We start from the raw sequence: 111,210 nt of genomic DNA on the forward strand, positions 1-111,210 counted from the left end.
TGGGCAGGCAGGATGGCATAGCGATCCTCCAGTTCCACTGTGGTGCGCGCGTCATCCTCGGGGATCATCACCTCGTGCAGCTTTTCACCCGGGCGGATGCCGATGATCTTGATGGGCAGGTCCGGCGCCATGGATTTGGCCAGTTCCACCATGGACATGGACGGGATCTTCGGGACGAAGACCTCGCCTCCGCGGGCCATAGCCAGGCTGGACAGGACGAAATTCACCCCCTGTTCGAGCGTGATCCAGAACCGTGTCATGCGCTCATCGGTGATCGGCAGGTGGTCGGCACCTTCATCGATCAGCTTGCGGAACAGCGGAATGACAGAGCCCCGCGACCCCACGACATTGCCGTAGCGGACCACGGAGAAAATCGGTCCGCCTTCCCCGCCCATATGCTGAGCGGCGGTGAATATTTTATCCGCTGCCAGTTTGGACGCGCCATAGAGATTGATCGGGCTGGCGGCCTTGTCCGTGGACAGTCCACAGACATGACGCACCCCACGCCGGATAGCAGCGCGAACAACATTCTCGGCACCGATCACATTGGTCTTGATGCATTCGAACGGGTTGTATTCGGCGATCGGTACGTGTTTCAGAGCGGCCGCATGGATGACGATGTCGACGTCGCGCATAGCCATGTCGAGGCGGCTTTCATCTCTCACATCGCCAATGAAGTAACGCAGGAACGGATAGTCACTGGGTGAAAATTCCTGAGCCATTTCGGACTGTTTGAGCTCATCGCGTGAGAAGATGATCAGCTTGCGGGGCTTGTATTCCCGGCAAATGGTTTCAGCGAGTTGCTTGCCGAAAGAGCCGGTGCCGCCGGTGACCAGGATCACCTTGCCATTCAGGTCCATGCGCGGTTCGCGGAAAGTCCGGTTAAAGGCCATCGAGTTCAGGGCGTCCATGGGGGGCGTGATGTCAGACATGGTTTGGTTCCGCGATTCGTTAATCGGTATCGACGCTGCTCCCGTTGGGTTAACGGGTCGTTAGGCTGGGCCCGCGATCCTAAAGCCTGGGCAAGCGTCGTCGGGGCGCGGGAGGAAGTTCCATGACCACAGCTGTGATCGTTCAGGCTCAAACCGATTTTCAAACTGACACCTCACCGGTGTTGGCTGATCTGGGCGGGCGAACCGTCCTGAACCGCGTTCTCGATCGTTGTGCATCCATCCCGGGTGTCGATAGCGTGATTTGCTCGATACCGGAAACGGAATTGGAAACCTCGCTGGCGCTGGAGGTTCTACGGGCCGGGCATTGTCTTTCGGTTGGCCCTGCAGGTGATGCCCTGGCCAATCTCTCCCATGCGGCCAAGGATTATCACGTCGACACGGTTGTCCGGGTCGGTGCCGAGGCGGCCTTTGTCGACGCCCAGCTTGCTGGCCGCGTGCTTGAGCTCATGCATGATTCCCGGGCGGATTTCGCAACCAATGCGATGCCGACCGGCTATCCGCGCGGTCTTGAGGTCGAGGTTATTCCGGCCGTATTGCTGCACAAGGCGCATGATGTTGCCTCGTCCGACGAGGAACGCGCGGATCCAACCTTGTGGATGCGTCAGCATGCCTATTTGCAGAAAGCCAATCTGCGGGGCCCCGGCGGAGCGCTCGAAGCGCTGGACTGGCGGGTTTCCAGTGCGGATGGCATCCGGTTCGCGCGGGCGATTTTCGACGAACTGGGCGAGGGCGCTGCAGCGGTGTCCGCCGCTGAACTTGCGGCGCTTTGCCTGCGTCGCCCGGACCTCCAGCGACCGGTGGAGCATGCTGGCGAGGTAAATCCCGTGGTTCCGTTGCAGGCAGCCGATATCGAGAGTGCGATCGAGGCGCTGCGCATTGCGGTTTGAGTGCCGCATTAACCTCATTTCTCAACGCTTTGTTTGTGTTCATGCGCCACATTGGGCAGCAGAACCAAAAGGACTGCGTTGATGTCAATCATCGGACTGGACATGAATGTGCTGACGGGCTGGTACAATGCCAAGCTCTCCAGCTCGCTCGCCTCCAGTTCATCGCTGTCTGGCGCCAGCCGGTCCAGCGCATCGTCTGCAGCCGACGTGGTGACGCCCTGGGATGTGCGTGGCGATGTCAGCTCGTTGGAGGAAATGCGCCGCAGCGTCCTGGCGACGGGTGTTTTTTTCAAGGACCCGACACGCGAGTTTTCCGCGCTCGACGCCCCCGCTGATCACAAGAGCCTGTTCTCTCTGCACCAGGGGCTCAAGCGCCTTGCAGCCCTGGCCGAAGAAGCCAAGGACAAGGAGACGGATGCGTCGCGTCGCACATTTCTGGAAAACCGTTTCCAGGAGGGCATGGGTCAGCTGGATACGTATTTCCAGTCCCTGGATCTGACGGAAGTCAATCTCCTGAAGGGCGAAGAGCTGCGCAAGATAGAGAGCGAGGTCGCGATTTCCCGTGGTAGCTCGACCTTCACGACGGGATTAGTGCATTCCGGGGATTTCGACGCCGAAGTCGCCAGTCTGACCGGCGATGTCCAGTTTGATATCTCGGTGGTCAAGAATGGCGTGACGACCAATATCGCCATCGATCTTGCCGATATGGGCGCGACGACCCGAAATCTCGACAATATCGCCGAGCACATCAATACGCAGCTCGAGGCAGCCGGCATGCTGACCAAGTTCAGCCGCGTGAAGCTGGGCGAGAAGAACGAGTTCGGCGTCGTCGAGGGCAATGATTTCGGCTTCAAGGTCAGCGGGATCTCGACCGAGCGGATCAGTTTCAGTTCTCCGATCGGCGAGGCGGCCGTCTATCTGACAGGCACCTCGGGCCTCAATGACACGGCAGGCGGCCAGTTTGTCAAACTGACCGATCTGGCCAGTGGCGACCCGACTGTAGGAGCATCCTCGCGCTGGGAAGCTGACGCGACAATGAGTGAAGTGGATGTGGTTGGTGGCGAGGACGGCGAGACCCGGACCAAGACCGAAAGCAATCCGCTTGAAATTCACGCCAGCGCCGCGTCTGCGGACGGGGGCATCTACGTCGTGGGCGAAACCTCCCATACGGTTGATGGCCAGGTGATCAAGGGTGAGCAGGATCTCGTTCTTGCCAAGTATGACAGTCTTGGAAACAAGCTTTGGAGCCGCGTGCTGGGCGCATCAGAGGATGCGGCCGGTACGACCATCAATGTTGATGATGACGGCAATGTCGTGATCGCAGGCCAGGTGTCTGGCGGTCTTGGCTCCACAACCGATATCGGCGGTACGGACACGGTCGTGGCCAAGTATAATGGCGATGGCGTTGAACAGTGGATGCAGCGTTTCGGCAGTCGCGATGATGACACTGCGGACAGTGTGGCGATCGGGGCGGACGGTACGGTTTATGTCGCCGGTCGCAGCGAATCGACCTTTGGCGACCAGACCCATCTGGGCGGGGCTTCGGATGGATATATCCGCGCCATCGGGTCGGATGGAACAACCCAATATACGCGCCGCATTGGCGGGGCTGGGGAGGACAAGATCGCCTCTCTGGCCATCGCCGATGATGGCAGCCTGCTGGTCGCCAGCGAGGAAGACGGTGTCGGTGTCGTGCGCAAGTATGATGCAGCCGATGGTACGTCTGCCGCGAGCTGGGAGCAGAGCCTGGGCGATCTGGAAGATGGCCGGATCGGACAGATCATCAGCGATGGCACGGATATCTATGTGGTAGGATCTGCCGGATCCAGCTTCGCGCCGAGTGCGCCCCTGAGCGGCCATGCCGGCGGTGTCCGCGATGCCTTCCTGGTCAGGATGACCGACGGCGCCACCCCAAGCTTGAACTACACGACTTTCGTGGGATCAGCGGGTGACGAAATGGCCAATGCGGTAACCGTCAGCGACGGCAAGGTCTATCTGGCGGGCAAGACGGATGGCACACTGCCTGGCGCGACCCTGAACGGTGACCGCGACGCTTTTGCCGCGCGGGTGGATGCGACAACGGGTGCGCTGGACTGGGCGACCCAAATTTCCGGTCGCAGCGGCATCGCAGAGTCCACGGGCATCGTTGTTCAAAGCCAGGGTGACAGCGTGCTGGACGCCATGGGGCTGCCCTCGGGATCCTTGACCTATTCCGACAGTCGGGTGATTACCGACCGGAGTGCGGCCCGCGAAGGCGACCATCTCTACATTTCCGTGGACGGTGGCCGACGCAAGAAGATCTCCATCGACGCCGATGACACGATGCGGTCGCTGACATTCAAGATTAACGCGCATCTTGTGCTGGATGGCACAGCGGATGTACGCCGCAGCAGTGCGGGCGATCAGCTGCGGATCAAGGCTGCGGAGGATCACCGGATCGAATTGTTCGCCGGCGAGACCGGTCGCGATTTGCTCAAATCGCTGGGCATCGAGCCGGGCGCTGTGGTCAATACCGGTTCCCTGCTTGATGACGATGATGACAAGTCGGTCGATGCGCCACCGCTCTTCTCGCTGGACCTGCCCAACGTCCTGTCACTGGCGGATGAAGATACGTCCGAGGACGCCATGGATGCGCTGCAGGCGGCCATGTCGAAGGTCCAGCGTGCTTATCGCGATATCACCACGGACCCGGCATTGAAGGCGCTGCTTGAAGGTCCCCAGAACGGCAGGACCGGTGGGACGGTGCCTGCGTATTACAATGCCCAGCTGGCGAACTACCAGGCCGGTTTGTCCCGTCTGGCCCAAGGGCCCTCCGGCGCGACGGGCGCGCTCTTTTTCTAGACACAATAAAGCCCGCCGAAGCGGGCTTTATTCTTGGGATGCAACCAGTATCAGGCGGTCTGGTTCAGCGCGATGTTCATCGCGCCCGGGGCCACCGCACGATGGCCGGCGCCAGGGCCATATCCACCCCCGCTGATTTCTGACGTGCGGCCTCGTCGGCGATGGCCTTGACCACGCCTTCGGTCAGCGTCTTCATCGCAGCCACGGCATGACCATTTTCCGCGAGGGCCTTGTGGAACATTTCCGTTGCCTTGCGCAGGGCGTCCTTGACCGGCGCGCTGGCACCGGCAAATCGCTGCGGCTCCTGGCGTGCCCGAGACACCTCCACCCGATAGATGTTGGCCAGTTTCGATTTCTCGTCCTGCAGGTGCAGGGCATCCTGCGGACGACGCTCCTGAAACAGCGATGTTTCCTGGCGGATCAAATCCGTCAAACGCTGTGTCAGCTTGAGCAGGGCCTGCGCCCGTTCGGCACCATTCGCAGCTGCCAGTTCCGTCATGCTTGTTCTCCCCCTGCTTCCTGATAACGCAGGATTTCTGATGTCAGCCGATCCGCCAGTCCAAGACCGCCGGACTGGGCCATGACCTTGGCGTATTCCTCGTGCAGCAATCCGGCGAAGGCCTTTTCGCCTGCACCGCCGCCAAACGGATTTTCCTCGCCGACATTCGCGAACATCGCTGACACCATCTGGGACAGGAAGAAGCTCTCGAAATCTTCGGCGACCGCACGCGCTTCCGCTTCGCTGCGCGCACCCCCGATGTTTGGCGCCTGGGTATTGGAGCGTGCCGCTCCAACCGCATTGGCCATCTGAAGGTTGAGGAGCTCGTCCATTACAGCACCTCGATATCGGCTTGCAGGGCGCCTGCGGCCTTGATGGCCTGCAGGATCGTGATCATGTCGCGCGGGGTGACGCCCAGCGCGTTGAGACCGTCGACCAGTTCGCGCAGGGAAACCGTATCATCCAGCACGCCCAGCTGCATGGCGTCTTCCTCAACCGTCACATCCGTGCGCGGCAGGATCGCCGTCTCGCCTTCTGAGAAGGGCGCCGGCTGGCTGGCGACCGGGCTCTCGGACACGGTGATGGTTAGATTGCCCTGGGCGATGGCGACCATGGACACGCGAACATTTTCGCCCATGACGATGGTGCCGGTGTTTTCATCGATGATGACGCGGGCCGGCATATCGGCCTCGACGCGCAGCTGCTCGACTTCGGCCAGCAGGTCGATCATGTCGCCGTTGAAGCTGGCCGGACGTGTCAGCTCGACCGTGCTCGGATCAACTGCGCGGGCGGCGTCTCCACCCATATAGGCGTTGATGGCATCGGCCATGCGGCGCGCAGTGGTGAAGTCCGGATTGCGCAGGGAGAGGCGCAGGGATGCGCGGTTGGCGATATCGGCCCATGGGTCAATGCCGGAGCCGGCAAACGGGTTCTCGACCAGGGCGCCATTGGCGATCCGACCGGAGGTGGGAACACCGCGGGTGATGGTCGCGCCGTCGCCACCAGCAGAAAAGCCGCCGACGGTCATCGTACCCTGGGCAACGGCCCAGGTGCGCCCGTGGCTGTCAAACAGCGGCGTGGCGACCAGGGTGCCACCTTGCAGGCTGGAGGCATCACCAATGGCGGAGACTGTGACGTCTATGCGGGTGCCCTGCGAGGAAAACGCCGGCAGGCTGGCCGTGACCATAACCGCGGCAACATTGCGCGTATTCAGATTGGCGTCGCGCGTGTTGACGTTGAACTGTTCCAGCATCGCGTTCAGGGACTGGTTGGTGAAACTGGAATTGCGCAGGCTGTCGCCGGTGCCGTCCAGGCCAACCACAAGGCCATAACCCACAAGATGGTTTTCCCGAACATCTTCGACATCGACCATATCCTTGATCCGTGACGAGGCATGGGCCGGCGTGACAAGCACGAGGGCGGCGAAGGCGAGGGCGATGATGCGCATTTTGCGGTCTCCGAACTTTGGTTCTGGAAACCCCGTTGCGAATGGTGTGCCAAACGCCGTTTCAGTGCGAATAAAAAATGCCGAATAAAAACAATATGATAGGAATTGAATTGCCGGGGTTTGCAGGGGCAAAAATGGCCGGGTGCGCATGCGGCCGGGTAGAATTTTCCCAGCGATAGCGTAGGCTTAAGTTTCTGTTAACGGCGCAGGTTCATGCCTTAACAGGTAGCCACAGGATGTGATTCTGCCATGAAAATCTCGGGAACAAGCTCGACCGGATCGATCTCATCGACCAAATCCAAGTCTGCCAGGAAGGCTGGCGGGCAGAGTTTTTCCGTGGATGCCCAGACCCAGACTCAGGCTGCAGTGAATACCCAGGCTGCGTCTTCTATCCAGTCCGTTGACGCCATTCTGGCTTTGCAGTCCGTCGGCGATTTTACCGAGGCCCGCAAGCGTGCGACTGAGCGTGCCTTCGACATGCTGGACGTTCTTGATGAGCTGAAGCTGGCCCTCCTGGAAGGGGGGCTCCCGCGTGCCAAGCTGGAAGCGCTGATGAAACTGCTCCAGACACGCCGCGACGATACCAATGACGCGCAGCTGGAAGCAGCGCTCAATGAAGTCGAGACTCGCGCAGCGGTGGAACTGGCCAAGTTCAGCTAGCGCTTTGGCAGGCCTGCCATGCTTACTTTTTTGTGAAAAACGCGTTGGATTTTAACGGTTTGTCCAGCTCAACAGCTACTGCGCGTTGACTCAGGCTTCCGGGTGAATATTCTCCGCTCCGCTTTCGGGGAGTGCGGCTTGTCCGCTTGAAGTGAGAAGAAAGCGTCATGAGCGACGAAAATCGTATCGAGTTGCCCAAGGGCTACATGCCGTCCGACGACGAGCCGTTTATGAATGAACGGCAGCAGGAGTATTTCCGGCTCAAGCTGGAAGCCTGGAAGGACGAAATCCTGCGTGAGAGTAAATCTACCATCTCCGCGCTTCAGGCAGACATGGGCGCGTTGCCGGATCTGGCGGATCGCGCGTCTACCGAGACGGACCGTTCTCTGGAACTGCGTGCCCGTGATCGTCAGCGCAAGCTGATCTCCAAGATCGACAGTGCCATTCGCCGTATCGAAGAAGGCGAGTACGGCTATTGCGAGGAAACCGGTGAGCCTATCGCCTTGGCCCGCCTCGACGCCCGTCCGGTTGCCACGCTCAGCCTCGAGGCGCAGGAACGCCACGAGCGCAAGGAACGCGTCCACCGGGACGACTGATCAGTCCGTTGTCGGCGGGAGCGGGTTTCCGAACTGTTCCGCCAATTCACGATAGCTCGCGTTGTAAATCAGTTGCGCTCGACGCTCGAGTTCTGTCCAGTATTCCGGGTCGGTAAAGCCGGCCGATACGGTGGCGTTCATTTCATCTGCCGGGCCCAGCAACAGGAAGGCGTCGATCGTTTCCTGATAGGTCGCGTCGCCACCGAACTGGCTGCGACGGTCCGCACTATCCTCGCCAGCTGTCTCTACAGTCATCGGGTCCATGCTAGGCCGTGTCAGGGCCTGAAGGGCCGGCGCGGTATCAGTCAGCAGGTGAATGATATAGCTCGCGCCCGGGTGTGACTGGTCGAGCTGGTATCCCAGAGCCGCCTCATCGCCATTGCCCCGGGTATGCGTCAGGTGGGAACGCCCGCGCAGCAGCAGAGCCGTGTCGCCGGTATCAAGAGCGCGGCTCCGGATCTGGTCGACGCAGAAAGCTTTCCGGCTGCTCATTGCTGCCCAGAACGCGGACGCGCTGTCCATGTTCGCCCAGTCGATCGCAGGATCGCAGGCAATGACCCGCACAGGTGAAACATCATCTCGATTATTCTCCCGAACTGCCGCGAGCAGGCGTGCGTAGTGGGTATTGTCTCCGCCAGCCAGCAGTGAATTGACTGCGTCACGCCAGACCGGAGCAAGCGCATCTTCCGGGATGTCGTCCCCGCTCACATAGCGGTCGATGAGGTTTTGGTGGGCGGCGCTCGCGTTTTCCAGGATGAGAACATCAAACTGCTCACCAAATTCATCATCGCTGACCAGCGCCTCGATGAACTCTTCCATCGCAGGAACGCCATGACGCTCACCCAGAGCAATGATCTGGTAGAGGGCGGCCTGTTGAAGAATAGCTGGTGCGGCGGGCTGGGTCTGCGCAGCAGCGACCAGCGCCATGCCTGAGAGCAAAACGATCATGGTGTCTTTCCCGAGTGTGCCGCGCGTTACAGCTAACCTGTCGGGGCTGACAAGTAACATTACTGATCTGACAGACTGCTGTGGCTAGATCGCCAGCAGAACGGAGCTGGACCCGATGATCCAGAAGGCCGTCATGATCTTCAGCCGGGTGGCCCCCAGTGCATGTGCCAGGCGACGAGCGAGGAATCCGCCGACCGCAACCGCTGGCGCGGCAAAGACCAGTACTCGCCAGTCCAGATGTTCGGCCTGCAGGTGGAAGATCACACCGACCCAGACAGTGATTGCGGAGACGATGACCGCGCTGGCGACGCTGACATCGACCGGATAGCGCCGCAGGAATAGGGTCAGTGCTAGCAACTCGCCGATCCCGACGGAGAAGAGGGCGGTCGCCATGCCTCCCACCGCTCCAATCGCCAGCGCCGCTTGTTGGTCGAATTCTGCAAGGTTTTCACGATCACTGTGCGGCTGGCGCAGGACGAACACCTGGACCAGCAGCAAGACACCCAGGGTGATCGAGAAGAGCTTGAACATCAGAAAGGCCAGGTCGCCATCCACCCGGATGACGAATTGCGTGAAAAGCAGGGCCGGAAGACCAGTGAGCAGAGTGCGTAAAACCAGTTTGCGCACGATCGGGCGATGTTCGATCTCGACCGGTTTGACGTCACGTCTGTAAAAGCGGTTGGCCCAGGTCAGGGCGCCAATGGTCATGCCGAAACACTGGATGGCGAAACTGATCCCGACGGCCGCGGTCGGTGAGAGGTCGAGGTGTCCGGCCTCTCGCATCAGGGCAAATACCGGCACAAACACGACGCCGCCACCCACACCCGTGGAATTGGCCACGAGCGCTCCGCCAATTCCGACCAGGCTGAATGGCCAGAACTGGCCGGCGGTCTCCAGAGTGGGCGAGGCCAGGGAGAGAACACCGATATAAGCCAGCAGCAACAGGGCGAGAATGCCCAGTGTGATGGTCTGGATCGGTCGAAGTCGCTTGGATTTTAGTGTCGCGATCATGCCGGCAAGTTAGTGTCGGTACGCGCTTCAGCAAGCACCAAGCACACAAAAAAGAAGGCCGTCATGGCGAACCATGACGGCCAGGTGGATACCCGATGGTGGCGGGATTTCGGTCCTAGAACGGCATCAGGATGTTGTAGAGTTCCTGGCCGTAGGAGGGGCGTTGAACATCGGAGAGATGTCCGCGGCCGCCATAGGAAATGCGGGCTTCGGCGATCTGCGTGTGGCTGATCGTATTGTCTGAACCAATGTCTTCAGGGCGGGCAATGCCGGAGATGAGGAGTTCGCGTACCTCGTTGTTGACGCGGACTTCCTGGCGGCCGGCGATGACCAGATTGCCGTTGGGCAGAACCTGGGTGACCAGGGCTGCAATCGTCAGCGAGACCGTCTCGGTACGATTGACGGAACCAGCACCGTCCAGCGATGAGGTCGAGCCGAAGCTGCCCAGATTGGTCTGATCGATACTGTCGTTGAAGAAACCGGTCAGGTCGATACCGAACAACTGGGTCAGGTCGCTGTCTTCCGCAGAGGTGCGTGAGCGGCTGGTCGTGTTCGACAACTGGGCGCGATCGGCAATGTCGATATTGACCGTCAGAATGTCACCAACACGCGCGGCACGCGGATCACCGAAGAAGGTCGGCGAATTGGCATTCCACAGCGAGTTGTTGGAGCGGACCATCTGGTTTTGTTGATAGTTCTGAACCGGCATGGGGATCTGCGATGCGCCGGTACCAACCAGATGGTTCGGGTTGGCGATAGGGGTCATGGCCGGCGTCTGGCCGACCTCGCGGATACGGTCAGTGGCACAAGCCTGAAGGCCAAGACCCAGAAGAGCGACGATAGCGAGTTTCTTGAACATGGGTTGATCCTTCGGGATTAAAAGCTGGCGGGCGCTGAAGAGCCGACACGGGCGCGGCCGGCGCCGTCCGCCAGGGCTTCAATCGTGCGGTTGGACTGGAGATTGACGAAGCGAGCGACTTCGCCGTCCGCAACGTCTTCAAGGGCGCGGGCGCGAACCGTCAGCTGGATGCCCGGAGCATCAAAGACCAGCGTGACCGTCTCGCCGCGGCTGATCACAATCGGCATTTGCAGGTCATAGCTGCGCAGCGGTTCGCCAGCGCGCAGGGCGCGGCGGCTTTCCCGACCGATGATCGCTTCGGGATCAAGCACGGCGTCCGGGCGCACCCGGTCCGCACGCAGGGAGATCCAGTCGATATCTTGCGAGGTGATCTCTTCCCCGGCAGACACCAGGCGGGCGAGGACCGGCACTTCCATCGTTTGATACGCACGACCGGTGATGCGGACAGTCTCGGCGCCATCATAGGGACGAACCTCGGCGGCCAGCATGTTCGAGCGCGGGTCGAAGTTCACAGACAGGACTTCCAGTCCGCCAAAACTGTCGACCGGTGCATGTACGCTGAAGGCGGTGTTGGCGAGGCGGACTTCGTGGCGCACGCCTTCATTCATGAACAGCTCGCCTTCCAGGATGTCGGACAGGACATCACCGGTGATGACGCGGCTGGCGCGGGTGATGGTCACGCGACGCATGCCGGAAGCATTGGCCCAGTCGAGATCATTCTCAGCCGCCAGACGGCGAATGTACTCAACGTTCAGCGACGTGCGCTGACCCGGTGCCGGAGCGCGGGCAATAACGGTGTCAGCGGCTTCGCCTGCGCCTTCGAACAGATCGCCGAGCGTGACCTGGGCGCCTTCGATGATGAGGCGCTCGCGCAGCACGACCGTATCGCCGGCAAAGGCCGGGGCCGTTGCGAGGCAGGTCAGTGCGAGGAGGGTGGATCGGATCATCTACCGGCTCCCTTAGCGAAGGTTGGAAGAGGTGGCGAGCATCTCGTCGGCGGCTGTGATCACGCGTGCATTCATCTCATAAGCGCGCTGGGCGGAGATGAGGGCCGTGATTTCAGCGACCGAATTGACGTTCGAACCCTCCAGGAAACCCTGGTTGATTTCGCCAAAGCCCGGTGAGCCCGGCGTGCCGGTCGTTGCTGCGCCGGATGCAGCGCTTTCCAGGAAGAGATTATTGCCGATCGCTTCGAGGCCAGCGCTGTTGAGGAAGCTGGAGAGTTCCAACTGGCCAACCGTTTGCGGCGCGGTCTGACCATCGATCAGGACCTGGACCTGGCCCTGGGGGTTGATGTTGATGTCGCGAACGCCGTTCGGGATGGCGATGCCCGGAGCGACAACATAACCCTGAGCGGTGACCAGCTGGCCGTCCGGGCTCGTGGCAAAGCTGCCAGAACGGGTGAAGGCGTCGCTGCCATCCGGCATCTGGACCCGGAAATAGCCCTGGCCGGAGATGGCGAGATCGTAGTCATTACCGGTATTGTTCAGCGAACCCTGTTCGGTAATGCGGTAGATAGAGGAGGTGTCGACACCTAGGCCGACCTGGACGCCGGTCGGGACGATGGTGCCGGCGTCCGAGCTGTCCACGCCCATGGACTGGACGTTCTGGTAGAGAAGGTCCTGGAATTCGGCTCGCTGGCGCTTGAACCCCGTAGTGTTCATGTTGGCCAGGTTGTTCGAGATGACCTCGACGTTGAGCTGTTGGGCTTCCATGCCCGTCGCGGCGGTAGAGAGTGCGCGCATGATAGGGCTCCTTCCTTATGCCTTGCCGAGGCGCTCGATGGCGCGACGGTTCAGGTCTTCTGCATCTTTCAAGAATTTCGACACCGAGGCGTAGCTGCGCATGATCTGCATCATGTCCGTCAGCTCGACGACGGAGGAGACGTTGGATCCCTCCACATAGCCCTGGTGGACAACCGCATCGAACATGGCCAGCGGCTCAGCTTCCTCCGGTGCCAGTTCGAGCGAGTAGCGGCCATTGCCTTCCTTGGACAGGTTGCCACGATTGACGATGTCAAACACACCGATCCGGCCAACCTGGACGCCGTCCTCGACGACAGCGCCGCCATCCATGACGCGGATGTTCTCGGCATTCGGATTGAGAATGATCGGGGCGCGGGTGTCTGCATCGAGGACGGGGGAGCCGTCCGCGCTGACCAGCTGACCGATATTGTCGACATTGAAACGGCCATCCCGTGTGTATTCGGTGCCGTTATTGGTCTCCAGGCCGAAGAAGCCGTCGCCTTCGATGGCGAAGTCATAGGTGCGGTTGGTGAGTTCCAGCTCGCCCTGGCTGAAATCGCGGCCCATGCCCCACGTATTGACGTATTGGAGCTCGGATGGGCCGTCGGAATGTTCCGCGGTGCGCGCCGGACTGTTTTCCAGCAGCAGCGTTTCGACCTTGAAGCCGGTCGTGTTCGCGTTGGCAATATTGTTGGCCACAACATCCATAGACCGTCGAAGGGTCATCTGGCGCGTCAGGCCGATCATCAGTGCGTTGTCCATCGGGTGGTCTCCATTCTGGATGACACGTCCACCATCATCTGTGGCGGTTGCTGACCATGCTGCACAGGGCGTGCCAAGGTTAACGCCCAAGGAAAACAAGGGTTAAGCGGGACAGGTCTGCGTGGGGCGGAAAGTGTTGCCGGAACCAATGGTGCCTGTGCTGGGCAGAATTTTCCCCTCTGCGCGCAAAAGCTACGGAAGGTTAACGACTCTGGCCGTTAATAACTTCAGATGATTCCCTAGACGGAGTTCGCAATGTCGGACGAAAACGACGATATCGAGGAAGAAGGCGCTGAGGGCGAGGAGGGCAAGAAGAAAGGCCTTCCAAAGATTGTGCTGTTTGGCGGCCTGGGCGGAGTGATCCTGCTGCTGGGCGCTGCTGCTGCCTTTTTTCTGCTGTCCGGTGGTGACGACGAACACGCTGTCGCCGAAGGCGAGCATGGCGAAGAAGGCGGCTATGAGAGCGCCGACGCGCATCATTCCGACGAAGTATATTATTACGACCTGCGTGACGGCGACGGCACGGAAGAGACCATCACCACGAATATTCGTGCTGTGGATGGCCGTCCGGTCATTGTCCAGTTCAAGCTGACCTTTGAATCGTCTCGCGACGATCTGGGGCCAATCCTTGAAGAGCATGTCGACCCGATCATGGACCAGTTCATCGTCTTCCTGCGCGAGCTGCGCGAGGACGATCTCTACGGCTCTGCCGGCATGCATCGTGTACGACTGGAATTGCTCCGGAGAGTGAATCTTGCCATCGAACCTGCACAGGTCGACGCCGTGTGGATTCAAGAATTTATGATTGTTGATTAAGGCAAGCGAGAATGTCTGAAGACGATCCAATGGACCAGGATGCCCTGGCCGCAGAATGGGAGGCCATGGCCGAAGACGGCGATGACCTTGATCTTGCGTCCGAATGGGAAGCCATGGTTGGCGCCGAGGAGGACGAACAGGACCTCCCGACCGTCGGCGGTGGCCCCGAGCGCATCCTCAACCAGGATGAAATTGACAGCCTTCTGGGCTTCTCGCTGTCTGATGATGACGGGGCGGACAAGTCCGGTATCAGGGCTATTATCAATTCGGCACTGGTCTCCTACGAGCGCCTGCCGATGCTCGAGATCGTCTTTGATCGCCTCGTGCGTTTGATGACGACCTCGCTGCGCAATTTCACCTCGGACAATGTCGAGGTCTCCCTCGACAATATCTCTTCCATTCGTTTCGGAGACTACCTCAACTCGATCCCGCTGCCGGCGATCCTGGCAGTGTTCCGTGCGCAGCAGCTGGACAATTACGGTCTGCTGACGGTCGACTCCAACCTAATCTATTCCATCGTGGATGTTCTGCTCGGCGGTCGCCGGGGCACGTCGGCGATGCGCATCGAGGGGCGTCCCTACACAACGATCGAGCGCATGCTGGTGCAGCGCATGATCGAAGTGGTCCTGGAAGACGCGAAGGCGGCATTCCAGCCGCTGACCGAGGTGGATTTCGATCTCGAGCGTGTTGAAACGAACCCGCGTTTTGCGGCGATCGCCCGCCCGGCCAATGCGGCCATTCTGGTCAAGCTGCGCATCGACATGGAAGACCGCGGCGGACGCATCGAGCTGATGCTGCCCTACGCCACGCTGGAACCCATTCGTAAAATGCTGCTGCAGCAGTTTATGGGTGAGAAATTTGGACGCGACAATATCTGGGAAGGTCACCTGGCAACCGAGCTGTGGTCTACCAAGATGGAAGTTCACGCTGTCCTCGACGAACAGAAGGTTTCGCTGGGAACCGTTGCCGATCTCAAGGTCGGTGACACGCTCTTCCTGGATGCGTCACCGATGAGTGAAGTGGAACTGCGTTGCGGTTCCGTACCCCTGACCCGCGGCCGTATGGGTCGTATCGGACATAATGTTGCCCTGCGTCTGAGCGGACCGCTCTCGCCGGGGGCCAAGCGCGCAATGATGAGGTTCTCATGACCCTGGCTGGACTGGTATTCGAAGGTGTCGTCGCAGGTTTGCTGCTGCTGGCTGTCATCATGTGCTGGCGCGTGGATCGCCGTCTGAATGCGCTCAAGACGGGCCAGGATGGTGTGCGTGAGTCAGTCGTTCAGCTCAATGATGCGACAGATCGTGCACGTGCTGCGCTTGCGGCGCTGGAGCGTGCCACCCGCGAGAATGGTGACATTCTCGAGCGGCGCGTCCAGGACGCACGAGCCCTGTCCGACGAGCTTCGCCTGATGACGGGCAAGGCCGACCGATCGGCGGACAGCATGACACGTCGCCCGGCACGCAAGCGAGCCGCGGACATTTTCCCGCAGGGCGCGGGTTCCTCGGTTCTCAATGATCTCAAGGATGTAAGGTAAGATCATGGCTCAGCCGATCCGCCTCTTCTCAATCATCGCAATTCTGGCCGGCGGTCTGTTCGGTCTGAAAGCGATCTCGGTCACCAACAACGCCATCGACTTCTTCACAGCTGAAGCCGTGGCGATGGAGGCCGCGCCGCCTGCGGAAGAGGCTGGTCAGGATGATGACCAGGCCGACGATGAATACGCTGAACCGGAACAGCCGCTGGCGGAGGTTCCCGACGTCAATTCTGCCTTCCAGCAGCGCCTCGCCAATCGCGTGCGCAGCGGAGAGGAAGAGGATGTGCTTCGGGCGCTGCGCGATCGCCGCGATGAACTTGATACCCGGGAAGCCGAGCTCGACACGCGCGAAGCGATGATGCTCGCAATGGAGCAGCGCGTTGATGACCGTATCGCCGAGCTGGAAAACCTGCGCAATGAAATCAATGTCCTATTCGGTCAGCTCGACGATATGGAAGAGCAGGACATGACCCGCATCATCAACTGGTACAGTTCGATGGCCGATAACGATGCGGGCGGGGCAGCTACACGTTTTTCCGCGCTTGACCCCCAGGTCCAGCTGCAGATTGCCTCGCAGATGTCCGAGCGAAAATTCGCCCCTATCCTGGCTGAAATGCAGCCGAACGAGGCGGCGACCCTGACCCAGTTGATGGCGAGCCGCGGAGATCTGCCGGAAACCCTGGATGAGCTGGAGGCCCGGCTTGCCGAAGAGAATTAGACACAATCGTCTACTCTACGGAGCCGCGCTGGCGCTCGTTCTCAGCACACCGGCTCTGGCCCAGGCGCCCGCTGACATCCGTGTCGAGCGGGCGGGTGCCAATGTGCGTCTGATTCTGGACTATCCTGACAGCTATCAGGACAGCCTTCCGACGGCTGATGTCGACATCGAACACACGGTTCTGATCGCCGCGCTCAGCGAGCCAATTTCCGCCGATGTCGCTGATTTGGTTGACGAACTTGGCAGTGTCGCCGCGCGCGCGAGACTCGATCCGGATGGTCGAACATTGCGTATCGCGCTTAACGGCCAGGCGGATACCCATACCTCTGCGAGCTATGATCACATCGCTATCGATATCGTGCCGCGAGGTGCACCCGCGCCTGCTGATATCGTCTCGCCGCGCGAGCAGGCCGAGATCGATGCGGCCGTTGAAGCCGAGCGACTGGCGCTGGAAGAGGCCAATGCCGAGCCGGAAGGCCCACCACCGGTTCCGCCGCTGCCGGTCGAACTGCGGGTCGGTCAGGCGACGGAATACACCCGGGTTGAACTGATCTGGCCGGAAATGGTCGATTACGCAATCCGCCAGAATGACAATGTTGCCGAAGTGCGATTCTCGCGTCCGGCCGAAATTGATCTGGCCCGGCTGGCTGGGTCCCCGCCGCGTTTTCTTCGCAATGCCTCAGGGCGTCGGGAAGGCGATGAATGGGTGCTGCGCCTGGTCATGGAAGAGGGCATCCGTGCCCGCGCCTGGAGCGAGGATGGTCGGGTTTCTATCGATATGGTCGATCCGGACGCTGACAACACCCAGGCCTTGCTGGCCCAGCTGGCAGAGCTGATCCCGGAAAACCAGCAGCAGGAGGCGGATGATTCCGGCTTCGAGCCAGCCCCCGAAAGCTATGCCGGTGAGACCGCGCTTGCCGAGGACCGTTTCGACAGCTTTGCCGAAGACGGGTTGGAAGATGTCACCGAACTGCCGGATGCGCCCCTTGAACCCGATCGCGATCCCGTGCCTGAAGACGGTGTGGTGCATGTCGCTGTTACGGAGTTCAATGGTGACCTGCGCACCGAATTTGCCTGGGCCGGTCCGGTGGGCGCGTCGGTCTTCCGTCGTGGTCGCGCGATCTGGATCGTCTTTGACGCCGCCGCCGATCTCGACCTGAACGAGCTCGGGCACCGCGATCGCCGTCATGTCCAGGGCTATCAGATTGTGCGCGGTGAGGATTTTGTCGCTGCTCGCCTGGAGGTTCCCGAGACAACCCAGGCAGAGGCCCGCCTGGAGGGCGATGAGTGGGCGGTTGTTTTCTCTGAGCGTATTGATTCCCCGCCGCGCCCGGTCAATGTCCGCCGCGATGCCCGTCGTGGACGTCTGGGGCGGATTCTCGTTGGTCTGACGGCTCCGAGCGCGGTGAGATGGGTCGATGATCCAGTCGTGGGCGATCGCCTCGGTGTGATAACAGCGGATGGCCCGGTCCAGGGGCTGGCGTCCCGTCGCGCCTTTGTTGGCGGAGCTCTGCTGCCTTCAGCACAAGGTGCTGCGGTAGAGGCGCTGGCAGAGGATCTGTTGATCTCGATCAACGGGGCCGGCGCCATTATCGGGCGCCCCGAAGGGCTTGACCTGACGCCATCGAGCGACGGCAGTCGCTCGCAGGGTGGTAGCTCCGTTCTCGCCAATATCGCGTCTCCGGCGCTGATGGATTTCGATAACTGGCGTGGCGAGGGCTATTTCGCTGATGAGTGGGCTGACCGCCTGCGGCGTGCAGCCATGGAAAACGGGCCGGACGGGCATATTACCCTGGCGCGCTTTCTGTTGGCCAACAACCTGGCCCCCGAAACGCTTGGCATGCTCAACCTGGCTGTCAGCAATGAACCCGAGCTGGGTGCCGACCATCACATCCGTGCCATGCGCGGGGTTGCCAGTTACATGCTGCACCGTCTGGATGATGCCGAGGCCTATCTGTCCAATGCCGGGCTTGTGGCTGATCCGGCGACAGACATGTGGCGTGGCCTGATCGCGGTCGAGCAGGAGCGCTGGGAAGATGCGCGGCGTCGTCTCGGCGCTGGCGCGGATGCCGCCTATTTCTACCCGCCGGTCTGGCAGGCGCGTTACGAGGCTGCCCTTGCCCGCGCGACGCTGGAACTGGGTGACTTCGCAGCGGCGGAACAGCATCTGTACGCCATCGAGGCCGGTGAACCGGACGAGCAGACCCAGCTGGATGCCGCCTATGTCGCGGCCCGACTGGACGAGGCGCGCGGCAATCTGGACAGCGCAATCGAGCAGCTCGAAGTGCTGGCACAATCGGGTAATCCGCCCATGGAGGCCCGCGCCATCTACGAACTCACCCGGGCGCGCCTGGCGGCTGAGCAGATCACGCGCGAACAGGCGATTGATGAGCTGGAAAACCTGCGTTTCCGCTGGCGCGGGGACAGCATTGAATCCGACACGATCCGGACGCTGGGCGAGTTGTATGTTTCGGCCGGCGAGTTTGGTCTGGGTCTGGAGGTGATGGCGCGTGGCCAGACGCGTTTCGAAGACAATGAAGCCGGTCGCCGCATCTTTGACGACATGAATTCGACCTTCCGCCGTCTCTTTCTGGACGGTGAGGCGGATCGCATGGACCCGGTCGAGGCCGTCGCGCTGTTCTATCAATACCAGCACCTCGCGCCGATCGGCACCGATGGTGATCGCATGATCCGCCGTCTGGCGGACCGGCTGATCGCCTTTGACCTGCTCGACCCGGCCTCGGAATTGCTGCAGCACCAGGTTGATAACCGACTGCGCGAACCGCTCGCCCGTGCGCGTGTCGCCACCGATCTGGCCGTCGTCTACCTGATGGACCATCGTTATGAAGACGCGATGCGCACGATCCAGGGCTCCCGGGTCGCCGGTCTGCCGCGTCAGCTGGTCAATGAGCGTTACCTTCTGGAAGCGCGCGCGCTGTCAGAGCTGGGACGCGCGGATACCGCGCTGGAACTGATTGCCGGCGATACCAGCCCCGAAGCCATTCGCCTGCGTGCCGACATCGCCTGGGAAAACCGCGACTGGCCGGCCACGGGCCGCCGCCTCGAGCGCATCCTGGCTGATCGCTACCAGAATCCAGCGCCGCTGACCCCGTCCGAACAGAATGATCTCATGCGCGCTGCCATTGCCTATTCGCTCTCCGAGGACCGTGACAGCTCTGCGCGTCTGGGTGAGCGTTATGGTGCGGCCATGGACCTGACCGACCAGGCTGCGGCCTTCGAGCTGCTGACGGACAACACGCTGCCTGCCGGCAATGTCCGCTTCAACGACTTGGCTGGCCAGATCGCCGGTATCGACACGCTGGACGCCTTCATGGAGCCCTTCCGTCGGCGATTTGATGGTGGCGGGGCTTAGAGCGCGGACTGGGATGACGGGCTCAGGTGTTGAAGTTGACAATGTCAGCAGCACACGCTTGAGCTGAATGATGATCTGGGTTATTGGCCTCGGTATCGCGAGCCTGCTTGCATACTTCATTTTGATATCTGTCTCGCGCCCTGCTTTGCAACGCGACCTGTTGCGGATCATGCGCTGGGGTCTTGTCATTTCCGGCGCGCTTTGGTGCGGAACCCTTAGCCTTTAGTTGATGTTGGTGGACGAGCATCGGCCCGACGTCAGACAGGTCTATTTTTCGATTCAGATCGTTTGGTTTCTTGGCGGCGTCTTCTATTGGGTCGCCAAGAGCACACGTGCAGCGAGGGCTGAGACGTCGCGTGACGCGACGGTCAGCGAGCCTTTCCCGTCGAACAAATAGGAATCCCGTCTCGTGGCGCGACCGCGAAGCTGGCGTATTCCGGGAGCTGTTGGGGGCCTGGTCTGCGCCCCGCTGCGTCAGCTGAGCACTCAGGTTTGCGCGTCGAAAAAGTTAGAAGATGAGTTGGGAGACGATCGACCAAGTTGTCATAAAGGTAATGCCAAAATAGACGAGTTCGGCTTGCCAACCGAACACAGTTCCAACTGCGTAAACAGCTACGCTTGAGGCAACACCGGCAATCGTCATCAGCGGCGCCAGCTTCCAGCAGCGAATATTCTCTCCCATGAGAGGCTGAAGACGAAGAGCTGAAACGCGAAACACCGTGTAGGCCAGCGCAGATAAGCAGACATAGGGAATTAGATCTGGTGGAAAGCCTACAAAGATTGGCATGAAGCAGAAGAACACGGGTAACCAGACGGTCGCCAATCCAATTTCGAACCTAATCGAGTGCGGTCTTAATTGGTCACTTGCTTGGTCAGTCATCGCTCATCTTTCAACGAAAGTACCAATCTACCCCGGTAAGGTCCCGAAACTCTGCACCAGCGAGCCGGTGACCAGTCTCCAGCCATCCACAAGCACGAAGAAAATCAGCTTGAAGGGCAGGGAGATCACGACCGGAGGCAACATCATCATGCCCATCGACATCAGGATGGAGGCGACGACCAGGTCGATGATCAGGAAGGGGATGAAGAGCAGGAAGCCGATTTCGAACGCGCGCCTGAGTTCCGAGATCATGAACGCAGGCGTAACGACCCAGAATGACGTCTCTTCCGGCGTGGCCGGGATCGGGTCCTGGGACATGTTGATGAACAACTCGAGATCATCCTCGCGTACATGGCTGAGCATGAAGGTCTTCAGCGGCCCGGATGTGCGTTCGAAACTTTCCGTCAGCTCGATCTGGTCGTTCAACAGCGGCTCGATGCCCTCATTGTAGGACTCGGTAAAGACCGGTGCCATGATGAAGGCGGTCAGGAAGAGTGACAGGCTGACCAGAACCGCATTGGGCGGGCTTTGCTGCAGGCCAAGGCCGGTTCGCAGCAGCGACAGGACCACGACAATCCGCACGAAACTCGTCGTCATGATGACGATCGACGGCGCCAGCGACAGCACTGTGATCAACGCGATCAGTTGCAGCACGCGCTCGGTCAGCTCGCCTTCAGAACCGGTGTCGATGGTCACGCTCTGCGCTTCGGCGCCGCCGGCGCCCAGGAGCATCATCAGGCCGATAACGAAGAGAGCAAAAGTAAGCCAGAAGCCTTTGCGCATCACGGCATCTCCGCACGGCTGGGGACCGGCTTGGCCGGCTGGGATTTGATGACGGTCTCGCTTTCCACGCCCAGAAGCACGATGTGTTCCTCGTCATCGGCCTGGAGAATGACCAGGCGCCGACGCGGGTCGATGATCAAGCTCTCGCGTACTTTGAGACGCCGGTCATCGACAGCCACCATGCGGGTCAGTCCAGTCAACTGGTTGAAAATCCAGCCCCTCTGTATCGCCATCGCCAGGAGGCCGAATGCCCCCAGCAAGCCGGCCAGCACAACGAGTGCGAGGAAGTATTGTGTCATATCCATCGTAACCGTCACCGAAACCGGCAAATCGCCTGCTGAGTCATGGGATATCCGTTTTTTGCGGTGCGCCGGTTAAACCCTCGTTAACCGTGCGGGCGCAGCCTAGTCACAGGTTATTAAGGGGATTCGCTCATGCGGCCCGATGATGTGCCCCTCTTGGCACTCCTTCGACAGGAAATGAACTTCAGCTCGGAACGCCAGCGCGTCATTGCCAACAATGTCGCCAATGCGAATACGCCGGGTTTTGTCGCTCAGGACCTCGACCGCGCCGAATTCGAGCGCACCGTCAGCGAAGTGATGAGCCAGCGCCGCAGCGCCAACGGCATGCGTCTGCGCACGACGCGCGATGGTCACATGTCCGGAACCGCTTCTGCGGACACGTCAGCGCGGACCTGGTCGACCCAGGATACTCCGGACAGTGAAACGACGATCAACGGCAATTCCGTTGTCCTGGAAGAACAGATGGTCAAGGCGAATGAAACGCGCATGCGTTACGAATCCGCCCTCAGCCTCTATCAGAAAAGCCTCGGCCTGATCCGGACCGCGATCCGGACACCGACATAGGCGGGAAAGGGATAAGCCATGGCTGATCCTCGCGATTCGATGATGGTTTCCGCGATGGGCATGCGAGCCCAGTCCGCGCGCATGCGCATTATTTCGGAAAATATTGCGAATGTGAATTCTACGTCGCGTGAAGCGGGCGGGGAACCTTATCGCCGCCAGCTCCCGGTTTTCGAGGCCGAGCTGGACCGCGCCACCGGAATGAGCATGGTCCGCATGACGGACGCTGTGCACGACAATTCAGAGTTCACCCTGCGTCACGAGCCGGACCACCCGGCCGCGAATGCAGATGGTTATGTCATGTATTCCAATGTCAACACTTTCATCGAGATGGCGGACATGCGCGAAGCGATGCGCAGCTATGAAGCCAACCTCAACATGATCGAAAATCACCGGCGCATGCTCGAGCGTACGCTGGACCTTCTGCGCCGCTAAACGCTGGCGCTGGCCCCCAGGGAGTAGAAACTCATGGCCATTGATCCTTCAGGCCTCCAGGCCTATCAGCAGACCATGCGCGCGGCGCAGGACGCGATGAGCAGCGGTTCGGCCGCTGCAAGTGGAAGCGACAATGTCGACTTTACCGGGCTGGTCATGGACTCTATCTCCCAGGCCCAGGGCACCATTCAGGGCGCCGAGCAAGCCTCAGCCGCCTCCGTCGTTGGTCAGGCGGATTTGGTGGATGTCGTAACGGCTGTGTCTGCTGCCGAAGTCACGCTGGAAACCGTCGTTGCGGTGCGGGACCAGGTGGTCAAAGCCTATCAGGAAATTCTCCGCATGCCGATTTAACGGCGTGAAGTCAGACGTTTGGACGGCCGCTCGATCGAGCGGCCGTTTTTCTTTCTAAGGTTTCTCACTTTTTCGCGACGGGGTTCTCTCCGGCGTCCCGTTCTACTCTGCGAGGGAAAACCTAACCGCGGGGGCGGGACAGGAGTGAGTACATGTTCGCGCAAGCGACGGGTAAGCCGACCCAGGGGCTGAAACTGGGAAGCATCATCATTTCTTGTGTTATCGCGTTGACGGGCTGTGGCGGCGGAGGTGGCGGATCCACGTCAAACGGCGGGACAGGCGGTGGCGGAGGAGGCGGTCAGAACACCAATTCTGCGCCGACTGTCGCGAACGCGAATCTGGACCAGGCCGCCACGATCGGTGAGGAATTTATCTACGATCCGACCCAGGGCGGCACGACGTTCTCGGACCCGGACGGTGATACGCTGAGTTATGATGTCACGCTGGCGCCGGCCAATACGGGGGTGGACGTGCAGGGAACGAACATTGCCGGCACGCCGGACCGGGAGGTCAATGTCACGGCAACGATTACCGCCAGTGACCCGATGGGCCTCACGGCGAGTGACCAGTTCACGATCTTCATCCAGCCTGATCATGATGTGCGCTCACTGGCAGGGCTCGCGGGACTGCGATTTGCGGTCGACCAGGCCGTTAATTTCGATCCGGCTTCATGGGCCGGGCAGTTTGAGGATCCGTCCGGTAACGGGCTGGATATCCAAATCGAACTGGTGACCCCTGTGCCGGGTCTGGCCGTGGAAAACGGTGCCCTGGTCGGACGGCCGACCACAGCCGGTGTCTTCTCCGCCACGCTGACCGCCAGCAATGGTTCCGGCGAAGATGCTGTGAAGACCGTCAGCCTGGTCATCATCCGCGCGTCCACCACAAGTGCGCCGGACCTGCCGGGAATGCCGTTCGACTATATCGCCTATTCGCAGGATGATACGCCGCTGCACTTTCGCGAGGGCGGAAACAACAACATCGCGGCGACGGATAATACGCCGAACGATAACCCCCTCACCAATGAAGGCGCGACGCTGGGCCGGGTCCTGTTCTATGACACACGCCTGTCCGTGAATGGCACCGTCTCCTGTTCGAGCTGTCATGTGCAGGCGTTCAGCTTCGGCGAGCCAAGTCAGTTCTCGCGCGGCTTCGACGGACAGATCACTGACCGCAATGCGCCGCACATCGCCAATGCGCGCTTCTATCGCCGGGGCAACATGTTCTGGGACGAGCGCGCGGACAGCCTGGAAGACCAGGCGCTGGGACCGATCCAATCTCCCGTTGAGATGGGCAATACCCTGGCCAATGTCGTGGCCACGGTGGAAAATCTCGCCTTCTACCCACCTCTGTTCGAAGCGGCCTTCGGCGATGATGAAGTCACCGCGGAGCGGATCGGCTTGGCGTTGGCGCAGTTCCAGCGGGCCATGGTGAGTTACCAGTCCGATTTCGACACAGCGGTGATCGGCGACAACCCGAACGCCAACACGCCGGATTTTGTTGGCCGTCTGACCCAGCAGGAGCTGCACGGCATGGCACTGTTCCAGCCGGTTGATGCCGCGGATCTTGCCCAGGCCGGACTGCCGCCGATCCAGACGATGGGCTGTAACCAGTGTCATCAGACCAATGCCCAGATCTATGACAGGCCACCCCAGAATATCGGTCTGGATGCGACTGTTGTCGGCGTCGGGGCGACTGGAGACGATGATTTCAAGTCACCCAGCCTGCGCAATGTCGAACTGACAGCGCCCTACATGCATGATGGTCGTTTCGACACGCTGGAGGAGGTGGTCAATTTCTACGCCACCGGTGTCCAGGACAATGGCGAGACCAGCAATCTCCTGCGCCAGGGCAATAATGCCGGCGCGCCGATCCAGCGCTTTGATCTGGACGAGGAGGATGTCGCCGCGCTGGTCGCCTTCATGGCGAGCTTCACCGATACGAGTTTCACCGCAGAAGAAGCCTTCTCGGATCCGTTCGAGGAGTGAGTGCCGTGAAACACCCTCTTCTTTTGGGGAGGGAGAGGGTGAGAACGAGGGGCCGGCTCAGAACCACCGGCCCCTCGTTTGTTGTTGAGTGTTATCCTAATCTATGATTGCGTTAGCTTGTGCGCAGTTTTATTCGAGATTGAGAGTGTGAAGTTGTTAGCTGAAGCCGTCATTGGAAGCCTTTGTGTTTTCAGCGAGCCTGAGGACTTCAGTATGGTGGTAGCCGGTGAGCCACTCGTCGCCGCTGACCTCATCACCGAATTGACCGCTATTGAGTCTGACTACCTCAGGGCCTTCGAGGCTGACAGTGTGGGGACCGTTCGGTGGCAGCAAATCCGGGAGTTGTATCTCTCGGAACAAATTGCGGAAAACCGAGCGCAGAGAGACGCTGAACGCGCAATCAGTCGAGGAGACTTTCGCCTGCTGGTCATAAGTCAGGGTTGGGAAAAATCTTTGCCCGGCTTGCGCTGTGAGCCTGGGCATCAAACTGTGTTCCATGTCCGACACCCCAAAGCACTAGGGGTAGTTACAGAAGCGGGTGCTGACACTGCCAGAGACAGCGCTGACCGACACGCGCAGCAATATGCGGAGACTTACAATAGGCTCGTCTGGGCCGCTGATGCTGCGCCATTTCCCACATGCAGGCCAAGTAACGATCCGCAAGAGGATACCCGGCTGACACCACAGGGCTGCGTCGCTCAGATGACTTGGCCGCCTTTCTGAGCAAGTCAACAACTTACTTGTTTGTCAGCCTCGAGAGGGCCGCCCCATCCGGAGCGGTCTTTCGTTGACTCTGTCTATTAGGTTGTAGGTTGTTTGCATGCAGTCTGAAATTTTACGCGATCATGGACGCACACCAGACAGTCTACGTCATGGCAAGCCGTCCGCGCGGCGCACTGTACACCGGTCGGACAAAAGACCTGGTGCGGCGTGTGTGGGAGCACCGAACAGGTTTTTTGCGCGGTCACACAAAGAAGTACTCGATCAACCAACTCGTCTATTTCGAGCCCCATGACCACTGGGAGGCCGCGTGGCGGAGGGAGCAGCAAATCAAGCGCTATCCGCGTGCGTGGAAATTCAATCTGATCGAGGATGGCAATCCGGGATGGAAAGACCTTTGGTTCGATATCACTGACCAAGGTCACAATCCATTTTCCCCCGGCCTTGTGCCGGGGCCTACGAACGAGTTCTAGCTTGCCAAGTGGTAGGTCCCGGAACTCGCTTCGCTCCTCCGGGAAAAACAGGAGTTGAATGCGAAAGGGCCGCACTGATCAAAATCAGTACGGCCCAATCATACGGGGTGCCGGCGGTGTTATTCGCCGGTCTCGGCGATGTAGGTGCGGACCTGTTCTTCCAGGATCGAAAGCGGCAAGGCGCCTTCACGCAGGATGACGTCGTGGAATTCACGGATGTCGTAATCCTCGCCCAGCTCTTCCTCGGCAATGCCGCGCAGGCGCAGGATTTCCAGCATGCCGATCTTGTAGGCCGTGGCCTGGCCGGCAAAGACGATGTAGCGGTCAATCGCGTTGATCGCATCGCCTTCCGGGTTCGGCGTATTTTCCATCAGATAATCGACAGCCTGCTGGCGCGTCCACTGGTTATGGTGCAGGCCGGTATCGACCACCAGGCGGCAAGCGCGCCACAGCTCCATAGCCAGGCGACCGAAGTTGGAATACGGGTCCGAGTAGAAGCCGAATTCCAGCGGGAAATACTCTGTGTAAAGGCCCCAGCCCTCGGTATAGGCCGTGTAGCCGCCAAACCGACGGAAGGCCGGAATGCCCTCCAGCTCTTGCATGATGGCCAGCTGCATGTGGTGACCCGGCGCGCCTTCGTGATAGGCGAGGGCTTCCATCTGGTAGGTCGGCATTTGCGCCATGTCGCGAAGGTTTGCGTAATAGATGCCCGGGCGGGAGCCATTGGCAGCGGGGCGCTGGTAGAAGGCCTTGCCGGCGGCGGCCTCACGGAAGGGCTCGACGCGGCGCACTTCCAGTTCCGCTTGCGGGAAGCGGTTGAACATCTGCGGCAGCGTCTCGACCATGGTGTCGATCATTGCCGTGGCGTCAGCCAGATAGGCGTCACGGCCCTCATCCGTGTTGGGATAATAGAACTGCTCGTCCGTGCGCATGAATTCGAAAAACTCCTGCAGCGAGCCCTCAAAACCGACCTGGGTCATGATGGCGCGCATTTCATCGTGAATGCGCTCGACCTCGGCGACACCGAGCTGGTGGATCTCCTCGGCGGAGATATCCATCGTCGTATAGCCGTTGAGCAGGTGGTTGTAGTACTCGCCGCCCTGCGGGTGTTTCCACACACCGTCATCCTCGCTGGCAACCGCTTCCTGTTCCTCGAACAGGGAGATCAGGCGGCCATAGACCGGGGCGACGACCTCGGTCATTGCGGCAGAGGCCTCCGCCAGCAGGCGGTTGGTCTCTTCCTCGCCCAGCTCCAGCGCGGTGACCTTGCGGCGGAAATCGCCCATCAGCGGGCTGTCTTCACCGCTCTCGTCAAACGGTGCGCCCGTGATGATGTTGCGCGAAGTCGCGATCATCGGCTGATAGGTCCAGCGCGGTGTGTAGACACCCAGCTCGGCAGAGCGGCGGGAGTTCGCGATCTGCTGGTCCATATAGGCGCCCATATTGCGCAGACGGCCGATATAGGCCTCCGCATCTTCCGTCGTATCCACACGGTGATTGTTGATCAGGAAAGTCGGCGCATTCATGTGCGGACCGGAACGCGGTGTGAAGGTATAGCCGTGATCCCACCACTGGCGACCGGCTTCGGCGCGGGCATTGTTGTACTCGGCCAGGCGCCAGGAAATCTGGGCGGAACGGTCCAGCGCATCAAAGTCGAAATTGTCCAGCATGTACTGATGCTGTTCACGACCCTGTTCGTACTGGCGCAGCTGTTCTTCCGGGGACGGGTCATCCCACTGGTCGTAATTGGTCTTCATGCCCAGGAAGGTCTGGTACATGGGCGATTCAGCAACACCCTGGTCGAAAACCTCCTGGAACCAGGCGTTAAGGCGATCACTCTCGGTTTCGACAGCCTCGTTGGCAGCCGTTTGGGTCTCGGCCTCGGCAGCGGTTTCTGCCGGTGCATTCGTGGCGGCGTTCTGGTCGTCAGCGGCCTCCGGCTGGCTGCAGGCGGCCAGCAAGGCGGCGACGGAGGCGCCGAGTGTCAGGTGTTTGAGATAGCTCATCTGGTTCCCCTCAGTGAAGCTTGGTGTATCGCAGAACGTGGAGCCCGGCGCCTGCGATGGCAAGACGCCGGGCTGGTCTACGTTATTGCGCTGCCAACTTGGCGGCGATGTAGGCGTCGACATTTTCCTCGAGCAGGGTCAACGGCACGGAGCCGTTGGACAGAACCACATCGTGGAACTCGCCCCAGTCGAAATCATCGCCCAGCGCGTCCATGGTGCGCTGGCGCAGATCGATGATCGTGTTCATGCCGATCTTGTAGGAGACAGCCTGACCCGGCCACACCATGTAGCGGCGCACTTCCGGCGTGATGTCGCCCAGCGGCATCGGCGTGGTTTCCATCATGAAGTCGATCGCACGCTGTTCGTCCCACTGATAGTGGTGAATGCCGGTGTCAACGACGAGGCGGGCCGCGCGGAAGACCTCATAGGAGAGGCGACCGAAATCCTGGTAGGGGTCGGTGAAGAAGCCCATGTCCTTGCCCAGGCGCTCAGAGTACAGCGCCCAGCCTTCGCCGTATGCGGAATACCAGGTCGTGCGCTGGAACATCGGCGCGCCTTCCAGTTCCTGGGCCAGGCTCAGCTGGAAATGGTGACCCGGAGCACCTTCGTGATAAGCGAGGCTCTCCATCTGGTAGACGGGCTGCGCGTCCATGTGCTGCAGATTGACGTAGTAGCGGCCAGGACGGGTGCCATCGAGCGAACCGGTTTCATAGAAGGCGCCGGTCGCGGTTGCGATGCGGTATTGCTCCACCGCACGAACTTCCAGCGGAGCCGTGGGCAGGCGGCCGAAATATGCCGAAGCGGCTTCCATCATCTGGTCGATCATGGCCGTGGCCTCGTCCAGATAGCGCTGGCGCCCCTCATCCGTGGACGGGTAGTAGAACTCCTCGCTCTCACGCAGATGGTCGAAGAAATCGCGCAGCGAGCCCTCGAACCCGACCTGTTCCTGGATGGCGCGCATTTCCGCGTGGATGCGCTCAATCTCGCTCATGCCGATCTGGTGGATGTCTTCCGCCGTCATGTCGGTGCGGGTCGTGTAGTTCTGCAGCTGGCTTCTGTAGAAGGCCTCACCCTCGGGCAGGGACCAGGCGCCTTCCGCACGATCACCCACAAGCGCCGCGTGACGATCCATCATCGCCAGGAAGTTCTCGTAAGCCGGGCCGACGCTGGTGGTCAGCGCCTCGATGGCGCGGTCGACCAGGGCCTGCTTGTCGTCGTCGGAGATTTCCAGCGGTTCGATCTTGCGCCGGAAGTCCGCAAGCAGCGGGCTGTCTTCGTCGCTGTCATCGAAGGGGGCACCTGTAACGAACCCGCGCGCCGTCTCGATGATGACCGGGAAGGCGAAAGATGGCGGCAGCACGCCCTGTTCTGCGCGCGCGTCGGCCTGGGCAGCCAGTGCATTCAGGCGCTCTCCCATGCCGGTGAGGCGGCTGATATAGGCCTCGGCATGTTCTGCCGTGTGTACTGCGTGAAAGCCGATCATGAAGCTCGGCATATCGGAGTGCGGGCCGAAGAACTGGGTGAAGATATAACCGTGATCCCAGAACTCGGACTGTTGCTGGTTGTTGGCGGCGATGAACTCGGCAAAACGCCAGGAAACCTGCGCCTGTTCGGTCAGTGCCTCGTAGTCGAATTCCTCGTTCATGCGACGAATGCGGTCAGCCTCGCGCTGCAGGCCGGCGCGGTAGTTTTCCTCGGAGACATCATCCCACTGGCCATAGGCCTCCATGTCGTCGGTCATGCCCAGATAGGTCTGGCCCAGCGGCGAGCGCGCGATTTCGTCCTCGAAGGCGTCCTGGAAGAAAGCGTAGAGGCGATCGGTCTCGGTCTGCTCCTCGGACGCGGATTGCGTCGTGCTTTCAGCATTTTCCGCAGAGTTATCAGCCGGTGCCGGGACCTGTCCCGCATCGTCGCTGGCCGGTGTGCAGGCAGTGGCGAGAGTGATGGCGCTGACGCCAACAAGAAGGTCGCGAACACGCATGTCAGGGGTTCCCCGTATTTACCAGAATTGACTCTTTCTTAACGGGGTTAGAGGAATCGTAAAGATAATTAACTTTAATCGATTCTCTCGCTGCAGAAGGCGCGCACACGGTGACCGGACCTGAAGTCCTCGACTATGCCCGAGAGGCAATCTGGCTGATGCTGGCCATGTCGGCACCGATCATGATCACCGGCCTGGCGGTTGGCATTACCATCGCCTTGTTCCAGGCCCTGACCCAGATCCAGGAAATGACCCTGGTCTTTGTTCCCAAGATCATTGCCATCTTTATCGCGCTGCTGATCTTCCTGCCGCTCATGGGGGCGCTGCTCGGCGGGTTCATGATCACCATCACCGACCGGATCGCCAATCCATGACCGCTGTCCTGCCCGAGCTCGTGTTCGCCGCAGGTCTTGTTTTCGCCCGTCTCGGTGCGATCCTCATGCTCATGCCCGGTTTTGGAGAGCCGTCCATTCCGGTGCCGATCCGCCTGGCCTTTGCCCTGCTGGTCTGCCTGGTGATGGGGCCGATTGTGGCGCCCATGCTGCCGGCCATGCCGACCCAGCCCCTGCCGCTGGCAGGGCTGGTGATGACCGAAGTGCTGATCGGCCTGATGATTGGCGCGATGGCCCGAATCTTCATGGCGACAGCGGCTATTGCCGGCCAGATCATCGGCATGCAGAGCGGCCTCGCCATGGCCCAGAGTTTCGACCCGTCCCAGGGCACTCAGGGTGCCATCATGGCGACTTTCCTCAACCTGGTTTTCATTGCGCTCCTGTTCACGACAGGGCTGCATCACCTCCTGTTGATGGCGGCGCATAATTCCTACGAGCTGTTCCCTCCCGGAGACATGCCGTCGATGACCGATGCCGGGCAATGGGCGCTGGGCGCGTTTGTCGACACTTTCCGCATCGCGGTCCAGCTGGCCGCGCCGCTGATCGTCTATGGGCTGATCTTCTACCTGGCGCTGGGTGTGCTCTCGCGACTGATGCCGCAATTGCAGATTTTTTTCATCGCCATGCCCGCCAACATCATGGTCGGGCTTTTCATCTTCACGATCGCGCTGGGCGCGATGAGCGCCGTCTGGCTGGAGCGCATGCAGCGTTTCGCCATCGAGCTGAACTAGCGGAGACCGGTTCATGGCCGAAGGCGAAGACGACAGTCAGAAGACAGAAGAACCGACACAGCGGCGGCTGGATGACGCGCGCAAGAAAGGTGATGTCGCCAAATCCCAGGAAATACCTGGCTGGTTCATCCTGGCATCCGGCCTGGCCCTGATCGGCTTTCTGCTTCCGGCGATGATGCAGAACATGGCCGGGACGATGCAGGCTTATTTCGCCAGGGCCCACGAATTTTCACTGAACCCGCAAGCGATCATGACGATGATGCAGCAGACCGCCCAGGAAGTTGTGATAGCGGTCGCGTTTCCGGTCCTCTTGCTCGTTATCGCAGGGTTTGCGGGGCATTACGTACAGCAAGGACTGCTGTTCACGACTGAAAAGATCCAGCCCAAACTGTCCAAGATCAATCCATTCGAAGGCGCGAAACGGGTGTTCGGCGCTGAAGCCTGGATGAATTTCTTCAAGGGCCTGGGCAAGATGGTGCTGGTTGCCGGCGCTGCTTTTATCGTCATATACCCCAAGCGGGAAATACTGGCCGGCATGCCGTTGATGGATGTGACTGCAATTCTCGCAGTCGTGCAGCAATCGGCCATTGAGCTGATGATCGCGGCGCTGATCGTCTACGCGGCGGTGGCGGCACTGGACTATGTTTACCAGCGTCAGACTTTCATCAAGCGCAACCGCATGTCTCGCCGTGAGATCAAGGACGAACTGAAGCAGTCCGAAGGTGATCCGATGGTGCGCGCCAAGCTGCGCCAGCTTCGCCAGGAACGCGCCCAGAAGCGCATGATGGCCGCCGTTCCGGATTCCACCGTCGTCATTACCAACCCGACCCACTACGCCATCGCGCTGCATTACGAGCAGGGCGAGACGCCCGCTCCGATCTGTGTCGCCAAGGGTGTCGATGAGGTGGCCCTGCGCATTCGCGAGCTGGCCAAGGATAATGACGTGCCCATTGTTGAAGATCCGCCGCTGGCGCGCGCGCTTTATGCGACCGCCGAGCTGGATGAAGAAATCCCCGTCGATCACTTCAAGGCTGTTGCCCGCGTGATCGGCTATGTCCTGTCCCTGTCCCAATCCCCGGGACGCGCACAATACCGTCCGAGCGAGTAAGCTCTCACATCCGCACTTGATTCGCGCTGGAGCCGCCCATGGCCGAAATGCCTGTTTCGAACTCTGAGAACCCGAAATCCTTCTGGGAAAAGCCCTTTGGTCGCGTGACCTTTTGGGTGCTGGGCTTTATCGTGGTGCTCGCCGCACTGGCTGCAGTTTTCGCGCCGGTTGAAGCCGGTCGGCAGGGCTTCATCTATCTCTCGGGGCTGGCGGCGGCGAGTTTTCTGGTGCTCTACACCATCGCCGCTGGCGAGACCGCCGGTCGTGGCATCCGCAATACCGTTATCCGCAATCGAGTCCCGTCCATCGCCGAGCTGGGATATGGCGCCATGGACAGTTTTCCGGAGCCGGTTTTGATCACGGACCGCCGCGGTGCTGTGCGCTGGGGCAATGACGCCTATCGCGAGCTGGCCAAGACGGCGGGATCCCTTGGGCAGAGTTTCGGTCTGCCGACGATTGACCGCCTGTGGGCGGGCGCCGGTGGCGGCGATGGCTCGGTTTATCGTCTGGCGCGCGCTGCTGCGCGTGGTGAGGGCGCTTGTGAACTCCTGCCGCCGCTGCCCGTCGGCGACACGGAAACTCTCAACGTCCGTCTGGAAGCGCGCCCGCTGGCTGACGGGCTCGTGCTTTGGCGTCTGCAGCCTGTCGAGCAGGCTGGTGGTGGTTCGGCAACGTCTGCTGCGGACTGGTCCCAGAACGCTCCCGTTGCGCTGTTTTCCCTGCGTGCCAATGGCGAGATCGCGATGGGCAATGCGACTTTCCGTGACTGGCTGGGCCTGCAGCCCGGCGAGAATTTTCCGCGACTGGCGGAGATCCTGGCCGGGGACGGTGCGCGCGCGCTGATGCAGACCCGTGGCGGCGAGGGCGTGTCCCGTATCGACGCCCGGCTGAAGGCACGCGACGGCATTGAAAGCCCGGTCGCGATCGCGGTTGAGTGGGCCGCTGGTGATCCACCCATGGGCCGCGCTGTCATGTATGGTCTTTCTGCTACCGGAGCGCCTCCCGGTGTCGCCCAGGCGATGGGAGAGGGGCGTGCTGCCGGTCATACGCTGGACGAGATGTTTGCCAGTGCGCCCTTTGGCGTGGTGCGTCTGGACGGCGCGGACCCGGAAACGGCCATCATCGAGGATGTGAATCCGGCCCTGGTCCAGCTGACAGGCGGACGGGCCGTCCCCGGCGTCAACTTCTGTGAGATGTTCGACTGGGATGACGGGCGCTCGGCAACCGATGCTTTCTCCTCTGCCATGGCGGGCAGTGGCGATCCGGCAGAAGCCAAGCTGGCGGGCGAGAAACCGGCCTATGTTCACCTGGCTTTCGCCCCCGCGAGAGGTGGCAAGCGTGTCGCCTATGTCATCGACGTGACCAGCTGGAAGGATATGGAACGCCAGTTCTCCCAGGCCAACAAGATGCAGGCCGTTGGCCAGCTGGCCGGAGGTGTCGCCCATGATTTCAACAACCTGCTGACAGCGGTCCGCCTGAACACCGATGAGTTGCTCAACCGCCACCCGGTGGGCGACCCGGATTATGGAGAGCTGCAGGCGATCAATTCCACCGTGGCCCGGGCAGCTGGGCTTGTGAAGAAACTGCTGGCCTTTTCGCGCAAGCAGACTTTCCGCACCGAGACGCTGGATGTGGGTGACATGCTTTCTGACGTCTCTGTTCTCCTGCGCCAGATCGTAGAGGAAACCGTCAAGCTCGACATTGTTCACGGCCGTGAGGTGCCGCTCATCAAGGCTGACAAGGGCCAGCTGGAAACCGCCATCATCAACCTGGCCGCCAATGCGCGCGATGCCATGCGTGACCAGGGCGGTGGCGAGTTGATCATCCGGACCCGATCGCTGGATGCCGAGGATGTGCGACAGCAGGGTGCCCCGAACCCGCGCGAGGGAGACTGGGTCGCGATCGAGGTGGAGGATCAGGGCCACGGAATGGACAAGGAAACGCTCGGCAAGATTTTCGAGCCGTTCTTCACCACCAAGGAAGCCGGCAAGGGTACAGGCCTCGGCCTGGCAACGGTCTATGGCATCGTCAAACAGTCCGGCGGTTTTCTCTTTGCCGACAGTGAAGTGAGCAAGGGTACGACCTTCACCATCTATCTGCCGGGCTATCAGCCGACCGAAGAGGAAGAGGTCGAGCTGGCTGAGGTCGAGGTTGCCAAGACTGTTGAACCGACCCCCGCAGACCTGTCCGGCAAGGGACGCATCCTCCTGGTCGAGGATGAGGACGCTGTGCGTAATATTGCCGCCAAGACCCTGGCCAAGCGGGGCTATGACGTCACCGAGGCCGAGGATGGCGAGGAAGCCTACGAGATCCTCGAGGACGAGGAGGAGCCGTTTGACCTGCTCATCTCCGACGTTGTCATGCCGGGGCTGGATGGTCCTGGGCTACTGGAGAAGGCCCGCGACATGCTGACGAATACACGTATCGTCTTCATCTCCGGCTATGCTGCGGAGCAGTTTTCCAAGACCCTCTCCGAGGAGCAGGACATCTCTTTCCTGCCAAAACCCTTCACGCTTACCCAGCTGGCGGAAAAGGTGAAGGAAGAGCTCAGCGCCCGCGAACAGGCCTGACGAACTGCAGACGCGAATCTTCGGGGTGGCCGTTTTTGTCACCCCGTTTCCCTAGGTTTTGAATCACCAATCGACGTGACCGGGAGCGGGGCGAGCGAGCGGAGCAGATGCTTACAGTCAGTTTTTGTTCCGTTTTGTTAACCATAAATGTTCTCCTTGTGTTCCGGGAACGAAATTGGTACATCAAACGTGGTTGCCCGCTGATCGGCGGCATGAAATATAGGGAAAACGGTTATGAGCAGGGGCGCGATTCGACTCGTGAAGAACGAAGAGATGGATAAACAAAAAGCCATTGAGGCAGCGCTGAGTCAGATCGACAAGGCATTCGGCAAGGGCTCGGTCATGAAACTGGGCCAGAAGCCGGCGATGGATATCGAGGAAATCTCGACCGGTTCCCTCGGTCTGGACATTGCCCTGGGCATTGGCGGTCTTCCCAAGGGCCGGATCATCGAGATCTACGGTCCGGAAAGCTCGGGCAAGACGACGCTGGCCCTGCATACGGTTGCCGAGGCGCAGAAAAAGGGCGGTGTTGCTGCCTTTGTCGATGCCGAGCATGCGCTGGACCCGGTCTATGCTGCCAAGCTGGGTGTGGATGTCGGCGAGCTCCTCGTCTCGCAGCCAGACGCCGGTGAACAGGCGCTGGAAATCGCTGATACTCTGGTGCGCTCCGGTGCCGTGGACATTCTGGTGATCGACTCCGTTGCGGCCCTGACCCCGCGGGCCGAGCTGGAAGGCGAGATGGGTGACAGCCTGCCAGGTCTGCAAGCGCGTCTGATGAGCCAGGCGCTGCGCAAGCTGACCGCGTCTATCTCCAAGTCCAATTGCCTGGTCATCTTCATCAACCAGATCCGCATGAAGATCGGTGTGATGTTCGGTTCCCCGGAAACCACGACCGGCGGTAATGCGCTGAAATTCTATTCTTCCGTCCGTCTCGACATTCGTCGTATCGGCGCGATCAAGAATCGCGACGAGGTCATCGGTAACCAGACCCGCGTGAAAGTCGTCAAAAACAAGGTGGCGCCACCCTTCCGCGAGGTCGAGTTCGACATTCTCTATGGTGAGGGCATTTCCAAAATGGGCGAGCTCATCGATCTTGGCGTCAAGGGCGATGTGATCGAAAAGTCCGGCTCCTGGTATTCCTACAATTCCGAGCGTATCGGTCAGGGGCGCGAGAATGCGCGTAAATTCCTGCTCGAGCATGAGGATATCGCCGCTGAAATCGAACATCGCGTGCGTGCCAATGCCGGCTTGCTGGCAGATGAGATGCTCACCGGTCCCGACGCCGAGGATGAGGAGGCTGTGGCGGGCTAGTCACGCCACCGAGCAGAACGACGTCAGACCGACGGGATTGAACGTTCAGGCTGACGGCATGCATTGCCCCGCAAGGCGGGTTTTGATTAAACGGGTGTTTGGCGGGGCCAAATACCCGTTTTCTGTTTAAGTCTTCCCGATATCGGGCGCGTCCGCTCCGATGTCTCCGCACCAGATTGATGGACCTGACATGGCAAGCCTGCGCGATATCCGTGCCACCTTCCTCGACTATTTCGGCAAGAATGAACACGAAGTGGTCGCGTCCAGCCCGCTCGTCCCGCAGGACGATCCGACGCTGTTGTTTGTCAATGCGGGCATGGTGCAATTCAAGAATGTCTTCACCGGTAAGGAAACGCGAGACATTCCTCGCGCAGTGACCTCACAGAAATGCGTCCGCGCCGGTGGCAAGCACAATGATCTCGACAATGTCGGATATACTGCGCGTCACCACACCTTTTTCGAGATGCTCGGCAATTTTTCCTTTGGCGATTATTTCAAGGAACGCGCGATCCATCATGCCTGGGAAATGGTGACTGGTGAATTTGCGCTGCCCAAAGACAAGTTGCTCGTCACCGTCTATTCGGAAGACGATGAAGCCCGCCAGCTGTGGAAGAAGATCGCAGGTCTCAGCGATGACCGCATTATCGGCATCTCCACCTCCGACAATTTCTGGTCCATGGGCGATACTGGCCCGTGTGGTCCGTGCTCCGAGATCTTTTTTGACCACGGCGATAGCATCTGGGGCGGCCCTCCCGGTTCGCCGGATGAAGATGGAGACCGGTTCATCGAGATCTGGAACCTCGTCTTCATGCAATACGAGCAACGCTCCAAGGAGGAGCGAATCGATCTGCCCAAACCGTCGATCGATACCGGCATGGGCCTCGAGCGCATTGCAGCCATCCTGCAGGGCAAACACAATAACTACGACATCGATCTTTTCGCCAATCTGATCCGAGCCGGCGAGGATGTGCTGGGGGTTAAGGCCGAGGGCGATGCGCTGGGTAGTCACCGCGTGATTGCCGATCACTTGCGTTCGACCTGTTTCCTCATGGCGGACGGTGTCACCCCGTCCAATGAGGGACGCGGTTATGTCCTGCGCCGCATCATGCGCCGCGCCATGCGCCACGCCCACCTGCTCGGCGCGACTGAGCCGGTGATGTGGAAACTCGTTCCGGCGCTGGAGGCCGAGATGGGCGACGCCTATCCGGAGCTCGGCCGCGCCCGTGCCTTGCTTGAGGACACGTTGAAGGTCGAAGAGGCAAATTTCCAGCGCACCCTCGGACGGGGGCTGGGCCTGCTGGACGAAGCGACGGCGAAACTCGGAGAAGGCGACAGCCTGCCGGGCGAGACGGCCTTCAAGCTCTATGACACTTACGGCTTCCCGCTCGATCTGACCCAGGATGCCCTGCGTCCGCGCGGTATCGATGTGGATGTCGATGGCTTTGATGCCGAGATGAGCAAGCAGAAGGAACGTTCCAAGGGCGGTTCACTCTCCAGCGTGGTCGCACCGGACGAGGTCTGGTTTGCCGTGCGCGAGAAACTCCAGCCGACCGAGTTCCTCGGTTATGCCGGCACGACAGGCGAGGGCAAGCTCAACGCCATCGTCTCCGAGGGCGCTGAAGCCAAGGCCATCGGTGAGAGCCAGACGGGCGAGTTGATCTTTGACCGCACGCCGTTTTACGGCGAGAGCGGCGGCCAGGCCGGTGATACGGGGCTCATCACGTTTGAAAACGGCGCCATTTTCCGGGTCGAAGACACCCAGAAGCGTGCGGGTGACTTGCATGCCCATGTCGGGGTGATGGAGAAGGGCGAAGTCACGCTCGGTGACACGGCGCAGTACGCGGTCGACGCCGGCAAGCGTACGGAGACCAAGTCCAACCACTCTGCAACTCACCTCCTGCACGCAGCGCTGCGTGATGTGCTGGGCGCGCATGTGACCCAGAAGGGGTCCTATGTTGGTCCGGACCGTTTGCGTTTCGATTTCTCGCACAACGGCGCGGTGACCGCGGAAGAGATGACGAAGATCGAGACTCAGGTGAATGCGGTCATCCGTCAGAATGCTGCTGTCTCGACACGGGAAATGGCCCCGGAAGCCGCAATCGAGGCCGGCGCCATGGCGCTGTTCGGCGAAAAATACGGCGACACGGTTCGTGTTTTGTCGATGGGGCGCGGCCTGGCCGGAGACGAGAAGGCCTATTCCGTGGAACTTTGCGGTGGCACCCATGTCGAGCGCACGGGCGATATCGCCCTGTTCAAGATTATCGGCGAGAGCTCAGTCTCCGCGGGTGTGCGCCGTATCGAGGGCCTGACCGGCGAGGCGGCTCGCCTGTACATGGAGGAACAGATGAGTTTCGGCCGTTCTGCTGCCGAGGCTCTGAAAATTCCAGCGGCAGATTTGCCGGCCCGTGTGGCGGCCATGCAGGGGGAGCGCAAGACGCTTGAGCGCCAGCTCGCCGAAGCCAAGAAACAACTCGCCATGGGCGGGGGTGGCGGTGCGGCACCGACTGGTCCGGAAGACGTCAATGGCACGAAATTCATCGGTCGTGTGGTCGAGGGTGTTGGCGGCAGGGATCTTCGAGGCCTGGTCGACGAGGCCAAGAGTTCGATGGGCTCCGGCATTGCTGTTTTTATCGGTGTCAATGATGGCAAGGCGGCCTTGGCGGTCGGCGTGTCCGATGACCTTGCGAGCACTTTCAGCTCGGTCGACCTCGTCCGCGCTGGCTCCGCTGCAGTGGGCGGCAAGGGCGGCGGTGGTCGGCCGGACTTCGCCCAAGCCGGCGGCCCGGACGGTTCCAAAGCCGAGGCTGCCCTTGCTGCAATCAAATCCGTGATTGCAGGCTGATGGCGCGCAAGGTCAAGTCTTCCAGTGATTGTCAGCTGGTCGGCGAGAAAGTCGCCGCGCGCCTTATCCTGGAGGCGCGGGAGAGGTTCAACGATGCCCTGGAAGCTCGGAACATGGCCGCCATAGAGCATGTGCTGAGTGAGGACGCTGTTCTGGTGCCTGGGGATGATGCACAGCTTATCAATGGCCGCGCGGCCCAGCTGGAAGCTTGGCAGTCAATCTACGAGAATATGGACAGTGTGCGCTATGTGCGCTCGCCAGGACGTATCGAAGTCTCGGAAGACGGGCATCTGGCGGCCGAAACAGGCCGCTGGACCGGAGGCTGGACCAGCCAGGGTATGCAGATTTCCTATATGGGTCGGTATTTCGCCAAGTGGCGTCTTGAAGAGCTGGTCTGGAAAATCGAGGCGGAGACCTTTGTCACCATCAAGCGCACCGGCGGCATGCTCTGAGCCAGCCTAGGGCTCGTTGGCAACCTCTTCGGTATCCCAGAATTCGCGCCACTGACCGCGGCGCATTTCAAAAAAGCCGGACCGGTTTTCATCGCCCAGACCCGTGACGGACCAGCGGCCCAGAATGACATCGCCACCCTGTTCAATCTTGCCCCGATAGATCACCGTGTGGTCGGCGCCTTCGACACCGCTATAGGTTTTGAACAACTGCACGTCCGTGCCATCGCAATGCCCGGTCCATCCGGCCGGCAACTGCTCTATATCCATGTCCAGGAACGTGTTGGGTTCGATGGAGCTGCCGCTGATCGAGTTGCCGGTCTGCGTGAATTGCACGGAAAACGGCACCGGCATTTCATTACTCGGATAATGGTACAGACCGGTCCACCGGCCCGTGAGAGGGCGGATACTGGTGGTCGGCTTGTTTTGCCGCAGATACTTGAACAAGTGCTGGACTGGCATGTTTAACGAGTCGCACGAGCGGAGGAGGAAGGCAATGTCCGAGTGCTGAACTCGGGTTTTCGGAGCTATGTTCAGGCGGCATCTTCCGTGTGCCCGCCGATCAGCCATTCACGAGCTTCTGCCTCGCTGGAGAAGGTCCGTTCCTCTCGGCCCAGCACGTCTTCAGCTTTCTTTTCCCAGTAGTAGAGCAGGGCGCGGGCCATTTCGTCTCCGCAGACAATGGCGGCTCGTCTGGCTTTGCGGTCATGTTGCTCATCGCACAGGCGTACAAACTCTGCGAATCTCACTGCCATATCAGGGGTGAAGGCCCCCAGGCCCAGGCGCGTCAGGACACTCATGCTCATCAGATCGGGCGCCCAGTCGGGATGCCTGAAACGCGCAGCATAGCCTTCCCGGAGCGCTTCGAGCGAGGTCTCGCCTCCGATGCGCCAGATGCAGATGCGGTTTTCCGTGTCGATTTCCAATTGAGACAGCATGATGGCGACCCGAATCTCTCATTTGCGGTCGATGATAACGGCAAGCGCCCCGTCAGCCCCGTTTTTCTTATTCGACCCGCCCCAGCCAGACGAGCGCTTCGTCCATGGTTTCAAATATCGCTTCTTCCGTGACCAGCTCCGGTGCGGATATGTGTTCGTGGAAACTGAGAATTCCCGCTTGCAACTGGCTGTCCATCACGGTCGCGGCCTTGGATGTGATGCCCTGGCGGTATTGATCATCCAGTGCCTTGAAGCGCTGCACCATGTCCTGGACAGCTTCGGTGGAAAGCTCGGATAGGTCGATCTTTTCATAAACAAGCAGGTGATCGAAATGCGGAGACCAGTCGGGATGGGTCACGCATTCGCGGTATACGGCCTCGCCGGCGGCTGGCGTGAGCACACCTCGAATACGCGAACGCACGAGCCTGTTCGGAATGTCGATCGTCAGATCGTGTTTCATGCCTGTCACCCCTAGCCGGGATGGATGACACTATTCAGGAGTTTAGCCAAGCCAACGCATCCGCTTCATTGTCGAAAACCTGTTCGTCGACGAGCGCATTTTCGGTGAAACTGAGCTTGTGCAGCTCCAGCATCACACGGTTATTGTCGAGACTGCAGACAAGAGCTGACTTGACCTTATGGGATCGGGTGGCCTGGGTTTGTCGCTGTTTCAGCCAGTCCTGGAGGCGTTTGATGTCATCAAGCTCGACATTGCCAAGCAGCGCTGTGGGTTCATAGACCAGCATGAGACCGAAACGGTCATTCCACCCGGGATTATCGAGAATGTCCCGGAGACCAGCGATCAGCTCATCCACCGTCACCAAGCCGGAGATGCGCAGCGTCGCGACCCTGTTTGCGGTGTCGATATCGAAGACGTATTTCAGCTCAGCCTCCCGAATGACCCGAAACAAATTTTGCCCGGCAGACCTGAAAATCAAGTCAAAGCGAGAGCGCTCACAAAAAAGGCGGAGCCGGAGCCCCGCCTTTTAATTCATATCCTTGAACGCTTACGCGTCGACAGCCATGGCAGCCTTGAAGTTCTCGTCGACCTTCTCCAGGAAGCCCTCGGTGGAGAGCCAGCCCTGCTTGTCGCCGACGAGGAGTGCGAGGTCCTTGGTCATGTAACCGCTTTCGACCGTCTTGATGATAGTGTTTTCCAGCGTGTCCGCGAACTTCATGACCTGTTCATTGCCGTCCATACGGCCGCGGTGGGAGAGGCCACGCGTCCAGGCAAAGATGGAAGCGATGGAGTTAGTGGACGTCTGCTCGCCACGCTGGTGCTGGCGATAGTGGCGGGTCACCGTGCCGTGAGCGGCTTCCGCTTCGACCGTCTTGCCATCCGGGGACATCAGGACGGAGGTCATCAGGCCGAGAGAACCAAAGCCCTGGGCAACGGTGTCGGACTGAACGTCGCCATCGTAGTTTTTACACGCCCACACAAAACCACCGGACCACTTCATGGCCGCTGCGACCATGTCGTCGATCAGACGGTGCTCGTAGGAAATGCCTTTGGCCTGGAAGGCGTCCTTGAATTCGGCGTCGAAGATGTCCTGGAAGATGTCCTTGAAGCGGCCGTCATAGGCTTTCAGGATCGTGTTCTTCGTGGACAGGTAGACCGGCCAGCCGCGCTGCAGGCCGTAATTCATGCTGGCGCGAGCAAAGTCCTTGATGCTCTCGTCCAGGTTATACATGCCCATGGCTACGCCGGAGCTCGGGAAGTCGAAGACTTCGCGGGTAACCGGCTCGGAACCGTCTTCCGGAACGAAAGTCATGGTCAGCTTGCCCGGCTTGTCGACGAGGAAGTCGGTGGCGCGGTACTGGTCGCCAAAAGCGTGACGGCCGATGACCATCGGCTGCTGCCAGCCCGGAACCAGGCGCGGAACGTTGGAAATGACGATCGGCTCGCGGAAGACAACACCGCCCAGGATGTTGCGGATGGTGCCGTTCGGAGAGCGCCACATCTTCTTGAGATCAAACTCTTCAACGCGGGCTTCGTCCGGCGTGATGGTCGCGCATTTGACGCCAACACCATAATGTTTGATGGCTTCGGCGGCTTCGACGGTGATCTGGTCGTCCGTCTCGTCACGCTTGGTGACAGAGAGGTCGTAATACTTCAGATCAATGTCGAGATAGGGCAGGATCAGCTTGTCTTTGATCATTTGCCAGATGATGCGAGTCATTTCATCGCCGTCGAGTTCGACGACCGGTGTATCGACTTTGATCTTCGCCATGGTGTTCTGCTTTCTTTTCGGACGGATGGAATAGGCGCTAGAAGGCACCCAGAGAGATTTGCGCGCTCTCTAGCATTGGCGCGCGAGAAGGTGAAGAGGCGGCTCCATGAGTGCTGACAGACAAACCCCGGCCATTATCCTCCATTCGCCGCAGATGGGCGAGAATATCGGCGCTGCAGCGCGTGTGATGGGCAATTTCGGATTACCCGACCTACGCGTTATTGATCCGCGCGATGGCTGGCCGAATGACAAGGCGTTTTCCATGGCAGCCGGGTCGCCGGTGCTCAATGCGGCGAAAGTCGTGACGGACATGGCTGAGGCTTCGGCCGATCTGACGCGGATCTATGCCACAACGGCGCGTCCGCGCGGCATGGAGAAGCCGGTGCTGACCGCCCGCCAGGCCATGGCGGAGATTCGTCAGGCCCAGGCTGCTGGCGAAAAGGTGGGTGTTCTGTTCGGGGCTGAGAAGTCCGGCCTGCCCAATGAGGCCGTGGCTATGGCGGATGCCATCATTACGCTGCCGGTGGATCGCAGCTTCTCCTCTCTTAACCTCGCCCAGACCGTCGCCGTGATTGCCTATGAGTGGACGGCAGAGGAGGGCGCGCCGACTGAATTCGAGGCGGTTTCCAATCCGGCCAGTCGCGAAGACCTGGAGCGCATGTTCGTGCATTTCGAGGAGGAGCTCGACCGCGCCGGTTTCTTCTACCCGCCTGAGAAAACGGCTCTGATGACGCAGAATCTGCGCAGCGCCTTTGTTCGCGGCCGCTGGACGGCGCAGGAAGTGCGGACATTCAGAGGGGCCGTGAAAGCGCTCGCCATCGGCCGGGGCAAGGCACGCATCCAGCGCGAGGACTGATCAATTCGCGTTTTCGCGCTCGATGCGTTCGACGGCAGAATTCAGGGACGTCCACTGACTGGGGGTCAGGAAAATGCTGGGCTGGGCTTCCGGAGACGGCGGGTTGGCATCCAGCGCATCAAATCGGCCATTGAGATACTGTACCCAAGGGTCATCAGTCTGGCTCAGCCAGGCCTCGCGCCGCGCATGTAATCCGGCGATAACCTCGTCGACCGTTTCAGTGGTAAAGCGCTCTCCAAAATCCTGCTCGGGCGCGCCGTTTTCCAGCGGCGTTCCAGTCAGCCAATTCATGATGCTTTCGCCCACAATATCCCGGTAGTGCGAAGGTTCATGGAACCAGGGATTGGGATTCTCGCCGGTTTCATCAGGCGGTGGTGTTGTTGAAATCGGACGGAAGCCGGCAAAATCCCAGACGCTTAGTGCGCCTGCATCAAAACAAGCATTATCCGGGCGCGGGAGGTGGTCACGTGCATCTGCCGCCGCGGCCAGATCGCGCCGCATGATCTCCTCGACATAACCGGAACCGGCCCGCTGCGTTGCTTCCTCCTGCCAGCCATGGCGAGGATGAATGAAGACCGCAACCTGCTTGTCCGCGGCCAGCAACGCATCGATACCTCGGAAAAGGAACTCGATACGGTCCTGATTGTACTCGAAATTCAGATAGTAACGGTATCGCTTGTCGACTTCCTCATCGAATTCGGCGCGCATCAGATCTTCGCGGTAGGCATTGACCCAGGCGGTGTCCTCACCACCTGTCATATTGTCGATGAAGGTCTGCAATGCGCGGGCAAACGCATGCGGCGCCAGGGCCGTTCGGGTCAGTGACGCTGCGCGGCTACCGCCGTCGAATGTGGTCAACCAATAGGTCGCCTTGGCCAGGGTGTCGGTGCCGAACTCGCGACTGTCGATACCAATGATGACGCACTGAATATTTTCGTTTTCGGCCGCAAGCAGGCTTGCACGGGAGAGTTCAAAAGCGCTGGTGCCGGAAATACCCATATTGGCAAAACCGCCATCCCAGTAGGACAGTTCATCGGGGAAGCCGTCAACGATGCGTGAGCTTCCCATGGCGATGGTGCCGGCCTGGGTCGACATGATTTCGTGCGAGGTCGCAATGCGATAGCCATCTTCGTGCGCGCGGCTCTTGCGGGCATTGATGCCCTCGATCAGAGGCGCACCGCTGACACCATAAGGGTCGATGAACAGCACAAACCCGCCCCAGCCGATCAACCAGGCTGCGAGAGTGATCGCGAAGGCCCTTGCGTAACGCGTCAGGCGCGAGGTGTCGCTAGAACTGGTAATAGATGAACTCCGCTACGGTCCAGGAATTGATGATGGCGATGAAAAACAGGCTGGCAAGGCCAATCGCTGTGCCGACCCCCGGCTTCCAGCGCGAACCTTTCTGAAGGTCCGATTGCAGGCCTTCCAGCGTGCGCGGATCGAGCGCATTCTGGAACAGGGAAATCGTATCGGGCAGGCGCCAGATGATGAGCAGCGACAAGGCTGCGCCGATAAAGGGTTCATCATTGGTCAGAGGGCCAAAGCCGTTCAGATAGACCATGGCGGACAGCATCTCGCCGGCGGCCGCGAAGTTCTCGGCTCGGAAAAACACCCAGGCAACCGTCACGAACAGGAAGGTCAGGATGGGCGAAATCCACTTGAAGCCCGGGGCGAACAGGCCGTCGGGTCTGACCCGGTTCAGCCAGTGACACCACGCTAGGGCGAGGCCATGAATGCCGCCCCAGACTACAAACGTCCAGGCGGCACCGTGCCACAATCCACCGAGCAGCATGACCAGGGCCACATTCACGCCAAGACGGAACTGGCCGTGCCGGTTACCGCCCAGCGGGATGTAGAGATAGTCGCGCAGAAAGCGCGACAGGGTGATGTGCCAACGGTGCCAGAAATCGACAATGGAACGCGCGCGATAGGGGGCGTTGAAGTTTGCCGGCAGATGGAAGCCGAACATGCGTGCCAGGCCGAGCGCCATGTCGGAATAGCCGGAGAAGTCGAAGAAAATCTGGAAGGAATAGCTCAGAGCCGAGGCCCAGGCCTCAAGGAAGCCAACGGTCGCGCCATCGGCAGCCGCGTCGAACGCGGAGGAGGCGTAGGGCTCCAGATTGTCCGCAAGGAGCACTTTCTTGGCCAGGCCGATGGCGAATATTGATGCGCCCACTCCCAGATTGTCTGCCAGATTGTCTTTTCGCTCGGTGTCCGCAAATTGGTCACTGATCTGGCTGTGCCGAACAATCGGGCCGGCAATCAGTTGCGGGAAGAAGGCGACAAACAGGGTCTGGTTCAGCCATGCGCCCGGTGCGGTCTGCTTGCGTGAGACATCGACCAGATAGCTGATCTGCTGGAAGGTGAAGAAGGAGATCGCCAAAGGCAGGGGTAGTCCCTGCAGCGGAATTTCCGCCCCGGTGATCGTGTTCACATTGCCAATCGCAAAGTCGAGATATTTGAAAACACCGATCAGCGCCAGGTTGAAGACGATCCCGCCGGTCAGCCAATGCTTGTTGCGCTGCTTGGCAATCTCGATCGCCAGAAACTGGTTGATGATGATCGATGCGCCGAGGATTCCGAGGTAGATCGGGTTCCACCACCCGTAGAAAACGAGGGAGGCGACGGTAAGCACGAAAAGCGCGGCCCGGTGACTGACCTGGCGCCGGACCAGATAATAGAGCGCGAGCGTCGCTGGTAATAAAATGAATAAGAATTCCAGCGAGTTAAATAGCACGCCTAACCCTGTCCCTGCGAGTGTTACCTGCCTTGTCGATGCTATAGACGGACGGGCAATGACTGACAAGTAGGAGCGCGCACAGCGCGAATTCCGACCTTGAAACAGTTCCTTGGAGCGAATTGGTCGGCGTGATGCAACCAAACCTTAGGGTTTTTCTGTTTCAGTGATCACCGGGATGGATAACCGGGTTAAAATAGTGACTGACGCGCCGCACACATACGACACTGCCAAAATGGCCGAGTTTGTTTCGCGACTTGCTGCGGAAGGCGTGCATGCCAGCGATGCCATGTTGGCGATCTCTTCCCAGTTTGCGCTCGGCGTGGCGGACTCCCGTGAAATCGTCGAGGCCAGCGCCCATTGGGAAGCCGAGCTGGCCCAGTCCGCAGTGCTCACGGACCTGTTCCTGAACCTGCTGGCCGAGGGCGACAGCGACGCGGCCTGAGCAATGCCTGATGCGCTGATCTCCCGGTCTTTTAGGATTGTATGGGATAGCTCCCCGCATAGAGCGGACGTATCTTGCTCGATTTTCTCATCGGTTTTGGCTTAATTATGAGCCTGTTTATGCCGGTCGCACAGATGCGAGCCTAGGCCGCGCATTTTTTCAAGTGCGCGATTGTGTCGGGCAGGCGCTAGATGATCAGCAAGCCGGTGACTTACCGATGATGGAGGTTTCATTGGCTCGCAAGTCGGAGCCATAGCGATGGAGCGTAGACGCGAGACATCCACGAGATGGCTGATCTGCTTATCTGCCCTATAAATTAGGGGCAGTAATACCGGAAAATTAGGGGCAGTAATACCGGATTCAGAAAAAGGGTTTTCTTGGGGGCGAGCAGCAGCTGAGGTCCGAAAAAAGCGCGGAGAGGTGTGAAAAGTACGCGGGTATCACACGCCTTGGGCTTGGTCCGGAAGTTGGCTATGCCACTGATCAAGATCTTCTGGCGGCAGTTTCAGCGTCGCGAGAAAGCCTGGAAAGCCGGAATTGAGGCCGTCCGTGCCAAGTCCGCAGGCCCACTCCAGGATCGCCGCGAATAGCCGGGCATTGCGCATGATTTCCGACACGTCCATGGAGCCCGGGAAGATCCGGACTTCAAACGTTTGCTTGCCTGGCAGGTCATGCGCGAGGTTGAAGAAATTATAGTCGGCATATTTCGTCGGCTTGCACTCGATGAGGCGCTGCTGGGCCTTGATCCAGTCGAGGTGTTGGAAATCGGGATCGCGCGCCAGTGCGCGGATGGAATCGCTGATTGGGCCAAGTCTAACGCAGCGCGGATTGGTTCGCACCAGCGATCGAAGCGCATCGCCGAACTGATCGAGCGCCTTGATCAATCGGGCGAGAGCCCGCGCATCACGCAGGCGTACCGCGTCATAATGGATGTGAAGCGCCGCCTCGGCAGGCACGCTGAAATCAAGTGCGTGCGCTGCCATTAGCAATTTGCGCAGGGCGGGTTCGGGATCATCGCCATAGGGCGGGGATATGATTTCGCACGGTCGTTCACGCTCGCCCGGTAGCGGGGCAGCCATGGCGATTGAGCGTGCGGACTGGTCGACGACTTTGGTAATCCCGCCCCCTGCGTGCTCAACGGGCGTACCCCAAAGCGCGGCAACGGGTTCCAGCACGGTCTCGAGGCCCGCTTGCGGATCGCAATGGTGCTGGGCGAGAGAGAGCAGCCGGGCATCATCGCTTAGCAGGCGCAGCCAACCGGTCAGGGGCGGGGCATTATGGTCCAGCCCGTCGCGAATTGTGAGATCATCAACTAGGAGCGCGATGCGCTCACCGCCTCGGTCACGGACATCAAAGCCCAAAACCAAATTCTCGAAAACCGGCAGGCCCGGCACAAGGCTTGGCTCGGATTGCGGGTAGAAACAGACCCCTACCGTGCCGCCCTGATCGCGGGCAACAGCCGCGGCCAGATCGCGACGTGATCGGCCCTGTGGCGCCAAGAGTTCGATCTCGAATCCCATTTTCCAGCTTGCCATCACACACGCCTCAATCGTCGAAAACAGCCTCAACATCAACAGCTTTGGTATTGGTGTCTATCGAGATTGCCCACTCGCGGCAAAGGCGCTACGCAGTTACCCGCAAATCTCCGGGGAGGAAAACATGTCGAGCTCTTCTATCGCAGGCGTGGCAGCGCTAGTGACGCTGTCCGGCGGAACTGTAAGTGCTCACTTCGACGATCAAACCTATCATGCGCCGCTGATGGCAGCCAGTATTTCGCAAGTGAACAACCGGACCCAGCGTCCGGATGAACGAGATATGTGGCTGTTTTTAAGCAGTAATTATGGCTATTGTGACGCCAAAAAAGTCGCGCATGTCTGGAATACAGGTGTCGGATCAGCGAAGGCGATCATCGGCGGTAAGATTGCGGCGGGCCTGACAAATCTTGTCGATATAGATATTGCGAGCACCCACTTTGACGTCGAATGTAGCCATGAAGAGGTCGGGCTGACCTACTCAGATGCTGTGGCACTGGCCAATCATTGGGCGCTGGAATCATCGTGGGAAGCTAAGCTAGCGGTCGATCGGTTGGCGACCCGTCTCGGACACAAGCGTTTCTGGGAGGAATACGGTTTCACGTTGCATGAGGCCAATTCAATTACAATCATCACATCCGAGAATCCTGACGCCGATTCTTACTATCACTTTGCACTAAGTGATTACGGATACTGCGATGCGATGAAGCTCGCTCAAGTATGGAATATTGAAACTTCCCAGGCCAAGTTGGCTATCGGGCGCAAGGTCCAGGGCGGCATGACCGAACGGATCGATCTTGATATTGCCTCTACCGCGAACTCCGTCAGTTGTAGCTGGGGCGAGACGAGCCTCACTTTAAATGATGCGACTGCGCTGGCGAGTTTCTGGGGCGTGCCAATTGGTGAAGCCAAGCAGAAGGCTGCTAATTACGCGTCGCGATCGGGCACAAAGGGCCTCCGACAGCGGCTTGCTGATGTCCTGCCGGAAAGGCCCTGATTGGGTCGGCGCGAACCGATGATTTCAGCGTACTGCAACATTGCTTGACATTCCTGTCCGCACAGGTAGAAACCCCGCTTCTCGCGCGAGCGCCTGCTGGCGTGGGGTGTACGGGTGATGTGTGAACCGCCGTTTCAATTGCGAGCCTCAATAGGGAGGACGCCGGGCCACATCGAAATAGAGAGACTGATGTCAAAGCGTCATTCGCAAAAATATAAAATCGACCGCCGTATGGGTGAAAACCTCTGGGGTCGTCCGAAATCTCCGATCAACTCCCGTCCGTACGGCCCGGGCCAGCACGGCCAGCGCCGCGCCGGCAAGCTGTCTGACTTCGGTATCCAGCTGCGCGCCAAGCAGAAGCTGAAGGGTTACTACGGTAACATTACCGAGAAGCAGTTCCGTCGTACGTATGACGAAGCGGCTCGCCGCACCGGCAACACCGCCGAGAACCTGATCGGCCTGCTGGAATCCCGTCTGGACGCTGTCGTTTACCGCGCCAAGTTCGTCCCGACCGTTTTCGCAGCGCGTCAGTTTGTCAACCACGGCCACGTTCTGGTCAATGGCGTCAAGACGAACATCCCGTCCTACCGCTGCAAGCCGGGCGACGTCATCGAAGTTCGCGAAAAGTCCCGCTCCATGGCCCTGGTCCTGGAAGCCCTGGAAAGCGCCGAGCGCGATATCCCGGACTATGTCGATCTCGACCCGAAAGCCATGAAGGTCACCTATGTGCGCATGCCGGAACTCGCGGAAGTTCCTTATGCTGCACAGATGGAACCGAACCTGGTTGTCGAATTCTACTCCTCGTAATCACGAGGACATCCGAGTTCAAAAGAACCCGCCTGGCTATGCCGGGCGGGTTTTTTCGTGGTTGGCGGTGAGTGCAATGCGCGCTTCTGTTTTCGCCATCCAGTTCGCGGCAATGCACTGAATGAACCCGATCATCAACAGATTTGCTGCGAGAAACAGCGGTTCCTCTTCGCCGAACGCGATCTGGGGGCCGGAAGCGGAGGAGGGCAATAGGGGCAACACTATGCCAAAGAGGCCAAAACCAATCAGGGCAAATCCAACCCAGAAGGACAAGCGGAGAAACCGTTCAACCCGTAGCGCTCCTCTCCCCTCGCGCGAGCTAGGTTCGACATTCATTGGGCTGAACCCGGAATGGATGCCGGCAGCGGCGAGCATTGTGATCAAGCAAGCCAACCATGTTCCCATTGTGACTGCGAGCGCGATTGCCGTCCCCAATCCACCCCCGCTGACCCATCGGTCTGCGTAAAGCGGAACCGTAAAGGCTAGGCTGATTGGACACGGGGCGAAGGCGAAGAAGAAACATAGGATCCGCAGCGTCATATTCGCCCCCATCTACATGCATAGTTATCGTTCGGGGTTTTGGTATATTGTCACGATATACTGATGACATGCGCAGTAAGGTGATCGTCACGTCAATTCTGTCTGACCAGCGGATGTCCCAAACACCCGGTGCCCGATGAACATCAGGACGGTCAGGGCCAGGGCGCTGGCGACCGAGGTGATGGTGGGCAGGTGCAGCATGGTCGACATCACCACGCGCTCTTCGTTGACCGCGGTGAGAGTGTGCTCGTAAGTGCGCCAGACATAAACCAGGGCGGGCAGGAGTGTCATGGCACCGGCTCCGAACAAGGTTGTGGCGGCAAACAGCGAGAAACGATTGCTGGTGTGCCAGGTTTTCCAGACCGCAGACAATCCTGCGGCAACGGCCAGCGGGGGCAAAGCCAGATAGATGATCCAGGCCATCGGCCAGAGCAGGCTCCCGCCAGGGCTCGCCGGCTGGGCCACGCTGTCCACGAGGACGGTGAAAACAACAAACATCGCCAGATAAAGCGACGCTCCGAGAAAAGCATACACCGCGCGAGACTTGGTCATGGCTCGGCCCTCCGGTTTCCTGTGAAGTGGGATAGTGGAGGTGAATCCAATTCATACAACCCCTGGATCAGGGCTGCTCGAAACCGCGGCGTTAACGCTCAACGCAGAGGCGTTTTCCCTCTGAGTTTTCGCCCGTCTCGACACAAGGGATTGATCGGCAATGTTTTTCGCGCTTTTCTTACAGAACCGAAATGATGAGGGGTGATCGTCTTTCGGTGTTGTGGGGTTAATGGGGGAATTGGGGGCAATTCATGACCTGGCGTTTTGTATCGGTAGCTGGCCTTGTGCTGGCCTGTGCGGCTTGTTCGACGGTTCCGGGGGAGAGCGAAGAGGCGCGTTTCCTGCCTCCGCTGCCGAGCCTGCCATCCATGCCGACCATGTCGATTTCCGACATTTCCATCCCGGGGACGGGCCGCGAGGCACCGGTCATCGATCCCAGTCTCGAGGCCGTGATCTACTGGCGGGTTATCGAGGATGATATCCTTGTCATCCACGCCAATACGCAGGGGTGTACCTCGCGGGCTGATTTTGATGTCTCGGTTAAACAGTATCACGAGGACATCTACACGGTGTCGATCAGCCGCGAAGATGTTGATCGCTGTGTGGATGATATCCCGTGGGGCATCCAGCTCGGTTTCGGCTTTGAGGAACTCGGCGTGCCGCATGGCGGCCAGGTCGTCGTGCTCAATCCGCTCGATAATCGTGCGTGGGATTGGAACCCCTACGGCGAACGTCGCCAGATGGCGGCGCGCTAGACGCGTTCCACGGCAACGCGGTCGGGATAGAAGCCGAGCCGGTCCTTGATCAGCGCGACAGCTTGGAACGGTTCTTCATAGGTCCAGACAGCGTTTTCCAGCCGCTCGCCGTTTTCCAGCAGCAGATGGAAGTAGTTGGCTTCGCCCTTGTACGGACACCAGCTCGTATGCTCGGAGCGTTCCAGCTGCGTGCTGTCCAGGGCTTTGCGCCCGACATAGAGAACCGGCGCGTAGACATGTTCTTTCAGTTCCAGCGCCTTGGCGTCGGCGGCAAGCAGCTCGCCGCGGGCGCTGATGGTCACGTCAATCTCGTGATCGGAGACAATAATGGGGTGTTCCGGTCCTGGCGTCAGAACCGGTCGTTCGGATTTGCTCATCGGGAGTGTCCTTCGGACTAGGCGGCCTCGATCAGGCCCTTATCTCGCAGATAGGTCTGCAATTCGCCCGTCTCGAACATTTCCTTGACGATATCACAGCCGCCGACAAACTCGCCCTTGATGTAGAGCTGCGGGATGGTCGGCCAGTTGGAGAAGGTCTTGATGCCTTCACGTACGCCGTCATCTTCCAGCACGTTGACGCTTTCGAAATCGACCTGGAGATGGTCGAGAACGCGGGCAACAACCGAAGAGAAGCCACATTGCGGAAAGATCGGTGTGCCTTTCATGAAGAGCACGACGTCATTCGCGTTGATGGTGGATTTGATCTGATCGTGGACGGTATCCGTCATGTCGAACTCCTTGGTCGTCTGGCGCTAGAGCTAGGCACTCGACGCTGATCCTTCAAGACCAGCCAGCCGGGCATTGGCGTCCAGATGTGTCAAACTCGTTGTCAGGGATATTACGCTATCACTCAAGGGATGATCGAGTGCCCAGGACAGCGCCTCCTGCGGCGAACGGCCGCTGGGTGGCGCTGTTCGACCCAGCGCGACCTGCTTGATATGGCGCGCAAAATACCATGCTGAAGAGGCGTTTAGAGGAATGCGCGCGGATTTCGCGGCGCCTTTCATGACCTCGATGCCGATGATCGATTGGCCTGCCTTTTTGCAGTTCTCGAGGCGCTCGATTTCCTGAGTGGTGAGCTCGGAATTGAGCGGTGCCATCACCGCGTCCATAGCCGAGATGCGCGCGGCGGCCTCGAGTTCCGGGCCGCGGCCGCAAATGCCCAGATGCCGGATCATGCCGCGAACCTTGAAGGCTTCCAGATGCCGGATCAGCTTGTCGGTGAGTTCTTCCGGTGCCGGGCCGTGCAGAAGCAGGAGATCGACATGGTCTGTTTTTAATCGCTCCAGCGAGTCCTTGAGCGACATCTCAACGGCACCCGGCGAGAAATCACGAAACCTGCCCGCGTGCATACCCGCTTTCGTGCACACAAAGACCTTGTCCCGCGGGACCTCGCGGAGCGCTTCACCAAGCCGCGTTTCCGCACGACCGGCGCCATAGGCAGGGCCGGTATCGAACAGGGTCACACCATGAGCGACACAGGCATGGACCAGCTCACGTGTTTTCGTATTCGAGCCGATAATGCTGGCATGGGGACCCGTGACGCCGAAGCCGAGACGGGAGAAGGCGGGGCTATCGATCATGCGAGTTTGTTTCAAGCGTCCGGAACCCTGGTCTCCAGCGCGAGCGCGTGGAGTTCATTGCCCATTTTCGAACCGAGGGCCTCATAGACCAGCTGATGCTGGGCGACACGCAGCTTGCCGCGAAACGCCTCGCTGGTGACGACGGCCTTCCAGTGGTCATTATCGCCGGCCAGGTCTTCCATCTCGATTTCGGCATCGGGAATTCCAGCCTTGATCAGGGCAATAATCTCGTCGGCAGGCATGGGCATGATTGGCGCTCCGGTCATGGATGACGAAAAGTTCACGAAAGCTCACGCAGAGCCTCGACTTGGTGAAGGAATGTGTTGGCAGTTGCGCTTTCCTGCAAGGGCGGAAACAGCCATATCACACACGGCTGGATAAACTGGAGGCTCTCTTGAATACAATTTTTGCCGTCAAACTCGTTACCCGCCTGTCCCTGGGCCTGGTCAATCTGGGACTGGCCTTTGTATTTCTCAGCGGTATTGCCATGGCCGGCGACCAGTATGTCGACCGCGAGGGCCGCCCGGTCGGGGGGTATGATGTGGTCAGTTATCATACCGAAGCCACGCCGCTGGTAGGGCTGGACACGCTCACTGCCGAGTATAATGGCGTTACCTGGTATTTCGCGACGGAGGCCAATCGAGACCTCTTTATTGCATCGCCTGAGGTTTAAGCGCCCGCCTATGACGGGCACTGCGCCTATGCGCTCGCCCATGATCGCAAGGTCCGCACCGATCCGCTGGCCTATCAGGTGGTTGATGGCGTGCTCTACATGAATTTCTCGCCCAATATCCAGCGCCGCTGGGAAGAAGACATTCCCGGATATGTGGAACAGTCCGAAGCGAACTGGCCGGAACACGAACCGGAACCCGCTGCGCGTCCCAGCCGCTGGTTCTGATCCATTACAGAAAATTGGGTTCGGTCCGGGCTGCGGATCTGGCATGGTGCGGTCAAAGCGTAATCGGGGAACATTATGCGTATCACTGCACTATTATCATCCGCAGCCTTTCTCGGCCTGGCTGCATGTTCATCTGTCACGGCCAGCCAGTCGAGCGATTATGACGGCCTGGACCGGGCTCAATTGCTGGAAGACCTGCAGATCCTCGCATCCGACGAGATGCAGGGCCGCGAAGCAGGCACGCCCGGCAATGCCATGGCCCGTGAATACATCATTGGTCGCCTGCAAGAGATCGGGATTGATCCGGTTGGCGACAATTTCGAACATCCATTCCAATACTCTTTCCGCCGCGGTCCGGGCGAACGCCTGCCGGGCGTGAATATTCTGGCCGAGATCGAGGGCACCGGAGACAGTGACCATGTCATGGTGCTGACCGCCCACTTCGATCATGAAGGCATGCGTGACGGACAGATCTGGAATGGCGCCGACGACAATGCATCCGGCGTTGCTGCGCTGCTGGCTGTGGCCGAGGACTTCGTCGAGAACCCGCCGGAACATGACCTGATCTTTGCTTTTGTCGACGCCGAGGAGCGTGGTCTGCAGGGCGCGCGCGCCTTTGTGGCCAACCCGCCGGTGCCGGAAGAGAATATCGTCTTCAATCTCAATCTCGATATGGTCGCCATGTCCGATGACCGCATCCTCTGGGCCGTGGGCACGTATCACTATCCGTTCCTGAAGCCATTGGTCGAGCGTGTGGCCGAACGGGCCGACGTCAACCTGCCCATGGGCTATGACGAACCGGGCGGCCCGCCTGGCAGTGACTGGACCATGCTGACCGATAGCGGTGCCTTCCACGCGGCGGGTATCCCGTTCATCTATCTGGGCGTGGATTTCCACCCGCACTATCACCAGCCGTCGGATACCTATGAGAACATGACGCTGGAGTTTTTCCAGGACGCTACCGAAACCATTCTCGACTTTGCTCGCGAAGCCGAAGCCGGCCTCGACATGATCGCGGAAGAGAGTGGTCGATAATCTGATCGGAGATGTGAAGCTTTTCACGCTTTGGTAGTGAAAAGACAGTATTCGATTCGCATGGGGCGAATTCAGACAATCTGGACAAGTGTTTTGGGCACTGTGATTTGCCTTCGCGGTGCCTATTCTTTGTTTTTCAGTCTGATTGTCATGCTCGCGTTGGCGGGTGTCTTTGATATCCGGGAATTCGGTCCGGAACTTGCGCGCTACTTTGCCAGCGCGAACCCCATCATCGTCGTGGCCTGGGCGGTATATGCATCGGCTTATGTAGCGGCCGGTGTCTTCGTGCTTCTGCGCCGTCGGGTTCTGGCACTTGTGTGCTGCGGGCTTGGCTACGCCATCGACATCACGCTCTGGCTGTCGGTTCATTCGGTCAGCTTCAATGCTGATGCCGCACCGGCCTGGGCGTCCTTGGCCGATCTGTTCTTCAATGTCTTTGATCTCGGGGCGCTGATGATCCTGACCTACCGGGTCATGGTGGGAACACCGGATACCAGCTCGCTCTACCGGTTGAACGACCGCAAGTAAAAAGCCCCGCTCGATGAGCGGGGCTTTTCTTTACTCGGCCGCTTCGGCGACCGGTTCCATCAGGTCCGGCATCCAGCCTTCCCAGGCCGCGCGCAGGCGGTCCAGTTCGAGATGGTGGGCACCATTGACGCTCACGGCAGTGCCGCCGGCCAGGCCGACAACCTGGATGTCGATATCCTCGGCCTTCGCGTCCTGGATGATGGCGATGGCATCATCCTTCTTGGCCGCCATCAGATAGCGGGCCTGGTCTTCGCCGAACAGGAAGCCGTGCATCGGCACATCACTGTCGGCGTCGTGCGCCAGCTTGATGCCGGTCTGCGACGCGAGCGCCATGTCTGCAGCCGCACAGGCCAGCCCACCGTCCGACAGGTCGTGACAGGCGCTGATACGGCCGGCACGGATCTGGCCGCGTACGAAATTGCCATGGGCCTTCTCGCGGTCGAGATCGACCATCGGCGCTCCGCCGTCCTCGCGGCCCTCGACAACACGCAGATAGGTGGAAGCACCCATCGCGCCAGTCGTCTTGCCGACCACCATCAGGATGTGGCCCTCGGACATGCCGCCGAAACCGGCGCGCTTGTCCATGTCCGGGATGAGGCCGACGCCGCCAACTGCCGGTGTCGGCGGAATGGCAACACCATTGGTCTCGTTGTAGAGGCTGACATTGCCTGAAACGACAGGGAAGTTGAGCGCGGCACAGGCCTGCGCCATGCCTTCAACACAGCCCACAAACTGGCCCATGATCTCTTCACGTTCCGGATTGCCGAAGTTCAGGCAGTCGGTGATCGCGATCGGATCGGCGCCGGTGGCGGTCAGATTGCGCCAGGCTTCCGCAACGGCCTGCTTGCCGCCTTCGAACGGGTCTGCATAGCAATAACGCGGCGTACAGTCGGTGGTGATGGCCAGGGCCTTGTTGGTGCCGTGAACACGCACGATCGCGGCGTCTGACGGATCCTCGGAGCTGGCAGCCGTGTCGGCCATGACGTGGCGGTCATACTGGCGCCAGATCCAGGCCTTGGAGGCCATGTTCGGGCTGGACATCAGCTTGAGCAAGACTTCGCCCATGTGCGACGGCTGGGCCACGTCCTTGGCATTGATCTGGGCGCGCACTTCCGGAGCGAAGTAGGGACGCTCGTATTTCGGTGCATCATCGGCCAGCGGTGCGACCGGGATGTCGCAGACGATCTCGCCCTTGTGCTCGAGCACCATGCGGCCGGTATCCGTCGTTTCACCGATCACGGCGACGTCGAGTTCCCATTTTTCAAAGATCGCCTTGGCCACGTCTTCGCGGCCCGGCTTCATGATCACCAGCATGCGCTCCTGGCTTTCCGAGAGCATCATTTCATAGGTGGACATGTTTTCTTCGCGCTGGGGCACGTCATCCATGATCAGCTTGATGCCGATCCCGCCCTTGTCCGCCATTTCGACGGAAGAGGAGGTGAGACCGGCGGCGCCCATGTCCTGGATCGCCGCGATGGCGTCCGTGGCCATCAGTTCGAGGCAGGCCTCGATCAGCTTCTTCTCGACGAAGGGGTCACCGACCTGGACGGTGGGGCGCTTCTCTTCGCTCTCATCGTCAAACTCCGCCGAGGCCATGGTCGCGCCGTGAATGCCGTCGCGGCCGGTCTTGGAGCCGACATAGACGATCGGCTGACCCGGCTCGGCGCCGCGGGCGTAGAAAATATTGTCCGTTTCCGCCAGGCCAACGGCCATCGCATTGACGAGGATGTTGCCGTTATAACCCTCGTGGAAATTGGTCTCGCCGCCCACGGTCGGGACGCCGACACAGTTTCCGTATCCCCCGATACCGGCAACAACGCCGCCGACCAGGTGTTGGGTCTTTTCATGGTCCGGCGCGCCGAAGCGCAGCGCATTCATCAGCGCCACCGGGCGTGCACCCATGGTGAAGACATCGCGCAGGATACCGCCCACACCCGTCGCTGCGCCCTGATAGGGTTCGATATAGGACGGGTGGTTGTGGCTCTCCATCTTGAAGATACAGGCCTGGCCATCACCGATATCGATGACGCCGGCATTCTCGCCCGGACCCTGGATGACTTTCTCGCCCGAGGTGGGGAATTTGCCCAGGTGGGCTCGCGAGGACTTGTAGGAGCAGTGCTCCGACCACATAACCGAGAAAATGCCCAGCTCAACCATGTTGGGCGCCCGGCCCAGACGGTCGAGGATGATGGCGTATTCCTCGTCATTGATACCGTGTTCAGCGACGATTTCGGCCGCGATGCCGTCAGCGTATTGGGTCATGTTCACGCACTCCCCAGCAGGGATTCAAACAGTGCAAGGCCGTCTGTGCCGCCGTGCTTTTCGTCTACTGCGCGCTCCGGGTGAGGCATCATGCCCAGGACATTGCCCTGTTCATTCATCACGCCGGCGATGTCGCGCTGGGAACCGTTCGGGTTGTTGCCATAGCGGAAGACGACCTGGCCTTCGCCCTCGATGCGGTCAAGCGTCTCGGCATCGGCGAAATAATTGCCGTCATGGTGGGCGATCGGAATGATCAGCTCCGAGGTCGCGCCATAGCGCGAGGTGAAGCGCGTATTGCCGTTATCGATCTTCAGCGGGGCTTTCTCACAGACGAAGGTGAGGCCCGCATTGCGCATCAGCGCGCCCGGCAGAAGACCGCTCTCGGTGAGGATCTGGAAGCCATTGCACACACCCAGAACCGGCGCACCAGTCGCGGCGTGGGCGACAACGGCCGGCAGGATCGCCGAGCGCGAGGCCATGGCCCCACAGCGCAGATAGTCTCCGTAGGAGAAACCACCCGGGATCATGACGAACTCGGTGCCCTCGGGCAGTTCGCTCTCCTGGTGCCAGACCATGGCCGGCTTCTCGCCGGTCACACGTTCAATGGCATCATGGGCATCACGGTCACAGTTTGAACCGGGAAAGACGATAACAGCGGATTTCATGGCCCGCTCCGTTCTACGCGATATCGATCGAGTAGCTCTCGATCACCGGGTTGGAGAGAAGCTTCTGGCACATCTCGTCGACGCGGGCCTTGGCCGCGTCGGCGTCATCGCCGGTCAGGTCCAGCTCGATCAGCTTGCCCTGGCGGGCGGCCGTGACTTCCTCATAACCCATATTGTGCAGTGCACCGGCTACGGCCGCGCCTTGCGGGTCAAGAACTCCGGGTTTCAGATAAACGTGGATTTTGGCTTTCACGGGACGACTCGCTTCGGCTGGTTTCGAATTGCGCTCCTCTTACTGTGCATGGGCGCAAAGGGCAATCGACTCACCTGCGCTGATGGCCTGATTTTGTTGGGGTGAAGGGGCGATAGCGTCCAGCCGGCCATGCCGTGCCCAGTGGATCGCGCCGTGATGTCCAGCCCTGGCTAGCCAGCGCTCTGATTTGCCACGGGATTCTGGCTGGCCAGGTGCCCGTGTCTGCATAGCCGATCTGTCGCAAACGGCGGGCTGAACATGCGCCGTACACGCAAAGAAAAACACCCGACGCTCGTGCGACGGGTGTTCTTGTTATTCGGATGTCGCCGGCCTCAGGAGGCGGTGTCATCAGTGGTCATGGCGACCACATTGTTTTCCTTCATGATGCCCAGGCGACGGGCAACGTCCGCATAGGCCTCGGTCACATTGCCCAGATCCCGGCGGAAGCGGTCCTTGTCCAGCTTCTCGTTCGATTCCATGTCCCAGAGGCGGCAGCTGTCCGGGCTGATCTCGTCAGCCAGGATGATGCGCGGCACTTCATTGTCGAAGATCCGGCCGAATTCCAGTTTGAAATCAATGAGGCGGATGCCGGCGCCTGCAAACAGCCCACACAGATAGTCATTGGTGCGGAAGGCGATGGAAACCATCTCGTCCATCTCGTGCGGAGCGGCCCAGCCGAACGCGTTGATATGCTCTTCCGCGATCATCGGATCGCCGAGATCGTCATTCTTGAAATAGAACTCCACGATCGGGCGCGGCAGCGGTTCGCCCTCGGTCAGGCCCAGGCGCTTGGCGATGGACCCGGCGGCGACATTGCGGATGACCACTTCCAGCGGCACGATCTCGACCTGGCGGACGAGTTGTTCGCGCATGTTCAGGCGCTTGATGAAGTGCGTATTGATGCCGATCCGCTGAAGACCGAGGAAGATGTGCTCGGAGATACGGTTATTGAGAACACCCTTGCCCTCGAGGGTGGCGTGTTTCTCACCGTTAAAGGCCGTGGCGTCATCCTTGAAGTACTGGACGAGCGTGCCCGCCTCGGGACCTTCATAGAGAATCTTGGCCTTGCCTTCGTAGAGTTTTTTGCGACGGGACATCAGCGACGCTCCTGCAGGGGCCGGATACCGTATCAGGCCTATAAAAAGCGTGGCGCGGCCCGACTCAGTGACGGACCGCGCTTCGAGCGCGGAAACTAGCCGCACAGCCCATTATTCGCAATGCCGGGACGCCGCAGTGTCGCAGCCTGTTTCACAGGCGTTGATTTCCCCGCGGGGGCAAGCTAACGAGACTATCAAACATCATCCTTCAGGGAGACTGCCATGTCCGGCCTCGACGATCGCGAAAACGCGTTTGAAAACAAATACGCCCACGATCAGGAAATGGAATTCAAGGCGAATGCTCGCCGCAACAAGCTGCTGGGCCTGTGGGCTGCGGGCGAGCTCGGCCTGGACGGCGATGCCGCCGACGAATACGCCAAGACGGTTGTCGTGGCTGATTTCGAGGAAGCCGGTGATGACGACGTCTTCCGCAAGGTCCGCGCTGACTTCGACGAAAAGGGCGTTGAGCTCTCCGACCACCTGCTGCGCAAGCAGATGGACGATCTCCTGATCGAGGCCCGCAACCAGATCCAGTCCGAGGGCTGATCCCTCGTCGTGACGGCGGCTCAGTCCGCCGTCACCGCCAGCCACCGATCAATGGCCGCGCGGATATTGTCGCGGTCATAGGCCGTTGTGACAGCCTCGAAGACCTGGCCCGTATCCCGGTCGATCAGCAGCATGAAGCCGGTGCGGCCTTCCAGCTGCATGAAGACCTCGCTGATACCGGCTTCTGCCGCACGTTCCCGCAACCCGTCTCGGCGTCCCAGCGTGAAATCGAAGCGGATGAATTCGACGGCGGCATCCTCATAATCCTCGCGCACATCATCGATACGCGGCTCGATAATCCGGCAGGAACTGCACCAGGACGAGCGGAACATCGCCGCAACCAGTCTCGGACGCTCCTCGACGACGTCGGCCTGGGCCGCCGTTTCCCATTCCGCGCGGAAAAAGTTCGGAGCCATGAAAGTGGCGAGGGCGGCGAGGATGATCAAAGACAGGCGCATGAAATACTCCACAGATAGGACCTAGATAGGGCAGCTCGTCCAACGCGTCATCTGCGCGTCGGTAACAAGCGCGTCAGCTTGCCATTTTCCGAGGCTGGTCTGGCACCTTGCTTATGCCTTGGTTATTCCGCCCCTTCCGGCTTGATCAGGCCGGGCAGGCCGTCGATCGACTGGGCATTGCTCTCATAACGCCGCGCCGCCCATTCCTCGTCGGAGCGATGGGCGTTGACGCGCACCAGCTGGTCGCGCTCACCCTTGAATTCGTAGAACGGCACGCCCCAGCCGCAGCTGTCCTGGCATTTGTGGATCTTGGCCGTGATGATGGCGCGGGCCTTGGGGAAGTCCGGGAACAGGGCAAGCTTTTCGGCAAAACCCGGTTCCTCGAACGTCACCGCTTCTGCCGTGCCATAGAGGCGCAGAATGTTAGCAGCGCCTTCGAAAGCGCAGAACATGAAGGTGATGCGGCCGTTCTGACGCACATGTGCGAGTGTTTCGATCCCCGAGCCGCCCAGATCCAGATAGGCAACCTCATTGGGGCCAATCACCCGAAAACTGTCATACCCCTTGGGCGAGAGATTGACCGAACCGTCATCGCCCGACGGGGCCGTAGCGATGAAGAACATTTTCTGCCTGTCGATAAAGGCTTGAATGCGATCATCAATCTGGTCGTAGAATTTGGCCATGCCGGTCTCCGCTTCGCCCCGCCACGAACATTAAGTCGAGTTGCCCGGCGGGGAAAGTTGAAGCGGGACATGGCGTATATGCACAAATCAGCCACCATCCGCGTCATCCCGACGAAAGTCGGGACCCAGTGGTTCAGCTGTTCAGGTCGTCGTACAGGTCGCGCCAATCGGGATTTCGCCCCTCGATAAGCTCAAGTTTCCAGGCACGCATGGCGATTTCGCTGGTGACGCCAGTGTAGAGCGTACCGTTGCGTTTGCTCGCCATTATGTAGACGCAAGGCTGAAACGTCATTCTGGGTCCCGACTTTCGTCGGGATGACGCTATAGGATGGCGAAAGCTTAGGCGAGCTTATTGAGAAAATACACGCGCAAAAATCGTGTCGACATGTTTGAGGTGATAGGCCTCGTCGAAACAGGCTTCGATCTGCTCGTCAGAGAGCAGGGCGGTGACGCCTTCATCGGCCTTGAGATGCTCGACCAGCTTGCCGCCTTCATCCCAGGTTTTCATGCCATTGCGCTGAACCAGGCGATAGCTGTCCTCGCGGGAGGCGCCGGCCTGGGTGAGAGCCAGCAGCACGCGCTGGGAATTATGGATGCCGCCATAGGCTTCCAGATTCTCGCGGCAGCGATCTTCATGCACGATCAGCTTCTCGATCATGCCGGCGGTCCGGTGCAGGGCAAAGTCGAGATGGACATTGGCGTCCGGGCCGATACCGCGCTCCACGGAGGAGTGCGATATATCGCGCTCGTGCCACAGGGCGACATTTTCCATGGCCGGCACGACGGCCGAGCGCACCAGGCGCGCCTGACCCGTCAGGTTTTCCGTCAGGATCGGATTGCGCTTGTGCGGCATGGCGGACGAGCCTTTCTGGCCCTTGGAGAAATATTCCTGCGCCTCGCGCACTTCGGAGCGCTGAAGATGGCGAACTTCAACCGCGATATTCTCGATCGCCGAGGCGATCAGGCCCAGCACGGCGAAATAGTTGGCGTGGCGGTCACGCGGGATGACCTGGGTGGAGACCGGCTCGACCGTGAGGCCCATCTGTTCCGCGACATGCTCTTCCACGGACGGATCGACATTGGCAAACGTGCCGATGGCACCGGAAATGGCACAGGTGGCAATCTCGTCACGTGCGGCAACGAGGCGGGCCCGGTTGCGCGCGAACTCGGCATAGAAACGGGCAAATTTCAGACCCATCGTTGTCGGCTCGGCATGAATGCCGTGCGAGCGACCAATACAGACCGTGTATTTATGCTCTTCCGCGCGGGTTTTCAGGGCTGCGAGAACGCGGTCCATGGCCACCAGCAACAGGTCGGCAGACTGTTTCATCTGTACAGCCAGGCAGGTGTCCAGCACGTCGGAAGAGGTCAGGCCCTGGTGTACAAAGCGGCTTTCCTCGCCAACATGTTCTGCCAGGTGTGTCAGGAAGGCGATGACGTCGTGTTTGACCTCGGCCTCGATCTCGTTGATGCGATCAACATCGAAATCGACATCCCTGGCTTTCCATACCGCGTCCACGGCGGACTGGGGCACAACGCCCAGCTCGGCCAGCTTTTCCGTCGCATGCGCCTCGATCAGATACCAGATCTTGTACTTGTTCTGGTCCGACCAGATGGCGGCCATTTCAGGACGGGTGTAGCGGGGAATCATGCGCGCGCTCCGGGCTGGGTGCTCAAGAAGGCGGCGTGATGCGCCGATGTGGCGCAAAAATCAAGTGAAGGCTGGTATGCGCAAGATGTGATGCGAGTCACGGGTCTCTAATCCTTCACTAGGTTATCCCTCTCCCCTTGGGGGAGAGGCCGAGCGAAGCGAGGGTGAGGGGGATGAACCAAAAACTGACCAACCGTGCTCGCGAGCTCCGCCGCAACCAGACAGACGCGGAACTGCGTCTGTGGGGGCATCTGCGAGGCCGCCGCCTGCTGGGCGCGAAATTCCGCCGCCAGGTCCCGATCGGGCGCTATATCGTCGATTTTCTCTGCAAGGAGCTCGGCCTGATTGTTGAGGCCGATGGTGGCCAGCATACAGAGCAGGAAATCTATGACGCCAGGCGAACAGCCCGGCTGGAGGCACAGGGCTACACGGTCATCCGCTTCTGGAATGTTGATATCATGCTGGAAACGGACGCGGTGCTGGAGGCGATCGCTGACAGTATTCGCGCGCTCCGCGCCGCCCCCTCATCGCCCTTCTTCGCCAAGGCTACGAAGGGCACTTCTCCCCGAGGGGAGAAGGATTGGCGCTCCAGTCTCGTCCCTCTCCCTCGGGGGGAGAGGTCCCGAAGCGAAGCGTAGGGGGTGAGGGGGAAGGGGCACGGGTGGTGGCCGCAAACTCCTTCTTCCTCATCCTGACGAAAGTCAGGACCCATGCCGCAATCATCGGTCAAACTTGCGGTCGCAGGTTAGACGCGCCTTCGTATCGGTAAATCTGTTCGCCCGATTGTGCGTGCACGCGACCCAGCCTTGGGTCCTGACTTTCGTCAGGATGAGGGTTGAGAACCTCGTCGCCCGGTGACTCCCAGGCCAATGAGCAAAGACCCGCTCAGCAAAAAACCAATGCCAATCGACCACCCGACTTCATCATTGCGTACCCAATTGGCGAGCACTTGATCATAGGATTGCAACATCGTGCCATCTATTTCGATCTGATAGGCATATACAGATCCTCGCAGCCCGGACCCGAATGCGACCAGCTGCTCGCTGTTCACCAAGGCTGTCACGTTGCTGCTATTTCGCCTCAGCTCTTGACCGATCGATCGATGAGGCCCGGCTTTGGAAGGAAACCGGATTGTTACGATGTCGGGCTCGACTGTGAATTCTGTGAAATTCTTCCGGATCAAAACCGTTTCCCCACCTGTTGGGATCGATCCAGATACTTCCACCAACTCAGCCAAAGGAGGCACACCCGCGCCTGCGTTTATTCCAGCATGAAAACCCAATCCACTCAGCGCGTAGCTTAGCAAGCCGATCATCACCAAGGTGATTGGTGAATGCTTATTCTTGTTAGACATTCGTGTAGTTTTCTAGAAATGACTGTCACGTCAATGCGGATTGGTCCGACAGGTTTCCCGCAAGCACTAGGTGATCACAACGCTCCCCAATCAATCTCCGCATGCCGATCCAGCACCTGCGCCCCGTCCGGCATCGCATACTTCAACCCGGACCCGCAATTGAACAGCATGCAGGTCGCATCGCGCTCCACCATGCCCTCCGCCATCGCTTTTTCCATCGCCGCGAGGGTTGCAGCGCCTTCGGGGCAGAGCAGCAGGCCATCCTCGCGGGCGCAGCGGACGCGGGCGGTTTCGATCTGGTCTTCCGACACGTCGATGGCAAAGCCGCCGCTTTCCCGGCAGGCATTGAGGATCAGGAAGTCACCGATGGCCTTGGGAACGCGGATGCCCATGGCTGCTGTCTCGGCGTCGAGCCATTCCTCGGCGTGCTTGGTTCCGGCGTGCCAGGCCTTGACGATGGGGGCGCAGCCCTCGGCCTGGACGGCGATCATTTTCGGACGCTCCGAACCGATCCAGCCCAGCCGTTCCATCTCGTCGAAGGCTTTCCACATGCCGATGAGGCCGGTGCCGCCGCCGGTCGGATAGAAAATCGCGTCGGGCAGGGTCCAGCCCATCTGCATGGCCAGTTCCAGCCCCATCGTCTTCTTGCCCTCGATCCGGTAGGGCTCCTTGAGAGTGGAGACATCAAACCAGCCCATTGCCTCCTTGCCGGCGCCGACCAGGGCGCCGCAATGATGGATATAGCCATTGACCTTGAAGACGCGGGCACCCTGTAGCGCCATTTCGCGCAGATTGGCTTCCGGCGTGTCTTCCGGTGCGAAACACCAGCTCTCCATGCCCATGCGCGAGCAATAGGCCGACAGCGCCGCACCGGCATTGCCATTGGTGGGCATGGCCATGCGCTTGATGCCGAAAGAGTGCGCCATGGCGACGGCGAGGGCGAGACCGCGGGCCTTGAAACTGCCGGTGGGCAGGCGGCCTTCATCCTTGACGATGACCCGGCCGGTTGCGCCGGAGGCTTTGGCGGTCGCGGGCACATCGATCAGCGGCGTGTCGATCTCACCCAGCGCACAGACATCCTGGTCGTCGGCCACCGGTAGCAGCTCGCGCCATTTCCAGAACCCGCCATCACGTGCGGCAATGGCATCCCGGTCAACCTCCGAGCGAGCTGTGTCCAGGTCGTAACGTGCCAGCAAGGGCAGACCCACATCTGACAGGTTGTGTGGCTGGTCTTTCGAAAAGGTCGCGCCGGTGTCGGAGCATTCCAGATGGGTAAAATAGTTTGCGTACATGGCAATTGCTTAGCGCGTATTTCCACGATCTCAAACCGGTGTCGTGCCAGCCGGTTCATACTTGCGGATGACAAGCTTCGAGGGGCATGCATAACTGGCCGTCCTTACTCAGCGGGGAGGTGTTCATGGCCAAGGTGATCGGTGTCGGTGGCGTGTTTTTCCAGAGCCCGGATCCGGAAGGCCTGATGGCCTGGTATGAGGACAAGCTAGGTCTGACCATCAATGATTATGGCGGCGCGGATTTCCTGCATGCGGACAGTGGTAAGGCCTTCCCACAGGGGGCTCGCACGATTTTTTCGGGCTTCAAGGACACGACGGAGTACTTCGCGCCGTCCGAAAAACCCTTCATGATCAATCTTATGATTGATGACATGGACAGCATGCTGGCGCGCCTGAAGGAGAAGGGCGTTGTCCTGGAAGGTGAGCCGCAGGATTTCGACTATGGCCGTTTTGCCTGGCTGATGGACCCCAATGGTACAAAGATCGAGCTGTGGCAGCCGATCGAACCGAAAGCCTAGCCCGTTACAACCGCCAGGATAGCGCCGACCAGATGCGCCAGGGCTGGTCGTGACCAGCTGCGAGTGTCGGCGCGGCGACCGCTGATCCAGGTGCCGCGGACCTCGACGTGTACCAGGTCTTCCGCTGTCAGCGGATTGGCTGAAAGCCAGGTGAAGTCCGCGCGTTTCCCGATCTCGATTGAGCCGGTTTCATCATCAATGCCCAGCTGGCGCGCGGCGTGGATGGTCATCATGTCGAGTGCTTGTTGCCGTGTGACCCGCTGGTCAGCGGCGACGACGATGCCCGAAGCGCGACTGATCCGTTCCACCGCGGTTTGAAAGACCCGCATCGCGTTGATCGGGGTGGCCGGGCTGTCCGCATGCAGCGTCACGGTCGATGCGCCCTCAAGCGCAGACCTCACGGGCATGTAGCGATCCGTGCGATCATCTCCGACCAGATCCGGGAGCATGTGTCCGTAATAGCGGATGTGGTCGATGAAAAAGCCGAGCGAGACGTCCAGGGTCTCGGCGCGGGCGATCTGTTCCGGCGTAATCAGGGCGAGATGTTCCAGGCGGTGCGCGATTTCGCCCGTACTTTCCACCTCGATGGCGTTGAGAATGGCATCAATCGCGTCTTCGCCCTGGGCATGGATGGCGACTTGCAGACCCTGTACTTCAGCGTTGCGGATCAATTGTCGGGCTGTGTTTTGATCTGTCAGCAGCTCGCCGTGCCAGCCTTCAGGCAGCTCGATCACCTCTTCGGTGAAAGGTGATCGGGCATAGGGTTGCGCCAGCGCGGCGCCGCCGACATAGGGCGAACCGTCCATCCAGAATTTGATACCGGCATGACGGGATATGGCGCGCTGCTGGTCGACCGTGCTCCACATGTCGCGCGCCCGCTCCGCACGATCCGGGGCCGTGTAGAGGACCGAGTTGAGCGGTGCGTTCCGGGCCTGACTGACCTCGGCGAACAGCGCCAGCGGATCACGTGCCCGACCGACCAGCGAAGCGACACCAATCGTCGTGTAGCCCGAGCGGGCGTATTCATTCAGCGTTCCGAAAAGCAACCAGGAAAGGGCCGCATCCGGCGCTTCCGGAGCGGCCTCCATCAGCACCCGAATGGCGCTCACCTCGATAATGCGACCGGTTGGGTTGCCATCGACATCACGTTCGAAACGGCCCCCAAGCGGATCCGGTGTGGCGGCATGGATATTTGCAGCTTGCAGGGCAGCGGTATTGACGAAGGCCTCGTGCATCATCTGCGTCAGGATCACCAGGGGACGATCCGGAGCGAGTGCATCGAGTTCGGCCAGCGTGGGAGGTTCAAGGCCCCGGATCATGGCCGGGTCCCAGCCGAAGGCGATCACCCAGGGCGAGGGCCCGCTCTGTGCGGCGGCCTCGCGCAGGGCGGCCATCATGTCCTCGCGACGCGAATAGGTGATGCCGCTGACATCGACGGCGGCACCCAACAGGGCTGCGGCGAGCGGGTGCGTGTGCGGCTCGATGAGCCCCGCGGTCAGCGTGCCGCCATCCAGATCGATCCGGTCCGCCCCCCAGGGCGCGATTTCCAGCATATCCGCGCGCGAACCGATCGCGGCAATTCGTCCATCATGGATGTAGACGGCCTCGGCGGTTTCGCCGCCCGGCAACAAGATCTCGCCGCCCAGAAAAACCTGGTGCTCCGCACGCTCATACGGCGAAGCGATAAGCCAGAAGGCGATGATGAGGGTGAAGAGGGCGGCCAGCAGGAATCTCGACATGAGCGCAGATTAGGGCAAGTGGGGCGCGGTGCAATTGTTCGCCATGGCTTGTTTTCGAACGGAGCGGGGCTAGCGTGGGCACATGACATCGCTCTACGACGTTCCGCTTCTGAAAGGGGAGATTGCCATCACCTGTCCGCGTTGTGCGGCCAGGGCCCGGTTTCGGACACCCGGTGGCGGCCCTTTGCCCGTGCGTTGGCAGAGACCGGACTACAATGCGACCCTGGGTCCATGGCATGGGGACGCCTCCTGCGTGAGTTGCGGTTTTTCCGGTGTGCATTCGCTCGACTGGCCGTCCGACGCCTGGTTTCAGACCGAGGTGGGGGGCACGCTTTTGTGGGCGCTTGACAGCGCCATGCTCGAGGAAATCCGGCGTTTCATCGCTGGTACTGATGACCGGGCAGAGATGCGTCGTGGGGGTGACTACGCGGCGGCACTCCATCGCCTGCCGGCCGAGCTCCTCAAGGCGGGGCGGCGCGAGGAGGTCCTGCGCAAGATAGACCGCCTGCTCGAAGGCGAGGCTATATCAGGCCCAGAGTCTTGAAGCTTGCCGTGTTCTCGCGCGCGATCACCAGGTGATCGTGCAGAACGATGTCGAAGGGCTGGCAGACTTCCGCCAGTGTTCGCGTCATATCGATATCGGTCTGGCTTGGCGTGGCGTCACCACTGGGGTGGTTGTGTACGAGTATCAGGGCCGAAGCCTCGTGGGCGAGGGCGCGCTTGACGACCTCGCGTGGGTAGACCGGTGCATGGTCGATCGTGCCGCGGCCGAGGACCTCGTCCGCGATCAGCCGGTTCTTGCGGTCGAGAAACAGGACGCGGAATTGTTCCGTACGTTCGTATTGCAGCGCGGTGCGGCAATAACCGACCAGGGCACTCCAGGAGGAGATGACCGGTTTGCCGATCACCTGTTCGCGCGCCAGACGTTCGCTCAGTGCCTGGATGAGCTTGAGTTCTGCCGCGGTTTTTTCGCTGATGCCCTTCATCTGGGTGAGCTGTTCAAGCGGCGCGGTCGTCACTCCGCCGAGGTCCCCGAATTTCGCGATCAGCGCCTTGGCAATGGGTTTGACATCACGTCGCGGGATGGATCGGAACAGGTAGAGTTCTAGTAATTCATAGTCGTGAAGGGCGGCGCTGCCCGCAGAGGTTAGTTTTTCGCGCAAGCGCTGGCGATGGCCGTTATGGTGCGCCACTTCCTGCATGGATCAGCTGGCAAACGGAGGTTTGTGCAGGCCCTTGGGTGAGGTCGTGAAGATCTCGACGCCGTCTTCGGTCACGCCCACGGAGTGTTCGAACTGGGCAGACAGGGTCTTGTCGCGGGTCACGGCGGTCCAGCCGTCCGATAGGATTTTCACGTCCGGACGGCCCAGATTGAGCATGGGCTCCACAGTGAAGAACATGCCGGGCTTGAGTTCCGGACCTTCACCACGCGTTCCGAAATGCAAAACATTGGGGCTGTCGTGGAAGAGACGGCCGAGGCCATGGCCGCAGAAGTCGGTGACGATAGAGCAGCGACGCGCTTCGGCATATTCCTGGATAATGGCGCCGATCGTGCCCAGCGTGACGCCCGGCTTGATCGCATTGATGCCGGCCATCATCGCTTCATAGGTCGTGTCGACCAGCAGCTCGGCCTTCCGCTTGGGTTCGCCCACCATGTACATGCGCGACGTGTCCCCGTGCCAGCCGTCCACAACCACGGTCACGTCGATATTGACGATATCGCCGTTCTTGAGCGGTTTGGGGCCGGGAATGCCGTGGCAGACCACGTGGTTGATCGATGTACACAGGGAATGACGATAGCCGCGATAAAACAGCGTGGCTGGCGTCGCACCGTGATCGAACACAAATTCGCGGGTCAGACGATCCAGCTTCTCCGTGGAGACACCCGGCTCGACTTCGCTGGTGAGCATGTCCAGCACTGAAGCGGCCAGCTTGCCCGCCTTGCGCATGCCTTCAAAGCCCTCAGGCCCGTGCAGCTTGATGCGTCCATCACGGGGAGAAGCGCTGTCATAGTCGGAAACGGTTTCGTAAGCGGTCGTCAATTTGGCCCTCCGGTCGGCCACCCTATAACGAAAACACGCGCCGCTAGAAACGGCGCGTGTCCCCATGTGTGCAGTTTTGGTCGGTAAGTCCAGCCTTACTGGCCGAAAGTCTGACCGAAGAAGCTGTCATCATTCCATGCCGGACGCTCTTCGCTGTCAGCGATTTCGCGCGCGATCATGTAGTTGATGTTGGCAAATTTGGCGCCCTGGTTGAACAGAACCTCCAGCTCACCGTCCAGCTGGTCGGTCTGGCGGTGGTAGTAGGTGTTCAGGAAGCCCATGAAGCCTTCACCCTGGTCCCAGCGCGGGTCCGGAGAGGAGAAACCCGTCATCAGGAAGAGAGACGGCACGCCTTCGCGGACGAAGTTGTAGTGGTCGGAACGCACGAAGAGAGACTGTTCCGGGATCGGGTCCTCGGACACCGCAATGCCCAGACGCTCTGCGGCGCGCGAGGCGATCGGTCCGAGATTGGAATGGTCGGAACCAAAGGCCACAACATCAGAGAATTCGTAGACGATGACTGGCATGTCCAGGTTCACATTGGCGACCATCTGCTCGTGCGGAACCGTCGGGTTGCGGGCGAAATGTTCGGACCCCAGCAGGCCTTTCTCCTCGGCCGTCAGGGCGACGAAGAGAACGGAGCGACGCGGCGTGCCGTGCTCCTGGAAGGTACGGGCCGTTTCCAGCATCACCGAGATGCCCGACGCATTGTCGACAGCGCCGTTACAGATGGTGTCTTCCTCGTCGTCAGAGCGGCAGGCACCGCTGGCGCGCATGGAATTGGTGATCTGGCCGATATGGTCGAGGTGTGCGGTCAGTACGACATATTCGTCGGCCACTTCCGGATCGGAGCCGCGGATCATGCCGACCACATTCGGGTCGGAGAACGGCTCGGAATTCGTGCGCTGGCGGATGGTGGCTTCGCCCGGCAGGTCAAAGCGCGGGAAGGTTGCACCCTCGTCGGCACTCATGGCGCCACGGACTTCCTCGAGGCTCATCTCGGCGCCCTCGAACAGCTCGGCGCCCAGCGAGGCGCTGATGGTTGCAGAGGCGCGAACCTGCTCAAGCGAGCTCGGACCGGTTGCAGCGGTCAGGCGAACCTGCGGACGTGAGGAGAAACCCTGCACGATGCCGGCAACCTGCTCGTCGCTCCAGCCGGAAATGGTGATCATGCCAACAGCGCCATTGGCGGCAGCATTGTTACGCTTGGTCGTACCGGAGTTGTGGTGTGCGCGCTCTTCACTCGGGAAGATGTCCGGGACACCGTTGACGACAACGACGATTTTGCCTGCGACGTCGATGTCTGCGTAGTCATCATGACCGCGATTGCCGGCGGATACACCGTAACCGACGAAGACCAGCGGAGCGGTGACTTCCGATTCCAGCACGCTGGAATTGGTGCCGATCAGCGCGCGTTCGCCCTGGGCGAAGGTCTGGCCGTTGATCGTCAGCTGGCTGTATTCTAGGTCGGACGTGACTTCCTGCAGCGGAACGTCCGCGAAATAGGTGCTGTTCTCGCCAGCAGGCTCGAGGCCCAGCAGGCGATACTGGGACGCAACGTAGTTGGCAGCAATTTCGAAACCATCGGAACCGGTGTCGCGACCACCCATGTAGTCGGATGCCAGGAAGCGGATGTGCGCCTCGATGTTTTCGACGCTGACATTCGGGGTGAATTCCGCGGAGGCCGTGTCGCCGCCGCCAGACGTGATGCTGTCCATGTCACACGCAACAAGAGCGGTGCTCGCCAACAGCGGTACTAGATACTTCATACTCTGCCTCCCCAGAGAAAATTGGATCGGGGGACTATAACGATGGCACTTGGTGCGGCAATGCGTGCGCACCTTATATTTCAGTCATCTTGGGCACTGGTTACAGCTCGACACGAAGGGCGTTCGCGATGCTGATCTCGTCAGGTGAGACGGAACAGCCATAAGCGAGTACCTCGACACCGGCCTTGCGAGCCGAGCGGATCGTCTCGTCATAAACCGGATCAAGGTCTGCTGCGGTTGCCAGGCGCGTGCAGTCGTCCCGCTGGACGACAAAGAGCTGAACCGCCCGGTCGCCAAGGGCGACCTGGGCTGCCAGTTCATTGAGATGTTTGGCGCCTCGGCTGGTTACCCCGTCGGGAAACTCCGCGAGGCCCGGCTGACGCTGCCAGTGCACATTCTTGACCTCGACCCAGCAGGCCGGCTTGCCCGGCGTTTCCAGCAGCATGTCTATTCTGGAGTTCTCGCCGTACTTCACCTCCCGGCGCAGGCTCTCATAACAGGAAAGTTCCGGGATCCGCCCCGCCAGAACGGCTTCTTCAGCCAGGCCATTGGCGCGGGCCGGGTGAGTGCCGATCATCACCCCGTCAACCTCAACAATCTCCCAGGTGTATTTGAGCTTTCGCTTTGGATTGTTGCTGGGCTCGATCCAGACTGGCAGACCCGGATCCTTGATGCCCGCCATCGCACCGGTATTCGGGCAATGCGCGGTGACGATCTCTCCATCGGCCAGCTCCACATCGGCAAAAAAACGCTTGTAGCGCTTGACCAGACGGCCCTCGATGAGCGGTGTTTGGAACTTCATGGCTTGGACAATCCCCGGGGCTGGCTCATATACCCTAGTAGAACCGAGTCACAGGTGAATGGATATGGGTGAGATGCAACAGGTAACAGCGGCTGTCCTGCTGATCGGCGATGAGGTGCTGTCCGGCCGCACCCAGGACAAGAACCTGCAACAGATCGCCCAGTTTCTCGCTCCGCTGGGCGTGAACGTCGTTGAATGCCGTGTTGTGCCGGATATCGAGACCGAGATCGTCGACGCGGTGAACACACTGCGCCAGAAGGTGGATTATCTCTTCACCACGGGCGGTATCGGGCCGACCCATGACGACATAACTGCGGACAGTATTGCCCGTGCCTTTGGCGTTGGCATTGATGTGCGCGCGGATGCCCTGGAGATCATCGAGCACTGGTATGAAAAGACCGGCACGCCGCTGACCGAGACCCGCAAGCGCATGGCGCGCATTCCCGACGGCGCCTCGCTGATCGAGAATCCTGTCACGGGCGCTCCGGGCTTCCAGACTGGTAACGTCTTCACCCTGGCAGGTGTTCCCAAGATCGCTCGCGGCATGCTCGAGGATATTGCCCACCGCATTGAGGGCGGAGCGGTGACGCGATCGCGTTCGGTCAAGGGCGAGGGACTGCGCGAGGGCGATATCGCTGTGCAGCTCGGCGAGCTGCAGATCGATTATCCGGACGTGTCCATCGGCAGCTATCCCTATTTCCTGGAACTTCAAGACGGCAAGCTGCGGCGGGGAACCCAGCTGGTCGTGCGCAGTACCGACGACGGCAAACTCGATGAAGTGATTACGAAAATCACCGCTCTCGTTTCCGAGCTGGGACACGAGCCTGAACTGGCCTGACGACCCAATCCGGCCTGCTTGATGAACAAAATGCCCAGACATTGCCCCGTTTCAGCCAAGGCATGGCTTTGAAGCGGGTGCACCCCTTTCCCTTGTAGGGACAAGCCATCCGCAGGGAAGGAAGGGGAAGGACATGACCCAGAAACTGATGTTGAGTGCCGCAGCCGTGGCTATCATTGGCGGCATGAGCGTCGTCGAGATACCTGGCGTCGCGGCGCAGGAACGGGCTGAATATGACAGGCCCGTTCCGCAGGTTTGCCAGCCAAGTCGCTCGGTGCAGGAAGAAGCAGATCTTCTGGTCGTCACCGGTTCTCGCAGAGAACGTTCTCTTGGCATCGCTCAGGCCGAGGCAAGCCGGGCGTCACCGCCACCACCGCCCCCTCCGCCGCCGGCTCCTCCACCGCCGCCGCAATCCGCACCAACCCCGATGGTTACCCAATATGCCGCGCCATCACCAATGCCGCAGCCTAATCGCGACCGTTTCGAGGATGTTCCGGCCAATCCGGTGATGGTCACTTCCGAAGATCCGGTCTCGACCTTCTCGATTGATGTTGATACGGCGAGTTATGCCGTTGTGCGCAATCACCTTCACGACTGTGAACTACCGCCAACCGATGCCGTGCGCATCGAGGAGATGGTGAATTATTTCAACTATGAATACGCGCTTCCCGAAGGTGCGGCAGAACCGTTCACGACCTCGGTCCAGGTGATGCCGACCCCGTGGAATGCAGACACGCAGCTGCTGCACATCGGCGTACAGGGTTATGACCTGGTCCCGACTGAACGGCCGCGGGCGAATCTGGTTTTCCTGATCGATGTTTCGGGCTCGATGAACGCGCCCGACAAGTTGCCCCTGGCGCTGCAGGCCATGCACATGCTGGTCGATGAGCTGGACGAGGACGATACGGTTTCCATCGTCGTCTATGCAGGCGCTGCGGGTGCCGTACTGGAGCCGACGCAGGCGCGTCATGCCCGTCAGATCCACGAGGCGCTTGACCGTCTGCGTGCGGGCGGTTCCACGGCCGGCGGGGCCGGTCTATCGCTGGCCTACAGCCTGGCCGAGGAGAATTTCGACCCGGATGCGGTGAACCGCGTGATGTTGCTGACCGATGGTGATTTTAATGTCGGCGTGACGCAGGACGAACGGCTCGAGGACTTTGTCGCGCGCAAGCGCGACAGCGGTATCTATCTCTCGGTGATGGGCTTTGGCCGAGGCAATTACAACGACCAGATGATGCAGACCATCGCCCAGGCCGGAAACGGGGTTGCGGCTTACATCGATAGTCGCCAGGAAGCCCGCCGCATGCTGGTGGAGGAGACTTTTGGTTCGCTCTTCCCGATTGCCAATGATGTGAAGATCCAGGTCGAGTTCAATCCGGCCCAGGTCGCTGAATACCGCCTGGTCGGCTATGAGACGCGCCTGCTGGACCGGGCTGATTTCAACAATGATGCTGTGGATGCGGGTGAGGTCGGTTCCGGCCATTCCGTCACGGCGATCTATGAAATCGCGGCGCCAGGCAGTGAAGGCGTTCTGACCGAACCCCTGCGTTATGGCGGGCAGACCCCGGTCGAACATGATGTCGCTGCGGAGTTCGCGCATCTGCGTATCCGCTACAAGCTTCCTGGCGAGGATGAGAGTGATCTGATGCAGCGCCCGATCACGGCCGGTGATGCCGTCAGCCGCCTGTCACAGGCTTCCAGCGAAGCGCGTTTTTCTGCCCAGGTCGCCGGTTTTGCGCAATTGTTGCGGGGCGATCCCTATCTGCGTGGCGGGTATGATTATGACTCGGTGCTGAGCGGTATCGAGGGGAGCCCCTCGCAGGATGAGTTTGGTTATCGTTCCGAGTTCGCGGAACTGGTCGAAATCGCGCGGTATGTGTCCGCGTTAGAGGACCGCAAGGTCAACTAATCACAGGCAATCGCATTTGAACGCTTGCACCTCCCGACACACTGGCGGACAGTGTTGTCCACATTGAGTTGGGAGGTATGTATGCCTATTCGTGACTGGGCAGTATCAACCGGTAGTATTGCCGCCATTCTCGTGACTAGCGCGCTGGTTCCTGTCAGCGCCGCTCACGCCCAGGAAGACGCGATCGCTCACTGCCGTACGGCAGCGACGGCGGAAGCGCGCATAGCCTGTCTGGAAGAAGCGCTGCGCGCTGAACCGGCCGCAGAAACGACAGCGGATCGTGGTGAAACAGCGGCTCCGGAGCCCCGGCGTCGTGGTTTCAGGCTACCCGGCTTGCCGTTTGGGGGGCGTGACAACGATGATGAGCAGGCCGTTTCGACAGCCACGAGCGATAGCGCGGCTACGGTGCCGCAGGCTGAAGGGCTGGGCTCAGAGCAGGTTAATGCCCGTCGGACCAATCGTCGTTCGGCGCAAGAAGCCCAGCGCGAGGCAGAACAGGTCCAGAGCGCAATTATCTCCTTTGACATCATTCCCTATGAACGCCTTGAGGTGACACTGGCAAACGGACAGGTCTGGCGCCAGATCTCGGCGGACAACCAGCGTGTCGCCGGCCGTCTTCGTCGCAGCCGGAGTTATACGGCGACTGTGCGTGAAGGTGTCGTGGGCGGATATCAGCTGCGCATCAATGAAATATCCCGGATCATCCGGGTCGAACGCATTCGCTGACCACAGTCCGGATACGCAAATAAAAGAACCGCCGCAGCCCCGGGGCTGCGGCGGTCTTTTTTGGCCCAAAAGAAGAGGGCGGCGATCTGATGATCGCCGCCCCCGTCTGTAAGTCGTTGTCGCTTAGAAGCGACGCGTGACCGTTGCGAATGCACGGCGGCCAATCAGGTCGTAACCGGACTGAACAACCATGTTCATGCGCGACGGGCCTTCACCCTGGTCGATGAGCGGCGGCTGCTCGTCGGTCAGGTTGTTCACACCTGCCGAGAAGCTCCACATGTCTGCATCATAGGAGATGGAGAAGTCATGCGTGACGTAGCTGTCGACAAAGTCGACATCACGACACTGGCCAGCGTAACCAAGCTGCTCACAAGCGGTACGCGGAACCGCACGGGTCAGATCGGTTTGCGTCAGGGCGTCAGAGTTCTCCTGCTGACCTTCACCCTGATAGCGCGTGCGCCAGCGAGCGCCCCAGTTGCCACGGGTCGCCGTTGCAGAGAGCTGCCACAGCCATTCCGGGTTGGCGATACGGCCGATCAGGTCTTCCTCAAGGGAATTCGGATCGGTCGGGTCTTCGTTCCGCAGCTGCTCGAGATACTGAGCGGCATTGAAGACGACGGTCAGATCCGTCTGATCATCGATGAAGGACAGCGGCATACGAGCGCGGACATTATAGTCGATACCCGTAGAGGTCAGCTGACCAACGTTGATGAAGGACGCATCAACCAGGGCGATGGTCGCCGTGGCCGGGTCGCCAGTATTACGTGTGATGCGCGAACAGGACGGATCCGCCAGGTTCGGCTGGTTATTGTAACAATTGGCAATGATCTGAGCTGCGTTGGATTCTTCCAGCGTGTTCTCGATCTGGATGTCGAAATAGGTGACAGACAGATCCAGATCCAGGTCATTTGAGAAGCTGTGCTGGAAGATCGCGCTGAGCGTCATGGACTCTGAGGTCTCAGCCGTTGCATCCGGGTTACCACCGGTGGAGGTGGTGATACCGGTCGTTGCCAGCAGGCCCAGAGCCGTCGGATCAGCGCCGGCAGCCGTACAGTTGTCGAGCAGCAACTGGGAACGGGTCTCGCCGTTCGGGTCATAAACACCGCCATTATTGGCCGTGGTCGGGACCAGACACGGGTCATTGCCGCCACCAATGGTGCCGGTTGCGCCCGCGAGGAACTGTTCACGCAGGTTCGGAGCACGGAAGGAGGTACCGTAAGTACCGCGCAGACGGACGCTGTCGGTGACCTGCCAGGACGCACGCGTAGAGTACGTCATGTGAGCGCCAAAGTTCTCTTCCTCGGTGTAACGCGTGGAGATACCGACCATGAAGGTATCGGTGACCGGAATTTCGGTCTCGATAAAGCCTTCAAACAAGGACGTGCGGCCAATCGTCGGGCGTTCCGTATCCGGAATTTCCGAAGCGGCCGTACCCAGAACGCGGGTTACGTCGTTGATGGAGTTGATGCGCTGCTCGCGGAATTCGAAACCGAGCACCATGCCAACCGTACCAGCCGGCATGTCGAAGACATCGCCGGTAAAGATAGCCTGGGCGTGAACCTGTTCCATCTCGGTGATGTTGATCGACTGGCCGAACAGGAAGTCGGTCTCTTCCTGGGTCGCAAAGTTGCGATCACCACCCTGAACCGTGAAAAGGGTCGGGGAGAAGAAATCGATGGTCGGGCAGTTTGCCGGCGTCAGGAAGCCGAAGCTTGTTGCCTGGCGACCCAGACCACAGATCGGGTTGCCATTGACGTCGAGGCGGAGTGTGTCGAGCGCTTCACGGATACCGTCCTCACGCATGACCGGCTGGGAAGCCGTACCGTAGGAGCGGTCATAGGCAGCCGTGATGTCGTAGACCCAGCCACGATCCATCAGGAATGGCAGGTCGCCTTCGAGGCCACCGACAAAGCGGAAGACGTCGACGTCGGACTTGCGACGCTGGGACAGACCTTCCAGCGAGTAAACCGGCAGGGCGTCGGCATCAAACGGGTTGAGCGGGTTGTCGAACAGCTGCAGCGAGCCGTCCGGGTTAACCAGCAGATTGCCGTTGGCATCTTCCTGAGGAATGAGCGCCGGAACGCCCGGGAAGACCTGCTCGTCGGTGAAGCGACCAACGGAGTTACGCGTGGAGTACGACATCTCGAAATAGATCGTGTCGTTCTCGAAGAAGTTCACATCGTAATGACCGGAAGCGAAGATATTCATGCGCTCCAGGTTTTCCATCAGCTGCGTGCGCTTCTCTTCGTCCTGCAGGGAGTAGGCGTCCTGCTCGTAGAAGTGCGAACCGGTCTGGGCGAACACGTCAGCGCTGGTGCCCCAGCCCGTACCAATGCCGTTCGGAGCGAGCGCCGGGTTGGTAAAGCCCGGGATGGACCATACGAAACCATTGCCAGCGACGAAGACTGAGTTATCCGGACGACGGTCCATACACACGGACATGATATCGCCCTGATCGGTAACGTCGATGTCGCGCAGACAGTCATTCCAGTGCGAACGATCGCCAGCGATGACGGCTGTACGGTTATAGAATTCAGCAGATACGGTGAAGTTGGAGCGATCAGTGGATGCGCCACCGATGAAGCCCATCTGGAAGACTTCGCCGCCGCTGTTTTCAGGCAGGGTGGTGAAGGCAGACACTTCGAAACCATCGAAATCATCGCGCAGGATGATGTTGGCAACGCCGGCAACAGCGTCAGCACCGTAGATGGAAGAAGCACCGTCCGTCAGCAGTTCGATACGATCGATCATCAGCGTCGGGATCAGGTTCAGGTCCGGAGCAACCGGAGCGCCACGAACGCCTGACGGGCCAAGGCGACGGCCGTTGACGAGCAGCAGCGTACGCTCAGCACCGAGGCCACGCAGTGCGACGGTGGAAGCGCCCGGTCCGTTGACCGGAACGCCTTCGACGGCGGCGGTCGGAGAACCGGAGTTGACGGAACCGTCAAGCTGGACGCCGGAAACAACCGGAGAATCAGCGATCAGCGCAGTTGCATCGGAAATACCCAGCTGGCGCTGTTCGTCGGCATCGATCACCTGGATCGGTGATACGGCGGAAAACTCATCGCGGCGCAGACGAGAACCCGTTACGACGATCCGCTCACGGTTTTCGTCGTCGGTCTGATTGTCTTGTGCGAGAGCAGGTGAAGATACGGCGAGGCTTGATAGCGCAAAGCCAGCAAGCACGGTCGACCGTAACAAAACGTTTTGCATACGTTTCATTGCATGTCCCCTAGGAGTATATGCCGGATTTATGGTCACGATTTGGCTCTTCCGGCGTCACGAGCACGTGAGGAATGTGACGCGTGTTCTATGCTTAACGCAATTGACGCGAACGTGAGCTTGCACAGGCGTATTCGCGGCGTGTCATAAATTTTACATTTAAATTACAATGGGTAATGTCCGATGGCTTCGTGTTTCAGATAGTTTCATCTGCAACGAAAATTTGTGAGCGTGTTGCGCAATCGCAACGCTTTTGTTGTCACTGGTGGTGAGACAGGACCAGTTTGACGGTGAGGTGACAAGCTGCTTGGCGCCATGGTGCCGCTAACCATTCATGTTTGGCTGAAACTGCGACTGGAACCCGCAATGCGAGTGTGTAGGATCGCGTCACCGGTTCGGCGGGCGTGGCGGAATTGGTAGACGCAGCAGACTTAAAATCTGCCGGCCGCAAGGTCATGCCGGTTCAAGTCCGGCCGCCCGCACCAAGCTTGCGATCATTCTGGAGCACACGGATCAACGCGATAGCGCGACGTTTTCCGTGTGGAGTTCGACAAAGCGTCCGCTGGTGTTGCGGGCTTTGCCCACATAGTCACCCAAGCGTGCGAAGAAGGCCCGTCGCTCGGCCTCATCCGGCCATTCCTCAGCCATCAGGCGTGCATTGATCTCACTTAGTGAACCGGCAGGCCGGGTTTCACTGTAGGTGTAGATAACGAGCAGCTGGTGCTGCCCGTTATCCGCCTCCATCCAGAGCGAACGAACATCAGCGAAATAGGGATTGCGGCCGAGAATGCGTTCGGTCCAGCGCGCGGACAGCTCGAAAAACTCCTCGCGAGAGCCATCTTCCGGGATTTGCACATGATGAGTGGTGGTGCTGACCCGTCGGCCCAGGACCGGGTGATCTTCGGCGATGGCTGGCGGCGTCACCGACAACAGGGCGAGGCAAAACAAGAGACCGAGCGGCTTCATCACATCTCCTTGGAACACGCATTCCTCGAGCACGCTTGGAGACTATCGCTGCACAGGCCGACCAGTGAAGGGGGAGAGGGCCCGGCCAGGCCGGCCGGGCCATCAAGTTAGTGTGACCAGCTCAGGCGTATGCCGAGATTGCGGCCCGCGGCAGGGATGGGGGCGCCCAACCCGACAGCGGATCCGGAATTGCGGTTACGACCACTTAGATGCGGCGCGTAGGCCTCGTCCAGCAGGTTGTCGACACGCAGATCGATGACGCTGTTCAGTGGACCGTTCACACGTGCGTTCAAATTCCAGACGACATAACCCTCTGACGTTGGTTCCCCATTTGTGAAGGAAACGTCTTTCTGGTCGGCCGTCCACACGGTTTCGATGCCGGCGCTCCAGTGCTCCGCATCATGGCTTAGCGCCAAGCTTACACTTGCTGGTGCCACACGATAGAGATTGTCATCGATATCGCGACGCTTCGCGCGGACAAATTCGAACGCGCCGTCGAGCCGCCAGGTCGGGCTCAGCTGTACGCCGAAATCGCCGTCAAACCCGTACAGTTCGGCGCCCACATTGGCAAAACGCAACGGTGTTGCATCGCCGTTCATCATCGACACCATTTCGACGGGCGTATCGATCACCCCGACGGTGCCATCAAAGGCGACGCCCTGGATGTAGTTATCGACCTGTTGATAAAAGAGGGCGGGACGGATGAAAGCCGGGCCTGCGTGATAGTCCAGACCTGCCTCGATGATCCAGGCGGTTTCTGGCTCCAGCTCCAGATCGCCGACATAGGTGTTTCCGTCTGCCAGGCCCGCACTGGCCGGTGTGGGAAGCCAGGCAAAACGCTCCAGATAGGTCGGGACCCGTGACTTGCGGGCAATGCCGACCCGCAGAAGCGTGGTGTCATTGATCGGGTGCCAGGCGCGCGCCACGGCGTCGACGGTGACATCGTCCCATTGGCGCTCCGACATGTTGAACATGTTCGCAAGCATGACCGGCATCATTGGTACAGCAGGACCAGTGCTTGCTTCATCAGCCTCGGCGGTGTGGGCATCCAAACGTGCCCCCAGCTCCGCCTGCCAGGACCCGAGCGGGCCTTGCCATTCCAAAAACGCCCCGGTGCGAGCCATGTCGATGTCCGGGAGATTGTTGAGGAAGAAGTCGGCGTTACGCGGATTGGTAATCGTAACGTCGTGCGTGGCGAAGGCGTGGTCGACGCCGAGGTCTAGCGCTCCTCCAGCGAAATCCCGGCTGGCGGACAGAGCGATTGCCTGATGCTCGACCGTGGCGATGGTCTCGCGGAACCGCATCATGCTCGCCGGGGCCGGACGCAGGCTGAAATTGTTCATTGCGTGCTCGACCTCATTCCAGCTGATGCGGGTGGAGACGTCCCAGCCTGCAAGGCTCATATCGTGATCGAACTCGATGAAATCGCTGTCGACGTAACGGATGTCCATGGCGAACTGGGGATTGCCGGTCGGGCCGGTTTCATTGCGACGGAAGCTCAGGGCTATTTCGTGAGCGCCGCTGCGAAAGCCGGCGCCCAGTCCATAGATCAGTCGGTCATATCGTGTGCCAGCGACTGGCGTATCGGGAGCGGAATAATCCTCACCGCTTTCCTGGGCGCCAAAGGCGTAGACACGGAAACGCTCCGTCGCGATACCCGACATTGCAGAGCGCGACCAGCCCTCATCAATGCTCTGGCCGCTGAGTGAAAACTCGGTCGCGTGGGACAGCGTGTCACTTTCGGAAAAATCAATGGATTTGAAACGGGCGTCGAGCCCTCCGGCAAGGCCCGGACCAGCGCTGACCGGGGCGATGCCACGGTCAATCGTGATCTGTTCCAGCAGCGCGGCGGGCGCATAGTGCATCGGCGGGTCCATCAGGTTCGGACCACCGGATTCGAAGGCCCGTCCGTTCAGACGGATGTTCACGCGTGAGCCAAACAGGCCGCGATACTGGACCTGGCCGGAGAGGGCGCCATTGCTGATGGCGCTGACACCAGGAAGCCGGGCCAACACCGCCGTTGTGTCTGGCGTCATGTGAGATGCCATTTCCTGGGCATCCAAAGTCGATCCGTCGGTGGTCGTGCGGTGAGCGTTGATGGTGATGATGTCAACAAGCGGGGCGCTGTCCTGTGGGAATGCAGGCGCAGCGATGAGCACACCCAGACAGGTGCTCATAAGGATAGAACGCGGCATGATTACTCCTGTGATGCCGATCAGAAATTCAAGATTTCGGGGTCGTCACAGGGTTTGGGGTGGTGCCCGGGCGGGTGGTCGTATGTGGGCAAATTCGGTCGCGGCGAGGCCAGTGGTCCGCAATGAGATTGCCGCGCGGTCGTCGATCTGGCTCGGTTCGTGTGTGGCCTCGGCCGGAAGCGCTGCAGAGTGGGCCGCAGCGAAAGTACAGCTCTCAGATGTGTCAGCACTGGTCTCACGTTCTTCGATCTCCCCGGTAGAGAGATTGAGCCAGCGGCTCTGCCCGCCCAGACCTGCGGAACAGAAAACAACAGAGACAAAGCCGTCCTGGCCGTCACGGTCCAGCATATAGCCCTGAGGCAGGGCAGCCTGTGTTCCCGCCGCCAGAAGGGCGAGGGCCAGCAGGACCTGACGCAGGCTGTGCGAGATATAACGACCAATTTGTAACACGCACAGGGATCTAAATCGGGTTACGCCGGTAATCAATGCGACAGACAGTGCGCCCTGCATCCAAAGTTCAGGTGACGAGCATCAACTCATCAAGAGTGCGGCACATCCAGGGAGTTTACAGGTGTTGAAAATCTCAACGGCCATGTTGGCCATGACAATGGGCATGGCGCAGGCGGACGCACAGGAGGGTATGTGTGGCACATCCCCGATCGCTTACACGGTCCGGCACGTCGAGGATAACCGCTTTCAGATCGAGGCGAGTTTTACCGATCACAATGGCGTATTCGATGTTGGTTGGCGTGTGGCTGAGGGGACGCAGGACGGCCAGGTCGACTTCATCTCCGATCTGCATGCGCTGACCGCCGGTGGCGAGCGGGTTGAGCTGGACTATCAGGGCTATGGAACCTGGAACGTGCCCGAGGCGCGTCGCGACGACGTGGTGCGTATCCAGTACGAGTTGGAAGCGGACCATGACCGTGCGGTCTGGAATATCGGCAAGGAAGAAATCGCCTACCGCTTTGATGACGGGTTTTACTTTGTCGGTTCCGCGGTCATCGTCGCGGACTATTCCTAGACGGATTGCGATTTCGAGATCGTCATGGACGTGCCGGGCGATTGGAGCAGCGTTGCCGGCTGGGCCACACAGGATGGTGAGACTTTTGCGGCGGGTGATCTGCGCGAATTGCTGCGCAACATCCTTGTAACGGGCCCGGACCTGCAGCCGCATTATGCCGAGTTCGAGGGCATGCGCGTGACAATCCTCGAACAGGCCGAGTTGCCTGAGAATGGTGAGGTTTTCCAGACGCTTCTGGAGGACAGTATCGGTCGGTATGTCGAGGTTTTCGGTTCCGCCCCGGTAGATCGATACCTTGTCGTATTCAGCGACGACCCGGGCACGGATGGCGGGGCGTTTGCCAACAGTTTCGGCCAGCGCATGTCGGCACCCGCGCGAATGGGTGAGAAGCTCATGTGGGGGCGTATCCTGGCGCATGAGGCGCTGCACACCTGGCTGGGACACGCTATCTACTCGACCAATGGCTGGGAATTGCAGTGGTTCAGCGAAGGCGGCACCGACTATCTGACCGGAAAAACGCTCTACCGTTCCGGCCAGATCGATGCCCAGGAAATGCTGTTCATCATCGAAGGCCAGGTTCGCCGTTTCTTCCTCGGACGGATCGCCAGCGATGATATCGACCTGTCTGAAGCCGGCCAGGAAAAACAGCAAAACCGCCAGCTCGTTTATGGCGGCGGAGCGCTTTTCCACCTGATGCTGGATGCGGAACTGACTGCGCGCCCGGGGGCAGGGAGCTATGAGGCGTTGCTGCGGGATCTCTACGAGAACTCCGATACCGGCTGGAGCCTGCATACAATGCTGTCTTTCCTCGATCAGCGATCCGAGGGCTTGGCGTCAGAGATCTACGCCTTCCTCAACACGCCTTTCGATCATCAGGCCGTCCTGAACCGTCTGAATGGATACGGGCTTTCGGTGGCAACCTTTGGTCCGGACGAAATCCTGGTGCGCTACGAGGCGAATGGATGTTCCGGCAGTCGCGAGGCCGCCTGTATGCCAGCCTATTTCATGGACTAGGCTGGACCGCGCTGTTTGGCATTTCTAGGGTGGCAGCATGACGGCTACCCTGGTTTATACACACCTCAGCGAGATCGCTGACGACTTCGCCCCGGATTTGGCAGAGGCGATCCGACGCCTGGGGCCGCAGGATTTTCGGAGACGGGATGATCTCCCGTTTCCGGAATATCTGTGCCGGGCCATCTCCGGCCAGCAAATCTCCGTAAAAGCTGCCCAGAGCATCTGGACGCGTGTTGTCGCCAGTGCGGAGGGCAAATCGCTGGTGGATCATTTCGCAGCCTGCGACAGCGATGGCCTGCGCGCGTGCGGTCTGTCCAACGCCAAGGTGAAAACCATCCAGGGCATAGCGCGTACGCATCTGGATGAAGGGCTGGACGTGCCGACGCTCAAGCCACTTCCCGCAGAGGAACGTGCAGCGCGCCTGACGACGCTGTGGGGTGTCGGGGCCTGGACCGCCGACATGATGAACATGTTCTATTTCGGCGAAGAGGACATCTGGCCCGACGGCGATGTGGCAGCGCGCAAGACGCTGGAAAAACTCACCTCGAAGCGCCGGAAAACTTCACGAACGGCCGAATGTTTCCGGCCATACAGGTCCTGGCTGGCTATCTATATGTGGGCTCATGTCGACGCGCCGCCGGACGTTGGAGAGGCTGATATCTCGTCCTGACACAGGTATTCCGCACAAAAAAAAGAGGCCGCGCGGAATGCGCGGCCTCTTCTCGATCTCGGGCAGGATCAACCGCCAAAACGACGGCTGAAGCGCAGTCCTACGGTGCGCGGCGGCGCCACGTTAGCGTAGTGCGAACGGACATTGTGGCCGTTGACCGTCTGGTTGGAGAGCGGCGTACCGCGAATGCCTGTCTCGATATACTGGTCGAACACGTTGTTGATGAAGAAGGTCGCGTTCCAGTCCTCTGCTTCATAAGTCACTGAAGTGTTGACCTGGGTGTAGCTGTCCAGCGTCACGCTGGATCCGCGGCCACCGGTCCGGGTCAGGACATCGCCCTGATAGGACATACCCGCATTCCAGTTCAGGATATTGCCGCTACGCAGCGGTTGCTCGTAACGCGCAAAGAGTGAGAACTGGTTTTCTGGGGAACCGGGCAGGCGATCGCCAGCTTCGCCATTCTCGAACGCAGTCGCAAACCCTGGAGGCGTGATGGTGCGAATGAGGAAAGGCACGTCTTCGGTCAGCTCGGACTTGGTGCGGCTGAACGTGCCGCGAAGGCCAAATTCTGGCGTGACTTGCCAGGCAGCCTGAAGCTCCACACCGGTCGATTCCGCTCCAGCGGCGTTCACGGTGATCGGAATGTTCGCATTCACTGTGGCAGATGAGACCTGCGGACCTTCCCACTCAACAAAGAAGAAGGCGCTGTTGAAGGTGAAAGCCCCGTCCAGCCAGGTCGTTTTGAAGCCGAGCTCATTATTGGTTGTCTGGTCCGGTCCGTACTGGCGTTCGTCAAACTCGGCGATATCGCCCGGATTTGGACCGTACTGCTGTCCTGGTGCCAGCGCACAGGCGCCCTGCGTTGCATTCGGATCAAAGGCCGGGCATGGGCCGAGGCCATTTGAGCCACCGATACGATAGCCCTCCGAAACGGTGAAGTAGGCCAGGATATTGTCGGTCAGGTCATAAGCGATGTTGAACTTGGTCAGTACACCATCATCGGCCTGGAACAGTGCCGGGTCGAAATCGAGATCGCGGATCTCGGAGATCGAGAGACGTTCGAACGGCACGGCTTCGAACAGTGGGAAGTCTACCGTCGAAACGGACTGCAGTTCGTAGTCATATTGACGCGCACCAACGGTAATGGTCAGGCGGTCAGTGACATCCCAGCCGAGCTCACCAAAGAAGGCCTGCTCTGTCAGCTGCGTGTAGGCGGTCGAGAAATACTCGAGGCCACCAGGCTGGTTCGAGAGGCCGAAGTTGAACGGGGCTGCGTTGACGTAGTCGACGTAGTTGGGAACGAACTCGCTGGACGAGCCGGAGACATTGGATTTGTTGTAGTAACCACCAATGATCCAGCTGAAGCGGCTGTCGCCGGTCGAGACCAGGCGAATTTCCTGGTTGAAAAAGTCATCTTCGCCGACTTCATGCGTGAATGCCGTGAAGCTCGGGAAGGTCTCGTAGGAGTATTCAAGCGAGATCAGAAGGTCGGTCTGGTCACGCTGGCCATCTTCCTCATACGTGCCGTAGCCGGTGGCAGAGGTCAGTTCCGCAAAGCCAAGGTCCAGCGTCATTTCCAGCGCGAGCAGCTCATTGTCGCGCGAGATCGGCTCGGGAACTCGCAGGCCTGCTTCATACGGGCGCGCCGGAACAGTCGAGCGCTGGGACGAGACGGTGCGACCGCCGATGTCCTGGAACTGAAAATAATAGGTCAGCGTGGCATCGAAAATGTCGTTCGGTGCCCAGCGAGCGGCCAAACGACCGGAGAAGGCCTCTTCACTGTCCGCGTCCTCGATTGGCGAGAAGTTGGCAGCCCTCGCGGCTGGGTCACTGAAATCCGGATCCGGATCGGATACGCCGATCTGGCTTACGGCGAAGGGATAGTCGATGAAACCGCTGTCATCGAGATAGTCCAGCGAGCCGCGTACCGCGAACGTGTCTCCCAGTGTGCGGTTGAAGGTGAAGCCGAAGCCGGTGGAGAATGAATCGGCTTCTGAATACCGATAGGTCTCGGCACGAACCTCGAGCATGTTCTCATCGAAATTAGGACGGTTTGGGATGAAGCGGATCGCACCACCCAGCGTGCCTGCCCCATAGAGTGTCCCCTGTGGCCCGAGAAGAACCTCGACGCGTTCGAGGTCATTGAGCTTGAGGTCAATGAAGATCGGAATCTCGCCAAGATACGTGGCGACGGTGCCCCCGCCGTCATTGTTGCCATCTCCGGAGTTGATCGGGTCGGCGTTGAGGCCGCGGACAATGATCGGATTGCCCTGGCGCCCGCCACGGTCGACGATATTGATGCCCGGAACGAAGGCCAGAACATCTGCGAGTTCGTTGAAGCCCTGTTCTTGAATCTGCTCGCCGCCGATTGCCGCGATGTTGAGCGGAACTTCCTGGACAGTTTCCTCGCGGCGGGTCGCTGTCACAACGATGACGTCCTGACTTGCCGTGTTGTCCTGAGCCTGGGCTGCTGCACCCAGGGCCAGTGAAGTTAGTGGAATAGCAAAGGCGCTAATAGACGTCGTCAGTTGGTGCCTCAGTGACTTGCCCTGTTTGCCCGAATACATGCTTGATCTCTCCTCCAGTGAAAGCTGCTGAAATTTGGCCAAAGTCGGTCCGCGAATGCAATTATTCGGCGTTATAAAATTGTCATTCCGGTCCATTTGTGGGCGAGTTGTTGCGCGGGGAACACGCCTTCGGCGCGATTTTGCGACCAGTTTTCTCCAGAACCTTCGTTTCGGGAGCTTTTTGCGTGATGAATACTTCTAAAGGCGCGCTGATTGATTCGGCCCGTGCCGATCTGGCGGCCCGACGATTCGAGCCCGCACACCGGTCGGCGTTGGCGGTCTTGCAGCAATACGGTGCTGATGCAGAGGCGTTTTTCGTGCTCGCGATGATTGCGCTCGAGCACGACAATGCGGGCAAGGCTGCGGAGATTCTCGATCGGGCGATCGCGCTGGAACCTGAGGATGCGCGGCTGCACGCTCATCGTGCGCGCTGTCTTTTAATCATCAATCGTCAGGATCTGGCATGGTCGGCGGTGCGCGAGGCGGCCAAGTGCGGGCCCCGTGATGCGCTAACCTTTGACACGATCGGGGTCGTGCTGACCCGGTTGGGGGCGCATGCCGAAGCGGTAGAGCTGTTCGAGACGGCTGTTGCGCAAAACCCGGGTGACGCCAATTTCTATTACAATCTGGGAGCTTCGCGGCAGTTTTCGGGGGATTTTGATGGAGCCGCCGAGGCCTATCGACAGGCCACCGCGATCAACCCCGATCTCTTCAAGGCCAGTTCGGCGCTGGTGTCGCTGGGGCGCAAACACGTCGATGCGGCGCTGGAGAAGACGCTAGAGGCATCAATCGCCAAATCGGCGTCGTCGGAAAGCGATCTGCACTTGGGGCATGCGCTCGCGCGCATCTGTGAGGATCGCAAGGACTTTGTCGCGGCAATGCAATGGCTGCAGCGGGCCAAGCACAGGAAGTGCGAGGAAACGCGCCACGATGCGAGAGAGGATTCCCGGGTGTTCGCCGCGGCGGCCAATATGCCTACCCCGCTCCCGGTGAGGGGGGAGGGGAGCGACCGGCCGATCTTCGTCGTCGGAATGCCGCGGACCGGAACAACGCTCGTGGACCGGATACTGGGCGCGCACAGCGATGTTGAGATGGCTGGCGAGTTGTCCAATTTTTCCATCCAGCTGAAGCGGTTGGCTCGAACCCCGGGCGGGTTCGTGATGGATGCGCCAACGCTTGAGGCAGGCTGGAATGTTGATTTCCAGGCGCTCGGGCAGGCTTATGAACAAAGTACGGACAATCTGGTTGGCACAGCGCGCCGCTTCACCGACAAGATGCCGCTCAACTTCATGTTTGCCGGGCATATCCACGCGGCGCTGCCCAATGCGCGGATTGTCTGCCTGCGGCGCCACCCGCTGGACACCTGCCTCAGCAATTACCGTCAGCTCTTTGCAACCAGTTTTTCCTATTACAATTATGCATATGCGCTGGAACATACCGCGCGCTATTTCCTGGAATTTGACCGGCTGATGACGTTTTGGCGTGAACACCTGCCAGCCGATCGTTTCATGGAGATCGGCTATGAGGACATTATCGCGGATCAGGAAGGCGAAACGCGCCGCTTGCTGGATCATTGCGGATTGGGGTGGGAGGAGGCCTGCCTCGACTTTCACCAGCAGGATGCTGCTGTCGCAACCGCGAGCTCGGTTCAGGTGCGTCAGCCGCTCTATTCCTCATCCATCGGACGCTGGAAACATTATCGCGATGCCCTGGAGCCGATGATATCGGTGCTGGAAGCGGGCGGAGTGATTGATGCCGACGGGGAGTGGCTCAGACCCGTCTGGAAACAGGTGTAGCGGGGACGCAGGCGCCCCCGCCACTCTTCGACCGGGAGGGTTATCCGCCGAAGCTTTGCGAGACAGAGAAAACGAGCGCGTCACCGAAGAAGTCGGACGTGTCGTGATAGCGCAGGTCCCAGCCCACTCCGAGAGCTTCACCAGACAAGCCGAGTTGCCAGTCCTCGTAGTCGGCACCAGCCAGATCATCGAAGGTGCTCGAGCCGAACCGGGCGTCGGCAGTGATGCCTTCGAAAATTTCGACAGCTGCACCGATCTCCGCGTAGAGGGCTTCGCCTGTGCCGGCGTAGAAATCGTCCGACCAGGACAGTTTGGCATCGATCGTTACTGCACCGAATTCCCGCGAGCCACCGAAATAGAGCTCCAGGAAGTCCTGGCTGTTGCCACCCAGTTCCGGACTGTCCGGATAGGCGTAGTAGATGGCGCCGGCGTCGAAATCGAACCCTCCCGCCGCGAAGGTGTATCCGCCGTAGAAATCCATCTCCATCGTGGTGTCGTCACCAAAATCGACGGAAGAGGCCCAGATGCCGCCATAGAAGCCATCCTTCTCGACGTCGAAGCCGCCGGAGATCGCCGGACCGTCATCGGTCTGTGTGATGCCCCGGAAGATGTAGTTGGTCGTCAGGCCGACATTGCCGGTGACGTCTCCTGCGCTGGCGATACCGGATACGGTGATGGCCAGGAGGCCTGCTGTTGCGATTTGTTTGATCATCCCACTAACTCCTTGTTTTCAAGCACTTGATCAATTCTCACGGGGATCATTTCGGTGCAGAGACCCGGCCGCCTGGCTTGCGCCGGGCGATTGGGGCTTGCTTGCGAGATGGTCCTGTTGCTGGTGCCGAGCGGCGGGCCGCGACGGCGGGTTCAGGCGTTGGGTGTTGAACCAGGGCTCTGGTCGTTTCGGCGATGGCCCCGGCGGTCGTCGCCAGGGCCGTGTTCGCCATGGCCTGGATCAGGCCAGAGCCTTGTCCTTTCCCTCGGGAACGAAGACTGCTCCGGCAGCGTGGCCAAGTTCGGACAGGTCGCCGCCCACCGTTTCCGCGTCAGCAGAGAGGCGGATGCCCAGGGTCAGTTTCAGGCCCAGCCAGACAACAAAGCTGGTGATAAAGACGAAGGCACCGATGGCACCGACACCGACGGCCTGCCCGTAGAAGCTTGCATCGCCATTGGTCAGTGGTACGGCCATCGTGCCCCAGATGCCGGCAAACAGGTGAACCGGGATGGCGCCGACCACGTCGTCGATACGCACAGATTCTAGGAATTTGGCGCCGAACGTCGCGATCACAGCGCCCACAGCGCCGATCAGCATGGCTTCGGTGACAGTCGGGGTGAGCGGTTCTGCCGTGATGGCAACCAGACCGGCCAGTGCGCCGTTGAGGCAATAGGCCAGGTTGGCCTTGCCGCGACCGAGGATCAGCGAGAGGACATAGGCCGTCACAACACCGGCGGCGGCTGCCATATTGGTGTTGGCGAAGATCTGCGAGATCGCGACGGCGTCGGCTGCAGAGCCCATGGCCAGTTGCGAGGCTCCGTTGAAGCCGAACCAGCCGAACCACAGAACGAACGTACCCAGTGTTGCCAGCGGAAGCGAAGAGGGCTGCATGGCTACGGCATCCGGGCCAAAGCGCCCGGAGCGTGCGCCGATCAGGATAGCCCCGGCCAGTGCCGCCCAGCCGCCAGTGGAATGCACCAGGGTGGAGCCCGCAAAATCGGAGAAGCCAAACTCGCTGTCGAGCCAGCCAGCGCCCCACTCCCAGGAGCCCTGGATCGGATAGATGAAGCCGGTCAGGACGACCACGAAGATGAAGAAGGAGCCCAGCTTCACCCGCTCGGCGATGGTTCCGGAGACGATTGAGGCCGCTGTGGCCACGAATACCATCTGGAAGAACCAGTCTGATGCGGCGGCATATCCGGTCGACAGGTCGATGCTTTCATCGGCTGCGACCTCGGACGGGGCCCAGATTTCAGGGATGCCGAAGAAGGGGGTCTGCCCGCCATACATGAGCTGGTAGCCCACAAGGTAGAACATGATGCCGGCGATCGAGTAGAGCGCGATGTTTTTCAGACAGATCGCTGCGGCGTGTTTGGTGCGTACAAAGCCGACTTCCAGCATGGCAAATCCGGCCGCCATCAACATCACCAGGAAGCCACCGATCAGGAAGAGCAGTGTATTGAAAACAAAGGCTGTCTCTTCGGAGACTTCAGCTGCGGCATTGGCCGAGGTCAAAAGACCCATACCCAGTCCTGCCGCGACAATCACTGCCGCTTTGGTGCGCCAGCTTCTCTTCTTTTCCCACATGGTACCCTCCATAGTCTTGCGGGTGCAGCGCAGGGCGCTGCGTCTCTGGGACACGGCAATGCCGGCCCGTGTGCGGAGCTGGGTTTTGTGAAGCCGGGCTTGTCCCGGAGCATCGTCGCCAAAACCGCAGCCAAAACGTCTGCGGCGGGGTCGTCGGATGGATCTGTGTGCGGGTCTGTCGCCCTGGTTTCGCCTTATGGCGTTTAGCGGTGTCTTGCCGATGATCGGTGAAAAGGCCGGCGTCGGCCGCCGCCAGCAGTCACAGATCGCGGTCCCGACAAGACACCGCGTCTTCAGTGGGGTTTCGCCGGACAAAATCGTCAAGCAAGCGTTAAGTTTTATTCCGGGCAGGTTCGAAACTGCACGCCGATGAAGCAAGCTTGCTCGCATCTGCAGCAAAAAATTTGCACATGCGAAGTGGAAAGCCTTCGGGCGCGAAATAAATATGCCCGTGCAAACAGCTTGCTCGAAAGGCACTGCGGCTCTCGACAGCTGCCGGAGCGGTGGCTAACGTCCACCTGAACACTGTTCACTAGACGAGCGGCGCAAAGCCGCCTGACATTTGGTCGATATACTCAAAAAGGGGAGAGAAATGGCCGAACCCGATATCCTGAAAGGCAAGCTGCGCATTCCGGTGATTGGCGCGCCGCTTTTCATCATCTCCAATCCGGACCTGGTCATCGCTCAGTGCAAGGCCGGGATTGTCGGGTCGTTCCCGTCGCTGAATGCGCGCCCGGTCAGCCAGCTGGATGAATGGCTCGACCAGATCACGTCCGAGCTGGACAGCTATAACCGTGCCAATCCGGACAAGCCGGCTGCGCCTTTCGCCGTGAATCAGATCGTGCATCGCTCCAATAATCGCCTCGAAGAGGACATGGCGCTGTGCGAGAAATACAAGGTCCCGGTTGTGATTTGTTCGCTCGGCGCCCAGGAGTCCGTCTACAAGGCGGTCGATAACTGGGGTGGTATCACGCTGCATGACGTCATCAACCAGCGCTTCGCCCACAAGGCGATCGACAAGGGCGCAACGGGCCTGATCTGCGTTTCCGCAGGAGCGGGTGGCCATGCCGGTGCGCTCTCACCCTATGGCTTCATTGCCGAGACCCGCGAATGGTTTGACGGACCGATCCTGTGTTCCGGTTCGATCTCGACGGGTGGCGGTGTGCTCGCAGCCCAGGCCATGGGCGCCGACTACGCCTACATCGGTTCTGCCTTCATCGCGACCAAGGAGGCGCGCGCCGAAGAGGCGTACAAGCAGGGCATTGTCGACGGCAGGGCCGAGGACATCGTCTACACCAACCTCTTCACCGGTGTGCACGGCAATTATCTGCGCAAATCGATCGAAGAAGCGGGTCTGGATCCCGACAATCTGCCGGAAAGTGACCCGTCAGCGATGAATTTCGGTTCCGGCGGTAGTTCCGACGCCAAGGCCTGGAAAGACATCTGGGGGTCCGGCCAGGGCATCGGCTCGGTCAAGGCCATCCAGAGCGCCGGCGAATACATCGACCAGCTGGCGGCGGAGTATGAGGCGACCAAGGCGCGGCTTTGTAGCTAGTGCCGTCAATGCTCCCCCGAGCATTTGCCGTGATCGCCCAGGCTCGCCATGATCTGGCACTGGGCGATTGCGCCGCCCTTGCATGATGAGATCATGCGTTCCAGTTCCGCTTCCAGCGCTCGCAACTGGCGGATGCGGTCGCGAACCTCTTGCAGGTGACTCGTGGCAAGACGATCCGCTGTCGCGCAGTCATTGCCGGGCTGTTGCTGTAGCCGGATGAGGCCGCGCACGCTGTCGACCGGGAAGCCGAGATCGCGGGCGTGGCGAATGAAGCGCAGCTGGTCGATACGCGCTTCATCATAAACGCGGCGCCCGCTGGCCGTGCGGTCCGGTTCGGGCATCAACCCGTTCTCTTCGTAGAACCGGATCGTTGTCACCTTTACCCCGGACATTTCACTGGCGCGCCCGATCGAGTGGAATTTCATGACTTTTTCCGCTTGCTTCTACAGTGACTGTAGAAATTACATTCACTGACAGCAAGGGAGACTGATTCCATGGATTGCTGTTCCAACCAGCCCAAATTCGACGGAACATCCAAAGCCTACCGACGCGCCTTGATTGCCGTGATCGTCATCAACGCGGTCATGTTCTTTGTCGAGGCCGGTGCCGGAGTGGGTTCCGGGTCCGAAGCCCTGAAGGCGGATGCCCTGGATTTCGCGGGCGATGCTCTGACCTATACGATCAGCCTCGCGGTGATCGGCAGCTCCCTGGCCCTGAGGGCCAAAGCTGCGATGTTCAAGGGCGTCTTCCTTGGCGCGACCGCCGCAGCGGTACTTGCTATGGCCGTGATTGACGTTTTTGCCGGTGAATTGCCCTCTGCGCCGACCATGGGCTGGATCGGAACCCTGGCGCTTGTGGCCAATCTGGTGTCGGTGCTGATCCTGCTGCGCTGGCGCGATGGTGATGCCAATGTCCGCTCGGTCTGGCTGTGCTCTCGCAATGACGCCATCGGCAATGTCGGGGTGGTGATTGCCGGTTTCCTGGTTTTCGCCCTGCAGTCGCGTTTTCCCGATCTCATCCTCGCCGTGTTGATGGCGGGTCTTTTCCTGCGCTCGGCGGTGAGCATCATCAAACAGGCAAGAGCGGAAATGGCCGAGGAGGCCGTGTCGAACCGTTGCGGTGCGACCTAGCTGGCGCGAACGCCCGCGGCCTGATTGTTCACACACCCGTTCAGCTGGGTGCGGCAGTCGAGGAGATAGTCCGGCGCGTTGTCGGAGAGTATCTGCGGGGTTGCGAACCCCCAGTCGACAGCTGCCGCCGAACATCCGGCTTCGCGGGCAGCCTCGATGTCGCGGACTTCGTCGCCGACACACAGGGTGCGTTCGGCCGTGGTGCCGGCTTTCTTGATGACCTTGCGGAAGACGGGCGCCTTGCCAAACAGGGCGGCGCCGCAGGCGAACTGGCTGAAGAGGGCGGTCAATTCAGGTCCGAGAACTTCCTTGACGGCGACTTCGCCATTGGAGCTGACCACGGCGAGCGTGACGCCCTGAGCATGCAAGGCATGCAGGGCATCGGAAATACCGTCAAAGAGGTGGATCTTGTCGACATTCTCCGCGGCCCGGGCGCGGACATCTGCGGCGATGAAGGGCAGTTTCCACGCCGGGATCTGAAGCTCGTCCATGATCGCCTTGGGCGCTAGACCACGCAGCCGTTCGGCCTTTTCCTCACAGATCGGCGGCAGGCCGTGCTTGTCGACCACGTCAGCTAGTGCCGTGCGGAACCAGGTCAGGCTGTCGGCCAGAGTGCCGTCAAAGTCGAATATCACCAGGTCATAACGTCGAGTCACGAATCGGCCCCGTTGCCGCAGATAACGAAGAGGCCGGTTTTTAGACCGGCCTCGTAACGCTTTTATGATTCTCTTGCGCGTTGCACCCCTAAATCGAGGTCAGCCATTCTGGTTTGACGTAGGGTAGGTCGAGATCGTCAGCGACGGACTTGTAGGTGATCTCGCCGCCAGCGACGTTCAGGCCTCGGGCCAGGTTGGCGTCGTCATTGAGCGCTTTCTCGACACCCTTGTTCGCGATCGCGATGGCGAAGGGAAGGGTGGCGTTGTTCAGCGCGAAGGCAGAGGTGCGCGCATAGGCGCCCGGCATGTTGGCGACACAGTAGTGAACGACACCGTCGACGACATAGGTCGGATCGTCATGCGTGGTGGCCTTGGAGGTCTCGAAACAACCACCCTGGTCGATAGCGATGTCAACCAGAACCGCGCCGTCCTTCATATTGGCCAGCATGGCCTTGGAGACCAGCTTCGGTGCAGCTGCGCCCGGGATCAGAACCGCGCCGATGACGACATCGGCTTCACGCACGGCCGCGTCGAGTGCAGCCTGGGTGGAGTAGGCGGTTTTCACGGCACCGGCAAACTGGACGTCGAGCTCGGCCAGGCGGGCGTTGGAGCGGTCAAAGACCGTGACGTCGGCGCGCGCACCGATCGCCATTTCTGCCGCGTGCGTTCCGGCTACACCGCCACCGATGATGACGACCTTGGCCGGCAGGACGCCCGGTACGCCACCGAGCATCAGGCCGAGACCGCCCTGGGCCTTCTGCAGGCAATGCGCAGCGACAGAGACGGACATACGACCGGCAACCTGTGACATCGGGGTGAGCAGGGGCAGGCGGCCCTCATTGTCCGTTACGGTCTCATAGGCGATCGCCGTGCAGCCGGACTTGCGCAGGCCTTCTGCCTGGACCGGATCGGGTGCCAGGTGGAGATAAGTGTAGAGGATGTGGTGCGGCTTGAGCATCGCCGTTTCGACCGGCTGGGGCTCTTTAACCTTGACGATCATCTCTGCGGCTTCGAACACGGCAGCAGCGTCCGGCAGGATGGAGGCTCCCGCATCCACATAGTCCTGGTCCGAGCAGCCAATGCCCAGGCCTGCGGTGGTTTCAACAACAACCTCGTGACCATGGCCGACCAGTTCGGCGACCGAATTTGGCGTCAGGCCGACACGATATTCACGAACCTTGATTTCCTTGGGAACACCGATGCGCATGATTTTCTCCCGCTCTCTTTCTTCATTCCGGCTGGATCTGCGAAATTGTGCAAATAACCGGGCCGATTTCGAAATATTTTGACTTTCTGACGAGTGTGGGCGAAGAATGCTGCGCACATCTCAAATTTGGCGGTGAGATATACGAAAATCACTGTCTTTGCCAGCAAGTTTTCTCCGAGGGTCTAATGCGCCTTGATGCCGTTGATATCGCCATTCTCAACCAGCTTCAGATGGATGGTCGCCTGACCAATGCTGAGCTGGCGGAGCGCGCCGGCCTTTCACCCTCGGCCTGCCATCGCCGCGTGAAGGCTCTGGAGGCGAGCGGGGTGATTGATCGTTATGTGGCGATTCTGTCGTCGGAAGCGCTGGGGCGCGGTATCACGGTTTACGTCCAGGTGACGCTCGACAATCAGAAGCGCGATACGCTGCAGGGTTTTGAAGATGCCGTCGAAGACGTGCCCGAGGTGATGGAATGTTACCTGATGAGCGGCGAGGCGGATTATCTGGTGCGTGTTCTGGTGCGTGACGCGAATGATTATGAACGTGTGCACCGCGAAGTCCTGTCAGCCTTGCCGGGGGTGGCGCGCCTGCATTCCAGCTTCACCATCCGCCAGGTCTTCTCGCGCACGCAGGTGCCGGTGGCCGAGGGAACGGAAGTCTAGTTGTGGCGCGTCGATCCTCCCCGTTTCGTCTAGAGCTGAGCGATGAGCGAATAAAGAAATTTAAGCGCGGCTTTTTCCGACGTTGGAAACAGATTGCCGAACTGCCGGTTGCTGAAATTCGGCGGATCGATGTCGAAGTCGTCGACGCCCATACATATGATTCCGTCTTTCTGGCTTTCACGGGATCGGAACGCACCATTCGGGTGGAAGAAGACGATGAAGGTTTCGACGTACTTGCCGCGTGGATGGACGGTCAATACGACCTCCTCGATCCCGAGTGGCGCGAGACCGTGGATGCGTACATCTGTGCGAACCCTCTGAAGGGTATGTTCGCGACACTCTGGCTCGACGAGGGAACCGAGGTCTGACTGCGGATAGTCAGTTTTTCCGAAATCGTCGGTAATCAAATGCCGAGCGCAAGATATCTTCCTCATCGAACATGAATTGAGGAGGCCGACATGACGGACCTGACCATCACGCTGGAAGAAGACGGTAACAAGGGGCGCTATGTGGCGCGGCTGCCGGGCAGCGCGGAAGAGGCCGAGATGACCTATTCGCGCATCAGCCCCAGCCGCATCATTGTCGATCACACCGGCGTACCGGACGCCTTCAAGGGCATGGGCGTGGGCAAGGCGTTGGCGCTTCATATCATTTCCGAAGCCCGGACGAGGGGTTTCACCATCGTCCCGCTGTGTCCCTTCCTGAAAGCCCAGGCGGATCGCAATCCCGACTGGGGAGATGTGATCGAGGGCATGGCCGCACCGGCCGGAGGCTGAAGGGCTTGCCCTCGGGCCGAGGGAGGGCTAACTCCCCGGCCATGACTGATGATCGCTACACTGTTCTGGGCCAGCTGGGCTCGGACACCCCGCTCCCCAACTCGCCGGAAGAGGCCGAGCTGGAGCGTGTCGCCAATCCGTGTGATGCGGATTACATGATCCGCTTCGCCTGTCCGGAATTCACCTCGATCTGTCCGGTGACCGGCGCTCCGGACTTTGCCCATCTGGTGATCGACTATGTACCGCAGGACTGGATCGTCGAATCCAAGTCGCTCAAACTCTTTCTTGGCTCCTTCCGCAATCACGGTGCCTTCCACGAGGCCTGCACAACCATGATCGGCCAGCGTCTGGTCAAGGAGCTCGACCCGAAATGGTTGCGTATCGGCGGCTATTGGTATCCGCGCGGCGGCATCCCGATTGATGTCTTCTTCGCGACGGGCGAACCACCCAAGGGCGTCTGGATCCCCGACCAGGGCGTCGCGCCCTATCGTGGACGCGGCTAGGCTTTCCAGCGGCCGATATGAGCGGTGGGACGTTTGCGTTCCACCGGTTCATCCCTTGCGGTGCCGATGTAGATGAAGCCGGCTATGCGTTCGCCTGAACGCAGGCCCAGCATGTCCTTCACATCATGGTCGAAGGCGTACCATTCCGTCAGCCATTGCGCGCCGAAGCCCATGGCCGAGGCGCCGATCAGCAAGTTCTGGCAGGCTGCGCCTGCGGACAATTCCTGCTCCCAAACCGGGATGGCATGCTTTTCGGTGACGCAGGAAATCACGGCGATGACCAGCGGTGCACGATTGAAGCGATTGCGCTCTAAATCCACCTGCTCCGGCGTGGCATCGCCATTCTTGGCTGACCAGATCTTGCCGAGCACATTGCCAAAACTTGCCCGAGCCTCATGTTCAAACAGGATGAACCGCCAAGGTGCCAGCTTGCCGTGATCGGGAACACGAGCCGCTATACCAAGCAGATGGCGGATCTGGGCTTCATCGGGGCCCGGTTCGCTCAGGCCGATGGCAGGGGTGGATCGGCGGCGCGTCAGCAATTCCAACGCATCGTCGGATTTGTGTGATGGGGCGAGTCGCTCACCAGGCTGGGGAAAATCAGGCAGGTTGATCTCATTCATTATGAGGTTTTCTTCCCTAAAATATCAGTGTCTTTGACCAAACACTTGTCAGCTCGTTATATCTTGGAACTGACAACGTTGTGACAAAAGGGCTCCGGGGGGAGTAGTATTGGGCATGAACGCAGAAATCTCCATCGATGATGACACGCCGGCTGATCGCCGCCGCCGCAAGGTTCGCGAAGCCATCATCGATGCGGCTGAAGCGATCTTCTCCAGCGAGGGCGAGCAGGGCATTTCGATGCGTCGCCTGGCTGAGGCGATCGATTACAGCCCCGCCGCCATCTACAAGTATTTTTCGTCCAAGGATGACCTGTTCGAGGCTATCCGGGATCTGTTTTTCGAGCGCTTGCTCAAACGAATCCACGAGGCGATGGCCGAGGGCGGCGAGACCAGTCAGCTCTGCGCGCGCTGTGTGAAGGCCTATATCGAGACCGGTCTGGAAGAGCCCAATCATTATATCATGGCCTTTTCGCCCTCCGCCCGTGTGCAGCCGCATGTGCATTCCGAGGAGGAGACGGCGTATCAGGCCGAGTCCAAGCTCGTCTCCATGATCGAGAAGGGCATGGCCGAGGGCGCCTTCCGCAAGATGGACCCGCATGTCGCGTCCAAGTCGGTGTGGGCTAGTCTGCACGGGCTGACCAATTTGATGGTCTGTCTGGACGATTTTCCGTCCGGCATGCCGGGCTCGGAACATGTTACTCGTGAAGAGGTTATCGACTTCCACACCGATGTGATCATGCGCGGTCTATGCTGTAACGCATAGTTGCCATGCGCAAAAAAGTAAACGTCGTTCACTTTTCAAACCGGGTTTGAGTTACTATCTATCGTCTCGTATTCTGAGCGAAGGGTAGTCTCATGCTGGCGAAACGATTTCGGGTTGGTGCCGGAACAATGGTCGCTGTTGGTGCCGTTGTACTGGCGGCGAGCGTATTTGGTGTGTCCGGTTGGCGCGCTGAAGCCAATCTGAGCGAGACCGCGTCGCCGCCCATGCCGGTTTCAGCCTATCGAGTTGCCTATGAGGACGCCGCCTTGATCGAGGAGCGTTTCCCGGGCGTGGTCGCTGCTGCACGACAGAGTGCCCTGGGGTTCCAGCAGGGCGGTCGGATCGAGGAGATCCTGGTGGATGTTGGCGACCAGGTCCTGGCCGGTCAGCCGTTGGCACGACTGGATACCCGTACGCTTGAGGCGCAGATTGCTGCCGCTGACGCGCAGACCCGCGAAGCGGCTGCTCAGACGGCGCTTGCTCGGGATACGCAGGGCCGTCAACAGATACTGCTCGAACGCGGGCACATCTCCCAGCAACGATATGACGAGATCGTCACATCGACCGATGCCGCTCGTGCCCGCCAGAACGCTGCTGCCGCATCAGCGGATGCCATGCGTGTCCAGCTCGATCTGGCCGTGATTGAGGCGCCGTACGCTGGTGTGATTACGGCACGCAGCAGTGATGAGGGGGCTATCGCCGCGCCGGGAACACCGGTCCTCGAGCTGGTGGAAACGAGTGCGCGCGAAGTGCGGATCGGCCTTCCGGCAGCTGTGATCGGCACGCTGGAGAATGGGCAAATCTACCGTTTTGAAGGAGAAAGCGGGGAGTTCTCCGCCGTTTTCCGTTCCAACACCGGACTGATGGATCGCCAAACCCGCACGGTTTCAGCGGTGTTCGACATCGCTCCGGACCAGCCGGTCATTATCGGTGAAATTGCACGATTGGTTGTTGAGACGCCGGTTGGAACCGATGGATTCTGGGTGCCCACAGATGCCCTCGCGGAGAGCCGCCGCGGGCTGTGGTCCGTTTTCATCTTGCAGCCGGAAGCAGATGAATACCGGCTGGAAGCCCGCATTGTGGAAACTGTTCGTGTGGAAGCAGAGCGCGTGTTTGTGCGCGGGGCTGTCGATGATGGCGAATACATCCTGGCAGCCGGTCTCCAGCGCGTAACCGCGGGTCAGCTGGTGGCCCTGCAGACGGGCGCGGAGGCTGAATAATGGCCACGCTCTTTTATCGATATCACCGCCTGACCATCCTGGCGATTACCCTCCTGCTTGCGGCAGGCCTGGGCGCATTTTTTTCACTGGGTCGCCAGGAGGATCCGACCCTGGTCGAGCGCTACGGCACCATTACGACGCCGTATGCCGGCGCCTCGGCTGAGCGTGTGGAGGCCTTGATTACAGAGCCGCTTGAAGATGCGATCAATGAGCTGGCGGAGATCGATGAAACATTCTCGACTTCGCGGTCCGGCGTGTCGGTGATCGGGATGTCTATCCGCGAGGATCTGAGCCAAGCCGAGGTCGACCAGACCTGGACCAAGATCCGCGAGCAGGTCGACAGCGTCCGTCCATTCCTGCCAGCGGCCTCGGGTGGCCCTGATGTGGATCGTCAGTATATCGGCGCTGCCACCATTATCGTGGCGCTTAGCTGGGCGGATGTGGGTGAAGAGAATATCGGCATCCTTTCTCGCTTGGGCCTCGACCTTGAGCGCGAGCTGCGCAACATGCCTGGCACTGAAGAGACACGAATTTTCGGCGAGGCTGAAGAAGAGATCCGCGTCGAGGTGGACCCGGAGCGTCTTGCCTCGCTGGGGCTCAGCGTTGCTGATGTTGCCAGCCTGACCAATAGCGCGGATGCCAAGGTTCCAGCCGGTGAGATCCGCGCAGGTGCAAGCGATCTCGGTGTCGAGATCGATGGAGAGTTTGACGGTATAGACCGGATCCGGTCCATCGCCCTGACAGACGGTCAGGATGGCCGCTTCGTGCGTCTGGGCGATGTGGCTGAGGTCAGTCGCGGAGAGCGTCAGCCAACCCGCTCCCTCGCGACGACCCAAGGGCAGCGCACGGTCCTGGTTGCAGCCTATCTGCAGCCGGACCTGCGCGCCGATGTCTGGGCCGAGCGCGCCGATACCGTGGTGGCCGCTTTCGCTGAGAGCGTGCCTGGCATCCAGGTCGAGACGATTTTCCGACAGGGCGATTATGTGGAATCGCGCCTCAACGGGCTGGCGACCAATCTGGGTTATTCCGCACTGATCGTCTTCGCCGTCCTCTTTCTGATGATGGGCTGGCGAGCGGCTTTCATTGTTGGCTCGGCTTTGCCTCTGACGGTGCTGACCGTCATGTTGCTGATGCGCCTGTTTGACGAACCTCTGCACCAGATGTCTGTAACGGGTCTTGTCGTCGCGCTCGGCCTGTTGATCGATAACGCGATCGTCGTGGTCGAGGAATACCGGCTTTTGCGGGCCAAGGGGCAGTCCCCCCTGGAAGCGCTGGATGGCGCCGTTCGCCTGCTGTTTGCGCCACTTCTGGCATCAACGCTGACGACAGTCTTTGCCTTTGCGCCGATCGCGCTGATGCCGGGATCTGCCGGCGAGTTCATCTCCATGATCGGGATCTCGGTGATCTTTGCGATCACGGCTTCCTTCCTGCTGGCCATGACCGTCGTGGGTGCGCTGGCGGCCTGGTTTGATGATCCAAAGATTGACGGCGGACCACTTCGCTTCTGGCGCACGGGACTGCATGTCGCGCCTCTGGCGTGGATCTACAAACGTATCCTGACTGTGATCGTGGAGAGGCCCTGGGTTGGGATTTTCGCGTCTGTCTTGCTGCCGATTGCCGGTTTTGTCGCCGCATCGACCCTGCCGATGCAGTTTTTCCCGCCGACCGACCGCGACATGTTCCAGCTTGAGCTGGAATTGCCCTCAACGGCTTCAATCGAGGAAACTCGTCGTCAGACCGAAAGGGCGCGCGAGATCATCGAACGTTATGATGGCATCGAGCGGGTCACCTGGACGATCGGCGAAAGTTCCCCTCGTACCTACTACAATGTGGTCGGTAACAAATCGGGTGTCTCCAACTACGCAGCCGGTTTTGTGCACACGGAATCTGCGCAGGCGACCGCACGCATCCTGCCGCTGTTGCAGCAGGAGATGATGCGGGAGTTTCCGCAGGCGCGGGTGCTGACCCTGCCTTTCGAACAGGGGCCGCCGATCCCTGCACCGATCGAGCTGGTGATTGTCGGGCCTGAATTGGCCGAACTTGACCGGATCGGAAGCGAGCTTCGCACCTTGTTGGCCTCAACACCGACTGTTACCTACACCATGGCTCAGCTGGAAATGGGAGAACCGGTTGCGCGTGTCATGGCCGATGAAGCCTCGACAGAATTGGCGGGCCTGCGTCTGAGCGACCTGGCCAACCAGTTACGCAGTGACCTGGACGGTGTCGTTGGCGGCAGTGTGCTGGAAGGCATCGAGGAATTGCCTGTTCGCATCATCGCTAGCGCAGATCGTCGTTCCTCGTTGAGCGATGTCTCCGGCGCGCCGTTGCGGACTGCCGACGGTGAACTGGTCGCAGCGCCGCTCTCCGCACTGGGCGAGATCACGCTGGCGCCGCAAGTCGCCCAGATTCCCCACGAGGATGGCCGCCGAATTAACCGGATCTACGCCTATCTCGACCCGTTCACCTTGCCGGCGACAGCGCTGTCTTCGTTCATGCAGCGCCTGGACGAGGCGGGACTGGAATTGCCGCCGGGGTATGAGCTTCAGATGGGCGGTGAGGCGGCAGAGCGTGGTGATGCCGTTGGCAATCTGCTGGGCACTGCCGTCCCGCTGATCGTCCTGATGATCGGTTCGGTCGTTCTTGCGTTCAACAGTTTCCGTTTCGCTGGAGTGATCCTGACGGTTGCCTTCCTGTCAGTCGGTCTCGCCATGTTTGGCGTCTGGCTGTTCGGGACGCCCATGGGCTTTAACGCCATTGTCGGCTCGATGGGGCTGATGGGCTTGTCGATCAATGGCGCGATTGTCGTGCTTTCCGCGCTCAAGGTCTCGCCCGAGGCTTCGGCGCTGGAAGAGGGCAGTGTGGTCTCCACGGTGATGGATGCGACACGCCACATAATCTCGACGACGCTGACGACCATTGGCGGTTTCATTCCGCTGCTTTTGTCGGGTGATAATTTCTGGCTGCCGTTCGCTTCGGCGATGGTTGGCGGTGTCAGTGGCTCGGCAATCCTCGCGCTGATCTTTGCGCCGGCGGCGTTTGTTCTGTTGATGCGAAGCCAGAGCAAGGCCAGGCGCTTGATGGCTGCCGTCAAACGACATTCCGGCCAGGACGAGATCTCGGCGGTGCCGGCGGAATAGCGGCGCTTGCGGAGTGCTTTCAACCTCAATAGAGCTGCCCTTGGAAGCGGGAGTTCGAGATGAGCGAGAAGCGCGGTCCGTGGCAGGTCCACGGCGTTGAAGTGAAATATGAAAATGCCTGGATGCGGGTCGACGAGTTCGATGCAACGCGTCCGGATGGAGCGCCTGCGCTCTACGGAGTTGTTCACTTCCAGACACGAGCGCTTGCTGTTTTGCCTCTGTTCGAGAATGGCGACACCCTCCTGGTTGGCCAGCATCGTTTTCCCAATGACCATTACAGCTGGGAATTGCCGGAAGGTGGCGGCAATCCTGCCGCTGACCAACGCGAGGAAGCGGCCCGTGAGCTGGAGGAGGAAACCGGTTATCGGGCAAAACACTGGCAGGAAATACTGCGGCTGGAATTGTCCAACTCGATCAGCGATGAAACCGGAACGGGGTTTGTCGCCACCGGGCTGGAGCCGGGCAGGGCTAACCCTGATCCGTCCGAAGTCCTGCAAACGCGCCGCATCGCCTTTCGGGACCTGCTGGTTGAATGCCAGTCCGGAAAAATCTCTGATTCCCTTACACTGGTAATGGTCTTCAAGGCTTACTACATGGCTCGGGAAGGTTTATTGGAGCCGGAGCTTGCCCGTGCCATGCTGCAGGGCTGACGGAAGGAGGAGCCAGGAATGTCACTCTCTGAAAGCGAAAGCCCGATCGCGGCACGCTCTGGTGTCGAATCCGCCTGGGCGCGCTTGCGCGTCGAAGCTGCTGCTGCAGCTGCGGAAGAGCCGATCCTGGCCAGTTTTCTCAATGCGGCCGTTCTGCGCCACGATCATTTTGCGCATGCGCTGGCTTATCGCCTGGCTTCCAAACTGGCCGATGCTCAGCTGGACATGATGCTGGCCCGCGATGTTGCTGAGGCGGCGCTTGAAGGCGATACGAAGATTGTTGAGCAGGCCGCTGCCGACATGATGGCAGTCGAAGAGCGCGACCCGGCTTGCAGGAGCTTCCTGCAGCCTTTCCTGTATTTCAAAGGCTATCATGCGTTGCAGGCCCATCGTGTTGCCCACTGGCTGTGGGGCGAGGGGCGCGAGACGCTGGCCTTCCATCTGCAAAGCCGTGTGTCGGAACGTTTTGGCGTTGATGCTCATCCGGCAGCCCGGATCGGCCAGGGGGTGATGATCGATCATGCGACCTCGGTCGTGATCGGGGAGACCGCTGTGATTGGCGATGATTGCTCGCTGCTGCACGAGGTTACGCTCGGCGGTACCGGTGCAGCGCACGAAGACCGCCATCCGAAGGTCGGCCGTGGTGTTCTGATCGGCGCGGGCGCCAAAGTACTCGGCAATATCGAGATTGGTGATGGCGCGCGCATTGCTGCTGGATCTGTTGTGCTCAAACCGATCCCGGCGGGCTGTACGGTTGCAGGGGTGCCTGCGAAGATCGTCGGCGATTGCTGTCCGCAACCAGCGCGCTCGATGGATCAGCGCTTGCCGGACTAGGCAGCGCTGTTTGTCATCTGTAAATGAAGCTTGGCTCTGGACGCGCCCGGTAGGGGTGCGCTTAGTTATGCACCAAACGAATCCCCCCACTTGGAGAGCTCCCGTGGACAAGAACATCACGCCGATCGAGGCGGTCAAACTCCAGCAATTCCTTTGCGGCAAGCTGAATCCGGATCTGCAGGTCCAGCGTCGTAACCGTCCGGACGAATGTGCCGAAATCCACATTGGCGATGAATGCCTGGGTGTGGTCTCCAAGATCATCGATGAGGGCGAGACGTCCTACTCCTTCGAAATCACCATTCTGGACATCGATCTCGAAGAACTTGAGTAATTCCGGCAAGCCGGTCCTCGAACTGCGAGGCGTATCGAAACAGTATTCGGGCGGGGTCAAAGCCGTTCGCGAGGTTTCGTTGTCGCTGGGCGAGGGTAAGCTATTGGCCCTGACGGGAACGTCCGGATGCGGCAAGACCACCCTGCTGAAACTGATCAACCGCCTGGAGGAACCTTCGGGCGGTTCGGTCGTTTATGAGGGGGCGGATGTCCGCCAGTTCGACGCTTTTAGGCTTCGCCGCCAGATTGGCTGGGTGATGCAGGGCGATGGCCTGTTTCCCCATTTTACCGTTCGTCAGAATATCGCGGTCGTGCCGCGCTTGCTGGAGTGGGATATCGCCACAACGGAGCTGTGTGTGCGCAAGATGATGCAGCTGGTTCAGCTTGATGTGGAGGAATTCGGCGGGCGTTATCCCCACGAATTGTCCGGCGGACAGCGGCAGCGTGTCGGTTTTGCAAGAGCCCTGGCGGGCAAGCCGGATCTGGTCCTGATGGACGAAGCCTTCAGCGCGCTGGACCCGCTGACCCGTGACGATTTGCAACGTGATTTCAAGCGCCTGCAGTCTGAGCTGGGTTTCTCCGCGGTGCTTGTCACGCATGACATGGCCGAAGCCCTGATTCTCGCGGACGAGATAGCCGTCATGCGTGACGGACAGATCGTCCAGAGTGGAACGCCGTCGCAATTGTTGGCCGCACCCGCAGACGACTATGTCTCTGGCTTGCTGGACACTCCGCGTCGCCAGATGCGGGCCATTGCGGAGCTGGGCGGATGAACGAGAACCTTGCCGAACGTTTCAACGAGCTGCCAGACCTTCTCTCAGGGCATGTCCTGTTGTCGCTCTCTGCGATCCTGGTCGGGCTGGCGATCAGCCTGCCGCTGGGCGTATTCGCTGCGCCGCGAAAGCGTTTTGCCGCGGCTGTCCTCAACATCGCCGGTGTGATCCAGACCATCCCCGGTCTGGCCCTGCTGGCATTGATGGTGCCGCTTCTGGGTGGGACAATCGGCTATGCGCCGGCCTTCATGGCGCTGATGCTGTATTCAATCCTGCCGATACTGAGGAACACAGTGGTGGGGCTCCAAGGTGTCGAGCCAGGTGTTGTGGAAGCGGCCCGAGGGCTGGGGCTCACGCAGAAACAGCGGTTATGGCAGATTGAATTGCCGCTGGCTCTGCCGGTCATCGTTGCGGGGGTCCGGACATCCATTGTCTGGGTGGTCGGGGCTGCGACCCTTGCAACCCCCGTTGGCGCGCCCAGCCTTGGAAACTACATCTTTGCCGGGCTGCAGACCCGCAACTGGTTGTCTGTATTGTTCGGCTGCCTGTTTGCCGCCGGTCTGGCCGTGGTGCTGGATCAGCTTATCCGCTTGTTGGAGGTCGCCGCCCGGGGTCGCCGCAAGATGCTGGCAGTCCAGGTCGGCGTGCTTCTCAGCGCGCTCGTTATGGCTTCGGTTCTGCCTCGTTTCATCGATTTCACGCCATCGGCACAGCCGCAGAGCAGTCAGCATATCGCCAGTGTCAGGGCGGAAGAGGGGCCGCTTGATGACGAAGTCGTACGTCTGGGCGCAAAGGCGTTTACCGAGCAGTACATCCTTGCCGAGCTGATGGAACAGGTGCTGCTTGATGCAGGCGCAGAAGTAGAGCGGCTAGACAATCTGGGCTCAACCATTGCCTTCGATGCCCTGCGTAATAACGAGATCGACGCCTATATCGATTACACCGGCACCATCTGGGCGACGGTGATGGCGCGGAATGAGCCTATCAACCGCCATGCCATGTTTGTGGAGATGGCCGGAAACCTTCGCGAGGAATACGGCATTCTCACGCTTGGACGGATGGGATTTGAAAACGCCTATGGTTTTGCCATGCGTGCTGACCGGGCCGAGGCCTTGGGCATTCGGTCCTTGGCGGATCTGGCAGCTCACGCATCCGATCTTGAAGTCGGTGGGGACGCGGAAGTGTTCACGCGGTCCGAATGGATCAATACCCGCAATGGTTATGGCCTGGGGGCGATCTCGACCCGGGCGATGGATGCGACCTTCATGTATGACGCGGTGCGAGACGGCCAGGTGGATGTCATCAGCGCCTACACCACTGATGGTCGTATCGCTGCCTATGATCTTGTTGTCCTGGCCGATCCACGTGGAATTTTACCGCCTTATGACGCCGTTATCCTGTTGTCACCGGAGGCTGCGGAGAGGCCGGGGCTTGCTGATGCACTGGCGGGGCTTGTCGGATCGATCAGCGATGACGATATGCGGGAAGCCAACCGCCTTGCGGATCTCGAGCGCCAGACCCCGCAACAGGCGGCAAGCTGGCTGTATGAACAGGTGACGGAGTAGGGCGTGAGTGGATTTCTCGGACATGGTCGGCTTCAGGATGCGGAATGGCTGATGCGCGCCTGCATGGAGCTGAACAAGGACATTCCACCACATGCGCCTGAAATCACGCCAGAGACCATCCTCAACAAGACCTACACCCAGCAGGCCGCGGAGTTTGAAAGCCTGCTCGAACGCATCGACCCGGAAGGGGATATCGATCGCCAGCTTTTTCCAGCTGTGGCTTACTTCAATGCCGCAGAAAGCCTGCCACTCGACATCATCCTGGCGGGCATTGCGGCCTTGCTGATCTGGGTCTTAATGCCGAATTATTATTCCATCATGGAATACGTGGCCTATGTGGCGCTGGGCGGCTATCTGGTGATCCAGTTTCTCCGGGCGCGCTCAAAACGTGATAACGCCGAACAACAGATGCGAAGAATGGGCCTGAATCCGCGCGAACGCCATCCGCTAACCTTACGGCAGCTGGTGAAATATCGCCAGCGAAGGGTAACGGTTCACTAGGTGTCAAGCCATTCGAGTGCCTCACAACGCGTGCCGAATACTCCGAACACATCCAGTTTCTGTGCCGAAGGCATCAGTTGCCATGTCTGAACTATCGGCATGGCTACCTCCGATTCGATTACCCAGGCATTCTTGTTGGGTGGGCCGGCAATGTGGGCTGTGTCCTCAAGCAGTTTGACAAAGCGGTTTTCGAAGACCTCTTAGGTGAGGTCGCTCAGATCAGCGCCCCGTTCCACAGTGATCAAGCGCACGACCTCGGGTGACCATTCGTCAGACTGGATCATTTCCATGTAATTGCGGACAATCTCGTCGACCGGGACCCGTCCGAAAAAGCGGGTCTCGAACCGTTTCGCCTCGGGTACGAATACACGTTCGTAGGGCATTGCAGGTCTCCGATTTGCCCTAAACCTAGCCGGATAAGAGTATTGATCAAGATCGACCGCAAAATAAGTGCGGCGATTAATCGCCGCACTCCTGCGTTAAAGGATCATAGTACAGTCAACATCGTCGCGACGAGCGGGTGACGGACGATGTCCTTCGATTCGAGACGGCTGACGCGGACATCCTCGAGCTCGTCCATCTTGTCGGCAATCGTCGCCAGGCCTGACATCTCCGGCAAGAGGTCGGACTGCGCCGGGTCGCCGGTGACAACCATGGTGGAGTTCCAGCCGAGGCGGGTCAGCAGCATTTTCAGCTGACCATAAGTGCAGTTCTGCGCCTCATCGACGACGACAAAGGCATTGTTCAGCGTGCGCCCGCGCATATAGCCGATGGGGGCGATCTCGATCACCCCCTCGGCCATCATGGCCTTGAGCTTTTTCGGGGAGAGCCGGTCGGCGAGGGCGTCATAGAGCGGGCGTAGATAGGGCGCGAGTTTCTCTTCCATGGCGCCGGGCAGGAAACCGATCGATTCTCCGGCTTCCACGGCAGGGCGGGACAACACGATCCGACTGACCTTGCCGGCTTCGAGGGCCTCAACAGCCTTGGCGACCGCGAGATAAGTCTTGCCGGTGCCTGCCGGTCCAAGAGCCAGGACGAGGTTTTTCTCGTCGATGGCCTTCATCAGTCTTTCCTGGCCGAGCGAACGCGGTTTGACCTTTTTTACGAACCTTTGATCACGCATGGGCTCCTTGTCATCGGGGGACCAGTGCGTCCCTGGAAAAAGCGACTGGATCTTCGCCTCTTCCGACTCATAGTGCTTGCTGTTGAACTCTCCGGCTTTCAGGCGACGTTTGACGGATCGTTTGGCCATGGCTGGAACCTCCACACATGAAAAACCCCTCAGCCGAGGGCAGAGGGGCGAAAACGCGTTGCTTTGATGGGATTTCGGAAGACTCCGGCAGGTTCGGCGGCGTATGGCCGGAACCGGGGGGCGGACTGACGCGATAATCGGGCATGCCGACTTGCAGGCCTCCTGCTAGAGTGACCGATACGATCCGGGACCAAGTCTCGAATCGTGACTACAGTCTGAGTGTAACGCAGTGAAGAAGATCTGAACGCGTTCGTCGCACGAATTTCATAAAACTTTGAGGGCCGACACGGATGGCAATTTATGCATTGGGTGAGTCGCGACCGGTTCTTCCGGAAAGCGGAAACTACTGGATCGCCGACAATGCGACGGTGATTGGCGATGTTGTCCTGCACGAGAATACGAGCATCTGGTATGGCTGTGTCGTGCGCGGCGATACGGATCGCATCGAGATCGGTGAGGACACCAACATCCAGGACCTGGCTGTGCTGCACACGGATTTCGGTATCCACATGAAGATCGGCAAGGGGGTGACAGTGGGTCACCAGGTCATGCTGCATGGGTGTGAAATCGGCGATAATTCGCTGATCGGCATCGGTGCGATTGTGCTCAACAAGGCAAGGATCGGGAAGAATTGCATTATCGGCGCCGGTGCGCTGATTCCGGAGGGCAAGGAGATTCCGGACAATTCACTGGTGGTCGGCTCTCCCGGGCGTGTGATCCGAACGCTGGATGATGACACGGCGGCCATGTTGAA

The 111,210-nt window shown here is 60.0% G+C and carries 114 protein-coding genes, 1 tRNA gene and 1 pseudogene (2 of these 116 cut by a window edge); 58 read left to right on the forward strand and 58 right to left on the reverse strand.

The window, feature by feature from the left end:
* Window positions 1–932 carry the 5' portion of a UDP-N-acetylglucosamine 4,6-dehydratase (inverting) gene (pseB, locus tag SIC17_RS13410; protein ID WP_300867142.1) on the reverse strand. The gene continues 142 nt to the left of window position 1, outside the view, so the window shows 932 of its 1,074 coding nt (coding positions 1–932); it begins with the start codon at window positions 930–932; its stop codon lies off the left edge, out of view.
* Window positions 933–1,054: 122 nt separating this feature from the next.
* Between pseB and SIC17_RS13415 the strand changes: the two genes are divergently transcribed.
* Window positions 1,055–1,840 carry a hypothetical protein gene (locus SIC17_RS13415; protein WP_291892751.1) on the forward strand — a complete coding sequence of 262 codons (786 nt, stop codon included), beginning with the start codon at window positions 1,055–1,057 and terminating at the stop codon, window positions 1,838–1,840.
* Between the two features lie 81 nt (window positions 1,841–1,921).
* Complete coding sequence (locus tag SIC17_RS13420) at window positions 1,922–4,681, forward strand: hypothetical protein (protein WP_412545681.1); 2,760 nt, start codon at window positions 1,922–1,924, stop codon at window positions 4,679–4,681.
* A 76-nt stretch (window positions 4,682–4,757) separates the two neighbouring features.
* Here SIC17_RS13420 and SIC17_RS13425 read toward each other — a convergent pair whose 3' ends face one another.
* From SIC17_RS13425 to SIC17_RS13435, 3 genes are read right to left on the reverse strand one after another with little or no spacing between them, the layout of a single operon-like run.
* Complete coding sequence (locus SIC17_RS13425) at window positions 4,758–5,180, reverse strand: flagellar basal-body protein FlbY (RefSeq protein ID WP_412545682.1); 423 nt, start codon at window positions 5,178–5,180, stop codon at window positions 4,758–4,760.
* On the reverse strand, window positions 5,177–5,512 hold the full coding sequence (locus tag SIC17_RS13430; RefSeq protein WP_291892758.1) for a rod-binding protein: 336 nt from the start codon (window positions 5,510–5,512) through the stop codon (window positions 5,177–5,179). The genes SIC17_RS13425 and SIC17_RS13430 overlap by 4 nt, the downstream gene beginning before the upstream one ends.
* Window positions 5,512–6,627, reverse strand: a complete 1,116-nt coding sequence (locus SIC17_RS13435; protein ID WP_412545683.1) for a flagellar basal body P-ring protein FlgI — start codon at window positions 6,625–6,627, stop codon at window positions 5,512–5,514. Before SIC17_RS13435 ends, SIC17_RS13430 begins: the two co-directional genes overlap by 1 nt.
* A gap of 249 nt (window positions 6,628–6,876) precedes the next feature.
* On the opposite strand from SIC17_RS13435, the gene SIC17_RS13440 reads away from it, so the two are divergent.
* Window positions 6,877–7,287, forward strand: coding sequence for a flagellar assembly protein FliX (locus SIC17_RS13440; protein WP_291892763.1), 411 nt, complete (start codon window positions 6,877–6,879; stop codon window positions 7,285–7,287).
* Window positions 7,288–7,454: 167 nt separating this feature from the next.
* Window positions 7,455–7,883, forward strand: a complete 429-nt coding sequence (gene dksA / locus SIC17_RS13445) for an RNA polymerase-binding protein DksA (RefSeq protein WP_291892766.1) — start codon at window positions 7,455–7,457, stop codon at window positions 7,881–7,883.
* On the opposite strand, the gene SIC17_RS13450 is transcribed toward dksA, so the two are convergent.
* From SIC17_RS13450 to SIC17_RS13475, 6 genes are all read right to left on the reverse strand, one after another.
* Complete coding sequence (locus tag SIC17_RS13450; protein WP_412545684.1) at window positions 7,884–8,831, reverse strand: hypothetical protein; 948 nt, start codon at window positions 8,829–8,831, stop codon at window positions 7,884–7,886.
* 84 nt (window positions 8,832–8,915) lie between these two features.
* Window positions 8,916–9,842: a sulfite exporter TauE/SafE family protein gene (locus tag SIC17_RS13455; protein ID WP_291892770.1), complete on the reverse strand. Its 927-nt coding sequence runs from the start codon at window positions 9,840–9,842 to the stop codon at window positions 8,916–8,918.
* Between the two features lie 115 nt (window positions 9,843–9,957).
* Window positions 9,958–10,701 (reverse strand): flagellar basal body L-ring protein FlgH, encoded by a 744-nt coding sequence (gene flgH, locus SIC17_RS13460; RefSeq protein ID WP_291892773.1) that lies wholly within the window; start codon window positions 10,699–10,701, stop codon window positions 9,958–9,960.
* Window positions 10,702–10,718: 17 nt separating this feature from the next.
* Window positions 10,719–11,648 carry a flagellar basal body P-ring formation chaperone FlgA gene (gene flgA, locus SIC17_RS13465; RefSeq protein ID WP_412545685.1) on the reverse strand — a complete coding sequence of 310 codons (930 nt, stop codon included), beginning with the start codon at window positions 11,646–11,648 and terminating at the stop codon, window positions 10,719–10,721.
* A 12-nt stretch (window positions 11,649–11,660) separates the two neighbouring features.
* Complete coding sequence (gene flgG / locus SIC17_RS13470; protein WP_291892779.1) at window positions 11,661–12,446, reverse strand: flagellar basal-body rod protein FlgG; 786 nt, start codon at window positions 12,444–12,446, stop codon at window positions 11,661–11,663.
* A 15-nt stretch (window positions 12,447–12,461) separates the two neighbouring features.
* Entirely contained in the window at window positions 12,462–13,208 is a 747-nt protein-coding gene (locus SIC17_RS13475; RefSeq protein WP_291892782.1) for a flagellar hook-basal body complex protein, read from the reverse strand.
* 255 nt (window positions 13,209–13,463) lie between these two features.
* On the opposite strand from SIC17_RS13475, the gene SIC17_RS13480 reads away from it, so the two are divergent.
* The 5 genes from SIC17_RS13480 (at window position 13,464) to SIC17_RS13500 (ending at window position 19,649) form a co-directional block, all read left to right on the forward strand.
* On the forward strand, window positions 13,464–14,024 hold the full coding sequence (locus SIC17_RS13480; protein WP_291892785.1) for a flagellar basal body-associated FliL family protein: 561 nt from the start codon (window positions 13,464–13,466) through the stop codon (window positions 14,022–14,024).
* 113 nt (window positions 14,025–14,137) lie between these two features.
* Entirely contained in the window at window positions 14,138–15,172 is a 1,035-nt protein-coding gene (gene fliM, locus SIC17_RS13485) for a flagellar motor switch protein FliM (RefSeq protein WP_366940061.1), read from the forward strand.
* Window positions 15,169–15,558, forward strand: a complete 390-nt coding sequence (locus tag SIC17_RS13490; RefSeq protein ID WP_291892792.1) for a DUF6468 domain-containing protein — start codon at window positions 15,169–15,171, stop codon at window positions 15,556–15,558. Before fliM ends, SIC17_RS13490 begins: the two co-directional genes overlap by 4 nt.
* 4 nt (window positions 15,559–15,562) lie before the next feature.
* Window positions 15,563–16,276, forward strand: a complete 714-nt coding sequence (locus SIC17_RS13495; RefSeq protein WP_291892794.1) for a MotE family protein — start codon at window positions 15,563–15,565, stop codon at window positions 16,274–16,276.
* Window positions 16,260–19,649 carry a hypothetical protein gene (locus tag SIC17_RS13500; RefSeq protein WP_412545686.1) on the forward strand — a complete coding sequence of 1,130 codons (3,390 nt, stop codon included), beginning with the start codon at window positions 16,260–16,262 and terminating at the stop codon, window positions 19,647–19,649. The genes SIC17_RS13495 and SIC17_RS13500 overlap by 17 nt, the downstream gene beginning before the upstream one ends.
* Window positions 19,650–20,157: 508 nt before the next feature.
* On the opposite strand, the gene SIC17_RS13505 is transcribed toward SIC17_RS13500, so the two are convergent.
* The 3 genes from SIC17_RS13505 to SIC17_RS13515 are packed head-to-tail and all read right to left on the reverse strand — an operon-like array spanning window position 20,158 to window position 21,617.
* Entirely contained in the window at window positions 20,158–20,529 is a 372-nt protein-coding gene (locus SIC17_RS13505; RefSeq protein ID WP_412545687.1) for a hypothetical protein, read from the reverse strand.
* 27 nt (window positions 20,530–20,556) lie between these two features.
* The gene (fliP, locus tag SIC17_RS13510) at window positions 20,557–21,261 is read right to left on the reverse strand and encodes a flagellar type III secretion system pore protein FliP (protein ID WP_412546932.1); all 705 of its coding nucleotides are present in this window, start codon (window positions 21,259–21,261) and stop codon (window positions 20,557–20,559) included.
* A 50-nt stretch (window positions 21,262–21,311) separates the two neighbouring features.
* Window positions 21,312–21,617, reverse strand: a complete 306-nt coding sequence (locus tag SIC17_RS13515; RefSeq protein ID WP_412545688.1) for a flagellar biosynthetic protein FliO — start codon at window positions 21,615–21,617, stop codon at window positions 21,312–21,314.
* A gap of 129 nt (window positions 21,618–21,746) precedes the next feature.
* Here SIC17_RS13515 and flgB point away from each other — a divergent pair, with 129 nt between their 5' ends.
* From flgB to SIC17_RS13535, 4 genes are all read left to right on the forward strand, one after another.
* Window positions 21,747–22,178, forward strand: coding sequence for a flagellar basal body rod protein FlgB (flgB, locus tag SIC17_RS13520; RefSeq protein WP_412545689.1), 432 nt, complete (start codon window positions 21,747–21,749; stop codon window positions 22,176–22,178).
* An 18-nt stretch (window positions 22,179–22,196) separates the two neighbouring features.
* A complete protein-coding gene (flgC, locus tag SIC17_RS13525; RefSeq protein WP_291892813.1) occupies window positions 22,197–22,610 on the forward strand; it encodes a flagellar basal body rod protein FlgC in 414 nt (137 codons plus the stop codon).
* A gap of 33 nt (window positions 22,611–22,643) precedes the next feature.
* The gene (gene fliE / locus SIC17_RS13530) at window positions 22,644–22,961 is read left to right on the forward strand and encodes a flagellar hook-basal body complex protein FliE (RefSeq protein ID WP_291892816.1); all 318 of its coding nucleotides are present in this window, start codon (window positions 22,644–22,646) and stop codon (window positions 22,959–22,961) included.
* Between the two features lie 152 nt (window positions 22,962–23,113).
* The gene (locus SIC17_RS13535) at window positions 23,114–24,946 is read left to right on the forward strand and encodes a cytochrome c peroxidase (protein ID WP_412545690.1); all 1,833 of its coding nucleotides are present in this window, start codon (window positions 23,114–23,116) and stop codon (window positions 24,944–24,946) included.
* 156 nt (window positions 24,947–25,102) lie between these two features.
* Here the strand turns inward: SIC17_RS13535 and SIC17_RS13540 are convergent, their stop codons facing one another.
* On the reverse strand, window positions 25,103–25,444 hold the full coding sequence (locus tag SIC17_RS13540) for a hypothetical protein (protein WP_412545691.1): 342 nt from the start codon (window positions 25,442–25,444) through the stop codon (window positions 25,103–25,105).
* Between the two features lie 347 nt (window positions 25,445–25,791).
* Between SIC17_RS13540 and SIC17_RS13545 the strand changes: the two genes are divergently transcribed.
* Window positions 25,792–26,139, forward strand: coding sequence for a GIY-YIG nuclease family protein (locus tag SIC17_RS13545; protein WP_412545692.1), 348 nt, complete (start codon window positions 25,792–25,794; stop codon window positions 26,137–26,139).
* A gap of 119 nt (window positions 26,140–26,258) precedes the next feature.
* Here the strand turns inward: SIC17_RS13545 and SIC17_RS13550 are convergent, their stop codons facing one another.
* Together SIC17_RS13550 and SIC17_RS13555 are read right to left on the reverse strand one after the other, a co-directional pair.
* Window positions 26,259–28,145: a DUF885 domain-containing protein gene (locus SIC17_RS13550; protein WP_412545693.1), complete on the reverse strand. Its 1,887-nt coding sequence runs from the start codon at window positions 28,143–28,145 to the stop codon at window positions 26,259–26,261.
* An 82-nt stretch (window positions 28,146–28,227) separates the two neighbouring features.
* Window positions 28,228–30,126: a DUF885 domain-containing protein gene (locus tag SIC17_RS13555; RefSeq protein WP_412545694.1), complete on the reverse strand. Its 1,899-nt coding sequence runs from the start codon at window positions 30,124–30,126 to the stop codon at window positions 28,228–28,230.
* A 110-nt stretch (window positions 30,127–30,236) separates the two neighbouring features.
* On the opposite strand from SIC17_RS13555, the gene fliQ reads away from it, so the two are divergent.
* The 7 genes from fliQ to SIC17_RS13590 all read left to right on the forward strand — a co-directional run bounded on the left by fliQ (window position 30,237) and on the right by SIC17_RS13590 (window position 39,532).
* Entirely contained in the window at window positions 30,237–30,500 is a 264-nt protein-coding gene (gene fliQ, locus SIC17_RS13560) for a flagellar biosynthesis protein FliQ (protein ID WP_291892826.1), read from the forward strand.
* The gene (gene fliR / locus SIC17_RS13565; RefSeq protein ID WP_412545695.1) at window positions 30,497–31,249 is read left to right on the forward strand and encodes a flagellar biosynthetic protein FliR; all 753 of its coding nucleotides are present in this window, start codon (window positions 30,497–30,499) and stop codon (window positions 31,247–31,249) included. The genes fliQ and fliR overlap by 4 nt, the downstream gene beginning before the upstream one ends.
* A gap of 13 nt (window positions 31,250–31,262) precedes the next feature.
* Entirely contained in the window at window positions 31,263–32,357 is a 1,095-nt protein-coding gene (gene flhB / locus SIC17_RS13570; protein ID WP_291892830.1) for a flagellar biosynthesis protein FlhB, read from the forward strand.
* A 38-nt stretch (window positions 32,358–32,395) separates the two neighbouring features.
* Window positions 32,396–34,927 carry a response regulator gene (locus SIC17_RS13575; RefSeq protein WP_412545696.1) on the forward strand — a complete coding sequence of 844 codons (2,532 nt, stop codon included), beginning with the start codon at window positions 32,396–32,398 and terminating at the stop codon, window positions 34,925–34,927.
* 234 nt (window positions 34,928–35,161) lie between these two features.
* Window positions 35,162–36,238 (forward strand): recombinase RecA, encoded by a 1,077-nt coding sequence (gene recA, locus SIC17_RS13580; protein WP_366940038.1) that lies wholly within the window; start codon window positions 35,162–35,164, stop codon window positions 36,236–36,238.
* A gap of 190 nt (window positions 36,239–36,428) precedes the next feature.
* Window positions 36,429–39,080, forward strand: a complete 2,652-nt coding sequence (gene alaS, locus SIC17_RS13585; protein WP_412545697.1) for an alanine--tRNA ligase — start codon at window positions 36,429–36,431, stop codon at window positions 39,078–39,080.
* Window positions 39,080–39,532 carry a nuclear transport factor 2 family protein gene (locus SIC17_RS13590; RefSeq protein ID WP_412545698.1) on the forward strand — a complete coding sequence of 151 codons (453 nt, stop codon included), beginning with the start codon at window positions 39,080–39,082 and terminating at the stop codon, window positions 39,530–39,532. The genes alaS and SIC17_RS13590 overlap by 1 nt, the downstream gene beginning before the upstream one ends.
* A 6-nt stretch (window positions 39,533–39,538) precedes the next feature.
* On the opposite strand, the gene SIC17_RS13595 is transcribed toward SIC17_RS13590, so the two are convergent.
* The 5 genes from SIC17_RS13595 to SIC17_RS13615 all read right to left on the reverse strand — a co-directional run bounded on the left by SIC17_RS13595 (window position 39,539) and on the right by SIC17_RS13615 (window position 42,698).
* A complete protein-coding gene (locus SIC17_RS13595; RefSeq protein WP_412545699.1) occupies window positions 39,539–39,976 on the reverse strand; it encodes a hypothetical protein in 438 nt (145 codons plus the stop codon).
* Window positions 39,977–40,062: 86 nt separating this feature from the next.
* Complete coding sequence (locus tag SIC17_RS13600) at window positions 40,063–40,467, reverse strand: STAS/SEC14 domain-containing protein (protein ID WP_291892844.1); 405 nt, start codon at window positions 40,465–40,467, stop codon at window positions 40,063–40,065.
* Between the two features lie 67 nt (window positions 40,468–40,534).
* The gene (locus tag SIC17_RS13605; RefSeq protein ID WP_412545700.1) at window positions 40,535–40,927 is read right to left on the reverse strand and encodes a hypothetical protein; all 393 of its coding nucleotides are present in this window, start codon (window positions 40,925–40,927) and stop codon (window positions 40,535–40,537) included.
* A gap of 34 nt (window positions 40,928–40,961) precedes the next feature.
* Window positions 40,962–41,378 carry a hypothetical protein gene (locus SIC17_RS13610; RefSeq protein ID WP_291892848.1) on the reverse strand — a complete coding sequence of 139 codons (417 nt, stop codon included), beginning with the start codon at window positions 41,376–41,378 and terminating at the stop codon, window positions 40,962–40,964.
* 96 nt (window positions 41,379–41,474) lie between these two features.
* Complete coding sequence (locus tag SIC17_RS13615) at window positions 41,475–42,698, reverse strand: NADP-dependent isocitrate dehydrogenase (protein WP_291892850.1); 1,224 nt, start codon at window positions 42,696–42,698, stop codon at window positions 41,475–41,477.
* Window positions 42,699–42,804: 106 nt separating this feature from the next.
* On the opposite strand from SIC17_RS13615, the gene SIC17_RS13620 reads away from it, so the two are divergent.
* The gene (locus SIC17_RS13620) at window positions 42,805–43,554 is read left to right on the forward strand and encodes an RNA methyltransferase (protein ID WP_412545701.1); all 750 of its coding nucleotides are present in this window, start codon (window positions 42,805–42,807) and stop codon (window positions 43,552–43,554) included.
* Here the strand turns inward: SIC17_RS13620 and SIC17_RS13625 are convergent, their stop codons facing one another.
* Together SIC17_RS13625 and SIC17_RS13630 are read right to left on the reverse strand one after the other, a co-directional pair.
* On the reverse strand, window positions 43,555–44,763 hold the full coding sequence (locus tag SIC17_RS13625) for a hypothetical protein (RefSeq protein WP_291892854.1): 1,209 nt from the start codon (window positions 44,761–44,763) through the stop codon (window positions 43,555–43,557).
* A gap of 79 nt (window positions 44,764–44,842) precedes the next feature.
* Complete coding sequence (locus SIC17_RS13630; RefSeq protein WP_412545702.1) at window positions 44,843–46,189, reverse strand: MBOAT family O-acyltransferase; 1,347 nt, start codon at window positions 46,187–46,189, stop codon at window positions 44,843–44,845.
* Window positions 46,190–46,526: 337 nt separating this feature from the next.
* On the opposite strand from SIC17_RS13630, the gene SIC17_RS13635 reads away from it, so the two are divergent.
* Window positions 46,527–46,736: a hypothetical protein gene (locus SIC17_RS13635; protein ID WP_412545703.1), complete on the forward strand. Its 210-nt coding sequence runs from the start codon at window positions 46,527–46,529 to the stop codon at window positions 46,734–46,736.
* A gap of 440 nt (window positions 46,737–47,176) precedes the next feature.
* On the opposite strand, the gene SIC17_RS13640 is transcribed toward SIC17_RS13635, so the two are convergent.
* Complete coding sequence (locus SIC17_RS13640) at window positions 47,177–48,307, reverse strand: amidoligase family protein (protein ID WP_412545704.1); 1,131 nt, start codon at window positions 48,305–48,307, stop codon at window positions 47,177–47,179.
* Window positions 48,308–48,395: 88 nt separating this feature from the next.
* Here SIC17_RS13640 and SIC17_RS13645 point away from each other — a divergent pair, with 88 nt between their 5' ends.
* A complete protein-coding gene (locus SIC17_RS13645) occupies window positions 48,396–49,265 on the forward strand; it encodes a hypothetical protein (protein ID WP_291892861.1) in 870 nt (289 codons plus the stop codon).
* A gap of 189 nt (window positions 49,266–49,454) precedes the next feature.
* Window positions 49,455–50,072 (forward strand): 30S ribosomal protein S4, encoded by a 618-nt coding sequence (gene rpsD / locus SIC17_RS13650; protein WP_291899848.1) that lies wholly within the window; start codon window positions 49,455–49,457, stop codon window positions 50,070–50,072.
* Between the two features lie 36 nt (window positions 50,073–50,108).
* Here the strand turns inward: rpsD and SIC17_RS13655 are convergent, their stop codons facing one another.
* On the reverse strand, window positions 50,109–50,447 hold the full coding sequence (locus SIC17_RS13655) for a hypothetical protein (RefSeq protein WP_412545705.1): 339 nt from the start codon (window positions 50,445–50,447) through the stop codon (window positions 50,109–50,111).
* 252 nt (window positions 50,448–50,699) lie between these two features.
* A complete protein-coding gene (locus SIC17_RS13660) occupies window positions 50,700–51,164 on the reverse strand; it encodes a hypothetical protein (protein ID WP_412545706.1) in 465 nt (154 codons plus the stop codon).
* Between the two features lie 251 nt (window positions 51,165–51,415).
* On the opposite strand from SIC17_RS13660, the gene SIC17_RS13665 reads away from it, so the two are divergent.
* Complete coding sequence (locus SIC17_RS13665; RefSeq protein ID WP_291892870.1) at window positions 51,416–51,919, forward strand: hypothetical protein; 504 nt, start codon at window positions 51,416–51,418, stop codon at window positions 51,917–51,919.
* Here SIC17_RS13665 and SIC17_RS13670 read toward each other — a convergent pair.
* The 4 genes from SIC17_RS13670 to SIC17_RS13685 are packed head-to-tail and all read right to left on the reverse strand — an operon-like array spanning window position 51,916 to window position 53,749.
* Window positions 51,916–52,296: a DUF427 domain-containing protein gene (locus SIC17_RS13670; protein ID WP_412545707.1), complete on the reverse strand. Its 381-nt coding sequence runs from the start codon at window positions 52,294–52,296 to the stop codon at window positions 51,916–51,918. The genes SIC17_RS13665 and SIC17_RS13670 overlap by 4 nt on opposite strands.
* Window positions 52,297–52,313: 17 nt before the next feature.
* Entirely contained in the window at window positions 52,314–52,646 is a 333-nt protein-coding gene (gene grxD, locus SIC17_RS13675; protein ID WP_291892874.1) for a Grx4 family monothiol glutaredoxin, read from the reverse strand.
* 30 nt (window positions 52,647–52,676) lie between these two features.
* Complete coding sequence (locus SIC17_RS13680) at window positions 52,677–53,501, reverse strand: aldo/keto reductase (RefSeq protein WP_412545708.1); 825 nt, start codon at window positions 53,499–53,501, stop codon at window positions 52,677–52,679.
* A gap of 11 nt (window positions 53,502–53,512) precedes the next feature.
* The gene (locus SIC17_RS13685; RefSeq protein ID WP_291892880.1) at window positions 53,513–53,749 is read right to left on the reverse strand and encodes a BolA family transcriptional regulator; all 237 of its coding nucleotides are present in this window, start codon (window positions 53,747–53,749) and stop codon (window positions 53,513–53,515) included.
* A 146-nt stretch (window positions 53,750–53,895) separates the two neighbouring features.
* On the opposite strand from SIC17_RS13685, the gene SIC17_RS13690 reads away from it, so the two are divergent.
* The 4 genes from SIC17_RS13690 to SIC17_RS13705 all read left to right on the forward strand — a co-directional run bounded on the left by SIC17_RS13690 (window position 53,896) and on the right by SIC17_RS13705 (window position 55,962).
* Window positions 53,896–54,174, forward strand: a complete 279-nt coding sequence (locus tag SIC17_RS13690; protein ID WP_412545709.1) for a hypothetical protein — start codon at window positions 53,896–53,898, stop codon at window positions 54,172–54,174.
* A gap of 78 nt (window positions 54,175–54,252) precedes the next feature.
* Window positions 54,253–54,399, forward strand: coding sequence for a hypothetical protein (locus SIC17_RS13695; RefSeq protein ID WP_412545710.1), 147 nt, complete (start codon window positions 54,253–54,255; stop codon window positions 54,397–54,399).
* Window positions 54,400–54,474: 75 nt separating this feature from the next.
* Window positions 54,475–55,434, forward strand: a complete 960-nt coding sequence (locus tag SIC17_RS13700) for a M20/M25/M40 family metallo-hydrolase (RefSeq protein ID WP_412545711.1) — start codon at window positions 54,475–54,477, stop codon at window positions 55,432–55,434.
* A gap of 150 nt (window positions 55,435–55,584) precedes the next feature.
* Window positions 55,585–55,962, forward strand: coding sequence for a hypothetical protein (locus SIC17_RS13705; RefSeq protein ID WP_412545712.1), 378 nt, complete (start codon window positions 55,585–55,587; stop codon window positions 55,960–55,962).
* Between the two features lie 30 nt (window positions 55,963–55,992).
* On the opposite strand, the gene purL is transcribed toward SIC17_RS13705, so the two are convergent.
* From purL to purC, 4 genes are all read right to left on the reverse strand, one after another.
* Window positions 55,993–58,224, reverse strand: coding sequence for a phosphoribosylformylglycinamidine synthase subunit PurL (gene purL / locus SIC17_RS13710; protein WP_291892891.1), 2,232 nt, complete (start codon window positions 58,222–58,224; stop codon window positions 55,993–55,995).
* Window positions 58,225–58,226: 2 nt separating this feature from the next.
* On the reverse strand, window positions 58,227–58,889 hold the full coding sequence (gene purQ / locus SIC17_RS13715) for a phosphoribosylformylglycinamidine synthase subunit PurQ (protein ID WP_291892894.1): 663 nt from the start codon (window positions 58,887–58,889) through the stop codon (window positions 58,227–58,229).
* A gap of 13 nt (window positions 58,890–58,902) precedes the next feature.
* A complete protein-coding gene (gene purS / locus SIC17_RS13720; RefSeq protein WP_291892897.1) occupies window positions 58,903–59,142 on the reverse strand; it encodes a phosphoribosylformylglycinamidine synthase subunit PurS in 240 nt (79 codons plus the stop codon).
* Between the two features lie 332 nt (window positions 59,143–59,474).
* The gene (gene purC / locus SIC17_RS13725) at window positions 59,475–60,239 is read right to left on the reverse strand and encodes a phosphoribosylaminoimidazolesuccinocarboxamide synthase (protein ID WP_291892899.1); all 765 of its coding nucleotides are present in this window, start codon (window positions 60,237–60,239) and stop codon (window positions 59,475–59,477) included.
* A gap of 222 nt (window positions 60,240–60,461) precedes the next feature.
* Between purC and SIC17_RS13730 the strand changes: the two genes are divergently transcribed.
* A complete protein-coding gene (locus SIC17_RS13730; protein ID WP_291892902.1) occupies window positions 60,462–60,785 on the forward strand; it encodes a DUF1476 domain-containing protein in 324 nt (107 codons plus the stop codon).
* 20 nt (window positions 60,786–60,805) lie between these two features.
* Here SIC17_RS13730 and SIC17_RS13735 read toward each other — a convergent pair whose 3' ends face one another.
* The 4 genes from SIC17_RS13735 to purB all read right to left on the reverse strand — a co-directional run bounded on the left by SIC17_RS13735 (window position 60,806) and on the right by purB (window position 63,577).
* Window positions 60,806–61,243 (reverse strand): TlpA family protein disulfide reductase, encoded by a 438-nt coding sequence (locus SIC17_RS13735; protein WP_291892907.1) that lies wholly within the window; start codon window positions 61,241–61,243, stop codon window positions 60,806–60,808.
* A 122-nt stretch (window positions 61,244–61,365) separates the two neighbouring features.
* Complete coding sequence (locus SIC17_RS13740; RefSeq protein ID WP_412545713.1) at window positions 61,366–61,926, reverse strand: pyridoxamine 5'-phosphate oxidase family protein; 561 nt, start codon at window positions 61,924–61,926, stop codon at window positions 61,366–61,368.
* Between the two features lie 133 nt (window positions 61,927–62,059).
* Complete coding sequence (locus tag SIC17_RS13745) at window positions 62,060–62,191, reverse strand: hypothetical protein (protein ID WP_291892913.1); 132 nt, start codon at window positions 62,189–62,191, stop codon at window positions 62,060–62,062.
* 84 nt (window positions 62,192–62,275) lie between these two features.
* Window positions 62,276–63,577: an adenylosuccinate lyase gene (purB, locus tag SIC17_RS13750; RefSeq protein ID WP_412545714.1), complete on the reverse strand. Its 1,302-nt coding sequence runs from the start codon at window positions 63,575–63,577 to the stop codon at window positions 62,276–62,278.
* 173 nt (window positions 63,578–63,750) lie between these two features.
* Here purB and SIC17_RS13755 point away from each other — a divergent pair.
* A pseudogene (locus SIC17_RS13755) lies at window positions 63,751–64,104 on the forward strand (endonuclease domain-containing protein); the annotation flags it as partial.
* A 296-nt stretch (window positions 64,105–64,400) separates the two neighbouring features.
* On the opposite strand, the gene SIC17_RS13760 reads toward SIC17_RS13755, so the two are convergent.
* Both SIC17_RS13760 and SIC17_RS13765 read right to left on the reverse strand, forming a co-directional pair.
* On the reverse strand, window positions 64,401–64,931 hold the full coding sequence (locus SIC17_RS13760) for a hypothetical protein (protein ID WP_291892921.1): 531 nt from the start codon (window positions 64,929–64,931) through the stop codon (window positions 64,401–64,403).
* A gap of 74 nt (window positions 64,932–65,005) precedes the next feature.
* Entirely contained in the window at window positions 65,006–66,223 is a 1,218-nt protein-coding gene (locus SIC17_RS13765; RefSeq protein ID WP_412545715.1) for a threonine synthase, read from the reverse strand.
* A gap of 125 nt (window positions 66,224–66,348) precedes the next feature.
* On the opposite strand from SIC17_RS13765, the gene SIC17_RS13770 reads away from it, so the two are divergent.
* Window positions 66,349–66,741 (forward strand): VOC family protein, encoded by a 393-nt coding sequence (locus tag SIC17_RS13770; RefSeq protein ID WP_291892925.1) that lies wholly within the window; start codon window positions 66,349–66,351, stop codon window positions 66,739–66,741.
* Here the strand turns inward: SIC17_RS13770 and SIC17_RS13775 are convergent.
* A complete protein-coding gene (locus SIC17_RS13775; protein ID WP_412545716.1) occupies window positions 66,738–68,480 on the reverse strand; it encodes an amidohydrolase in 1,743 nt (580 codons plus the stop codon). The genes SIC17_RS13770 and SIC17_RS13775 overlap by 4 nt on opposite strands.
* 253 nt (window positions 68,481–68,733) lie before the next feature.
* Here SIC17_RS13775 and SIC17_RS13780 point away from each other — a divergent pair, with 253 nt between their 5' ends.
* On the forward strand, window positions 68,734–69,024 hold the full coding sequence (locus SIC17_RS13780; RefSeq protein WP_412545717.1) for a hypothetical protein: 291 nt from the start codon (window positions 68,734–68,736) through the stop codon (window positions 69,022–69,024).
* Here the strand turns inward: SIC17_RS13780 and radC are convergent.
* From radC to sfsA, 4 genes are all read right to left on the reverse strand, one after another.
* Window positions 69,002–69,643, reverse strand: a complete 642-nt coding sequence (radC, locus tag SIC17_RS13785; protein ID WP_412545718.1) for a RadC family protein — start codon at window positions 69,641–69,643, stop codon at window positions 69,002–69,004. The genes SIC17_RS13780 and radC overlap by 23 nt on opposite strands.
* Window positions 69,644–69,685: 42 nt before the next feature.
* Window positions 69,686–70,522, reverse strand: coding sequence for a type I methionyl aminopeptidase (gene map / locus SIC17_RS13790; protein WP_291892933.1), 837 nt, complete (start codon window positions 70,520–70,522; stop codon window positions 69,686–69,688).
* Between the two features lie 95 nt (window positions 70,523–70,617).
* Window positions 70,618–72,291 (reverse strand): M28 family metallopeptidase, encoded by a 1,674-nt coding sequence (locus SIC17_RS13795; protein WP_412545719.1) that lies wholly within the window; start codon window positions 72,289–72,291, stop codon window positions 70,618–70,620.
* 100 nt (window positions 72,292–72,391) lie between these two features.
* A complete protein-coding gene (sfsA, locus tag SIC17_RS13800) occupies window positions 72,392–73,093 on the reverse strand; it encodes a DNA/RNA nuclease SfsA (protein ID WP_291892937.1) in 702 nt (233 codons plus the stop codon).
* A gap of 64 nt (window positions 73,094–73,157) precedes the next feature.
* On the opposite strand from sfsA, the gene SIC17_RS13805 reads away from it, so the two are divergent.
* The 3 genes from SIC17_RS13805 (at window position 73,158) to SIC17_RS13815 (ending at window position 76,566) form a co-directional block, all read left to right on the forward strand.
* The gene (locus SIC17_RS13805) at window positions 73,158–73,931 is read left to right on the forward strand and encodes a competence/damage-inducible protein A (protein ID WP_412545720.1); all 774 of its coding nucleotides are present in this window, start codon (window positions 73,158–73,160) and stop codon (window positions 73,929–73,931) included.
* Between the two features lie 133 nt (window positions 73,932–74,064).
* Window positions 74,065–75,840, forward strand: coding sequence for a vWA domain-containing protein (locus SIC17_RS13810; RefSeq protein WP_412545721.1), 1,776 nt, complete (start codon window positions 74,065–74,067; stop codon window positions 75,838–75,840).
* Window positions 75,841–75,921: 81 nt separating this feature from the next.
* Entirely contained in the window at window positions 75,922–76,566 is a 645-nt protein-coding gene (locus tag SIC17_RS13815; RefSeq protein ID WP_412545722.1) for a hypothetical protein, read from the forward strand.
* Between the two features lie 123 nt (window positions 76,567–76,689).
* Here the strand turns inward: SIC17_RS13815 and SIC17_RS13820 are convergent, their stop codons facing one another.
* A complete protein-coding gene (locus SIC17_RS13820) occupies window positions 76,690–79,788 on the reverse strand; it encodes a TonB-dependent receptor domain-containing protein (RefSeq protein ID WP_412545723.1) in 3,099 nt (1,032 codons plus the stop codon).
* Between the two features lie 398 nt (window positions 79,789–80,186).
* On the opposite strand from SIC17_RS13820, the gene SIC17_RS13825 reads away from it, so the two are divergent.
* Window positions 80,187–80,273, forward strand: a tRNA-Leu gene (locus SIC17_RS13825).
* Window positions 80,274–80,301: 28 nt separating this feature from the next.
* Here the strand turns inward: SIC17_RS13825 and SIC17_RS13830 are convergent.
* From SIC17_RS13830 to SIC17_RS13840, 3 genes are all read right to left on the reverse strand, one after another.
* Window positions 80,302–80,754 (reverse strand): hypothetical protein, encoded by a 453-nt coding sequence (locus SIC17_RS13830; RefSeq protein ID WP_412545724.1) that lies wholly within the window; start codon window positions 80,752–80,754, stop codon window positions 80,302–80,304.
* Between the two features lie 107 nt (window positions 80,755–80,861).
* A complete protein-coding gene (locus tag SIC17_RS13835) occupies window positions 80,862–82,949 on the reverse strand; it encodes a TonB-dependent receptor (RefSeq protein WP_412545725.1) in 2,088 nt (695 codons plus the stop codon).
* 45 nt (window positions 82,950–82,994) lie between these two features.
* Window positions 82,995–83,399 (reverse strand): hypothetical protein, encoded by a 405-nt coding sequence (locus tag SIC17_RS13840; protein ID WP_412545726.1) that lies wholly within the window; start codon window positions 83,397–83,399, stop codon window positions 82,995–82,997.
* 121 nt (window positions 83,400–83,520) lie between these two features.
* On the opposite strand from SIC17_RS13840, the gene SIC17_RS13845 reads away from it, so the two are divergent.
* The 3 genes from SIC17_RS13845 to SIC17_RS13855 are packed head-to-tail and all read left to right on the forward strand — an operon-like array spanning window position 83,521 to window position 85,657.
* Complete coding sequence (locus SIC17_RS13845) at window positions 83,521–83,973, forward strand: hypothetical protein (protein ID WP_412545727.1); 453 nt, start codon at window positions 83,521–83,523, stop codon at window positions 83,971–83,973.
* Window positions 83,974–83,997: 24 nt separating this feature from the next.
* A complete protein-coding gene (locus SIC17_RS13850) occupies window positions 83,998–84,987 on the forward strand; it encodes a hypothetical protein (RefSeq protein WP_412545728.1) in 990 nt (329 codons plus the stop codon).
* A gap of 37 nt (window positions 84,988–85,024) precedes the next feature.
* Window positions 85,025–85,657 carry a DNA-3-methyladenine glycosylase family protein gene (locus tag SIC17_RS13855; RefSeq protein ID WP_412545729.1) on the forward strand — a complete coding sequence of 211 codons (633 nt, stop codon included), beginning with the start codon at window positions 85,025–85,027 and terminating at the stop codon, window positions 85,655–85,657.
* A gap of 68 nt (window positions 85,658–85,725) precedes the next feature.
* Here the strand turns inward: SIC17_RS13855 and SIC17_RS13860 are convergent, their stop codons facing one another.
* Window positions 85,726–88,224, reverse strand: coding sequence for a TonB-dependent receptor (locus tag SIC17_RS13860; RefSeq protein WP_291892960.1), 2,499 nt, complete (start codon window positions 88,222–88,224; stop codon window positions 85,726–85,728).
* Window positions 88,225–88,322: 98 nt separating this feature from the next.
* Between SIC17_RS13860 and SIC17_RS13865 the strand changes: the two genes are divergently transcribed.
* Window positions 88,323–90,020, forward strand: a complete 1,698-nt coding sequence (locus tag SIC17_RS13865; RefSeq protein ID WP_412545730.1) for a sulfotransferase — start codon at window positions 88,323–88,325, stop codon at window positions 90,018–90,020.
* 40 nt (window positions 90,021–90,060) lie between these two features.
* Here the strand turns inward: SIC17_RS13865 and SIC17_RS13870 are convergent, their stop codons facing one another.
* Together SIC17_RS13870 and SIC17_RS13875 are read right to left on the reverse strand one after the other, a co-directional pair.
* Window positions 90,061–90,732, reverse strand: coding sequence for a TorF family putative porin (locus tag SIC17_RS13870; RefSeq protein ID WP_291892986.1), 672 nt, complete (start codon window positions 90,730–90,732; stop codon window positions 90,061–90,063).
* A 240-nt stretch (window positions 90,733–90,972) separates the two neighbouring features.
* Entirely contained in the window at window positions 90,973–92,319 is a 1,347-nt protein-coding gene (locus tag SIC17_RS13875) for an ammonium transporter (protein ID WP_412545731.1), read from the reverse strand.
* 592 nt (window positions 92,320–92,911) lie between these two features.
* Between SIC17_RS13875 and SIC17_RS13880 the strand changes: the two genes are divergently transcribed.
* Window positions 92,912–93,874, forward strand: coding sequence for an NAD(P)H-dependent flavin oxidoreductase (locus SIC17_RS13880; RefSeq protein WP_291892992.1), 963 nt, complete (start codon window positions 92,912–92,914; stop codon window positions 93,872–93,874).
* A 5-nt stretch (window positions 93,875–93,879) separates the two neighbouring features.
* On the opposite strand, the gene SIC17_RS13885 is transcribed toward SIC17_RS13880, so the two are convergent.
* Entirely contained in the window at window positions 93,880–94,299 is a 420-nt protein-coding gene (locus tag SIC17_RS13885) for a MerR family transcriptional regulator (RefSeq protein ID WP_412545732.1), read from the reverse strand.
* A gap of 69 nt (window positions 94,300–94,368) precedes the next feature.
* Between SIC17_RS13885 and SIC17_RS13890 the strand changes: the two genes are divergently transcribed.
* Window positions 94,369–95,004: a cation transporter gene (locus SIC17_RS13890; RefSeq protein ID WP_291892998.1), complete on the forward strand. Its 636-nt coding sequence runs from the start codon at window positions 94,369–94,371 to the stop codon at window positions 95,002–95,004.
* Here SIC17_RS13890 and SIC17_RS13895 read toward each other — a convergent pair.
* Window positions 95,001–95,660 carry an HAD hydrolase-like protein gene (locus tag SIC17_RS13895; RefSeq protein WP_412545733.1) on the reverse strand — a complete coding sequence of 220 codons (660 nt, stop codon included), beginning with the start codon at window positions 95,658–95,660 and terminating at the stop codon, window positions 95,001–95,003. The two genes, SIC17_RS13890 and SIC17_RS13895, sit on opposite strands and share 4 nt — an antisense overlap.
* An 88-nt stretch (window positions 95,661–95,748) precedes the next feature.
* Window positions 95,749–96,867, reverse strand: coding sequence for an alanine dehydrogenase (gene ald / locus SIC17_RS13900; protein ID WP_412545734.1), 1,119 nt, complete (start codon window positions 96,865–96,867; stop codon window positions 95,749–95,751).
* A gap of 185 nt (window positions 96,868–97,052) precedes the next feature.
* Here ald and SIC17_RS13905 point away from each other — a divergent pair, with 185 nt between their 5' ends.
* The 4 genes from SIC17_RS13905 to queF all read left to right on the forward strand — a co-directional run bounded on the left by SIC17_RS13905 (window position 97,053) and on the right by queF (window position 98,808).
* Window positions 97,053–97,529, forward strand: a complete 477-nt coding sequence (locus SIC17_RS13905) for an Lrp/AsnC family transcriptional regulator (RefSeq protein WP_291893007.1) — start codon at window positions 97,053–97,055, stop codon at window positions 97,527–97,529.
* A gap of 2 nt (window positions 97,530–97,531) precedes the next feature.
* Window positions 97,532–97,897: a hypothetical protein gene (locus SIC17_RS13910; RefSeq protein ID WP_412545735.1), complete on the forward strand. Its 366-nt coding sequence runs from the start codon at window positions 97,532–97,534 to the stop codon at window positions 97,895–97,897.
* 99 nt (window positions 97,898–97,996) lie between these two features.
* A complete protein-coding gene (locus SIC17_RS13915) occupies window positions 97,997–98,305 on the forward strand; it encodes a GNAT family N-acetyltransferase (protein WP_412546933.1) in 309 nt (102 codons plus the stop codon).
* 41 nt (window positions 98,306–98,346) lie between these two features.
* Window positions 98,347–98,808, forward strand: a complete 462-nt coding sequence (queF, locus tag SIC17_RS13920; RefSeq protein ID WP_291893017.1) for a preQ(1) synthase — start codon at window positions 98,347–98,349, stop codon at window positions 98,806–98,808.
* On the opposite strand, the gene SIC17_RS13925 is transcribed toward queF, so the two are convergent.
* Window positions 98,805–99,431, reverse strand: coding sequence for a nitroreductase (locus tag SIC17_RS13925; protein WP_291893021.1), 627 nt, complete (start codon window positions 99,429–99,431; stop codon window positions 98,805–98,807). The two genes, queF and SIC17_RS13925, sit on opposite strands and share 4 nt — an antisense overlap.
* A gap of 115 nt (window positions 99,432–99,546) precedes the next feature.
* Between SIC17_RS13925 and SIC17_RS13930 the strand changes: the two genes are divergently transcribed.
* The 9 genes from SIC17_RS13930 (at window position 99,547) to SIC17_RS13970 (ending at window position 109,204) form a co-directional block, all read left to right on the forward strand.
* Window positions 99,547–100,194: a TetR/AcrR family transcriptional regulator gene (locus SIC17_RS13930; protein ID WP_291893024.1), complete on the forward strand. Its 648-nt coding sequence runs from the start codon at window positions 99,547–99,549 to the stop codon at window positions 100,192–100,194.
* A 92-nt stretch (window positions 100,195–100,286) separates the two neighbouring features.
* Window positions 100,287–101,414, forward strand: coding sequence for an efflux RND transporter periplasmic adaptor subunit (locus tag SIC17_RS13935; protein ID WP_291893027.1), 1,128 nt, complete (start codon window positions 100,287–100,289; stop codon window positions 101,412–101,414).
* Complete coding sequence (locus tag SIC17_RS13940; protein ID WP_412545736.1) at window positions 101,414–104,551, forward strand: efflux RND transporter permease subunit; 3,138 nt, start codon at window positions 101,414–101,416, stop codon at window positions 104,549–104,551. Before SIC17_RS13935 ends, SIC17_RS13940 begins: the two co-directional genes overlap by 1 nt.
* Window positions 104,552–104,610: 59 nt before the next feature.
* On the forward strand, window positions 104,611–105,201 hold the full coding sequence (locus SIC17_RS13945) for an NUDIX domain-containing protein (RefSeq protein ID WP_291893032.1): 591 nt from the start codon (window positions 104,611–104,613) through the stop codon (window positions 105,199–105,201).
* Window positions 105,202–105,219: 18 nt separating this feature from the next.
* Window positions 105,220–106,035: a serine O-acetyltransferase gene (gene cysE / locus SIC17_RS13950; RefSeq protein WP_412545737.1), complete on the forward strand. Its 816-nt coding sequence runs from the start codon at window positions 105,220–105,222 to the stop codon at window positions 106,033–106,035.
* A gap of 103 nt (window positions 106,036–106,138) precedes the next feature.
* On the forward strand, window positions 106,139–106,366 hold the full coding sequence (locus SIC17_RS13955; protein ID WP_291893038.1) for a DUF3126 family protein: 228 nt from the start codon (window positions 106,139–106,141) through the stop codon (window positions 106,364–106,366).
* The gene (locus SIC17_RS13960; protein WP_412545738.1) at window positions 106,359–107,138 is read left to right on the forward strand and encodes an ATP-binding cassette domain-containing protein; all 780 of its coding nucleotides are present in this window, start codon (window positions 106,359–106,361) and stop codon (window positions 107,136–107,138) included. The genes SIC17_RS13955 and SIC17_RS13960 overlap by 8 nt, the downstream gene beginning before the upstream one ends.
* Window positions 107,135–108,703 (forward strand): ABC transporter permease/substrate-binding protein, encoded by a 1,569-nt coding sequence (locus SIC17_RS13965; RefSeq protein WP_412545739.1) that lies wholly within the window; start codon window positions 107,135–107,137, stop codon window positions 108,701–108,703. Before SIC17_RS13960 ends, SIC17_RS13965 begins: the two co-directional genes overlap by 4 nt.
* 3 nt (window positions 108,704–108,706) lie before the next feature.
* Complete coding sequence (locus tag SIC17_RS13970; RefSeq protein WP_412545740.1) at window positions 108,707–109,204, forward strand: hypothetical protein; 498 nt, start codon at window positions 108,707–108,709, stop codon at window positions 109,202–109,204.
* A gap of 200 nt (window positions 109,205–109,404) precedes the next feature.
* On the opposite strand, the gene SIC17_RS13975 is transcribed toward SIC17_RS13970, so the two are convergent.
* Entirely contained in the window at window positions 109,405–109,587 is a 183-nt protein-coding gene (locus tag SIC17_RS13975; RefSeq protein ID WP_412545741.1) for a hypothetical protein, read from the reverse strand.
* A 104-nt stretch (window positions 109,588–109,691) separates the two neighbouring features.
* Window positions 109,692–110,456, reverse strand: coding sequence for a PhoH family protein (locus tag SIC17_RS13980; RefSeq protein ID WP_412545742.1), 765 nt, complete (start codon window positions 110,454–110,456; stop codon window positions 109,692–109,694).
* Between the two features lie 290 nt (window positions 110,457–110,746).
* On the opposite strand from SIC17_RS13980, the gene SIC17_RS13985 reads away from it, so the two are divergent.
* Window positions 110,747–111,210, forward strand: the 5' portion of a protein-coding gene (locus tag SIC17_RS13985; RefSeq protein ID WP_412545743.1) for a gamma carbonic anhydrase family protein. 70 nt of this gene lie beyond the right edge of the window; 464 of the gene's 534 nt are visible here — the first part of the coding sequence; its start codon is at window positions 110,747–110,749; its stop codon lies beyond the right edge, outside the window.

The sequence above is a fragment of the Maricaulis sp. MIT060901 genome (genome assembly GCF_047123815.1).
Lineage (GTDB): Bacteria > Pseudomonadota > Alphaproteobacteria > Caulobacterales > Maricaulaceae > Maricaulis.

Excerpts from the sequence above, each read along its gene's own strand:
- SIC17_RS13415 (WP_291892751.1), top strand. The coding sequence starts at position 1,055 with ATGACCACAGCTGTGATCGTTCAGGCTCAAACCGATTTTCAAACTGAC.
- SIC17_RS13420 (WP_412545681.1), top strand. The coding sequence starts at position 1,922 with ATGTCAATCATCGGACTGGACATGAATGTGCTGACGGGCTGGTACAAT.
- SIC17_RS13425 (WP_412545682.1), bottom strand. The coding sequence starts at position 5,180 with ATGACGGAACTGGCAGCTGCGAATGGTGCCGAACGGGCGCAGGCCCTG.
- SIC17_RS13430 (WP_291892758.1), bottom strand. The coding sequence starts at position 5,512 with ATGGACGAGCTCCTCAACCTTCAGATGGCCAATGCGGTTGGAGCGGCA.
- SIC17_RS13435 (WP_412545683.1), bottom strand. The coding sequence starts at position 6,627 with ATGCGCATCATCGCCCTCGCCTTCGCCGCCCTCGTGCTTGTCACGCCG.
- SIC17_RS13440 (WP_291892763.1), top strand. The coding sequence starts at position 6,877 with ATGAAAATCTCGGGAACAAGCTCGACCGGATCGATCTCATCGACCAAA.
- dksA (WP_291892766.1), top strand. The coding sequence starts at position 7,455 with ATGAGCGACGAAAATCGTATCGAGTTGCCCAAGGGCTACATGCCGTCC.
- SIC17_RS13450 (WP_412545684.1), bottom strand. The coding sequence starts at position 8,831 with ATGATCGTTTTGCTCTCAGGCATGGCGCTGGTCGCTGCTGCGCAGACC.
- SIC17_RS13455 (WP_291892770.1), bottom strand. The coding sequence starts at position 9,842 with ATGATCGCGACACTAAAATCCAAGCGACTTCGACCGATCCAGACCATC.
- flgH (WP_291892773.1), bottom strand. The coding sequence starts at position 10,701 with ATGTTCAAGAAACTCGCTATCGTCGCTCTTCTGGGTCTTGGCCTTCAG.
- flgA (WP_412545685.1), bottom strand. The coding sequence starts at position 11,648 with ATGATCCGATCCACCCTCCTCGCACTGACCTGCCTCGCAACGGCCCCG.
- flgG (WP_291892779.1), bottom strand. The coding sequence starts at position 12,446 with ATGCGCGCACTCTCTACCGCCGCGACGGGCATGGAAGCCCAACAGCTC.
- SIC17_RS13475 (WP_291892782.1), bottom strand. The coding sequence starts at position 13,208 with ATGGACAACGCACTGATGATCGGCCTGACGCGCCAGATGACCCTTCGA.
- SIC17_RS13480 (WP_291892785.1), top strand. The coding sequence starts at position 13,464 with ATGTCGGACGAAAACGACGATATCGAGGAAGAAGGCGCTGAGGGCGAG.
- fliM (WP_366940061.1), top strand. The coding sequence starts at position 14,138 with ATGGTTGGCGCCGAGGAGGACGAACAGGACCTCCCGACCGTCGGCGGT.
- SIC17_RS13490 (WP_291892792.1), top strand. The coding sequence starts at position 15,169 with ATGACCCTGGCTGGACTGGTATTCGAAGGTGTCGTCGCAGGTTTGCTG.
- SIC17_RS13495 (WP_291892794.1), top strand. The coding sequence starts at position 15,563 with ATGGCTCAGCCGATCCGCCTCTTCTCAATCATCGCAATTCTGGCCGGC.
- SIC17_RS13505 (WP_412545687.1), bottom strand. The coding sequence starts at position 20,529 with ATGACTGACCAAGCAAGTGACCAATTAAGACCGCACTCGATTAGGTTC.
- fliP (WP_412546932.1), bottom strand. The coding sequence starts at position 21,261 with ATGCTCCTGGGCGCCGGCGGCGCCGAAGCGCAGAGCGTGACCATCGAC.
- SIC17_RS13515 (WP_412545688.1), bottom strand. The coding sequence starts at position 21,617 with ATGGATATGACACAATACTTCCTCGCACTCGTTGTGCTGGCCGGCTTG.
- flgB (WP_412545689.1), top strand. The coding sequence starts at position 21,747 with ATGCGGCCCGATGATGTGCCCCTCTTGGCACTCCTTCGACAGGAAATG.
- flgC (WP_291892813.1), top strand. The coding sequence starts at position 22,197 with ATGGCTGATCCTCGCGATTCGATGATGGTTTCCGCGATGGGCATGCGA.
- fliE (WP_291892816.1), top strand. The coding sequence starts at position 22,644 with ATGGCCATTGATCCTTCAGGCCTCCAGGCCTATCAGCAGACCATGCGC.
- SIC17_RS13535 (WP_412545690.1), top strand. The coding sequence starts at position 23,114 with ATGTTCGCGCAAGCGACGGGTAAGCCGACCCAGGGGCTGAAACTGGGA.
- SIC17_RS13540 (WP_412545691.1), bottom strand. The coding sequence starts at position 25,444 with ATGGAACACAGTTTGATGCCCAGGCTCACAGCGCAAGCCGGGCAAAGA.
- SIC17_RS13545 (WP_412545692.1), top strand. The coding sequence starts at position 25,792 with ATGGACGCACACCAGACAGTCTACGTCATGGCAAGCCGTCCGCGCGGC.
- SIC17_RS13550 (WP_412545693.1), bottom strand. The coding sequence starts at position 28,145 with ATGAGCTATCTCAAACACCTGACACTCGGCGCCTCCGTCGCCGCCTTG.
- SIC17_RS13555 (WP_412545694.1), bottom strand. The coding sequence starts at position 30,126 with ATGCGTGTTCGCGACCTTCTTGTTGGCGTCAGCGCCATCACTCTCGCC.
- fliR (WP_412545695.1), top strand. The coding sequence starts at position 30,497 with ATGACCGCTGTCCTGCCCGAGCTCGTGTTCGCCGCAGGTCTTGTTTTC.
- flhB (WP_291892830.1), top strand. The coding sequence starts at position 31,263 with ATGGCCGAAGGCGAAGACGACAGTCAGAAGACAGAAGAACCGACACAG.
- SIC17_RS13575 (WP_412545696.1), top strand. The coding sequence starts at position 32,396 with ATGGCCGAAATGCCTGTTTCGAACTCTGAGAACCCGAAATCCTTCTGG.
- recA (WP_366940038.1), top strand. The coding sequence starts at position 35,162 with ATGAGCAGGGGCGCGATTCGACTCGTGAAGAACGAAGAGATGGATAAA.
- alaS (WP_412545697.1), top strand. The coding sequence starts at position 36,429 with ATGGCAAGCCTGCGCGATATCCGTGCCACCTTCCTCGACTATTTCGGC.
- SIC17_RS13590 (WP_412545698.1), top strand. The coding sequence starts at position 39,080 with ATGGCGCGCAAGGTCAAGTCTTCCAGTGATTGTCAGCTGGTCGGCGAG.
- SIC17_RS13600 (WP_291892844.1), bottom strand. The coding sequence starts at position 40,467 with ATGCTGTCTCAATTGGAAATCGACACGGAAAACCGCATCTGCATCTGG.
- SIC17_RS13605 (WP_412545700.1), bottom strand. The coding sequence starts at position 40,927 with ATGAAACACGATCTGACGATCGACATTCCGAACAGGCTCGTGCGTTCG.
- SIC17_RS13615 (WP_291892850.1), bottom strand. The coding sequence starts at position 42,698 with ATGGCGAAGATCAAAGTCGATACACCGGTCGTCGAACTCGACGGCGAT.
- SIC17_RS13620 (WP_412545701.1), top strand. The coding sequence starts at position 42,805 with ATGAGTGCTGACAGACAAACCCCGGCCATTATCCTCCATTCGCCGCAG.
- SIC17_RS13635 (WP_412545703.1), top strand. The coding sequence starts at position 46,527 with ATGGCCGAGTTTGTTTCGCGACTTGCTGCGGAAGGCGTGCATGCCAGC.
- SIC17_RS13640 (WP_412545704.1), bottom strand. The coding sequence starts at position 48,307 with ATGTTGAGGCTGTTTTCGACGATTGAGGCGTGTGTGATGGCAAGCTGG.
- SIC17_RS13645 (WP_291892861.1), top strand. The coding sequence starts at position 48,396 with ATGTCGAGCTCTTCTATCGCAGGCGTGGCAGCGCTAGTGACGCTGTCC.
- rpsD (WP_291899848.1), top strand. The coding sequence starts at position 49,455 with ATGTCAAAGCGTCATTCGCAAAAATATAAAATCGACCGCCGTATGGGT.
- SIC17_RS13655 (WP_412545705.1), bottom strand. The coding sequence starts at position 50,447 with ATGCTCGCCGCTGCCGGCATCCATTCCGGGTTCAGCCCAATGAATGTC.
- SIC17_RS13660 (WP_412545706.1), bottom strand. The coding sequence starts at position 51,164 with ATGACCAAGTCTCGCGCGGTGTATGCTTTTCTCGGAGCGTCGCTTTAT.
- SIC17_RS13665 (WP_291892870.1), top strand. The coding sequence starts at position 51,416 with ATGACCTGGCGTTTTGTATCGGTAGCTGGCCTTGTGCTGGCCTGTGCG.
- SIC17_RS13670 (WP_412545707.1), bottom strand. The coding sequence starts at position 52,296 with ATGAGCAAATCCGAACGACCGGTTCTGACGCCAGGACCGGAACACCCC.
- grxD (WP_291892874.1), bottom strand. The coding sequence starts at position 52,646 with ATGACGGATACCGTCCACGATCAGATCAAATCCACCATCAACGCGAAT.
- SIC17_RS13680 (WP_412545708.1), bottom strand. The coding sequence starts at position 53,501 with ATGATCGATAGCCCCGCCTTCTCCCGTCTCGGCTTCGGCGTCACGGGT.
- SIC17_RS13685 (WP_291892880.1), bottom strand. The coding sequence starts at position 53,749 with ATGCCCATGCCTGCCGACGAGATTATTGCCCTGATCAAGGCTGGAATT.
- SIC17_RS13700 (WP_412545711.1), top strand. The coding sequence starts at position 54,475 with ATGCGTATCACTGCACTATTATCATCCGCAGCCTTTCTCGGCCTGGCT.
- SIC17_RS13705 (WP_412545712.1), top strand. The coding sequence starts at position 55,585 with ATGCTCGCGTTGGCGGGTGTCTTTGATATCCGGGAATTCGGTCCGGAA.
- purL (WP_291892891.1), bottom strand. The coding sequence starts at position 58,224 with ATGACCCAATACGCTGACGGCATCGCGGCCGAAATCGTCGCTGAACAC.
- purQ (WP_291892894.1), bottom strand. The coding sequence starts at position 58,889 with ATGAAATCCGCTGTTATCGTCTTTCCCGGTTCAAACTGTGACCGTGAT.
- purC (WP_291892899.1), bottom strand. The coding sequence starts at position 60,239 with ATGTCCCGTCGCAAAAAACTCTACGAAGGCAAGGCCAAGATTCTCTAT.
- SIC17_RS13730 (WP_291892902.1), top strand. The coding sequence starts at position 60,462 with ATGTCCGGCCTCGACGATCGCGAAAACGCGTTTGAAAACAAATACGCC.
- SIC17_RS13735 (WP_291892907.1), bottom strand. The coding sequence starts at position 61,243 with ATGCGCCTGTCTTTGATCATCCTCGCCGCCCTCGCCACTTTCATGGCT.
- SIC17_RS13740 (WP_412545713.1), bottom strand. The coding sequence starts at position 61,926 with ATGGCCAAATTCTACGACCAGATTGATGATCGCATTCAAGCCTTTATC.
- SIC17_RS13745 (WP_291892913.1), bottom strand. The coding sequence starts at position 62,191 with ATGGCGAGCAAACGCAACGGTACGCTCTACACTGGCGTCACCAGCGAA.
- purB (WP_412545714.1), bottom strand. The coding sequence starts at position 63,577 with ATGATTCCCCGCTACACCCGTCCTGAAATGGCCGCCATCTGGTCGGAC.
- SIC17_RS13760 (WP_291892921.1), bottom strand. The coding sequence starts at position 64,931 with ATGTCTAACAAGAATAAGCATTCACCAATCACCTTGGTGATGATCGGC.
- SIC17_RS13765 (WP_412545715.1), bottom strand. The coding sequence starts at position 66,223 with ATGTACGCAAACTATTTTACCCATCTGGAATGCTCCGACACCGGCGCG.
- SIC17_RS13770 (WP_291892925.1), top strand. The coding sequence starts at position 66,349 with ATGGCCAAGGTGATCGGTGTCGGTGGCGTGTTTTTCCAGAGCCCGGAT.
- SIC17_RS13775 (WP_412545716.1), bottom strand. The coding sequence starts at position 68,480 with ATGTCGAGATTCCTGCTGGCCGCCCTCTTCACCCTCATCATCGCCTTC.
- SIC17_RS13795 (WP_412545719.1), bottom strand. The coding sequence starts at position 72,291 with ATGAAGTATCTAGTACCGCTGTTGGCGAGCACCGCTCTTGTTGCGTGT.
- sfsA (WP_291892937.1), bottom strand. The coding sequence starts at position 73,093 with ATGAAGTTCCAAACACCGCTCATCGAGGGCCGTCTGGTCAAGCGCTAC.
- SIC17_RS13805 (WP_412545720.1), top strand. The coding sequence starts at position 73,158 with ATGGGTGAGATGCAACAGGTAACAGCGGCTGTCCTGCTGATCGGCGAT.
- SIC17_RS13810 (WP_412545721.1), top strand. The coding sequence starts at position 74,065 with ATGACCCAGAAACTGATGTTGAGTGCCGCAGCCGTGGCTATCATTGGC.
- SIC17_RS13815 (WP_412545722.1), top strand. The coding sequence starts at position 75,922 with ATGCCTATTCGTGACTGGGCAGTATCAACCGGTAGTATTGCCGCCATT.
- SIC17_RS13820 (WP_412545723.1), bottom strand. The coding sequence starts at position 79,788 with ATGAAACGTATGCAAAACGTTTTGTTACGGTCGACCGTGCTTGCTGGC.
- SIC17_RS13830 (WP_412545724.1), bottom strand. The coding sequence starts at position 80,754 with ATGAAGCCGCTCGGTCTCTTGTTTTGCCTCGCCCTGTTGTCGGTGACG.
- SIC17_RS13835 (WP_412545725.1), bottom strand. The coding sequence starts at position 82,949 with ATGCCGCGTTCTATCCTTATGAGCACCTGTCTGGGTGTGCTCATCGCT.
- SIC17_RS13850 (WP_412545728.1), top strand. The coding sequence starts at position 83,998 with ATGGACGTGCCGGGCGATTGGAGCAGCGTTGCCGGCTGGGCCACACAG.
- SIC17_RS13855 (WP_412545729.1), top strand. The coding sequence starts at position 85,025 with ATGACGGCTACCCTGGTTTATACACACCTCAGCGAGATCGCTGACGAC.
- SIC17_RS13860 (WP_291892960.1), bottom strand. The coding sequence starts at position 88,224 with ATGTATTCGGGCAAACAGGGCAAGTCACTGAGGCACCAACTGACGACG.
- SIC17_RS13870 (WP_291892986.1), bottom strand. The coding sequence starts at position 90,732 with ATGATCAAACAAATCGCAACAGCAGGCCTCCTGGCCATCACCGTATCC.
- SIC17_RS13875 (WP_412545731.1), bottom strand. The coding sequence starts at position 92,319 with ATGTGGGAAAAGAAGAGAAGCTGGCGCACCAAAGCGGCAGTGATTGTC.
- SIC17_RS13880 (WP_291892992.1), top strand. The coding sequence starts at position 92,912 with ATGGCCGAACCCGATATCCTGAAAGGCAAGCTGCGCATTCCGGTGATT.
- SIC17_RS13885 (WP_412545732.1), bottom strand. The coding sequence starts at position 94,299 with ATGAAATTCCACTCGATCGGGCGCGCCAGTGAAATGTCCGGGGTAAAG.
- SIC17_RS13890 (WP_291892998.1), top strand. The coding sequence starts at position 94,369 with ATGGATTGCTGTTCCAACCAGCCCAAATTCGACGGAACATCCAAAGCC.
- ald (WP_412545734.1), bottom strand. The coding sequence starts at position 96,867 with ATGCGCATCGGTGTTCCCAAGGAAATCAAGGTTCGTGAATATCGTGTC.
- SIC17_RS13905 (WP_291893007.1), top strand. The coding sequence starts at position 97,053 with ATGCGCCTTGATGCCGTTGATATCGCCATTCTCAACCAGCTTCAGATG.
- queF (WP_291893017.1), top strand. The coding sequence starts at position 98,347 with ATGACTGATGATCGCTACACTGTTCTGGGCCAGCTGGGCTCGGACACC.
- SIC17_RS13925 (WP_291893021.1), bottom strand. The coding sequence starts at position 99,431 with ATGAATGAGATCAACCTGCCTGATTTTCCCCAGCCTGGTGAGCGACTC.
- SIC17_RS13930 (WP_291893024.1), top strand. The coding sequence starts at position 99,547 with ATGAACGCAGAAATCTCCATCGATGATGACACGCCGGCTGATCGCCGC.
- SIC17_RS13935 (WP_291893027.1), top strand. The coding sequence starts at position 100,287 with ATGCTGGCGAAACGATTTCGGGTTGGTGCCGGAACAATGGTCGCTGTT.
- SIC17_RS13940 (WP_412545736.1), top strand. The coding sequence starts at position 101,414 with ATGGCCACGCTCTTTTATCGATATCACCGCCTGACCATCCTGGCGATT.
- SIC17_RS13945 (WP_291893032.1), top strand. The coding sequence starts at position 104,611 with ATGAGCGAGAAGCGCGGTCCGTGGCAGGTCCACGGCGTTGAAGTGAAA.
- cysE (WP_412545737.1), top strand. The coding sequence starts at position 105,220 with ATGTCACTCTCTGAAAGCGAAAGCCCGATCGCGGCACGCTCTGGTGTC.
- SIC17_RS13965 (WP_412545739.1), top strand. The coding sequence starts at position 107,135 with ATGAACGAGAACCTTGCCGAACGTTTCAACGAGCTGCCAGACCTTCTC.
- SIC17_RS13975 (WP_412545741.1), bottom strand. The coding sequence starts at position 109,587 with ATGCCCTACGAACGTGTATTCGTACCCGAGGCGAAACGGTTCGAGACC.
- SIC17_RS13980 (WP_412545742.1), bottom strand. The coding sequence starts at position 110,456 with ATGGCCAAACGATCCGTCAAACGTCGCCTGAAAGCCGGAGAGTTCAAC.